Source organism: Lysobacter concretionis Ko07 = DSM 16239 (assembly GCF_000768345.1).
Taxonomy (GTDB): Bacteria; Pseudomonadota; Gammaproteobacteria; order Xanthomonadales; family Xanthomonadaceae; genus Novilysobacter; species Novilysobacter concretionis.
This window is the reverse complement of the sequence record NZ_AVPS01000001.1, coordinates 287465-402807: the sequence shown is the minus strand read 5'-3', so window position 1 is coordinate 402807 and position 115343 is coordinate 287465. Positions and strand designations below refer to the sequence as shown.

Here is a 115343-nt window from a genome sequence, read left to right as displayed (position 1 = left end):
TCGAGGCGCTGCGCGATTCCGGCGTCACCGGCCTGACCGCGATCTCCAACAATGCCGGCGTCGACGGCTTCGGCCTCGGCCTGCTGCTGGGCACGCGCCAGATCCGGAAAATGATCTCGTCCTACGTCGGCGAGAACAAGGAATTCGAGCGCCAGTTCCTGGCCGGCGAGCTGGAACTGGAATTCAATCCGCAGGGCACCCTGGCCGAGCGCCTGCGCGCCGGCGGCGCCGGCATCCCGGCCTTCTTCACCGCGACCGGCTACGGCACCGTGGTCGCCGAAGGCAAGGAAACCCGCGAGTTCAACGGCAAGCACTACGTGATGGAGACCGCGCTGGTCGCCGACGTCGCCCTGGTCAAGGCATGGAAGGCCGACACCTCCGGCAACCTCGTGTTCCGCAAGACCGCGCGCAACTTCAACCCGGCCTGCGCGATGGCCGGCAAGGTCTGCATCGTCGAGGTCGAGGAAGTGGTCGAACTGGGCCAGATCGAGCCCGACCAGGTCCACCTGCCGGGCATCTACGTGGACCGCATCGTCCACAACCCGCACCCCGAGAAGCGGATCGAGCAGCGCACCGTGCGTGCGACAGGAGCACAGTAATGGCCTGGAACCGCGAACAGATGGCGCAGCGCGCCGCGCAGGAACTCACCGACGGCGCCTACGTCAACCTCGGCATCGGCCTGCCGACGCTGGTCGCCAACTACATCCCCGACGGCATGGACGTGTGGCTGCAGTCGGAGAACGGCCTGCTCGGCATCGGCCCGTTCCCGACCGAGGACGAGCTCGACGCCGACCTGATCAACGCCGGCAAGCAGACCGTCACCGCGCGTGCCGGCGCCAGCTATTTCGGCAGCCACGACAGCTTCGCGATGATCCGCGGCGGTCATATCGACCTGGCGATCCTGGGCGCGATGGAAGTCACCGACAAGGGCGACCTCGCCAACTGGATGGTGCCCGGCAAGATGGTCAAGGGCATGGGCGGGGCGATGGACCTGGTCGCCGGCGTGCAGCGCGTGGTGGTGCTGATGGAGCACACCACCCGCCAGGGCACGTCGAAGATCCTGCCCGAATGCACCCTGCCGCTGACCGGCGTCGGCGTGGTCAGCCGGATCATCACCGACCTGGCGGTCATGGACGTGACGCCAACCGGCCTGAAGCTGGTGGAACTGGCACCGGACGTGACCGAGGACGAACTGCGCGGCAAGACCGGGGTGGCGTTCACCCGCGCCTGATGGCATTGACCGGCGTGCGACGGCCGCCGGAAGACCATCGTGAAGCCGCTCGAACGGGCGGCTTCACGATATCCGGAAAGCATGCAAGCTAGGCGCGCATCGGCGCACGCAGTAGCATCGTGGGCCCTTTGATCAGCCACGGATCGATCCGCCATGGATCGTCCCTCGAACCGGACCGGCATGCCCGAGCAGCACTCCCTCTCCCACCTCGATCGCCTCGAAGCGGAGAGCATCCACATCCTGCGCGAGGTTGCCGGCGAGTTCCGCAACCCGGTGATGATGTATTCGGTCGGCAAGGACAGCTCGGTCCTGCTTCACCTATTGCTCAAGGCGTTCTACCCGGCCCGGCCGCCGATCCCGCTGCTGCACGTCGACACCGGCTGGAAGTTCAGCGAGATGATCGCCTTCCGCGACCGCCGCGCCCACGAGACCGGCGTCACGCTGCACACCTGGATGAACCCGGAAGGCGTCGAACAGGGCATCGGCCCCGTGAGCCACGGCGCCACCGTACACACCGACGTGATGAAGACCCAGGCGCTGAAACAGGCGCTGGACCGGTGGGGTTTCGATGCCGCGATCGGCGGCGCCCGCCGCGACGAGGAGAAATCCCGCGCGAAGGAACGCATCTTCTCGTTCCGCAGCGCACAGCACCGCTGGGACCCGAAGAACCAGCGCGCGGAACTGTGGGACCTCTACAACACCCGCATCCACAAGGGCGAATCGGTCCGGGTGTTTCCGATTTCCAACTGGACCGAGCTCGACATCTGGCTGTACATCTACCGCGAGAACATCCCGGTGCCTTCGCTGTATTTCGCCCAGGAGCGCCCGGTCGTCAAACGCGACGGCACGCTGATCCTAGTCGACGATGATCGCCTGCCGTTGCAGGAGGGTGAAGTGCCGATGCGAAAAATGGTCCGCTTCCGCACCCTTGGCTGCTACCCGCTGACCGGCGCAATCGAGTCGGAGGCCACCACGCTGGAAGCGATCATCGCCGAGATGCTGGTCTCCACCACCTCCGAGCGCAGCGGCCGGGTGATCGATCACGACCCCGCCGCGTCGATGGAGAAGAAGAAGCTGGAGGGCTACTTCTGATGCAGCCCCTCAATCCCGACGCATCCGCCACGGTCGCCGCCTACCTGCGCCAGCACGAGACCAAGAGCCTGCTTCGCTTCATCACCTGCGGCAGTGTCGACGACGGCAAGAGCACCTTGATCGGCCGACTGCTGCACGATGCGCGGCTGCTGCTCGACGACCAGGTCGCCGCGCTCGCGGCCGACAGCCGCCGCCACGGCACCCAGGGCGACGACACACACAGTGACGGCCTCGACTTCGCCCTGCTGGTCGACGGCCTGGCCGCCGAGCGCGAACAGGGCATCACCATCGATGTCGCCTACCGCTTCTTCGACACCGACCGGCGCAAGTTCATCGTTGCCGACTGCCCCGGCCACGAGCAGTACACCCGCAACATGGCCACCGGCGCCTCCACCGCCGACCTCGCCATCGTGCTGGTGGACGCCCGCAAGGGCCTGCTGACCCAGACCCGCCGGCACAGCTACATCGTCTCGCTGCTGGGCATCCGCCAGGTGGTGCTGGCGGTCAACAAGATGGATCTGGTGGGGTACGACCGGAGCGTGTTCGACGCCATCGCCACCGATTACCGGGCGCTCGCCAAGCCACTCGGTATCGCCGAGGTCACCTGCATTCCGGTGTCGGCACTCAAAGGCGACAACATCCTCCAGCCAGCCAGCGCCATGCCCTGGTATCGCGGCAAGCCATTGCTGGAACATCTGGAAACCGTCGACATTCCAGCGCCCAATACCAGTCCGGGTTTCCGCCTGCCGGTGCAATGGGTATGCCGGCCGGACCAGGATTTCCGCGGGTTCGCGGGCACCGTCGTTTCCGCCCCCGTCAGGGTTGGTGAGGAAATCACCGTGCTGCCCGCCGGCACCCGCTCGCGGATCGCGCGCATCGTTACCGCCGACGGCGATCTCCCGCAGGCCGACGCCAACCGCGCAGTGGTGCTGACGCTGACCGACGAGATCGATGTGAGTCGCGGCGACATCATCGCCGCGGCATCCGCGCCGCCGGAGGTCGCCGACCAGTTCGCCGCCCACCTGCTGTGGCTGGACGGACAGGCCCTGCTGCCGGGTCGCCCGTACTGGCTGAAGATCGGCGTGCGCACGGTCGGCGCGACGGTCACCGAAATCAAGTACCAGGTCGACGTCAACACCCAGAAACACCTGGCGGCCAAATCGATCGGGCTGAATGAGGTCGCGTTCTGCAATCTCTACCTCAACGAGCCCATCGCATTCGAGCCTTACGCCGACAGCCACAAGCTCGGCGCATTCATCCTGATCGACCGCCAGAGCAACGCCACCGTCGCCGCTGGAACCCTGGATTTCGCACTGCGCCGGGCGAGCAACATCCGCTGGCAGCATGTCGATGTCGACAAGGCCGCGCGGGCGCAGATCAAGCACCAGCAGCCCCGCTGCCTGTGGTTCACCGGCCTGTCCGGCGCGGGCAAGTCGACGATCGCCAACCTGGTCGAGAAGCGGCTGCTGGCCATGGGCCGGCACACCTATCTGCTGGACGGCGACAACGTCCGCCACGGCCTGAACAACGACCTGGGCTTCACCGACGAGGACCGTGTCGAGAACATCCGCCGCGTGGCCGAGGTCGCCCGTCTGATGGTGGACGCCGGGCTGATCGTACTGGTCAGTTTCATCTCGCCGTTCCACGCCGAGCGCGCGATGGCGCGCCGGATGTTCGAGCAAGGCGAGTTCCTGGAGGTGTTCGTCGACACGCCACTGGAAGTGGCCGAACAACGCGACGCGAAAGGCCTGTATGCGAAAGCGCGGGCCGGCCTGCTGCAGAACTTCACCGGCATCGACTCGCCCTATGAAGCTCCGGAGAACGCGGACATCGTGCTCGACACCGGCAAGCACAGTGCCGAAAGCCTGGCCGAGCGGCTGGTGCAGGCCATCGATCCGGACTGACCCGGCAGCCGGGCAAGGGCGCCATTCCGGCTCATCTTTTCCGTACGCTTGAGCCCGCTCAGTCGCGATCCGCGTACCGGTAATCCTCCTGATCGGTGGAGGCTGACTCACCACAGATGCTCGCGGCATCCATCACTTGCAGACCCTGGTCTCGCACGCACAGGGCAAAAACCCGCTCGATCGCGTGCGCCAAGGTCCCGTCCAGTTGGGCGGCTTCCGTCTCGAAAGCCTCATCGTCCAGATGCGCGTCCAGCAAAGGACGCAGCGCTTCCAGACGCACCCAGAACATGCTGCCGGATACGAAGTCATCCGTGTCGGCTTGCGGCGGGGGAATCCCGATCCGGGTCGCCAGATGGTTCACGTTGTCTTCGTTGGCTCCCCAGTAGTAGTGCAGCGGCTGGATATGGCCTTCCGGCGCCACCAGCCCGAGTGTCGGGTCATCGTTGAAGGCCTGGAAAATCCACGGCGCACGTTGCGGCGCCACCAGACGGTCAAGCAATTCGGTACGCCAGCGCGCACCGTCCTGGCGGTGGGGCGAGTGCTTGGTGTGCAGTTTGAGGACGAACGCCTCGCCTTCATCCAGCAGCCGATCGGCGAGATGCAGGAACGGCAGGATGTCGCGGCCCCGGTTTTTCCTGATATCGATCTCGGCGGACAGACCTCGGCTTTCGAGTACGGCGCGGATCGACGCCGCCTTTTCCGGTGCCGTCGTGACCACCAGACGTAGCGGCAACCCGCAATTTCCCAAGGTGTCGAGAATGTCCCCGAACGCCTCCGGGTACCACGCGTGGATGACCACGCACAGACGCGTTGCCGCTTTGACCGTCGGCGCTATGGCTGAACGCTGAAGCGCCGAGCCGGTGGCCTGCAGCCAGGCATGGCCCAGGCGGCTGTCGGGTTCAAGCACGGCCCCCTCGGCCCATTCGTTCCATGCGTTGATGAAGACCAGCCGTTCCGACGCGGGGACGGAACGCAACCGGGAAGTGATGGTGTGCTGGAGCCAGTCGCGGTACCGCCGCGGCGACGCATGCAGGTAGGTACGCCCCTTGCCCGGCTGGCGGGGCTCGTTGTCCCAGCCACAATTCACCGCCGGGAACAGCCGGTATGCCGGCGCGACGCGGTCGCGATATTCGGCCGCCAATTGCCGCCAGTCCAGCACCTGGCCCGAATACTCGTGATTGAGCAGCCATTGCGATGCGGTGATGTCGATCGGAACCGCAAGGTTGGGCGGAAACTCCACCGCCGCATCAAAGCCCAGACGTTGCGGATCCGGTCGTTCGAAACTCTGTACATAGGCGATGAAGATTTCGCCCACGCCATTCTCCATGCACCAGCTCCGCCAACGCGCCGCCGTCGCTTTCGCATCGGGCAACAGGCCGGGCCGATACACCAGCAGCATCGGCTTGCCATCCACGCGCAGGTAGCGGGCGTCGCGCAGATAGGGGGCGATGTGCGAGATGAAGGCCAGGTCATCATCGGCGCCGTGCTGTTGCCCGATCAGGATGTCATCGGCGCGACCATCCCATCGTCTGGACCAGTTCTCGTTCGCCCAGCACAGACAGAAAGACAGCGTGATCGAAGGGTCGGACAGCCATTGCTGCAAGGGCTTTTCGAGCAGCGTCTTGCCGTGGAACCAGTAGAAATAGAAACAGAAAGCACCGATGCCATATGCCTGTGCCAGCGCGGCTTGCGCGCGCATCGTTCCAGGATGGGAAAGATCGTAATAGCCCAGCGCTCCCGGCAACCGGGGTTGGCAATGCCCCTCGAACTGCGGCAACGCGCGCCCCACGTTGCGCCATTCGGTGAAACCTTCCCCCCACCACTCATTGTTCTCGGGAATGGCATGGAACTGGGGCAGATAGAACGCCACCAGCGTCGCGGGCAATGGCGACGGCAGGACTGGCGGGCGGTGGCGACGGTAGCCGATCGCACGGGCGCCGGCAGCGATACGGGCACGACGCACAGGCCCGGCTGTCGGCAGTCGGCCTTGTGCCGCGCTGGGACGAATGGCCGAGAAGCGTTGCAGGAACCATTGTCGCAAGCGATCGCGCGAACCTTCGCGCATCGGCACGAGCCGGAAGGCGAATCGCAAGGCATGGAACAGCGCGTTCCTGATTTTTCTGGGGAAATTTCGGAAGCAAAGCATAGCGCGCAGCTTACCGCTTCCCGGCTTGAGCCCAGCCGATATCACGCCCCCCCGACTCGCAGGACGACAAGCCGACCGGAGGTTCGAGGCGCTGCATCGTCACGGCCTGGGTGACGTTGGATCGCATCAATCCCGCATCGCCAAGAAGCGCGGTTCGAAACCGCGGCCAATCTGGTACGGGCGGCCTTCAATCCGCGCGATCTTTCCGGCTGCCACTGCCCAGCACCCAGCCGACGAGCTCGCCGGTGACTGCCTGCAGGCCACGCTCGAAGGCGGCGACCACGTCGTCGATCCCGGCGCTGGCTGCAGGATTTTCCTGCAGGAAGGTGCGTGATGCGACAACCTGCTGGTCGGCGCTGCGCAGCAGTTTGGCGTTGAGTTCGATCCGCACGGTTGGGGGCATGTCCGCCGCGGTATAGGCGGACTCGAACCGGCGCAGGTCGAGCACCAGCTTGTACTCGGCGCTGATGCCGCTGCCCTGGCGGGCGACGGCGGCGATCCTGCCGGAGTCTTCCAGCGTGCGCAGGATCGCGGCCTCGACCATGTCGGTCGGAGACCGGGACCAGACGGCGCCCTTGTAGACCTGCAACTCGTTCGGCGTCGGCCGCACCGCGATGCGCAGGCTGTCGGTGATCCGCGATGCGGTCGCACTGGGCAGCGACATCTGCCAGTCGACACGGGGCCAGGACGGGTCGGTGGCCACGCGCGGATCCAGGTCGTAGATGGTGGAGCGCTCGCGTGCGTTGCCAGCGCCGAGGATCGAGCAGCCGGCCAGAAGCAGCACCCCGGCAAGGCCAGCCAGCATCGCCAGTCCGCGTTTGCCACCGATGGAGGAGCGGGGACGGTTACGCCTGGATGCAGCCACCGACTTCCCGGCCTGCGCCGCTACCGGACGGGCCGCGGGAGCGCGCAGGATTCCGCTGCGCGACCAGGCGGATCGAAGCCACTGGGACCAACGGGATCCGGTCGTATTCATTCGGGTTCAAACTCCTTCGGGGCATCGCGGCCGAGCAGGTAGCGGGTCGGATTGTTGTCCAGCCGGTCGCTCATCCGGCGCAGGTCGCGCACCAGCGCACGCAGCTCGCCCAGGGTCGGACCAAGCTGCGACAGGCCATCGTTGGCGAAGCTGTTGATCGCGGCGCGGTTCTCGTTGAGGATGCCGTCCGCGCCGGCGGCGGCCGAATCCAGCCGCACCAGGGTGCTGTCGAGCCGCGCGATCAGGCCCGGCAGCTTGTCCACCAGTTCGCGGTCGAAACCTTCCATTGCGTGGTTGGCGGTGGTCAGGGTCGCTTCGAGCTGCTCGCTGGATTTGCGCGCGTTGACGATCAGTGCGCGCAGGTCGTCGTGCTGGCCGGCGACCGCGCCGGTCAGCGTCTCGATGTTCTCCAGCGTCTCCGACACGCGCCGTACGTTCTGCTCGCTGAGCAGTTCGTCCATGCGCGCGACCAGCCGGTTGGCGGTGTCGGCGATGTTCTGCAATGCCGAGGGTTCGGTCTGGATGATCGGCACCTCGCGCTTGTCCACGTCCACCAGCCGCGGGCTGGCCGGCTCGCCGCCGGTGAGCTGGATGATCGGGCTGCCGGTGATGCTGGTCATCGACATCTTGGCACGGGTATCGGTCTTGACCGGTGCGCTGGCCTGCACCTTCAGCAGCGCGATCACCCGCCGCGGGTCGTTCGGGGCCAGGCTCAACCGCTCCACCGAGCCGACCGAAATCCCGTTGTACTGCACGCTGCTGCCTTCGCTCATGCCGGTCACCGGCTCGTTGAACACCACCCGGTAGTGCTGCCAGCTCTTGTCGGAGGAGTACTTCGCCGCCCACAACGCGAACATCAGCAGGAACAGCGTCACCAGGATCGTGAACGCACCGATCAGGACGTAGTTGGCCTTGGTTTCCATCAGTCGCTTGCCTCCTTGAGCCGGCCGGTCGCGGCATGCGCGGTCTGCGCAGCGCGGGCGCGGGGGCCGTGGAAATAGTCGCGCACCCAGGGGTGTTCGAGTCGTTCGATCTCCGCGACCGGGGCACAGGCGACGACCTTGCGGTCGGCCAGCACGGCGATCCGGTCGCAGATGGCGTAGAGCGTGTCGAGGTCGTGCGTGATCAGGAACACGGTCAGCCCCAGCGCCTGCTGCAAGGTGCGGATCAGGCGGTCAAACGCGGCCGCGCCGATCGGGTCCAGGCCGGCGGTGGGCTCGTCGAGGAACAGCAGCGGCGGGTCCAGCGCCAGCGCACGCGCCACTCCGGCGCGCTTGCGCATGCCGCCTGACAACTCCGCCGGCAGCTTGTCGATCGCCTCCGCCGGCAGGCCCGACAGCTTGACCTTCAGCAGCGCCAGTTCGTACAGCAGCGAGTCCGGCAGGTCGCGGTGGTATTCCTTCAACGGCACCTGTACGTTCTCGCCGACCGTCAGCGACGAGAACAGCGCGCCATCCTGGAACAGCACGCCGGTGTTCTGCTCGATGTGGCTACGGACCCGGTCGTCCCCGCTGAGCGCATCGACGCCCAGCACCTCGATGCTGCCTTCGTTGGGCCGGCGCAGGCCGAGGATCGAGCGCATCAGCACCGACTTGCCGGTGCCCGAGCCGCCGACCACGCCGAGGATCTCGCCGGGCATCACGTCCAGATCGAGCCGGTCGTGCACGACCTGCGTGCCGAAGCGGTTGACCAGCCCGCGCACGCGGATGATCGGCTTGATGTCGCCGCCAACGTCGCTCACCAGCCCATCTCCATCAACCAGATCGCGAAGAACGCATCCAGGATGATCACCAGCGAGATCGCCTGCACCACGCTGGACGTCGTGCGCTCGCCCAGCGATTGCGCCGTGCCCTTCACCTGCAGACCTTCCAGGCAACCGATCAGGCTGATCACCAGCGCGAACACCGGCGCCTTGCCCAGGCCGACCCACAGATGACGCAGCTCCATCGTGTCCTGCATCCGCGCCAGGTACTGCTGCGGCGGTATCTCCAGGCTGTAGGCGCCCACCGTCAAGCCGCCCAGCAGGCCGGCCATCATCGCCACGAAGGTCAGCAGCGGCAGCGTCACCAGCAGGGCCAGCACGCGCGGGATCACCAGCAGGTCGACCGGGTCCAGGCCGAGGGCGCGCATCGCATCGACCTCCTCGCGGCTGACCATCGCGCCGATCTGGGCGGTGAACGCGCTGGCGGTGCGGCCGGCGAGGATGATCGCGGTCAGCAGCACGCCGAACTCGCGCAGGAACGCAATGCTGACCAGCTCGACGACGAAGATCGTGGCGCCGAAATCGCGCAGCACGTTCGCGCCCAGGAAGGCCACCACCGCGCCGACCAGGAAACACAGCAAGGCCACCAGCGGCACCGCGTCCAGCCCGACCTGCTCCATGTGGAAGACGGTCGCGGTGGGGCGGAACCTGGCCGGCTGCCGCAACATCCGCAACAGCTTGACCAGCACCTCGCCGAAGAAGCCGAGCAGGCTGCGCAGCTCCCGCCAGTTGTTGGTGACCGCGCGACCCAGGCGCGCCAGCGCCTCGTGGATGCCGTACTGGCGGCGCGTCTGCGGCCGGTCGTCGGCAACATCGTCGATCGCCGCCACCAGCGCCTGATGGTCGGGATGAAAAGTGAAACCGGAGAAGTCGAGCTGGCGCCGGTCGGCGAAGCGCAGCAACTGCAATACGCCGAGCGAGTCGAGCCGCTGCACGCCACTGGCATCGACGGTGGTCGCCTCCGCCGGCGCGCCGCCCAGACAGGCGGTGATTTCGCCGGCTTTCTCCAGCGTCCACTGGCCCGCCAACCGCAGGCGACCGGGCTCGCGGTCGTCGGTATCGATACTCGGCGGCGGAGTGGCAAGCGCAGTCATGGCGTCCCGCGAGGATACATGCGCGCCACGTTGGTGGGCAGGCGACAAAGGTGTCCGCGCAATGCTGGCCGGTCACTTCGCCATGCGATGCTAGTCCGATGACGAGCCCGCTGCCGATGACTCCCCTCTCCGCCACCCCTGCCATCCCGCTCAGCAACGCCAGTTATCCGGACCGCATCGCCTTCATGGTCGAGCTGGCGGAACGCCTGCATATCTACGGCACCACGGCGCAGCGGCTGGAAGGCGCGCTGCTGTCGGTCGCCGAACGACTGCGGCTGGAATGCGAGCCGTGGGTCAGCCCGACCGCGCTGATCCTGTCGTTCAGCGATCCGCAGCGGCTGGCCGGCGCCAGCGATGTCACCCGGGTGATCCGGCTGCCGCCCGGCGATACCGACCTGCACCGCCTGGCGGAAACCGACCGCATCGCCGAGGCCCTGATCGCCGGCGACATGGACCTGGCCGCCGCGTTCGAGGCCATGAACGCCCTCGACCACCCGTCGCGCTGGCAGGACCGCACGATGGAGGTGTTCGCCTTCGGGCTGGTGGCCGCCGCCGTCGGCGGGTTGTTGCGGCTGCCGTGGCTGGACATCGCGGTGGCGGGATTCAACGGCGTGCTGATCGGCCTGCTCGCCCAGCTGGCCGCCTCGCGGCCGCGTTTGCGCGAGGCATCCGATGCGCTGCTGGCGATGGTCGCGACGATCATCGCGGTGCTGGTTTCCAGTTTCATCGCACCGCTGAACCAGAACACCGTGATCATCGCTTCGCTGATCGTGCTGCTGCCGGGTCTGTCATTGACCAATGCAATGAATGAACTGACCAGCCAGCACCTGGTGTCGGGCACCGCGCGACTGGCCGGCGCGCTCACTACGGTCCTGAAGCTCGCACTGGGCACGGTGATCGCGCTGTATATCGCCCAAATGGTCGGACTGGAGCCGGCAGTACGGGCCTGGCGCCCGCAGCCCGACTGGGTGGAGTGGGTCGCGCTGGTCGCCGCATCGCTGGCGTTCGCGGTGCTGTTCCGCTCGCGGATGCGCGATTACCCGCTGGTGATGCTGGCGGCCGCCAGCGGTTATCTGATTTCACGTTTTGGCGGACTCGCCTGGGGCAGCCCGGCCGGGATATTCCTCGCCGCGTTGGTGATGACGGCGGCAGGCAACGCCTACGCGCGCTGGCTCCACCGTCCCGGGGCGATCGTGCGGGTGCCGGGCATCATCCTGCTGTTGCCCGGCAGCGCGAGCCTGCGCGGCCTGATGGACGTGATCCAGCAGCAGGACATGGGCGTGGGGCAGCAAGGGCTGCTGACCGTGATGAATATCCTGCTGGCCGTCGTTGCCGGTCTGCTGTTCGGCAACCTGCTGCTGCCGACCCGGCAAAATCTGTGATTGGTTGAACCGCAAACGACCGCACCAAAACCACATGCCGTAATGCCACAAATGAAAACGCCGGCACGAGGCCGGCATTTTCATGCGACCGGCATTGACCGGTCTGTCGGGTTACTGGCGCATTACCCGGCCGGGGTGGATTCCGGGTTGATCAGGAACTCGTCCCGGTTGCGCCCGGCATCGGTGAATGCCGTCAGCCACAGCGGCTGGCGGCCACGGCCGGTCCAGGTCTCGTTCGGGTTGTCGGGGTTGCGATACTTCGGCGCCACCTTGCCCAGCGACTTGCGCGCCTTCCTGGCCGCGGTACGCGGTGCGCGAACCGCCGTATCCGCACCGGCGCCCGCAGCGGAACCGAACAATTCGGCAATGGTATAACCCTCGGTTTTGGCCAGCTGGTTCAGCCGCTTGCGGACCTGGGTTATCGGCTTGCGCTTGGCGAGGGTGGTCTTGCGCTTCTTCGCCTTGCTGATCAGCGTGGCGAGTTCTTTCGCGGACAGTGAATCGATATCGATCGACATGGGACCTCCAGGAGTAGGGTTGCTCGTTCCAGGCGGTTGCCTGCGGCGCAATGGTAATCCCGCCACTGGGATTAGTAAATACAACCGATAACGATTCAATTGACCGGTTCAGGTCAATGGCGGTTTATGAGCGGACCCATTCAAGCAGGTCATTCAATCCGCGGATCATTTGACGCCGAGCCTGGCAGACAATGTGACCTGATCGAGGTTTTCGGATTCCCCGGCACGACGCTGACGGTATTCAAATGTGCCGGCAGCGAGGCCGCGCTCGGAAACCACGATGCGGTGCGGAATGCCGATCAGTTCGATATCGGCAAACATCGAACCCGGGCGCAGACCGCGGTCGTCGAGCGCGGTTTCGATGCCCGCGGCATTGAGCTGCCGGTACAACGCGTCGGCCGCTTCCGCAACGGCGGGATCCTTCTTCGGGTTGATGACGCACACCACCGCCTGCCATGGCGCCATCGCCTCCGGCCAGGTAATGCCGTTGTCGTCGTGGTTCTGCTCGATCGCCGCGGCGACGATGCGCGACACCCCGATGCCGTAGCACCCCATGGTCGGCGTGGCAGCCTTGCCGTTGGCGTCCTGCACGGTGCACCCCATCGCCTCGGCGTAATTGCGACCCAACTGGAAGATATGCCCGACCTCGATACCTCGGGTAATGTCCAATGTGCCCGCTCCGTCGGGCGATGGGTCCCCCGCCACCACGTTGCGGATATCGGCCACCAGGGCGGGTTCCGGCAAATCGCGCCCCCAATTGACGCCCACCAGGTGGAATCCCTTTTCATTCGCGCCGACCACGAAGTCGGCCATCGCGGCGACGCTGCGGTCGGCAATCACCTGGATGTCGTTGCGCGGACCGACCGGGCCGAGGAAACCCGGCTCGCTGCCGAGGGTTTCCAGGATCTCCGCTTCGGTGGCCATGCGGTAATTGCCCAGACCGGGCAGTTTCGCCAGTTTGATCTCGTTGATCGTGTGATCGCCGCGCACCAGCGCCAGCACGAAACCCTGCTCGCCGATCACGGCGATCGATTTGACGGTGCGATCCAGCGGAATCTGCAGCAACTCGGCGACCGCTTCGCAGGTGCGCTGGTACGGTGTTTCGACCTTGTGCATGGCCTGCGTCGCCGCTGCACGGCCCGCCGGGGCCAGCGCTTCGGCCAATTCGGTATTGGCGGCGTAATCGGAGCTGTCAGAGAACGCTATGGCGTCTTCTCCCGAATCGGCCAGCACGTGGAACTCGTGCGAGGCGCTGCCACCGATCGCGCCGGTGTCGGCGAATACCGCGCGGAACCGCAGTCCCAGCCGGGTGAATATGCGGCCGTAGGCGTCGTACATGACGCGGTACTGGCGGTCGAGATCGGCGTCATCCAGATGGAACGAATACGCATCCTTCATCAGGAATTCGCGCGCGCGCATCACCCCGAAACGCGGCCGGATCTCATCGCGGAACTTGGTCTGGATCTGGTAGAAGGTCACCGGCAGCTGCTTGTAACTGGCCAGTTCGTTGCGGGCGAAGTCGGTGATGACTTCTTCGTGGGTCGGACCGTAGCAATACCAGGCGTCCTTGCGGTCCTGGACCTTCAACAGCTGGCCGCCGAACTTCTCCCAGCGCCCGGTCTCTTCCCACAATTCGCGCGGCTGCACCGACGGCATCAGCATCTCGATCGCGCCGGCCGCGTCCATTTCCTCGCGCACCACGCGCTCGACCTTGCGCAATACGCGCAGGCCCAGTGGCGTCCAGGTGTACAGACCGGAGGCGAGTTTGCGGATCATCCCGGCCTTGAGCATCAGTTTGTGGCTGATGATTTCGGCTTCGGCGGGGACTTCCTTGCTGGTGTGGAGGTGAAACTGCGACAGACGCATGGGCGGACCGGGCATGAATGGAGCGGGCGCCTATTCTGCCTGATGCGGATGCCCCAGCGCCCGGGTCTTCCGGCTCAGGAAGCTCTGATCAATTCGCTTTTGATCGTCGCTCCCGCGTCCGACTGGACTCCTTGCAGTCGTAGGCGGGAGCTCAAGGACGTTGCCAATGAGCGACTTGAAGTCCATGGATCCCCGCCTTCGCGGGGATGACGGCGATTGCTCAGACCTTCCCTCACGAATCCCCGGTCACGAGCGGCCGTACACATCCTCCAGCCGGACGATGTCGTCCTCGCCCAGGTAACCGCCCGACTGCACCTCGATCAACTCGACCGGCTCGGTGCCGCGATTGCGCAGGCGGTGCACGCTGCCCAGCGGGATGAACGTGCTCTCGTTCTCGTGCAGATCGAACACGCGCTCATCGCAGGTCACCTCGGCCACGCCCGACACGACCACCCAGTGCTCGGCACGGTGCTGGTGCTTCTGCAGACTCAGCGCCGCGCCGGGCTTGACCACGATGCGCTTGACCTGGAAGCGCTCGCCGACCCCGATCGCATCGTAGCTGCCCCACGGGCGATACACCTTGCGGTGGAACAGGTGCTCGCTGCGGCCGGCGGCCTTGAGCCGGTCGACCACTTGCTTGACGTCCTGCACGCGGTCCTTGCGCGCGACCAGCACCGCGTCGGGGGTGTCGATGATGACCAGGTCGTCGACGCCGATCGTCGCCACCAGCCGGCGCTCGGAGGCTCGCACCAGACTGCCGGTGGTGTCCACCGAGATCACATCGCCTTCGTGGCGGTTGCCGTCCGCATCGTGCTGGGCGACCGACCACAACGACGACCACGAGCCGATATCGCTCCAGCCGCAACTCACCGGCACCACCGCGGCACGGTCGGTCTTTTCCATCACCGCGTAGTCGATCGAATCGTCAGGACTGGCGGCGAAAGCCGCCTCGTCGATACGGATGAAGTCGAGGTCGGATGCCGCCGTCGCCCAGGCCTGGCGCGCCGCTTCCAGGATCGCCGGCGCGTGGCGGCCGAGCTCGTCCAGATAGCGCTGTGCACGGAACAGGAACATGCCGGAGTTCCACGCGTAGCTGCCTTCGGCGAGATAACGCTCGGCGGTCGCCAGGTCGGGCTTCTCGACGAACCGCTCGATCCGGAAACCGCCCTCACCCAGCGGTTCGCCGCGCAGGATGTAGCCGTATCCGGTCTCCGCATAGTCCGGCGTGATGCCGAACGCCACCAGCCAGTCCTGCCGCGCCAGCTCAAGCGCGTGCGCGACCGCGATGCGGAACGCGGCCTCGTCCTCGATCAGGTGATCGGCCGGCATCACCAGCAGGGTCGCGTCAGGGTCGGAAGCCAGCACATGCAAGGCCGCCAGCGCGATCGCCGGCGCGGTATTGCGCGCCACCGGCTCCAGCACGATGCCACCGCTGGTCACCCCGATCGCCTGCAACTGCTCGCCGACCATGAACCGGTGCAACTGGCTGCACACCGTGACCGGCGGCTGCACGTCCGGCAGGCCGTTCGCCCGCAGGATCGTCTCCTGGTACAGCGACCGGTCGCCGATCAGCGACAGGAACTGCTTGGGCTGGTTCTGCCGCGACAACGGCCACAACCGGGTTCCGCTGCCACCACTGAGTACGACGGGATGGAGCATGGCGATTCCACATGAAACAGGTGCGACGGAGAATAACCCACTCCGCGCGAGTGTCTCTGCGATGCCGGCCCTGCTCGGCTAGAATGGCGGTCTTTCGGCCCGGGTATCGTCTTGTGACGGTCGGCCGCGCCTTCATCAAGGAACCCCCACAACGATGAAAATCCTAGTCGGCTACAAGCGCGTGGTGGACTTCAACGTCCGCATCCAGGTCAAACCCGATGGCTCGGGCGTGGTCACCGACGGCGTCAAGCTGTCGGCCAACCCGTTCGATGAAATCGCGCTGGAAGAAGCATTGCGCCTGCGCGACAAGGGCATCGCGACCGAGGTCATCGTCGCCACGATCGCCCCCGCCGACGCGCAGGCGCACCTGCGCAACGGCCTGGCGATGGGCGCGAACCGCGCGATCCACGTGGTCACCGACGCCGGCCAGTCGATCCAGTCGCTGACCGCCGCGCGTACCTTCCTGAGGCTGATCGAGAAGGAACAGCCCGACCTGGTGATCCTCGGCAAGCAGGCGATCGACGACGACGCCAGCCAGACCGGGCAGATGCTCGCCACCCTGTGGGGCCGCCCGCAGGCGACGTTTGCCTCGAAGCTGGATATTGCGGACGGCAAGGCCACGGTCACGCGCGAGGTCGACGCCGGTCTGGAAACGCTGGAAGTCGACCTGCCGGCCGTGGTCACCACCGACCTGCGCCTCAACGAGCCGCGCTTCATCAAGCTGCCCGACATCATGAAAGCCAAGAGCAAGCCGATGGAAACCATCGCCTTCGCCGATCTGGGCGTCGACGCCGGCGACACCCTCAAGACCAGCCACTTTGCCCCGCCGCCCAAGCGCAGCAAGGGCGTGATGGTCAAGGATGCCGCCGAGCTGGTCGCCGCGCTGAAAGCCAAGGGCCTGCTGTAGTTGGTCGTCATCCCCGCGAAAGCGGGGACCCAGCGCCTTACCTCCATTCACCAAGCCACTGGATTCCCGCTTCCGCGGGAATGACGGAACAAGGAAACGACCATGCCCAAAGTCCTCATCGTCGCCGAACACCTCGACGGCAAGCTCAACGCCTCCACCGCCAAGTGCGTCACCGCCGCGCAGGCACTGTCGCCGCAGGCCATCGACATCCTCGTCCTGGCCGCCGACCCCGCCGCGATTGCCGCCGAGGCCGCGCAGATTGCCGGCGTCGCCCGAGTGCTGACGGTCGCCAACGACGCAAACACGCACGCGATCGCCCAGGTGCTCGCCCCGCAGATCGCCCAACTGGCGGACGGTTACACCCACGTGCTCGGCCCGAGCACCACGTTCGGCAAGGACCTGATGCCCTGCGTCGCCGCCCTGCTCGGCGTGGCCCAGGTGTCCGACGTGATGACCGTGGAGTCCAGCCACGTGTTCAAGCGCCCGATCTACGCCGGCAACGCGATCGTCACCGTCGAAGTCCCAGCCGACCACACCGTCGTCGCGACCGTGCGCATCGCCTCATGGGCGGAAGCCGCAAAGGGCGGCAACGCCACCGTTGAAGCAGCAGCGGTCGTCGCGGAACTGCCGACCCACACCCGCTTCATCGGCCTCGCCGCCGGCGCCTCCGACCGCCCTGACCTGCAGAGCGCCAAGCGTGTCGTCTCCGGCGGCCGCGGCGTCGGCTCGGAGGAAAACTTCAAGATCATCTACGACTTCGCCGACAAGCTCGGCGCCGCGGTTGGCGCCTCACGCGCAGCGGTCGACGCCGGCTACTGCCCGAATGAGATGCAGGTCGGACAGACCGGCAAGATCATCGCCCCGGAGCTGTATGTCGCCATCGGCATTTCCGGCGCGATCCAGCACCTGACCGGCATCAAGGACGCCGGAACGATCGTGGCGATCAACAAGGACGGCGATGCGCCGATTTTCGAGATTGCGGATATCGGACTGGTGGGGGATTTGTTCAAGATTTTGCCGGAGCTGGAAGCGGCCCTAGGCTGATGTGAAAGCGAAGGCATTGTTAGGGATTAATTCGGGTCGAGAAGAGCCTAGTCGACGACAACTCAAAGCTTCTCTGTAGTCGATAGTTAGTAGCGGGGCAAAGGCAAGCCGTACCGAGTTCCAGAACCGAGGTATCTCGAACATATCTCGGCACATATCACAAGAAGCTAGGCAGACTTTGATGAGCAACCAGATTCCGGTCAACTCCCTTTCCCGACATGTCGAACCTCTACACGCCGAACTGTCAGCAATTGCCGAGTCGATCATCCGCAGCGGCTATTACGTGCTTGGCCCGAACGTAAAAGCATTCGAGCAGGAATTCGCCAGCTATTGCGGCGCAGCTCACTGTGTAAGCGTAGCCAATGGCACCGATGCCCTAGAACTGTCGTTGCGTGCACTCGGCATCACTACCGGCGACAACGTCGCCGTGGTTGCCAATGCTGCCATGTACGGCACGGCCGCAGTTCTTGCTTGCGGGGCAACCCCGATTTTTATCGATACCAATACCAACGATGGCCTGATGTCGGTCACCGCCCTGCAGGCAGCCTTGCAGGCCGGCGCAGCCCCCAAAGCCATCATCGTCACTCATCTGTATGGCTTGCTAGCTGACATTGAGGAGATCACCTCGCTTTGCCACTCTCGCGGCATTATGGTGCTCGAAGATTGCGCGCAGGCACATGGCGCCACACGCAATGGCAAGCGTGCTGGCCTCTTTGGCGACATCGCATCCTTCAGTTTCTATCCAACCAAGAATTTGGGCGCGCTCGGCGATGGCGGCGCAATCGTGAGCAACAATGCACAATTGGCCGAGACCGCTACCCGCCTACGCCAGTACGGCTGGTCGGCAAAGTACACAAACAGCTTGCGAGGCGGTCGCAACAGCCGCCTGGACGAGTTGCAAGCAGCAATGCTTCGACACATGCTACCTCTACTCGATGGCTGGAACACGCGCCGCCGCGCCATCGCCAATCGCTATGCGCTGGGCATCCGCAATCCACGCATCACGGTCTCCGCAGAGGTAGGTGAGGATCATGTGGCTCACCTATACGTAGTCCGCAGCGACGAGCGCGACGCATTGCGCGTACACCTACAGGCCGAGGGCGTTCAGACCGAGATTCACTATCCGATCTGCGATCACCACCAACCCTGTCATTTCGGCGCGTTCGACAACGTGCATTTACCTAATACGGAGGCAGACGCACTTAGCGTCCTAACCCTACCGTGTTTCCCAGAGCTGACCGACACCGAAGCCGATCAAGTCATCGCCGCATGCAACCGGTTCTGAGTGCCTTGCCCCCCTCGCTCGCAGTGGTCATCCCGATCTACCGCAACGAAGACTCGCTGGATGACCTGTTGCTGGCACTCGAGCACATCAGGCAATCGGTGGAGGGCGCATTCGAAGCAATCTTTGTTGTCGACGGCAGTCCCGACCGTAGCCACGTGCTGCTGCGTGAAAAGCTACCAAATTGCGCCTTTCCCGCACAGCTGGTAGCTCTGACCCGTAATTTCGGCGCATTTCCGGCGATTCGTACTGGCCTTGAGATGAGTCGCAGTGACATCACCGCGGTAATGGCAGCTGATCTGCAGGAGCCACCCGAACTGGTCATCGGTTTTTACGAGCGTTTCATCGCCATGCACTACGACGTCGCGTTCGGGCTCCGCGAGGCGCGCAAAGACCCTATGAGCTCGAAGCTCGCATCGACTGCGTTCTGGGCGATCTACAGGCGTATGGTCATCAAGGACATTCCCAAGGGCGGCGTTGATATTTTCGCAGTCAGCAAAGAGTTCCGAGAGCGCCTGATGCTCCTAAACGAGGCGCATTCCAGCCTGCTTGCACAGCTGTTCTGGCTTGGTGGCAAGCGCGAGTTCGTCAGTTACCAACGTCGTGAACGCCCGCATGGGAAAAGTGCTTGGACGCTCAGCAAGAAGTTGCGTTACCTGTCCGACAGCGTGTTCGCCTTCACCGACCTCCCGGTGCGTATGCTGACCGCGCTCGGGCTCGTCTCACTCGCGTTTACGGTCTTGCTGGGCTTCCTGGTGCTCGCTGCCAAGCTTTCTGGACTAGTTCACGTGCCTGGTTATGCCGGGACCATCTTAACCATCCTATTTTTCGGTGCATTCAATTCTCTGGGCTTGGGCATCGTCGGAACCTATGCATGGCATGCCTTCGAGAACACCAAGGCTCGCCCTTTGTCGATCAAACAGTCCGTCGAATTCTTCGAGAAGGAAATCAAATGAGTTTTTTCGTCCACCCCAATGCCTTGTGTGAAAGCGACCAAATCGGCGAGGGCACCCGAATCTGGGCATTTGCCCATGTGCTGTCGGGTGCACGTTTGGGAAGTAACTGTAATATTTGCGATGGCGTGTTCATCGAATCCGATGTAATTGTAGGCGACCGCGTCACGATCAAATGCGGCGTGCAGCTGTGGGACGGCGTCCGCCTCGGCGATGACGTGTTCATCGGGCCCAACGCCACCTTCACCAACGATCTTTTCCCGCGTAGCAAGGTGTATCCCGAGAAGTTCCTTGGCACCGTGGTCGAAGCAAACGCCTCGATTGGAGCAAATGCGACAATCCTTGCTGGCGCCACTATTGGCAGTGGTGCAATGGTCGGTGCCGGCGCGGTGGTTACGCGATCCGTACCTCCGAATGCCATTGTGGTCGGCAATCCAGCGCGGATTGTGGGTTATGTGTCGGACAGGGGCAGCGCAACGAAGCCGCAGGAAGCCGCGGAACAAGGCATCAGCGCTACCTCCGTGCCGGGAGTGAACCTATACCGCATGCCGAGCTTCGCCGATATGCGTGGCTCGTTGTCGGTGGGCGACTTTGAGGACTTCCTTCCATTCCATGCCAAGCGCTACTTCCTCGTATATGACGTCCCCACCCAAGAGACTCGTGGTGAGCACGCCCACAAGCGCTGCCATCAGTTTCTGGTCTGCGTATCGGGATCTGTTCATGTCCTGGCCGACGACGGCACTCGCCGCGTCGACGTGGAGCTGAATTCGCCCGACCAAGGCATTCATCTTCCGCCGATGATCTGGGGTACCCAATACAAGTATTCCAAAGATGCGGTGCTGCTGGTATTTGCATCAGAACCTTATGATTCCGACGAGTACATTCGCGACTACGCCTGTTTCAAGGCGCTGGCCAATGCGACCGAATGAACCCGATGCCGCGACGCCTGGAGGGTGTTGCGGCCGCCCGTCGCCGATCCTGCAGCGCCACCAATCGTTGCTCAAGCTGGTGCTCAGATTCCTGATCGGCGGCGGATTCAATACCGCAGCCACTCTGATTCTGTATTGGTTGCTGCTGCGATTCATACATTATCAGGGCGCGTATCTATTGAGTTATTGCGCTGGCATCCTGCTCAGCTACCTGCTCAACACCTGTTACGTGTTCCGCGTCCGCCACAACTGGCTAACGTTCGCCGCGTTCCCGCTGGTCTACGTGGTTGTCTATGCCCTCGGCGCATTGACGCTGAAGATCGCAGTGGACTATCTGCACGTGCCCGACAGCATTGGCCCGCTGGCTTCGATCGCGGTAACCATGCCTATATCCTTCCTGCTGACACGCGCACTGCTACAACCGCCAGAAAAATGAGCAACTGATCAACCCTTAGGGAAGGTCTGAACAACATCACCTGAAGCCAAGTTTCCCAATGGAAGCGCAAAAAGCGCATGCACCCTCGTGATTCCTGCGCCTTTTCAGGCGCTTTCGGGCGGTTTTCCCGCCCTCCAGGCACAGTTAGTCCGTCTGCGCCAGCAAATGCCGGCGCGCCATCCATAGATTCGACAGCGCGAACAGCGTCAGTACCTGGCTGCTGTTCTTCGCCAAAGCACGGTAGCGCACCTTGGTAAAACCGAACTGACGCTTGATCACTCGGAACGGGTGTTCCACCTTCGCCCGCACGCTGGCCTTGAAGTGCTCCCAGCGTTCGGTCGCACGGCGCTCACGCGCATTCTTGATCGCCTTCACCTTCGAGCGCTTTTCCGCAATCCAGAAGGCCGCCTTCGTATCTTCCAACTCCTCACGTTTTTCCGCGCCGGTGTAACCGCTGTTTCCGCAGATGGTGTCTTCCTTGCCGTGCAGCAACTTGTGCATCTGCGTTACATCGCCCACGTTCGCCGCCGTGCACTCCACGTGGTGCACCAGCCCGGACTCATCGTCCACGCCAATGTGCGCCTTCATCCCGAAGTACCACTGGTTGCCCTTCCTGGTCTGGTGCATTTCCGGGTCGCGCTCGCCGTCCCTGGGTAATCCCCCCGCCCATTAGCTGATGCCAGAAGTGGAATTTTCTCGTAGTCTGACCCGAGGAGGTTCCATGAAGAAGTCCCGCTTCACCGACAGCCAGATCATCAGCGTGCTCAAGCAGGCCGAGGCTGGCACACCCGTGCCGGAACTGTGCCGCGAGCACGGCATCAGCTCGGCGACGTTCTACAAATGGCGCAGCAAGTTCGGCGGCATGGAGGTGTCCATGGTTGCCCGCATGAAGGAGCTGGAGGATGAGAACCGGCGGCTCAAGAAGATGTACGCCGACGCCCAGCTCAGCGCCGACCTGCTCAAGGAGGCGATGTCAAAAAAATGGTGAGGCCATCTCAACGCCGGGAGATGGCCCGATGGGCAGTTGAGGGCGGGCGCACGAACATCCGGCACGCCTGCCAAGCCTTCCAAGTCAGCGAGACCTGCTACCGCTACCAGGCCAAGGCGAGCGAGGAGAACGCCAGGATCGCCGACTGGCTGGAGCGGTTGACCACCGCCTACAAGGACTGGGGCTTCGGCCTGTGCTTCTTGCACCTGCGCAACGTCAAGGGCTTTGGTTGGAACCACAAGCGGGTCTACCGCATCTACCGGGAGTTGGAGTTGAACCTGCGGATCAAGCCGAAGAAGCGGATCGTACGTGAGCGTCCGGAGCCGTTGGCGGTGCCGGAGGCGATCAACCAGGTCTGGTCGATGGACTTCATGCACGACCAGCTCAGCGACGGCCGTAGCTTCCGGCTGTTCAACGTGCTGGACGACTTCAACCGTGAGGGGTTGGGCATTGAGGCCGACCTGTCGCTGCCCGCAGCCCGCGTGATCCGGTCGCTGGAGCAGATCATCGAATGACGCGGCAAGCCCCGGGTGATCCGCTGCGACAACGGTCCGGAGTACATCAGCGGAGCACTGCTGTCCTGGGCGGAGCAGCAGGGCATCCGGATCGAGCACATCCAGCCGGGCAAGCCGCAGCAGAACGCCTATGTCGAACGCTACAACCGCACCGTGCGCTACGCCTGGCTTGCCCGCACGCTGTTCGATTCGATCGAGCAGGTGCAAGACACAGCTACCCGCTGGCTATGGACGCACAACCACGAGCGACCGAACATGGCGCTTGGCGGGATCACCCCGATACAGAAACTGGCTCTCGCCGCTTAGCTCCACTTTTGCTGTCCGCTAAAAGCGGGGGGATTACCGTGGCATCCATGATCGTGCCGGCGCGCAAGCTCTGCGTCATTACAAGAACGTCAACCTGCAGACGGCTACTCATCGAGACGTGTCAATGATGGCACAAGCCTCCGTTTCAACACGCTGCGCAGCTAGCATTGTGCTGGAACCGGAATCCATCAGGACAAAGGAAATCTCCGACGCAACCCAGTTCCCTGTTTCCGCGGTGCCGACGGGCTCGGCGTTTGCGAAGAGCATCGGGGCGCCGTCAGCGGGCACGAGCCAGACGGTAACCGACTCCACCTCGGGGATAGTTACTGACCAGCGAACCACAATGTTCTCGGTACCCTTTTCGGCCCGCGACCCGCAGACATCGATCGAGCGCGGGCTTACCTCCAGGGATACGAAGGGAGAAGACTTGGCGCTCTCGGCAGCCTCGACAATCGCTCCAATGAGGTTGTTGGAGGCAACCAGATCCTCTTTGCCCATGTACGTATATGTCGGACTCTCTGCGCCATCCGGAGCGCGGGAGCTGAACTTGAAACCGAACTCGTATCTGTGAACATCCACCGCCGTTGCTGAAAAAGGCACTATGCATTCTGAGTCAATGTTGAAGTTCGCTCGACAGAACATGCGGCCTGATTTTGCATCGTTCCCAAGCACGGTATCCCCGCCGAGCCACCAACTCGTCTGGGGTTGGGGCGCATCCAGCAACAATCCCGCGTTCCCGCCCCACGGGATCTCTAAAAACGCCTGCCCGAAATGCTTTGCCTCGGTGGACGCTTCGATGTTGAAGACGTCCTTGTATGATCCACTGAAGAAATAAACCATGTTGATTGCCAAATAGACGAGCAGCAACCTGATTGCTGCTTTCCTCCTGCCCAAGGCAATGACAAGGAGACTCAACAGGCTGGCAACAGGAAACATCCATCTTGACTCCTGCTTATCGACACCTGGCAGCGCAGCCACCGAAATCAACGCGAGCATCAGCCCGACGATCAGCAACACGCGCGGCCACTTGACATTACGCGGCTTCCAGAGCACGCCTGCCCAAGCTAGTATTGCCGAGACTGCCATCATCGGAATAACGAAAGCTCCCGGTGAACGGTCGAGGCTGAGCGATCCAACAAACCAAGGTAACCCGAAGTTCGTACCCAATAGCACGTTACCCAAGTACCGAGCGACAATCAGCAGCGTATCCGCGCCTACTTCAATGGGTTGGCCAGCAGTCCCTGTGGAAACAGCGAGGGATGAAAACCACTTCCCTGCTAGGAAAAAAACCAAGAAAGGAAGTACCGCAATGGCGACGCCAGCGACAATCCGCAAAGGCAGCTGTCGACGCGTGATCACCGATTCCAGTGCGATCATCACGCCCAGAACAAACATGGCCACAATATATCGCTCGTGGACAAGGACGGCACAGATCGCTAGAAGGAAAATGGCGAACAGATGCGTGGACTTTCCCGAGTTGCCACCGACAAAATCCAGTGAATAGTAGACAGCAGCAAAAAACAGGAAGGCACTCAAGGTTTCGATGTTCCCCGAGAGATAATCGAAACTCAGCATGATCGCGAATCGGGAAGTTATACAGATCGCACCGATTAAAAAAGATACTACCCTGGGAGCATCGAACCTCCGACGAGCTATTAGGTATAGTATCGATGCAGTGCCCCACAGGCCCAACAGATTGATGACCATGGGCACGAAACGGGGCGCATCATATGTCCCGTAAAGAGCCCAAATCGTATTGAACACAAGCCGGGGCTTGTAACTGTTTAGGTCCGAGAACACGCTCAGGAACGTACGATCCTCCGGCCGCCGGAAAAAGGCCGTCAGCTCATCGCCGAAGTAGAACGGGTGATAGAAACTAACGGACACGACCGCCGTCAGCACCAGCAGCCCCGTCAGATCGAGGAACGTGATTCGTCCGTCAGACGATATTTTCATGGGTAGCTTTTTTAACGAACACGAAATTAAATGCATTTAGAAACGGCAAAAGCACCGAATCGTGCGATTTCATACCGGCGAGCGAAGGGCTGCGACCCAAACATTGAATACAGCAGTAAAATAAGTAGCTTTCATAAGGAACCCAACACCTACCAAGCTCATTGATGCAGGCCTCAATTGATCTCCTCGAATCGAAGACCGGGCTGCCCGCAGCGAAATTCGCAGACCCAGGCCTTTGCCGAGACGGATGAAAGATCCTCGCCCACGCAAATTGACGAGGAATTCGATCCCCACGGCCACCCAGACCTCCGTCGAGACGGATCCGTGTCCCAGACTACAACTTGCGCCCTCCCTCGTCCTTGCTGACGACCACCGCACGTGTCATTAGGTATCCCGGTGTTGCAAACCCGAGCGAACCGGCGGGTGAGGCCGCACACCCACAGCCACCGTCGCCCCCAACCGCTCTCCCAGTGCCGACAAGAGCAAGCAGAACTCCGCATATTCTCGACAGAATCCTGCAAGCTTCTCAGCACACTTCATCATTGTGTGATGCATGGCCAGTTACGGTGTACTGGCCCCAACGGAAGATTCCAATGTTACCTACTCTGCCATTGGCGCCGATGGGTGCTACCGGCTCAAGGGTCACCGGTTCGATCCCTCTCAATTGCAAGGATGTCCCATCATCATGTGGGCCGCCAACTGCTCGTCCGTCGTAGCATTTACCAACCGGAAGCGGGTTCCATCCAGCACCCACGGCCCCGTTTCAACCTCGCCCTGTCTTCCGGCGACCGAAAGCACCTTCCAGTTTTCCTGTCCCGGGTCCGCAACCTCGACCCGCACCTGCTCGACCGCGGTGTTCCGGACTTGCCAGCTGATCCTGGCCTGCAGTGCGGAGGTTTCATCGCAACCCGGCACGGTGTCGGGCGACACGGCGAAATCGACATCCGGATTCTTCTGCTCGACCGGAGGAGGCGGAACAGTCTGCTCGACGGGCGCGGCGGCGGACGATTGGGCCGCCGGGTTGCCTGCTCCGGGCCCGTGGTCCGGCCCACAGGCGGCGAGGAGCACGGCAACGGTGACGGTGACGGTGACGGTGACGGTGACGGACAGGCTACACAATTTCAGGAACTTGCTCATGTCGGATTTCCATTGACGTTCAGCGTGGATGACCCGGTGAGGGGCAGATGGGGCTCCAGCACCTGATCAGCGTTTTCCGCGGTGCAGACCCCGCCGCGCCCTGAATTTTCTGACCTTCTCTTTCAATAACTGACTGCTGGCTGCAATGAGATCGGCGTACTGGGTATTTTGGAACCCCCAGATCGTCGAGTGCTGCTCCTCCTTGTGCCCGACAAGGAAGGGCTCGGTCACGATCACCTTCAGGGCGCGCCTCGCTTCCAGATACCGGTCGATGGTGTTGGTCTCGACGTCCCGATTGGTCTCGTCCCAGTTGACAATGGTATCGAACACGCCGGGGCTGTAGATATTCATCACAGTGCTGATCAGTCTGTTAGTGGTCACGAAGCTCCGCCCTTCGTGCTCGTCAACGGCCAGGATCTTTGCATCTCGGTGCAGATCGGCCATGAGGCCGGAGAAGATATCCCAGCGCACGTCAGGGCTGGACAGATAGGCGTCGATGCTTGCGCATGCCTCCTCGAAGTCCGCGGGGAATTCGACGTCATCCTCGCAGATCGTGACGCGATCGAGCCCATGTTCGCGCGCGAGCATGATCATGTACTTGTAGCTCATCGCGCAACCGAGCCAGCCCTTGCTGTGCCGCAGGCCCGGGAACAGGGTAAAACCGTAGTGGTTGTCGCGGGCGAAGTCCCGACTGCGGTCGGTGTATTCGGGGAGATTAAGGCACAGGCGATCCGATTCCAGCCGGTACTTATGGCCTGATTCGCGCCAGAACTCATCGAACGAGATGTTGTCCGTGGCGAGCAGGAACCTGTAGAAAAAATAGTCGAAACGGTTGAAGTAGTCAGCCAGCGCCGCTTCATTGGCGCGGACGCGCTCCTCGCGCTCGGACCCGTGCTCAAGCCAGTAACGCACGCGACGAACCATCGCCGGAATGTCGTCGATCTCCACGAAGTCGACCAGCCCCTCCAGTTCCCCATGGTCTTCCATGTCCGTGGAGCGTTCGGAGACGACCAGTTTGCCGAGAGACAGGCACTCCCACACCCGCGTCGTTTCCATGAGCGCGCCTGCGTAGTAGTGGATGTTCACTACAAGCTTCGCGCCTGCCAAGATGCTGTAAAGCTCCTCGCCGAACACTTCGCTCACCACCCTGATCCGGCAATATTTGCGCAGTTCCTGTAAGTAGGCCCGCCTGCGCTCGTTGCTGGCATCCCCGTAGAATACGACGTCGTATTCGTCCGCGTCCGCGGCGGGGCGCGGGTTGGCCGATAGGTCCGGGAGATGGCCGACGGGCAGATAGTAGACCTGCTTGAGGCTGAGGCCCTTTTCCTTCAGGAAAGAAATGTTGCGCGTCGAGTAATCGAAGATCGCGAAGGAGTTCTCGAGCCTGCCCATATAGTCTTCGGTGAACCACCTCGAGCTGACCGACTGTTCCATCTGGAAGGCCACATAGAACCCCGGCAGTACCGGGAACATATGCGGACAGATGACGAAATGCGGCACATCGACATATCCGCCGGCCGGCTGCTCGAAGATGATCTCGGAAGCGATGCCGACGCGCGCTAGCGCGCCGTGCATCTCGCGAGCGATGTATTCGCAGTGCCGCGTCGTGAGGATGACGACCGGACCGGCGGGCGATCGCAGGTCAAAGCGCACCGGCTGTGGGGCCGCAGGCTCCGGTCCACCCCTGCTGAGGAATCCGCGGGTAAGCGTCAGCACCTCGCCGACCGACTTGCCCTTGGCCAAGCCAAGGTAGCGTCCCGGCCGCGCAAGCAGGTACCCAAATGCGCGGACGCCGGGCCCGGCCGACTGGATTACGCGACGGACCGCTGCCGCAGCGCTGCGCAAGGGCCGCGTCAACTGCATCGATCGTGAGCCGTAGACCAGCTGCAACTCGGCCTCCAGGTCGCTCATCCGTTGCAGGGAAGCCTCGACCCCTCCTTCCACTCGCGAAAATTCCTGCTGCAAAACATCAAACTCTTCCGACTGCACAGCCAGGGCCGCTTCCAGGTCGCGGACCTTGTCTTTTAAGGCCTCTGCGCGGTTGGCTTCAGCACTCAGCGCTTCCTTGCCTGCAGACAGTTCACCCTCGAGCTGTCTGATCCGAGATTGCAGTGCGGTCGCGTGGTCAAGCTTGGCTAACAACTCGTCGTGCATGTCGCCCGCGCGGCTTTCCAAGTCCGATACAAGGGACATGAGGCCGGCAATCTGGCGCGCATGCTCCCCCTCGAGCTGGCTGATCCGGGACTGCAGTGCGGTCGCGTGGTCAAGCTTGGCTAACAACTCGTCGTGCATGTCGCCCGCGCGGCTTTCCAAGTCCGATACAAGGGACATGAGGCCGGCAATCTGGCGCGCATGCTCCCCCTCGAGCTGGCTGATCCGGGACTGCAGTGCGGTCGCGTGGTCAAGCTTGGCTAACAACTCGTCGTGCATGTCGCCCGCGCGGCTTTCCAAGTCCGATACAAGGGACATGAGGCCGGCAATCTGGCGCGCATGCTCCCCCTCGAGCTGGCTGATCCGGGACTGCAGTGCGGTCGCGTGGTCAAGCTTGGCTAACAACTCGTCGTGCATGTCGCCCGCGCGGCTTTCCAAGTCCGATACAAGGGACATGAGGCCGGCAATCTGGCGCGCGTGTTCGCCCTGCAACTCTGTCCTGGCAGTATCGACGGACGCTGCCAGCGCATCCAGAGACGCTGCGAAGGTCGATGAGTTGCGCGCGCCGGCGATCTCCTCTCGCTGCTCGATCGCTTTCATCAGCCGCGTTTCAACTGCATTGATCTGCTCGAGCGCGACACCCAGACTGTCGCGCTCCCTCTCAAGATGCCGCAATTCGACGTTTAGATCCCGAAGGCGTTCCGACTTGTCCGTGATGATTGAACTCAGGATGGCAGAGCTGTGGGCGGCGATCAGAGCAACAACGTGCGACGCCTCCCTGGCCTCCACCGCATGCACGTCGTACACCTCGTTGGTGGGAAGGCTGAGCCGGGCGATCTCGTCCCAGGTGACCGCGTCCAGCGCCACCAGGCTGGCGGTCTGGGCTTCGGCCTGCGGCAGATTCCGGGACCGACTGAGCCCGACGAATATGCAACCGCCGGACACACTTACTCCCCTGACATAGCCGTCGAAGGACATTGAGCGAAGGAGCGAGCCGTCTGCCGCATACTCCTGCAGGGCCATCTCGCCAGAATTCGCGACCATCAGGTTCTGTCCGTGGGGAAACAGGCTGTGGGGCTGTGACAGGCCGGTGATCAGGCGTTCTCCCGACCGCAGATCCTGCACGAAGCCCTGGTCTTTAGTCGCGCCTTTGTATTCGCGGTGCAGGGAGAATTCACCGAAAGCCGAGAACACCAGCCTGCCATTCCATTTCGCCAGACAGTTCACATGCCAGGCATCGTCCTCGCCCGGAAGCGTCCAGCGCTCCTCCTCGATCGCGCCGGCATCGAACCGGACGACCTCATTGCCCTGCGTGCTGACCAGGTAAAAGGAGTCGCCGTCGATCAACACGTCGTGGACATCACCGAAAGCAATGTCGGTCGGGTTAATGTCCATGGGCGTGCCTTGGTACAGCACGACTAGGGACGGCTGGATTCCACGCAACACCCGGCGTCCGGACACAGACAAACCCGTGGAATCCAAAGCGTCCAGCTTCTGGATCGCGCCTCCGTGGACGAAAAAGATGCCTCCCCCGTTGGGCGAAGTCACGAGCAGGTTGTTGAAGACGCTGGTCATTCAAGGGTTACCGTAGAAGTACAGCCGAAATCGACGGCCTCCTGGGCCTGATTGCGGGAGATGGGAAGGACGCGGAACGCGACTGCATCCGAGAGCCGGTGGATCAGGATTTCGCCCTGGTCTAGGCATCCGAACACGCCGGCGTTCATGAAGAACACGCCCGGATTGAGATGGCAGATGAAGCTGAATTCCGCCACGGCGCTAGTGCCCGACGACACGATCAAGCCTTCATGGACGTTCGCTTGGGATAGGCTGCCGCCGAGGTGTGTTCCCGTGACGGTCTTGATGAGCATCCCGAACCTGACACCGGTGAACGTGCGATCGAAATCCACGCGATAGCGGTACCGGTAGGTCCTTCCACGGACTAGGCCGTTGACGGTGCGTCCGTCCATCGTTCTGATTTCAGGGCCGGAAATTGTCGCGCCGTGACTCTCATACTTGATCACATTCGTAGAGACGAATGCGGGATCGTAGTTCTCCGTCTCGAGGGCGTCGGCCGTGTCCTGTGCGGTACCATCGCCGCTGCTGCCACTGGCCCGGCCATCCAGCAGGGCAGCGCAGACCCTGCCCAGCATTTCATCGCGAATCCGAGCCGCCTTGTCGGCAGGTGCGTAGAGCAGCTTCTGGTACATGCCAACGACCTCCTTCGGCGCTCCGTCGGCCAGCATTTCACCGGCGTCGAGCAGGATGGCGCGATCGCACAAGTCGACCACCGTTCCGCCGGCATGCGAGACAAACAAGATGGTGGCGCCGGTCGACCGCAACTGCTCGATCCGCGCGAAGCACTTCCTCTGGAAGAGTTCGTCGCCCACGGCCAGCGCCTCGTCCACGATGAGGATGTCCGGGTCGGCATTGATCGCAACCGCGAAGGCAAGCCTGACTGCCATGCCGCTTGAGTAGGTTTTGACCGGCTGGTCGATGAAATCGCCGATGTCGGCGAAGTCCAGGATTTCATCGAACTTGCGACCGACCTCTTGGCGTGACATACCGATCAGCGCGGCGTTCATGTACACGTTGTCGTGGCCGGTGAACTCAGGATTGAACCCTGATCCGAGCTCGAGAAGCGCCGAGACGCGGCCGAGGGTTTCCACCCGCCCGGCGCTCGGGGACAGCGTCCCGCAGATAATCTGTAGCAACGTCGACTTACCCGATCCATTCCGCCCGACGATGCCCACGACTTCACCGCGCCCCACGTCGAACGAAATGTTGTGCAAGGCTCGGAAATCCCGGTAATACGCCCCCCCCCTCAGCCCCAGGGTCCGGCGAATACGCGGCACGATGAACTGCCTCAAGCGATGAGCGGGGCTGTCATAGATCTGGTACGACTTCGAGACGCTCCTGACGGAGATGGCGACATCCCGGGATGCACGTCCCGGGACGGCAGATGCCGCGACGGACGACTGTTCGTCAGAGGACATCGGCGAACCCCTTGCGCGTTTTCTGAAACCAGAAAAAACCGCCCCAGGCTATTACCAATGCCACAAGCATGTAGAGGCCCAGCCCGGTGAAGTTCGGGAGTCGGCCCCAGATAAGGACATCACGCGTCTGCTCGATGATGAAGGTCAGAGGATTAACCATCACGATCCAGCGGAAGCTCTCGGGTAGTGCGGTAATCGGATAGAAGATCGGCGCGAGAAACAACATGACCGTGGTCATGATCGTGGTGACTTGACTCACGTCGCGAACATAGACGCCTAGGGAGGCCAAGAACCACGCAACCCCTAGCGTCAACACCACAAGCGGCGCCAGGATCAGCGGCAGGAATACCAGCGTCCATTCAACCCGGCTATCGAGTATTAGCAGCGCCACCAACAGGATCAAGACGCTCACGCAGGCGTGAAACAAGGCAGAGCCCATCACCATTGCCGGCAGCACCTCCAATGGAAAAACGACCTTCTTGACGTAGTTCGGGTTAGACAGGATCAGACCCGGGGCCCGGTTGACCACTTCCGAGAACAGCGCATGCACCAGCATGCCTACAAACATGATCAGCGCGAAATGGGCCCGACCATCGGGAAGGTCACCGCCCCAGCGTGCCTGGAACACCACGGAGAAAACGAATGTGTACACACACAGCATCAATAGCGGCGTCAAAAACGACCACGCCACGCCGATTGCTGCGCCCTTGTAGCGGCCGACCACGTCGCGCTTGGCCATTTGGCCCAGCAGTCCACGATTTCGCCACAACGTCTCCACCATGTGCACCAGTGAGCCCGGTTGCGAGGCATGGGGATTCACGTGCAGTGCTCCTGCGTCGAATTCAACTGCCAACGCCAACTGTCCCGACACATTTCCTCAATACCGCGTTTGGTCCTCCACCCGAGGACCTCGCGCGCCAGCCGCGTGTCAGCCCAGGACTCGGCGACATCACCATCGCGCCTGCCGACCAGTTCGTGAGGAACCACACAACCGTTGGCAGATTCGAACGCATGCACCAATTGCAGCACTGATGTCCCTTGACCGGTACCCAGGTTGACCGTAAGAAGACCACGACTTGCCAGGCAGTGGCGCAAGGCCACCACGTGTCCTTCCACCAAATCCATGACATGGATGAAGTCCCGCACGCCGGTACCATCGACCGTAGGATAGTCGCCGCCGAACACCGACAGTTTCTCCCGCACACCCGCCGCTACTTGGCACACGTAAGGCATCAGGTTGTTTGGAAACCCCTTCGGATTCTCGCCTATCAACCCGCTTTCGTGGGCACCGACAGGATTGAAGTAGCGCAACCGGGCGAAACTAGTATCCGGATCGGCAGCGTACACGTCCTCGATCATGTCCTCGAGCACGAGTTTGGTTCGGCCATATGGGTTTGAGGCCCGGCGCGCCGCGCACTCACTCAACGGCATCGGCTCGGTCGGGCTGTACACGGTCGCGGACGAGGAAAAAACCATCGCCCGCACCCTTTTCTCCCGCATCGCTTTTAGCAGTGAGTGGGTACCGACTACGTTGTTGTCGTAGTACTGAAGTGGCTGTTCCACAGACTCGCCCACTGCCTTCAGGCCGGCGAAATGCATGATCGCGTCGACCCGGTACCCACCGAGCACCTGCGCCAGCAGGCTCTCATTACGAATGTCGCCCTCGATGAAGGCCGGCCGCCTGCCGCAGATCCGCGCGATGCGATCGATCACCCCAGCAGTACTGTTGGACAGGTTGTCCAGCACGAGCACTTCAAATCCAGCCTGCGTCAGTGCTACGCAGGCGTGTGAGCCGATGTAACCGGTGCCGCCGGTGACGAGAATCATCGCCTTGTCCGACTTCATCGACGAACTCAGCTCAGTGCCACTTGGAGATCGGGGACCAGGTCGTCCGCATCCTCCACGCCCACGCTCAACCGCACGAGGTTATCGGTCACCCCCAACGCCGCCCGCCTTTCCGCCGGCACCGACGCGTGGGTCATGATCGCTGGCAGGTTCACCAGGCTTTCCACGCCACCCAGGGATTCGGCCAGCGCAAACAGCTTGGTGCGCTCACAGAAACGCTTCGCGGCCTCCGCACCACCCTTGAGATAGATCGACACCATGCCGCCGAAGCCGTGCATCTGGCGCTTCGCCAGCTCGTGCTGCGGATGCGACTTCAGGCCGGGATAGATCACCTTCTCGATCGCCGGATGGGTGGCCAGCCATTCCGCCAGCACTTGTGCGTTCTCGCAATGCGCCTTCATCCGCAGGTGCAGGGTCTTCAGGCCGCGCAAGGCGAGGAAGCTGTCAAACGGGCCTTGCACCGCGCCGATGGAGTTCTGCAGGAACGCCAGTTCCTCGGCGAGGTCGTTGTCGTCGCCGACCACCGCCATGCCGCCGACGATGTCGGAGTGGCCGTTGAGGTACTTGGTCGCCGAGTGCATGACGATGTGCGCGCCGAGTTCGAGCGGGCGCTGCAGGATCGGCGAGCAGAAGGTGTTGTCGACCACCACGATCAGGCCGCGTTTCCGGGCGATCTCGGCGATCTGGGCGATGTCGACCAGCTTCAGCAGCGGGTTGGTCGGGGTTTCGATCCAGACCATGCGGGTCTCGGGACGGATCGCGGCTTCCAAGGCGGCCGCGTCGCTGAGGTCGATCCAGCTGAAATCCAGCCCGGCGCTGCGGCGGCGGACGCGCTCGAACAGGCGGTAGGTGCCGCCGTAGACGTCATCCATCGCGATGACGTGGCTGCCGGTGTCGAGCATCTCCAGGATGGTCGAGGTCGCCGCCAGTCCGGACGCGAACGCAAACCCGCGGGTGCCGCTTTCCAGCGCCGCGACGCAACGCTCGTAGGCGAACCGGGTCGGGTTGTGGCTGCGCGAGTACTCGTAGCCCTGGTGCACGCCCGGGCTGGATTGCACGTAGGTGGAGGTCTGGTAGATCGGCGTCATCACCGCGCCGGTGCTGGGGTCGGGAGACTGGCCGGCATGGATGGCGAGGGTGCCGAGGCCGGGCTTTGAACCGACGTCGCGGGGTGGGATGTTGCTCATGGTTGTGCGTTCCGTTTGTCGCGCGAGGCGACTGGGCAGTTTAACAGCTTGGCGTCGAGGGCTTGCGGCGGCGTGTCAGGCCTATCGCGACTTACGTCGCTCCTACAGGAGCAACTCGGTGCCTTGGACTCTCGTGCCGCCTGCACCGCCACGCGCGCCAGCTCAGGGTCAGTGCAGGCCGGCTACTCCACCCGCCGCCGCAAATGGTTCAGCAGGTCGATCCGGGTGATCAGGCCGAGGAAGTGGTCGCCGTCGGCAATGATCGCGACGTGGCCGCGGTCGAACACCGGCAGCAGTGCCTCGATCGGCGCGCGCACGTCGACCTTGTCGAGCTTGCTGACCATCGCGGTGGAGACGGGGTCGCGGAAGCGCGCCTCGTCGCCGTAGACGTGCAGCAGCGCGTCGGACTCGTCGAGGATGCCGACCAGCTGGTCGTCGGCCATCACCGGCAACTGGCTGACGTCGTACAGCTTCATGCGCTGGTAGGCGGTGACCAGCAGGTCGTCGGGACCGACCACGACGGTGTCGCGCTGGGAGAACGGGCGCAGGATCAGGTCGCGCAGGTCGCCATGCTGCTCGCGCTCCAGGAAGCCGTTGTCGAGCATCCAGTAGTCGTTGTACATCTTCGACAAGTACTTGTTGCCGGTGTCGCAGACCAGCACCAGTACGCGTTTCGGGGTGGTCTGCTCGCGGCAGTACTTCAGCGCGGCGGCGAGCTGGGTGCCGGTGGACGAGCCACCGAGGATGCCCTCCTTCTCCAACAGCATGCGCGCGGTCAGGAAGCTCTCCTTGTCGCTGATCGCATACGCCTTGGTGACCCGGCTGAAGTCGGAAATGGGCGGCAGGAAGTCCTCGCCGATGCCCTCGACCATCCAGCTGGCCGACTTGTCGCTCAGCGTGCCCTCGTTGATGTACTCGGTCAGGATCGAGCCGACCGGGTCGGCCAGCACCAGCTCGGTGTGCGGCGAGAGTCTGGCGAAACAGCGCGACAGGCCGGTCATGGTGCCGGAGCTGCCGCAACCGAACACGATCGCGTCCAGGCCACCGACCTCGGCCATCTGGGCGAGGATCTCCGGCCCGGTGCCATGCTCGTGCGCGGCCGGATTGTCGGGGTTGCCGAACTGGTTGATGAAGTACGCGCCCGGCGTCTCGCGCGCGAGCCGTTCGGCCAGGTCCTGGTAGTAGTCCGGATGACCCTTGGCGACATCCGAGCGCGTCAGCACGACCTGCGCGCCCATCGCCTTGAGGTTGAAGATCTTCTCCCGGCTCATCTTGTCGGGCACCACGAGGATCAGCTTGTAGCCCTTCTGCTGGGCGACCAGGGCCAGGCCGAGCCCGGTGTTGCCGGCGGTGCCTTCGACCAGGGTGTCGCCGGGCTGGATGTCACCGCGGGCTTCGGCCGCGGCGATCATCTGCAGGCCGATGCGGTCCTTGATCGAGCCGCCGGGATTTTGCGATTCGAGCTTGAAATACAGCTCGCAGACGCCGGTATCGAGGTGTTGCGCCTTGACGATCGGCGTGTTGCCGATCAGGTCGAGGACGGAGGTGGCAATGGGCATGTCGGGGGCGAACCCTGGCGCCGGCAGATGCGGCAGATGCGAGGGATTCTAAGGGATGCTGGCAGTGGCAACCGGGGGAAGGGGTCGCCACCACCAGCGGTCAGACCGTTCAGCGGGGCTGTGACCTGCCCCGGCAGCGGCGTCAGTTCATGCGGGAGGCGTACATCCTGGTGAGGCGATCCTTGGCGACCAGCTTTTCACGCTTCATCTGCGCCAGCGTGGTGGTGTCGATCGGCAACACGCCGAGCTCCGCATCCATCACCTTCTTGTCGAGCTTCTTGTGGCGCTGGTACAGCTGCTTGAATTCGGGATTGGCCTTGATCAGCGCCTCGATTTCAGACTGCGATTGGTCGTCGAACATTGAAACCTCCTTCAGCAGATAGACAAACGCCCCGGCGGGAAGGCCGAGGCGTTGGGGGGTGTCATGACACTTCGATCCGGTCGGATCCGGCGGGATCCGCCTCTACACGGCCGTTCCGGCCCCACGGGAACGCATCGACTGCAGCGGCGGGGATTGCCTGATCCGGACCAACGGGTTGCGTCATGTTGCTGGCTCATCGCCAAGCGGGAAACAGGCCGCCTGGATATCCGACCCTACTCCTGGCGCCCGGCACCGGCAAGGGGCGGTCAGGCGCATCCAGGCGCGCATCACGGAACCAGATTGGCGCGCTTGTCCGCAAACCCCGTCACGGCGGGGCCACGGCATGGCAAGCGGTTGATATATAACAATATTTTTACGAAATACCGGTTCACTTTTTCTTCGATTTGTCGGCCTTGGCAGGCTTCTTGCCGAGCAGTTCCGCCTCCTGTCGCGCCAATTCCGCCTCACGCGCCCTGGCCGCCCTGAGCTTGGCAGCCTGCGCGCCGGCGACGCCCTTCAACGCGGTTTCGACATCGGCCATCGCTTCCGCATCGCTCTCGCTCTGCTGCCGCAGGCGCGCGGCCTCTTCGGCCTGGATCTGGGCCTCCACGCGCAGGCGCTCGGCCTCCGCGCGGGCCCGCGCGGCGTCGCGGCGACTGGCCTCGACCAGCAACTCGCTGCGCTCGCGGTCCAGTTGCTGGGTCTGCTGCCGCATCAGTGCGGTGCGGGCGGCAACCTCGGCGATCTGCACCCGCCGCTGGGCGACGTAGTAGGCGCCTTCGACCTGGCTGCTGCGCGCACCGGCCAGGACATCGATCGCCTGGCGTGCCTGCAGGCGCTCGTAGGCGGCCGCGTTGGCGTAATCGGGATTGGCGTCCAGCGCGATCAGCTGCTGGGTCAACTGCGCGACGTCCGCATCCACCGACCGCCGGCTCTGCGGTTGTGCCTGCGCCTGCAAAGGGATCGCCGCGGCGAGCACCGCGGCAAGGATGGCGGTGCACAAGGTCGTATGCGGTTTCATCGGTCACCTCCCGCCTGGAGGCGGCCCTGCAGGTGCCTGACCTCGCTCCTGCGCTGCGCCAGCTCGGCGGCGGCCTGGGCCTCCGCGCTGAGCGCATAGGCCAGATCGGCATCGGCCTGGGAGGCCAGCGCGAGTGCACGGGCGACATCGTTGCGACCGCCCGCCATCGCGGCCTGCGCCCGGCCGAGTCCGTCGCGGGCCAGCGCCAGCTGCTCACCGGCGTACTGGTCGGCGTCGGCGTTGGTGGCGCGCGTCAGCGATTGCTGGGCGGCGCCGAGCTCGCTGGTCGGCGGCGGCAAAGTGGCGCATGCGCCGAGTGCGCAAGCGAGAACTGTGCCCAGTAGCAAGGGGCGGATTTGTGAGAAGCTGCGATGCATAGGGGAGCCGTGGCGGTAGTCTGTCGCGCGGCCATTGTGATCAAGCCGGCGTGTGGGTTGCAACGATACGCCAGCTCAACGGGGAGAGTACGTGCATGGACATCGGCTATTTCCTGAAGCTGATGACGGAAAAGAATGCGTCGGACATGTTCTTGAGCACCGGCGCGCCGGTGTACATCAAGATCGAGGGCCGGCTGCATCCACTGGGCAATACCGGCCTGCCGCCGGGGATGGTCAAGAAGATCGCCTATTCGCTGATGGGCGAGGGCCAGGTGCCGCAGTTCGAGCGCGACCTGGAATTGAACATGGCCTATGCGCTGCCCGACACCGGTCGTTTCCGCGTCAACGTGTTCAAGCAGCGCGGCGAGGTCGGCATGGTGATCCGTGCGATCCGCAGCGTGATCCCGTCGATCGAGGAGCTGCAACTGCCGCAGGTGCTCAAGAACATCATCCTGGAGCCGCGCGGACTGGTGCTGATCGTCGGCTCGACCGGCTCGGGCAAGTCGACCACGCTGGCGTCGATGATCGACCACCGCAACAGCAACGTCTCCGGCCACATCCTCACCATCGAGGACCCGATCGAATACCTGCACCGGCACAAGCGCTCGCTGGTCAACCAGCGCGAGGTCGGCCTGGATACCCACGCCTTCCAGAACGCGCTGAAGAACGCGATGCGCGAGGCGCCCGACGTGATCCTGATCGGCGAGATCCTCGATCAGACCACCATGGAAGCGGCCATCGCGTTCGCCGAGACCGGCCACCTGTGCCTGGCCACGCTGCACTCCAACAATGCCGACCAGACCATCGAGCGCATCCTCAACTTCTTCCCCGAGGGCGCGCACAAGAACGTGCTGATGAACCTGGCGCTGAACCTGCAGGCGGTGATCTCGCAGCGGCTGGTGATCGGCGTTGATGGCCGCCGGCTGCCGGCCGCCGAGGTGCTGATCAACACCCCGCATATCCGCGACCTGATGCGCCGCGGCCAGGTCCATGAGATCAAGCACGCGATGGAGCAGTCGCTGGAAGCGGGGATGGAGACCTTCGACCAGTGCCTGTTCCGGCTGCAGAAGGAAGGCAAGATCGATATCGAGGAGGCGTTGCGTGCCGCCGATTCGCGTGACGGGCTGGCGTTGAAATTCCGCCTGTCCGAAGGCGCCGGCGCCGAGCACGACCCGTATGCCGAGGTGTTCTCGACCCAGTAGCCGGCCGACGTGCTTGTAGGAGCGACGTGAGTCGCGACCCGTGACCCGACAAGATCCGGCGAGGAAACGCAGGCTTCCACCGTCCGGATTGTCGCGGCGTGAACGCGCGTTATCGATTGCCAGTGGGGTCGCGACTGGCATCGTGCCTGCAACAGCGGGTTCGCGCGGCATCACCCGATCTTCCGATTGGATCTCCTCCGAGCGTAGGAGCGGCTTCAGCCGCGACCAGTACATTGCAGCCCCAGACGTTGCCCGATCCGCTGCGACGCGCAGTCGTTGACAGGGCCGCGTTGGTGAGGATCGCCGGGGATATGGGAGCGCAATGTGGCTGCGGATCCTGCGTGTTCGCGGCTGAAGCCGCTCCTACCGGGCACGGATCGATAGGACGCCCGTTAGCCGCAGCCCGCCGCTCAGTTCGCCGGCGGCGCGTCGGGCTGCATCTCCGGCCGCGCCGCGTCGAACGCCGGCAAGGCCAGGCAGGCGCGCTCGATCCGGGCAATGGTCGGGAACTGCCGCATGTCGACCGCGAAGCGGCGGGCGTTGTAGACCTGCGGGATCAGGCAGCAATCGGCCAGGCCGGGGATGTCGCCCTCGCAGAACACGCCGGTGGCGGGGTGGTCGTTCAAGGTCGCCTCGATCGCGGAAAAGCCCTCCACGATCCAGTGCCGCACCCATTCGTCGCGCTCCGGCTGGGGCACGTTCCAGGTGCGGTCGAAATACTGCAGCACGCGCAGGTTGTTGAGCGGGTGGATGTCGCAGGCCACCGCCTGCGCCAGCGCCCGCACCCGCTGGCGATCACGGCCGCTGACCGGCAGCAGCGGCGGCGTCGGCCAGGTCTCGTCGAGGTACTCCAGGATCGCGACCGACTGCCGCAGCACCCGTTCACCGTGCTTGAGCACCGGCACCAGCTCCTGCGGATTGAGCTCGCGGTAGTCGTCGGCGTGCTGCTCGCCACCGTCGCGCAGCAGATGCACCGGCACCGTCTCGTAGACCAGCCCCTTGAGGTTCAGGCCGATGCGCACGCGGAACGCCGCGCTGGATCGCCAGTACGAGTACAGCTGTAGTTGATCGGCCATCTGCTCCCTTCCCTGCCCTGCCTGCACCGCTGCACCCCTCGCCCGAACCCTGCATGCCCAGTGAAATCCTGTCCTGTCGACCGCCCCGCCGGCGGGCGTGCACCGGATATCAGCTGCCGTGGCGGTCGATCCGCTGCTCGATGGCGCCGAACACGCTGTTGCCCTGCGCATCCAGCATCTCGATGCGAACGGTATCACCGAAGCTCATGAACGGCGTGCTCGGCTTGCCGTCGCGCAGGGTTTCCACCGTGCGCAGCTCGGCGAAGCATGAAGCCCCCAGGCTGGTGTCCTCGTTGGCGATCGTGCCCGATCCGACAATCGCCCCGGCCGACAACGGCCGCGTGCGGGCCGCATGGGCGATCAGCTGGGCGAAGTTGAACTGCATGTCGACGCCCGCCTCGGGCGCGCCGAACCACTTGCCGTTGACGTGGGTCAGCATCGGCAGGTGCACCTTGCTGTCGCGCCAGGCATCGCCCAGCTCGTCGGGCGTCACGAACACCGGGCTCAGGGCGGAGCGCGGCTTGGACTGCAGGAAGCCGAACCCCTTGGCCAGCTCGCCCGGGATCAGGTTGCGCAGCGACACGTCGTTGATCAGGCCGATCAGCTGGATGTGCTCGGCCGCCTGCCCGGGCGACACCGCCATCGGCACGTCGTCGGTGATGACCACCAGCTCGGCCTCCAGGTCGATGCCGAACTCCTCGCTGGGCACCTGCACGGGATCGCGCGGACCATAGAAGCCTGCGCTCACGCCCTGGTACATCAACGGATCGGTATAGAAACTCTCCGGCACCTGCGCGCCACGCGCACGGCGCACGCGCTCGACATGCGGCAGGTAGGCGCTGCCGTCGACGAACTCGTAGGCGCGCGGCAAGGGCGCGGCCAGCGCGACCGGATCCAGCGTGAAGGCGCCTTCCACATCACCGGCATTGAGCTTTTCCGACAAGGCGTTGAGGCGCGGGGCGATGTTCGACCAGTCCTCCAGCGCTTGCTGCAGCGTATCGGCGATGCCGGTGGCGCGCACCGCCCGGCTCAGGTCGCGCGCGACCACGATCAACGTGCCGTCGCGGCCGCCTTCCTTGAGGGAACCAAGCTTCATTGAAAACTCCGTATGCAGCGCCTCGGCGCGAATGGTTTCAAGTGTAACCGCTTGTACGCAGGCAACAAAAAACCCGCCATGGAGACGGGTTTTTTGAGGTTTGGCAGCCCCGGATGGATTCGAACCACCGAATGCCTGAGTCAGAGTCAGGTGCCTTACCGCTTGGCGACGGGGCTATAGAAGCGGATTGTAGCGCAGTGGTATCAGCGCTTGGAGAACTGGGTGGCGCGACGGGCCTTGTGCAGACCGACCTTCTTGCGCTCGACTTCGCGCGCATCGCGGGTCATGAAACCGGCCTTGCGCAGCTCGCTCTTGAGCGACTCGTCGTACTCGACCAGTGCGCGCGAGATGCCCAGGCGGATCGCGCCGGCCTGACCGGTGGTGCCGCCGCCGGCAACCGTGACATTGACGTCGAACTTGTCGGTCGACTGGGTCAGCTCGAGCGGCTGGCGCACGATCATGCGCGCGGTCTCGCGGCCGAAGAACTCCTCGATCGAACGCTTGTTGATGGTGATGTTGCCTTCGCCCTTGCGCAGGTACACGCGGGCGGTGGAGGACTTGCGGCGGCCGGTGCCGTAGTTCTGCTGGATTGCCATGTCAGTTGACCTTAAATATCCAGCGGCTGCGGCTGCTGGGCGGTGTGCGGATGCTCGGGGCCTGCGTAGACCTTGAGCTTGCGGTACATGGCGCGGCCGAGCGGATTCTTCGGCAGCATGCCCTTGACCGCGGTCTCGATGACACGCTCCGGATGGCGCTCAAGCGCCTGGCCGAGGGTCTCGGTCTTCAGGTTGCCGATGTAGCCGGTGAAGCGGTGGTACTTCTTGTCGGCCAGCTTGTTGCCGGTCACCACGATCTTCTCGGCGTTGATGACGACCAGGTAGTCGCCGGTATCGACGTGCGGGGTGTACACGGGCTTGTGCTTGCCACGCAGGCGGCGGGCGAGTTCGGCGGAAAGGCGGCCGAGGGTCTTGCCGGCGGCATCGACGACGTACCAGTCACGCTGGACGGTCTCGTTCTTGGCGGTGAAAGTCTTCATGACTGGGCTTCTTATGGGTACCTGGCCGGGCTGATTCCGCTGTCTTCCCAATGAGGGTCGACGCCGGAATTTTGCCGCGCGTTGTGATCTGCGGAACGAAAGAGGCGAAATGATAGCGGGCCCCGCAGAGCTCCGCAAGCCACTGAATCGCGAATGGTAACATCCCTTCCATGCCCGCCGCTACCCGACCGACCGCCGTGGATCCACTGGTTGCCCTGGCCGATCGCTGCGTGCAATGCGGGCTGTGCCTGCCGGTGTGCCCGACCTACGGCCATGACCGGGTGGAAGCGGAATCCCCGCGCGGCCGGATCGCCCTCGCCCGCGCCTGGGCACTGGACACGATCGAGCCGGGTCCGGTGGGCGATGCGCATCTGGATCACTGCCTGGGCTGTCGGAGCTGCGAAGCCGTCTGCCCGGCGGGCGTGGAGTATGGCGCACTGCTGATCAGCGCGCGCGGGCGTCAACGCGCGCGGCGCGGCGCCGGACTGTTGCAACGCGCACTCGAAGCACTCACCGCGCGGCCGCGGCTGCTGACCGGCCTGCTCGGCCTCTACCGGCGCGCGTACCGCCTGCTTCCGGCCAGGCTGCGGGGATTGCCGCGTCCGCCGCGCCCCGGCCCGTCCGTTTCGGCCCCCGCCTCTTTGGCCGGCATCCGGCAGCACGATGGCGGCACGCCAACCGCCGTGTTCGTCGGCTGCGTCGCGGGCGCGTACGAAGCGGATGCCCGCGCCGCGCTGGGCCGGCTCTGCTCGGCGCTGTCCGTCGAACTGGTGATGCCTGCGGGGCAGACGTGTTGTGGTGCGATCCATGCCCACGCCGGCAACCTCGACCAGGCCTCGCGGCTGGCGGCGATCAACCACGCGGCCTTTGCCGGATACCGGCAGGTGCTGACCCTGGCCAGCGGCTGCCACGAATCGGTCGCCGGCGCGCTGGATGGATCGGCCGTGGACGCGCTGGCATTCCTCGACCGGCACCGGGAGCAATTGACGTTTCTCGAACGCCGCGAACGTATCGCCCTGCACCTTCCCTGCACCCAGCGCAACGTGGTTGGAACCGTGCCCGCGCTGCGACGCCTGCTGGCGCGGGTGCCGGGACTGGTGGTGGTCGAGATCGACGCCGGCTATGGCTGCTGCGGGGCGGCCGGCAGCCAGATGCTGACCGATCCCGGGCGCGCCGCGTCGTACCGTGAACCGCTGGTGGCCCAACTGGCCGCCAGCGGTGCCACCCGGCTGCTCAGCGCCAACATCGGTTGCCGGTTGCACCTGGCCGGCGGCACCGCGCTGGACGTGCAGCATCCGCTGGTGTTCCTGGCCGAGGCGCTGGCCGCGCCGGGCAATGTCACAACCCCAGCCCGCCAGCGTGATGCCCCGTGACAAATGCTCACTCGTCAGCCCGTGAAGGCCGGAAGCGCTCCACAACGGCGCAAAGGGCTGATCATCCGGGGAAGTGAAGTGCCCGGATGCAACGTCCATGGATCCCGCCATCGCGAAGACGACGAGCAAAATCCCCACCGCCCGCCCCCACTGGAATCGACCGCATGAACGCACGCCGCCTGACCGCCCTGGACCGCTTTATTGACGAAACCCAACGCGCACTGGAAACCGTGTTCGGCACGCCGCCGGCGATGCGGCCCAATCCCGGCCTCGCCGAACCCGACGTCGTGCTCGAAGGCGCGGAGCGCCGCCACGCCGCCGGCCTGATGCGGGTCAACCACGTCGGCGAGGTCTGCGCACAGGCGCTGTATTGCGGCCAGGCCGCCGTGGCCCGGGACGAGGCCACCCGCGCCCACCTGCTGGAAGCCGCGCAGGAAGAGACCGACCACCTGGCCTGGTGCGCCGACCGCCTGCGCGAGCTCGACGACCGTCCCAGCCTGCTCAACCCGCTGTGGTACGGCGGCAGCTACGCCATCGGCGTGCTGGCGGGATTGCGCGGTGATGGCTGGAACCTGGGATTCGTGGTCGAGACCGAGCGCCAGGTCGAGGCGCATATCGACGAGCACCTGCAGTCCCTGCCGCCGGCCGACGCCCGCAGCCGCGCGATCCTGCAGGTGATGAAGGCCGACGAAGCCCGCCACGCCGACAACGCCGAAGCCGCCGGCGCGCGGATCCTGCCGCCACCGATCCCCACCCTCATGGCCGGCGCATCGAAGCTGATGAAAACGATCGCCTATCGGGTGTAAGTCGCACCCGCAGCCCTCCAGATTGCGACGGAGGAAGCGGGCCCGTGCAGGTATTGCGTAACAGCCGGCCATGAATGGCCGGCGGCCGACTCGGCGCAGGATTGCGCCGACGGAGGCTGGAGCAATGCCTGCGCGGGCCCGCTTCCGTCTCCGCAACCCCACGCCTGTGCCGGATCATTGAGCACCGGGTCGCAGAAAAGCAGAAGCGCCGGGATTGCCGGCGCTTCGTGTGTGTGCCTGGAGCCTGGCGGCCTGCTCAGTCGACCAGGTTGCGCCCGTGGTACAGCTCCTCGATCTCGCGCTTGAGCCGCGCCTCGATCTTCATGCGCTCCTTGAACGACAGGTTGCGCGCCTTCTCCTCGAACAGGTACTGGTCCAGGTCGAAGTCCTTCAGATGCATCTTGGTGTGGAAGATGTTTTCCTGGTAGACGTTGACGTCGAGCATCTCGTAGCGGGCCTTGATGTTCTTGGCCAGGTAGTCCTGGATCGAGTTGATCCGGTGATCGATGTAGTGCTTCTTGCCCTTGATGTCGCGGGTGAAGCCGCGCACCCGGTAGTCCATCACCACGATGTCGGATTCCAGGCTCTCGATCAGGTAGTTCAATGCCTTCAGCGGCGAGATCACGCCGCAGGTCGCCACGTCGATGTCAGCGCGGAAGGTCGCGATGCCGCTGTCGGGATGCGTCTCCGGATACGTGTGCACGGTGATGTGCGACTTGTCCATGTGCGCGACCACCGCCTCGGAGATCACGCCCTTGGCATCTGACTTGTCGATCACCGGCTCCTCGGAGATCAGGATCGTCACCGACGCCCCCTGCGGGTCGTAGTCCTGACGCGCGATGTTGAGGATGTTGGCACCGATGATGTCCGCCACATCCGTCAGGATCTGGGTCAGGCGATCGGCGTTGTACTCCTCGTCGATGTACTCGATGTAGCGTTGCCGCTCCTCTTCCGAGGCGGCAAAACTGACGTCATAGATGTTGAACGAGAGCGCTTTGGTGAGGTTGTTGAAACCCTGCAACCTCAGGCGCGGCAACGGCTTGACCACTATGCTTTTATCCGGACATGGCGAGAGGGCGCGATTATGCGGCAATTGGCGACGGGTTGAAAATGCGGCCCGCCGGGCGCGCGTCGCAAAATCGCCTCCACCGGTGCCACCAGAGGGCAAAGTTTGCCTCTCAACGCCACTTCACCCTAAGCTTCCTGAATAACCTTAACCACTGCCATGTCAGCCACCCAGGTAGATACCTTGACTGTACTGCGCCGAACCAACAGCCCGTTGATGCCCGATGGCGCAACGATTGAACGCTTCCTCGCCCACTGCCACCGTCGGCGTTACCCGTCGCGCACGGACGTGTTCCGGCCGGGCGATCCCGCCAGCACGCTGTACTACGTGGTGTCGGGCTCGGTCAGCATCATCACCGAGGAGGACGATGACCGCGAACTGGTACTGGGCTACTTCGGCCCCGGCGAGTTCGTCGGCGAACTGGGCCTGTTTGTCGAGAGCGACCAGCGCGAGGTGATCCTGCGTACGCGCACGCCATGCGAACTGGCGGAGATCGGCCACGAGCGCCTGTACGACCTGATGCTGTCGCGCCTGGCACCGGACGCTCCCAAACTGCTGTACTCGATCGCCGCGCAGATTTCCCAGCGCCTGCTCGACACCAGCCGCAAGGCCGGCCGCTTGGCATTCCTCGACGTCACCGACCGCATCACCCGCGCCCTGCACGACCTGGCGCGCGAACCCGAGGCGATGAGCCATCCCGATGGCACCCAGTTGCGGGTATCGCGGCAGGAACTGTCGCGCCTGGTCGGCTGCTCGCGCGAGATGGCCGGCCGCGTGCTGAAGAAACTGCAGGCCGACGGCAAGCTGCATGCCCGCGGCAAGACCGTGGTGTTGTACGGCACACGCTGACGTCGGCGACGGCTACCGGCAGCAACAAAGACGGGCGGCCTTCGGGTCGCCCGTTTTGTTTGCGGTCCCCACTCGCGCTGATGCGAGCCTGCCTTGGCTCTGGCAGGAGCGACGTGGGTCGCGATTGGATAGTGATTCGCCTGCGCCGGCTCCACGATCGCGACTTACGTCGCTCCTACGACGGCTCTCGATTCGGCGCCGGATCGCCCGCCTACGCCACCGGCTCGCCGGCCCGGCCCGCGCAGCCCCAGTTGAGGATCGGCGTACCGGCGGGCAGCACCTTGCGGAACATCGCGACCCGGCCCGCTTTCGGGTTCACCACCACCGGTTTGCGCGCGGCCAGCAGCAGCGGCAGGTCGGCGCTGCTGTCGGAATAGGCGATCGCGACGGGGGCGGTGAACCCGGCCTCGCGCAGCATCGTCATCTTCATCTCGTAATGGCAGTGGCGGGTGGCGCCGATGCCGCCCAGCCGCGGGCCGACCTGGGTGCCGACCACCGGCACGTCCTGGTGGGCGACGAAGGCGAGGATCGCTCGCGCGAGTTCCGGCGGCGCGCCGGTGGCGACGACGACCCGGTCGCCGGCCTCGCGATGGCGGTGCAGGACATCCAGCGCGATCGGCAGCAGGCGCGGGCGGATCTGCCCGCCGTGCAACGCGACATAGCGGTCGATCTCGGCATCGAGGTCGCGCGGCCGATGCAGGCCGATGGTGCCGGCCCAGACGAAACCCGAGATCCCCACGCGCCGGGTCGGCAGGAACGCCACCATCGGGCCGAACAGCGGTGCGATCAGCAGGGCCAGCACCATCCGCCACCAGCTGCGCTGGATCAGCCAGCGGAACAGGTGGCTGCCGGAATCGCCGTCGTACAGGGTGTGGTCGAAGTCGAACACCACCAGCGGCGCACCTTCGTCCACCGACGGGTACGGGCGGGGCCGGTCCGCCGGCCCGGTCGCGCTCATGGCGCGAACAACCGCTGCAGCGCGGCGCCCGGATCGGCTTCGCGCATGAAGCTCTCGCCGATCAGGAATGTCTCCACCCCAGCCGCCCGCAGGCGTGCGACATCCGGACGGGTGGCGATGCCGCTTTCGGTGACCGCGATGCGGTCGGCCGGGATCGCCGCCTTCAGCTCGATGGTGGTGTCCAGCGAGACCTCGAAGGTCCGCAGGTTGCGGTTGTTGATGCCGACCAGCTCGCAGTCGGTCTGCAGCGCGCGTTCCAGCTCGTCGATGTCGTGGACTTCCATCAGCACGTCCATGCCCAGCTCGTGGGCGAGGTTGGCCATCTCCACCATCGGCCCGTCTTCCAGCGCGGCGACGATCAGCAGGATGCAGTCCGCGCCGATCATGCGCGCCTCGTAGACCTGGTAGGGATCGACGATGAAGTCCTTGCGCAGCACCGGCAGGCGGCAGGCTTCGCGCGCCTCGCCCAGGTAGCGGTTGCTGCCCTGGAAGAAATCGACGTCGGTGAGCACCGACAGGCAGGCCGCGCCGCCGGCTTGGTAGCTGCGCGCGATCGCGGCCGGATCGAAGTCCTTGCGGATCAGGCCCTTCGACGGGCTGGCCTTCTTGATCTCGGCGATCACCGCCGGCTCGCCCGCCGCGTGCCGGCGCTTGATCGCCTCGACGAAGCCGCGGGTCGGCGGCTGCTTGCCGGCGCGGGCGCGCACGCTTTCCAGCGAGCGGATCTTGCTGCGCTGGTCGATCTCCTCGTGCTTGCGGGCGAGGATCTTCTGCAGGATGTCGGTCATTGCGTGTTGCTGGCTCCGGTGGTGCTGTCGCTGCCGCGAAGGCGGTAATGACGATGGGTATTCATTGTCCCGCGAGTTCGCGCGTGGTGGCGACGAACCCGTCCAGCCTGGCGCGCGCCGCGCCGGAGGCAATCGCCTCGCGTGCGCGCCCGATGCCATCGGCGATGCTGTCGGCGACGCCGGCCACGTACAGCGCGGCACCGGCGTTGAGGGCGACGATGTCCAGCGCCGGTCCCGGGCGGTTGTCGAGCACCTCACGCAGCATCGCGATGGAGGCTTCCGGGCCATCGACCTTGAGATTGCGGCTGGCCGACATCGCGATGCCGAAGTCTTCCGGGTGCAGTTCGTACTCGGTCACCTTGCCGTCGCGCAGCTCGCCGACCAGCGAACCGGCGCCGAGCGACAGCTCGTCCATGCCATCGCGGCCCCAGACCACCAGTGCCCGCTGCGCGCCCATCTCCTGGAGCACCCGCACCTGGATGCCGACCAGATCGGGATGGAACACGCCCATCAGGATGTTCGGCGCGCCGGCCGGATTGGTCAGCGGGCCGAGGATGTTGAACAGCGTGCGCACGCCCATCTCGCGGCGCACCGGAGCGACCACCTTCATCGCCGGGTGGTGCAGCGGCGCGTACATGAAGCCGATGCCGGTGCGCGCGATGCACTGGGCGACCTGTTCGGGTTGCAGCTCGATCGCCGCGCCCAGCGCCTCGAGGGCATCCGCGCTGCCCGACCTGGACGACACGCTGCGGCCGCCGTGCTTGGCGACCCGGCCACCGGCGGCGGCGATCACGAACGTGCTCGCGGTGGAGATGTTGAACGTGTTGGCGCCGTCGCCACCGGTACCGACGATGTCGACCAGATGGCGGCGATCAGCGACCTCGACCGGGCGCGCGAACTCGCGCATCACCTGCGCCGCACCGGCGATCTCGCCGACGGTCTCCTTCTTGACCCGCAGGCCGGTCAGGATCGCCGCGGTCATCATCGGGCTGACCTCGCCGCGCATGATCATGCGCATCAGATCGACCATCTCGTCGTGGAAGATCTCACGGTGTTCGATCGTGCGTTGCAGGGCTTCTTGCGGGGTGATGGGCATTTTTGTTTGTCTCGGGTTTATGTCCCCACGGGGACTTGCTGCGGTCGTCCGACTGGACTTCCTGCGGTCGTAGGAGTGGTGGAGGCATGCCTCCACCGGTGAGTGGCGACCTGTACATCCCGTCATGGCCGCAGCGGATGGTTCAGTGGGTCGCGACTCACGTCGCTCCTACATCGGAGCTGCCGGTGGAATATCGGGGCCCTTTCTCAACGCTCCAGGAAATTCTTCAGCAGCGCGTGGCCGTGTTCGGTCAGGATCGATTCGGGATGGAACTGCACGCCTTCGACCGGGTGTTCGCGGTGGCGCAGGCCCATGATCTCGTCGAAGGCGCTGTCCTCGGTGTCGGTCCAGGCGGTCATCTCCAGACACCCGGGCAGGGTCTCGCGCGCCACCACCAGCGAGTGGTAACGCGTGGCTTCATAGGCATCCGGCAGGCCGGCGAACACGCCCCGGCCCTGGTGGCGGATGCGCGAGGTCTTGCCGTGCATGATCGTTTTCGCCCGCACGACGTCGCCGCCGTAGGCCTGGCCGATGGCCTGGTGGCCCAGGCAGACGCCCAGCAGTGGGATCCGTGCGCCCAGGTGCCGGATCACCTCGAGCGAGACGCCGGCCTCGTTCGGCGTGCACGGCCCGGGCGAGATCACGATCCGCTCCGGCGCCAGCGCCTCGATCTGCGGCAGCGACAGCTCGTCGTTGCGGACCACCTTCACTTCGGCCCCGAGCACCTGCAGGTACTGCACGAGGTTCCAGGTGAAGCTGTCGTAGTTGTCGATCATCAGCAGCATGTCAAAGCCCCCGCGCCGCTTCGGCGACCGCGCGGAACAGCGCGCGTCCCTTGCTCATGGTTTCTTCCCATTCCTTGACCGGGTCGGAGTCGTGCACGATGCCGGCGCCGGCCTGCACGTGCAGGCGGCCGTCCTGGATCACCGCGGTGCGGATCGCGATCGCGGTGTCGGCATCGCCGTGCCAGCCCAGGTAGCCAATCGAGCCGGCATAGACATTGCGCTTGATCGGCTCCAGCTCGCGGATCACTTCCAGTGCGCGGATCTTCGGCGCACCTGACACGGTGCCGGCCGGGAACGTCGCGCGCAGCACGTCGGCGTAGCTCAGGCCCGGTTTCAGGCGGCCGGTGACCTCGCTGACGATGTGCATGACGTGGCTGTAGCGCTCGATCACGAACTGCTCGCCGACTTCGACCGTGCCCGGCTGGCTGATCCTGCCGACATCGTTGCGGCCCAGGTCGATCAGCATCAGGTGCTCGGCGCGTTCCTTCGGGTCGGCCAGCAGCTCGGCTTCCAGCGCGTCGTCCTCGGCCGGCGTCGCACCGCGTGGGCGGGTGCCGGCGATCGGACGCACCGTGACCGTGCCCTGCCCGGCCGCGTCGTACTGCAGGCGTGCCAGGATCTCCGGCGAGGAGCCGACCACCTGCATCTCGCCGACATCCAGGAAGTACATGTACGGCGATGGATTCAGCGCGCGCAGGGCGCGGTAGACATCCACCGGGCGGGCCTTGAACGGCACGCTCAGGCGCTGGCTCAACACGACCTGGAAGATGTCGCCGCCGCGGATGTACTCCTTCGACTTCTCGACCGCGTTGATGAAGCCTTCTCGGGTGAAACCGGAGACGAAATCCGCCTCGTCCAGGCCGGCCGGGTCGAGCGTTTCCGGATACGTCGTACCGCTGCTGCGCAGCCGGTGCACCAGCTGGTCGAGACGCCGGTTCGCGCGCGCCCAGGCCTGCGGCTCGGCCGGGTCGGCGTGGACGATCAGGTACAGCCGGCCCTTGAGATTGTCGAACACCGCCACTTCCTCACTCAGCATCAGCAGGATGTCGGGGGTGCCCAGCTCGTCGGGCTTGGGCTCGCCATCCGGGCCCGGCGCGGCCAGGCGCGGCTCGATGTATTGGATGCACTCGAATCCGAACCAGCCGACCAGGCCGCCCGTGAAGCCGGGCAGGCCGTCGATCTTCGGCACCGAATACTGCGTGCGAAGGCGCTCGACCTCGGCGAACGGATCGGCGACCTCGCGCGCCTCGACCAGCTCGCCGTGCTCGGTGACATACAGGGTGTGGCCGGCGAAGGCGTACACGCGGGTGGCCGGCAGGCCGATGATCGAATAACGGCCGAAACGCTCGCCGCCCTCGACCGATTCGAACAGGTAGGTGTGCGGGCCGTCGGCGAGTTTCAGGTAGACCGACAGCGGGGTGTCGAGGTCGGAGAACACCTCGCGCACCACCGGGATGCGGGTGTGGCCTTCAGCGGCCTGCTGCTGGAATTTGCGGTACTGCGGGTTGTCGGTGTCGGGCGTGGACATGCGGCATTTCCTTGGAGTGCGACGAGGCGGGGACGACGGCGGCAAGCCACCATCGCCAACCGGTGTCGGCACTGCAGGAATGCGGATTCGCCCTGGAAGTCATCGCGACACTTTAGCCGGTTCGCCGCGCCGGTGCGATGGCTTCGTCGGGGCCGGAGACCCTCACGCCGGCACCAGCGACGGCGACGGTTCCGGCTCCCCGTCGCCTTCGGCCACCGGCAGCGGATTGCCCGGCGGACGCAACAACGGACAGCCCGGCGGCAGGTGCATGCGGATCCGGCCGGCCACGCAGACGATGCGGAAGCGGTCCGATTCGACCGGCTCGCCATCCAGGCTGAGGACAAACCCGGCGGGCGCGTCGATATCGACCCAGGCCAGTTGCCGGCGTTCGGCCACGCGGGCCAGCGCACCGTGCCGGCCTTCGGTCAACAACGCAGCCACCGTGCGGCCGACCGTTCCTTCCAGCTCCGGCACGACGGTGAGGTCGAGCAGGCCGTCATCGATCACCGCGTCCGGGCACAGCATTTGACCGCCACCGGCCTGACGGCCATTGCCGATGCCCAGCGCGATGAAGCCGGCCTCCCACTGGAAACGCTCGCCGTTGAGCGCCGCGCCGCGGATGCGCGCAGGCACCGGCTCGACCTGGCCGAGGCTGGCGATCCCGGTGATCAGATAGGCCAGGCCGCCGAGCACCTTCTTCATGCCCTCGTCGGTTTCCACCGTGACCTGGGTACCGAAGCCACCGCTGGCGAGGTTGGCGCACCAATGGATCAGGCCGTCGACCGGGTCGCCGCTGTCGATCCGCAGCAGATCGATGGCCTGGGCCCGGCTGAGGCGCACCAGTTCCAGCGCGGCATCGGGCGCCGCGGGGATGCCCGCGGTGGTGGCGAAATCGTTGGCGGTGCCCAGCGGCACCAGCCCCAGGCTGGGCAAGCTGTCGGCGTCCTCGTCGCGATCGGCCAGCGCACCGGCGACCTCGCTGAGGGTGCCGTCGCCGCCGGCGGCAATCACCGTATCGACGCCGTCGGCGATCGCCTCGGCCACGTAGCGCGCCGCGTCCCCGGCTTCCCAGGTGACCCGCACGCCCAGCTCGACGCCATGGGCGCGCATTGCGCCCACCGCGTCGCGCAAGGAGGCGTCGTCGCCGGACTTGCCGTTGAGGATCAGCCGCCAGCGCGGCTCGTGCGGGGAGGATTCGGGTGCGCTCATGCCGCGAGGCTAGCAGCGCGTTCGTGAAAACCGGCGCGGTTTTCCGCTTCTCCCCGGACAAATGCCAGGCCCGGACAGGCACCTGGCGCTGTCATCCGGCGGTCATCGCTGCACAGGAAGATCAAACGCCATGGCAGGGACGACCGACGGAGGCGGGATTGCCTCCAATCATTGCTGGAGATCGGAGCAAGCAGCACCGGTCTCCGTTGACCGCCTCAGCCGCGCACGCCAGCCACCGCGGCCTTCATCCGGCCGATCACGTCGGCGTAGTCGGGCGCGTTGAAGATCGCCGAACCGGCCACGAAGGTATCGGCACCGGCCGCGGCGATGTCGGCGATGTTGTCGGGCTTGACCCCGCCGTCGACCTCGAGCCGGACCGCGCGGCCGCTGGCATCGATCCGCTCGCGCACCTGGCGCAGCTTCTGCAAGGTGGAGGGAATGAACGACTGGCCGCCGAAACCGGGATTGACCGACATCAGCAGCACCATGTCGAGGTCGTCGAGCACCCAGTCCAGCACGTCCAGCGAGGTTGCCGGATTCAGCACCACGCCGGCCTGGCAGCCGTGCGACTTGATCAGCTGGATTGTCCGATGCACGTGGCGGCTGGCCTCGGGGTGGAAACTGATCAGCGTGGCGCCGGCGCTGGCGAAATCCGGGATCAGCCGATCGACCGGCTCGACCATCAGGTGCACGTCGATCGGCGCGGTCACGCCGTGCTTGCGCAGCGCCTCGCAGACCATCGGGCCGATCGTCAGGTTGGGCACGTAATGGTTGTCCATCACGTCGAAATGCACCCAGTCGGCACCGGCCTTGAGGACGTTGTCGACTTCCTCGCCCAGACGGGCGAAGTCGGCGGACAGGATGGACGGCGAGATGACGGTCGGTTGCATGGCGGTCGGTGCCTCGGTGGCGGGTCAGCTGCGTTTGCGCAGGGTCTTGATGCGGTCGTACGCGCCGTTGATCTCGCGCGCCCGGGCCTCGGCCTGGCGGCGCAACTCGGCGGCGGCACCATCGAGGCGGTCGGGGTGGTACTGGGAGATCAGCCGGCGGTAGGCGCGCTCGATGTCTGCGTCGCTGGCATCCGTGGTGACGCCGAGCACGGCGTAGGGGTCGTCACGGCGCAGACGGAACCAGTCGATGTCGAACGCGTGCCCGATCAGCAGGCCGATCAGCCCGCCGAGCAGGGGGTTGAAGCGCATCAGCGCGGCCCCGGCGAACAGCCCGAGCAGTTTTCCGTACCAGCGTTTCATCGAGCCCCGACAGCCATCTGGAATGGGTCGTCAGTGTACCTGCACGCGACCGCAAGCCGGCGTACACTGGTCGGCCCTGTCGCGCGCCATGCGCGAAGCCAGCGGTGTCCCGCGGCAGGTTCTCCAATGCTGCGTGCACCACCGAGGGGCTCCATTTGTCCACGACACTGCTGCGACGATCGCTTTCCGAATCCGATCTGCCCGACCTGCCGTTGCGCCATCGCGGCAAGGTCCGCGACGTGTTCGACCTGCCGGCCGAGCGCCTGCCGGCCGACACGCCGCCGGGCGATTATCTGCTGATGGTCGCCACCGACCGCCTCAGCGCGTTCGACGTGGTGCTGCCCGACCCGATTCCGGGCAAGGGCGAGATGCTGTGCCAGATCAGCAACTTCTGGTTCGGCAAGACCGAGCACATCGTGCGCAACCACCTGACCGGCATCGATGTGGCGTCGGTATTGCCCGATGGTGTCGATGCGTCGCTGTACACGCGCCGTTCGGTGGTCGCCAAACGCCTGAAGCCGGTGCCGATCGAGTGCATCGCCCGCGGTTACGTGATCGGCAGCGGCTGGAAGGACTACCAGCGCACCGGCCGCATCAGTGGCATCGAATTGCCCGACGGCCTGCGCCAGGCCGAGAAGCTCGCCAAGCCAATTTTCACGCCGTCGACCAAGGCGGCGGTGGGCGCGCACGACGAGAACATCGACTTCGACACCGCGGTGCGCCTGTGCGGCGCCGAACTGGCCGAGGCGGTGCGCGATGCGACCTTGCGGCTGTATGAGTTCGCGGCCGACTACGCGGCCGGGCGCGGCATCCTGCTGGCCGACACCAAGTTCGAATTCGGCACCGACGCGGACGGCCATCTGTACGTGATGGACGAGATGCTGACGCCGGACTCCTCGCGCTACTGGCCCGCCGACGAGTACCGCGTCGGCACCAGCCCGCCGAGCTACGACAAGCAGATCGTGCGCGACTACCTGGAAACGCTGGACTGGGACAAGACCCCACCGGGGCCGAAGCTGCCGACCGGAGTCATCGATCGCACCCGCGCGCGGTACGCGGACGCGCTGCAGAAGCTGGCGGGGATCAGCGTCGACTGACCAGGCGTGGTCGCGGCCAAGCCTGCTTCGTGCAGGAGCGGCAAGAGTCGCGACCAACCGAACGCTGGGTACGATGTACAGGTCGCGACTCACGTCGCTCCTACATGCCCCATGGGGAGAACCGTCATGGCCTTGGCCGAACGCCCGATCGACCGCTGGTTCGCGAGCTATTCCGGCGATCACCGCAACGCGGTCAACCAGTGGATCCATGTGGTCTGCGTGCCCGCGATCGCGTGGAGCGTGGTCGCGCTGCTGTGGTGCATTCCCGCGCCCGGCACCCTGTTCCGGCCCGGGTTCTGGGCCGCGCTGGCGATCTTCGCCGCGACGCTGTTCTATTACCGCCAGTCGCGCCGGCTCGGGCTGGGCATGCTGGCGATGTTCGTGTTGATGGCCCTGCTCTGCCGCTGGATCTTCGACAGCTTCGGTGTGGTGTCGTTGTTGTGGGCGGGGGCCGGCGTGTTCGTGGTGGCCTGGATCGGCCAGTTCATCGGCCACAAGTACGAAGGCCGCAAACCCAGCTTCCTGACCGACCTGACCTACCTGCTGATCGGGCCGGCGTGGGTGCTGGTGAAGCTCTATCGCAGGCTGGGCTGGTCGTATTGAGCGCCCGGGCGGTAACGCGGTCCATCGCACCGGCACCCGTCACACGGGCCGGCCTTTCCCGCCCGGCTTCCTGATGCGCCCCTCGACGGAGGCACCCGCCTCCATCGTCTGTCGATGTCTCCTGCCCGCGGCGGCGGACTGACTTGTTGCCCGCATCTGCGGACCCACCCACCGGATGCTGCCGATGTCTCCGCGCGATATTTTCCTTGTACTGCTGATCTGCACGGCCTGGGCGGGCAACTTCCTGTCATCGGCATTCGCCCTGCGCGAGATCCCGCCGTTCCTGTTCACCGCACTGCGTTTCGTGGCGCTCGGGCTGCCCCTGCTGTTCTGGATGAAGCGGCCGTCGGCAGGGCAATGGCCGCGGCTGGTCGCGGTCTGCCTCTGCGTGGGCGTGCTGCACTTCGGGCTCAGTTTCGCCTCGCTGAAACTGGCCGGCGACCTGTCGTCACCGGCGATCGTGATGCAGAGCTACATCCCGATGACCGCGGTGCTGGCCTGGCTGGTGCTGGGCGAGCGGTTCGCGTGGCGCACCGGGCTGGCCATCGCGATCAGTTTCAGCGGCGTGCTGGTACTGGGACTGGACCCGTCGGTGATGGACAACTGGCAGGCGGTGGTGCTGATGCTGGTGTCGGCACTGTTCATGGCCATCGGCACCGTGCTGATGAAGGGCCTGCACGGCCTGGACCCTTTCAGCATGCAGGGCTGGATGGCGGTGTTTTCGGTGCTGCCGCTGCTGGCAATCAGCATGGCGTTCGAGCCGGGCGGCATTGTCGCGCTGGCATCGGTGAGCTGGGTCGGCTGGGTCGGCGTGGCCTACGCGGCGTTCATCTCCTCGCTGCTCGGCCACGGCCTGTATTACGTGCTGATGCAGCGCTACCCGGTCGCCCAGGTGACGCCGTGGCTGCTGCTGGTGCCCGTGTTCGCGGTGGCGCTGGGCATGCTCTTCTGGGGCGACCGGCCGGGCCCGCGGCTGTTCCTCGGCGGCGCGATGGTGCTGGGCGGCGTGCTCGGTGTGGCCCTGCGTGCGCTGCGCAAGGCCCGCACGATGCCGGTGGCGCGGGAGATCTGAGGCCGTCGATCCGGAGTCGCAGTTGTACCGGATGGATTTCCGCCACTCCGGTTTACTTTTGCGCGCACAACGGGCAATGCTCGGCGCATCCTCTCTCCGGGTCTGCGTATGCGCCTCTTTGATGTCGTGCTTGCCGCCGCGATCCTCGTCAGCCCGTCCGGTCGGGCAGGTGCCTGTCCGGGCGCACCAGAGCCATTGCCTGCACCGGCGGAGGCCACCTGCATGTTCCCGGCCGACATCCAAGGCAATGAGGGCCTGTGCGACCTGATCGCCTATGTCGAGTACGCGGCGGACGCGGATACTCCGCCGGACGCTGACGGGGCGGGAGTTGGCGCGGCCGAAGCACTCCCGCCGGAAGCCCGCCCGACCGACACCGGCCAGGCCGGACCCCAACCGCACGAATCCTCCATACCCACCGCTTTGGTGCTGGCCCGTTCGGTGTACGAGGGCGACGAGATTGCCAGCACGCACCCGGTCGACACCATCGAACTGACCGACAAAGTTCCGCCCGGCCATGTCGTCGCGTTTCACTGCCTCAGAAACGATCAGCCCGACTCCACCCTGGCCGCCGTGGCGCCGCTGGACCACGACCAACCGGTCAACGCGGTGGCGGCATGGGAGGTCGATTTCGAGCAGCGCGTGTTCGTGGAGACCAGCCCGGACGGAGTCGTCTGCGAGATGGGCTCCGGCGATGGGGCTGTGCCTGGGCAAGCGCTTGATGAAGCCTGGCAGGAGTAAGGCGTCCGCGCCGAATCAAGGCGTGCCTGGGCACTTCCAGGAGTCGTAGGGGATCGGATGCTGGTCGATGTAGGCTTTCGCCTTTGCGGGCAGCGTGACGTAGCGCCCCCGTACTGCCCCAAGTCTGGCCCCTTCGCTTCCACCTCGGCCTGCTGGCACAGCACATCTACGGGTTGGCCAACCGGCCCTGTCACCCTGACCCTCACGATGCCTCCCGGCGCTAGGCCGATCACAATAGCCTTGCGGTAATCAGAACTTCCCGGAACAACGCGTGACTCCGTTCTGGTCAGCATCAACTCCCGGGCTTCCTCCGGGATTTCGAGAATTGCCCGATAGGTCTGGGGCTCCACCAACGATTGCCAGCGCACATAGATGCGCTTTGGCAAATCAGCGCCGGTGACATACTTGCCTGCCCCCCAAGTTCGGGGGCCTTGCCATTCCACTGGATCGCCTATGTAACCCATAGAGACCGTTCCGGATCCGGCACGATGGAAAATGCGCCCCGTCACATCCTCTACGTCTGCCGTTTCTACCCAAACTGACATGTAGGGGGGGGGCAGAAAATCCAAGCCGCCAAGTGTCATAAGGCAATCGCGCCTTGGTGGTACCCATGCTCCCGATGGCGCAACCGGCAAGCAACAGGGCGGTCAGCAACAAAAACCATCGTTTCATCGCAAGCCTCTTCATTGATTGGGCAAAATGCCGCGCTGTCCGGTCGGATCCGGGCGGCTTACGTACACCAGATCCAGCGACACCGGACCGGGACCGGGCTTTTGGCCGAGGGCGAAGTTCCAGTGCGCGGACTGGTGCACCCACTTGTGATGCGGCAAAACTTCGTACCCGATCAAGGCCTGCCTGGACACTTCCAGGAGTCGTAGGGGATCGCGCGTGTCTTCAGGTACTGCTGTGTTTTCAATTCAAGCTTCTCGAACGAATAGGCGTAACGACCTCCCGTCAGTCCTTGTGATGGCCCCTTCGGCTCCACCTCGGCCTGTTGGCACAGCACTTCAATGGGAAGCCCACCCGGGCTTCTCACCATGACTTTGATTGCCCCTCCTGGAAGCAAGCCAATGGCGACGACGTTCTGGTAGTCCCATTTTCCCGGGATTGCACGCGATTCCGTCTTCGTACGCATCAACTCACGTGCGGACTCCGGAATTTCCAGAATTACCCGGTAGGTCTGCGGCTCTACCAGCGATTGCCAACGCACATAAATCCGACGCGGAAGGTCGGCTCCCGCGACATATTTTCCTGCACCCATTGAGCGTGGAGCCTGCCATTGGGCGGGATCACCTGCGTACCCGATAGAGACTGTTCCTGATCCGGCGCGGGTAAAAATCCGTCCCGTCATGTCCTCCACGTCAGCAGTTTCCACCCACACTTCCATATAGGGTGGAGCGGAAAAGCCGAGGTACCACGCGTCATAAGGCAGTGGCGCCTTGATGGCGCCCATGCTTCCCGTGGCGCAGCCGGCCAGCAACAGGGCGGTCAACAACAAAAGCCATCGTTTCATCACAAGCCTCATCATTGATTGGGCAGAATGCTGCGTCGGCTGCTCGGGTCCGAGGCGGCTCACGCATACCAGATCCAGCGACACCGGAGCCGGCCCGGGCTTTTGGCCGAGGGCGAGGTGCCTGTGCCTGGATTGGCCGCCGGTGATGCGTCAGAACTTCGTCTGCCGGTCAAGGTGTACCCGGACACTTCCAGGAGTCGTAGGGGATCGGATGGGTCTTCAGGTATTGCTGTGTTTCTGGCTCGAGTTTCTCGGACGAATAGGCATAGCGGCCTTCTGTCTGTCCTTGCGATGGCCCCTTCGGCTCCACCTCGGCCTGTTGGCACAGCACTTCAGCAGGCAAGCCACTGGGACTTCGCACCCAGACTTTCACCCACCCTCCGGGGGCCAGCCCAATGGCAACTGCCTCCTGATAATCAAATTTACCTGGCAGTGAGCGCGACTCGGTCTTGCTCAGCATCAGCTGACGGGCATGTTCGGGAATCTCTACGATCACCCGGTAAGTCTGCGGCTCTACCAGCGATTGCCAACGTACATAGATGCGCTTGGGCAAGTCTGCACCTGTCACTTGACGACCCAATCCGCCAAGCATGTTCTCCCACCCATGCGGTGCTCCTGCATATCCGACAGATGCAGTACCCGCCCCTGCACGAGTAAAAATCCGTCCCTGCACATCCTCCACGTCGACGGTTTCCACCCACACTTCCATATAGGGAGGGGCGGAAAAACCCAGGTACCACGCGTCATAAGGCAGTCGCGCCTTGGTGGCACCCATGCTTCCCGTGGCGCAGCCGGCCAACAGCAGGGCGATCAACAACAAAAACCATCGTTTCATCGCAAGCCTCATTGATTGGGCAGAATGCCGCGCCGGCCGCTCGGGTCCGGCCGACTCACATACACGAGATCCAGCGATACCGGGCCGGGGCCGAGCCTCTGACCCAGGGCGAAGTTCCAGTGTGCGGACTGGTGCAGATACTTGCGGCGCAGTAGGGCTTCTTCGCTTTCGTTCAAGGACTTCCCGGCAATCAGTTTGTCTGCAATGGATCCAAGAGTGGCTGGCAACATGAACACCGGATCGTCCGGGATCGGCTTCAAAGGCACGCCGGCTTCCTTCGCGAGCTTGTGCATCAGCCGCAGTGGAATCAGCTGATAACGCCAGTCCAGCGCCCGCTCCAGCACCACAGCGGCATAGATGCGCAGCACGCGGTCGGGCTGCGTACTGGAGCTCCCGGCCCGGCGGCGGGTTTGCCACAAGTGCCAGGCATCCACCCGTACTTCGGTTTCGCCCAGGCCCAGTTGCTCGCGCCAACGATCCGCTTCAGCCATGGCAAGAACATGGGCGCGACTGCGTTCGATCCGGGCGTTGTCCGGCACCTGGCCCGGCACCAGTCCGGCATGGGGCTCATCGAATCCCACCGGCTTGGACAGCAGCAACGGGCCTTCGTGGTCGCGGTGGTAGCCGCCGCCGATGTCCGAGTGCACGCCGGGCAAGGCGATGTCGCGGTACGGCGGACTCACGCTGGTGAGCAGGAAATTGGCCCGGCGCTCGTCGCGTGCGGTCAGGTGCACTACCTCGCGTGCGCTGCCGGCCGGCAGCGCCGTCCGGACGCCGCCCTGGCGGTGATCGCGCACGTCCAGTCCGTCGGCCAGGCTGCCGATCGCGGCCACCGAGTCGAACAGTCCGACGAAGCCCACTTGAACGCCGGCCACGAACTCGAATCCGGGCGCATAGCGCACGTTGCCCAGCAGCGCCTGGCCCAGCGGACCATGCCCCTTGCGGTTGACCTCGTGCACGAAGTGGCGGGCGGCGGCTGCGCCGCGAGAAAACCCAAACACATCGAACTCGACGGCCCTGACTTGAAGATCGGGGAATTTCGCTAATAGACCGTCTACCTGCTTTGGAAGCAACTGCCGGAATACATCTTCCACTCGTGAAAGCACACCACTTTTGCCACCGCCCAAACCTTGCGACACCACGCTGTCCGGCTCGCCCGCTGTGGTCCCGATGCCATCGACATACACACGCAGCGGATACTCTCTTGCGTCTCCATAAGGGTCTTGGGCCACGCTGTCCTGATACAACTCATACAACCGAGCCACATTGGTCATGCCGTTGTCGTAGCTGCTGCCGTCGCGGGCCATGTAGGGCTTGCAGTGCGCGGCGATTGCCGCCTGCTCCTCGACGTCCTGACCCAGCGCCTCACCGGTGGAGGCCCGGCATTGCTCGCCCAGCGCGGTGTTGGCGGCGTTGTTGTTGGTGCCGTCGAAGAACACGCCGATCCGCAGCGTTACCGCCGCCGGCGTTGGTTCTACCTGATCCGCCGGATCCGCTGGCGTATCGCTGAAGGCGGCTGGGGCCACCGGTGTCTCCGCCTGCTCCATGCCGGGTGGCGTACCGAATAGCGTCCCGGCCGCGCCGCCAACCCCGCCTTCGTCGAGGAACACCCGGAGCTGCCGCGCCGACAGCAGGCTGCAGCCGCAGGCCAGCTTGTCGCCGTGGCGGGCCGCCGGCTGGCTGTCAATGATTACCGTGGGGTCACCCGTGGCGATCGGAAACGTGCCCTGATGTTTTGGACAGGTGGCCTGGTCGCCGATCCGCGCCACGGCGTGGCCGTCGATATCGGTGAAGGGCGTGCCGGTGACCACCGTGCCGCCACTGCTGGTCGGGTCGCCGACCACGATCACGTTTCTTGCCATGGCACTGACTCCCTGTGCGGACGACGGCCTTCCTTGCCGAAGTCACGCAGCCTGCCATGGGACGGCTCCGGAGGCCAGCCGACAATGGCTCACCAGCGAGTGGGGTGATCGCTCATGGCTCGCCAGATTGAAGCGCCAACCGGCCGCCGTATCTGCATGACCAGCCATGCAAACGGAGCGCACCTGCCGTCAGGGATTGCCGGAATCCAGGGTATCGAACATCACTGCAGTCGGCTGGAACCGACGCGGCCGGTAGTTGAAATCGTGTTGCGCCGGGGCGGCATCGAACACCAGGTCCGCCCGCATGCGCGCGACCGCCGCACCCAGTCCGCCGGCGCGGCCACTGATCCGCGCCGCGCCCAGCATCAAGTGGAACAACGGAGCAGGAAGCTCCATCAGCTTCGCCGGTGGCTGCAGGGCGGCCAGCACACGCGCCACCATGTCCCGATAGGCGAGCGTTTCGCCACCGGGCAGCGCGTAGGCGCGACCGTATGTGGAGGGCCGATCCAGGCAGCCGAGCGCTGCAGCGGCCAGATCATCGACGTGCACCGGTTGGCGCAGGCCGCTCGCGCCGCGGGGCAACGGGAACCGGCCCCAGCGCCGGGCCAGCGTCGCGATGCGGGTGAGGCTGGCGTCGCGACCCACGCCATAGACGAGCGTGGGCCGCAGTACGGTCGCCGCCGTGCCGCGCGCGACCGCACGGTCGAATATCCGCTGCTCGGCCTGCGCCAGACGCCCGGCGAGGTCGCGCTCGGCCGGATCGGTCGAGCCTTGCTTGGTGTCCACGCTGGTCGAACCAAACGCCACCACGCGCGCGGCCTGGAGTCCGGTGTCGGCATACCAGCGCGCGAACCCGTCCAGCGGACCGCAACTGAACACCGCATCGACGCGTTCCGGCAGTGGCGGCGGCGCATCCAGCTCGCCCTGCAGCCAGCGGATCCCGCCATCAGCGCGATTGCCATCGCCGTCGACCGGCTTTTGGCGCGAAACCGCGGTGACCCGCCAGCGGTCAGCCGGCAGCCGCGCGAGCACCGCGCGACCGATCTGGCCGGTGCCGCCGAACACCAGGGCATCGCGCAGCGGGGTGTCGCGCATGGAGTCGTTCCGTATTGCCGGTAGCGCAACAGCATAACCAGCGGCGGGGACAGGCCGATGCGGCGGCCGGACTTCGGCCCCGATTTCCAGACCCGGACTTTTCGCCGCGGCGCGATCGGCGGCTCCGTCTTTCGAGGCCCGATGGATCGCAGCCGACGCGACGATGGCGGATTCCGGGCCGGACGCAGCCGGTCGACCCGATCGGACATGACCCGCAGGACGCATGCCCCTGCCCGTCAGTCAGCCGCATCGGTCAAGCGTGCCGGCCGGACGCCTCGGTTAGAATCGGCCGTCCTCCGCCGGCGTCACTTTGCTTCGTCGGCGCCCGCCGCCCCACCGCCAGGACTCCCTTTGCTGCCAATCGTGCTAGCCCTGCCGTTCGTGTTCGCCGCCCTGGTGATGGCCAGCCGCGGCGCGAGCCGCCGTACCACGGCGTGGCTGGCCGGCCTGGCACCGCTGCTGGGCATGCTGATGCTGGTCGCGTTGACCCCGCAGCTGGTCGCCGGCGGGATCGTGCGCTGGAGCGTGCCGTGGATTCCGCAGCTGGGGCTGGCGTTTTCGCTGCGGCTGGACGGCTTGGCGTGGATGTTCGCCGCGATGGTGTTGGGGATCGGCGGGCTGGTGGTGATGTACTCGCACTACTACCTCGGCGCGCACGAGAAGGCGCGGCGGTTTTTCTGTTACCTGCTGCTGTTCATGGGCTCGATGCTGGGCATGGTGCTGGCCGGCAACCTGCTGCTGCTGGCGGTGTTCTGGGAGCTGACCTCGATCAGTTCGTTCCTGCTGATCGGCTTCTGGTCGCAGCGCCAGGACGCGCGCGAAGGGGCGCGGATGGCGCTGACGATCACCGCCGGCGGTGGTCTGGCGCTGCTCGCCGGCATCGTCATGATCGGCCACATCGTCGGCAGCTACGAGCTGGATGTCGTATTGGTCGCGGGCGAGACGATCCGCGCGCATGCGCTGTATCCGTGGTTGCTGGCGCTGGTGCTGGGCGGCGTGTTCACCAAGAGCGCGCAGTTCCCGTTCCAGTTCTGGCTGCCCCACGCGATGGCCGCGCCGACGCCGGTGTCGGCCTATCTGCACTCGGCGACGATGGTCAAAGCCGGGGTGTTCCTGCTGGCGCGACTGCATCCGGTACTGGCCGGCACCGACCTGTTCTTCTACGTGGTCAGCGGGATCGGTGCGCTGACGATGCTGGTCGGCGCCTGGAACGCGATCTTCCAGCACGACCTGAAAGGCCTGCTGGCGTATTCGACGATCTCCCATCTGGGCCTGATCACCCTGTTGTTCGGCTTGTCGACGCCGTTCGCGGTGGTCGCCGCGCTGTTCCACATCCTCAACCACGCCACCTTCAAGGCCTCGTTGTTCATGGCCGCCGGCATCATCGACCACGAGACCGGCACCCGCGACATGCGCCGGCTCGGCAACCTGCGCCGCTATCTGCCCTACACCAGCGCGCTGGCGATCATCGCCTCGCTGGCGATGGCCGGCATTCCGCTGCTCAACGGTTTCCTGTCCAAGGAAATGTTCTTCGCCCAGGCGCTGGAGATCCAGGGCCACGACCTCGCCCGGCTGGGGGTTCCGGTAGCGGCGTTCCTGTTCGCGGTGTTCGGGGTCGCCTACAGCCTGCGCTTCGTGCACGAGAGCTTCTTCGGCAAGGGCCCGCGCGCCGTTGATCAGGAGATCCACGAGCCGCCGCGCTTCATGCAGGTGCCGGTCGCGATCCTGGCCGTGACCTGCGTCGCGGTCGGCATCGCGCCGCAATGGACGATCGCGCCGATGCTCGCGACCGCCGCCCATGGCGTGCTGGGCGACAACGTGCCCGATTACAGCCTGGCGGTGTGGCACGGTTTCAACCTGCCGCTGGCGATGAGCCTGGGCGGGGTGGTCGGCGGCGTGCTGCTGTACTTCGGCCTGCGCCGGCTGATCGACCTGCACGCCAACGTGCGCCGTTCGCTCGGCCGGCGCCTGTTCCGGCTCAACATCGAAGCGCTGTTCCACCTTGCCCGCCGCTTCACCCACCTGCTGGCCAACGACAGCGTGCAGCGCAGCATGCTGGCGCTGGTGCTGGTGGCGATCGCGGTCGGCGCGGCGCCGTTCGTGGCCGGCTGGGGCGAGGCGGCGGCACCGGCCCGGATCGCCCAGCCGATGCCGCTGATGGCCTGGGTGCTGTGGCTGGTGATGGTCGGCTGCACGCTGGCGGCCCTGTCGCTGCATCGCACCCGCCTGCTTGCGCTGATCGCGATGGGCGGCACCGGGCTGGCGGTGAGCCTGACCTTCGTCGCCCTGTCGGCGCCCGATCTGGCGCTGACCCAGTTGCTGGTGGAGACCGTCACCCTGTCGCTGATGCTGCTGGGCCTGCATTACCTGCCGAAGGACTCGCCGCGCGAGCGCTCCGGCCTGCGCCGCAGCCGGGATGCCGTGATCGCGATCGTTGCCGGCGGCGGCGTGGGCGCGCTGGCGTGGGCGATGATGACCCGCCCGGCCGACACCATCGCCGGCGAGCTGCTGGCGCGCTCGCTGCCGGAGGCGTTCGGCGCGAACGTGGTCAACGTGATCCTGGTCGACTTCCGTGGCTTCGACACCTTCGGCGAGATCACCGTGTACGGCATCGCCGGACTGGTGGTGCACGCGATGCTGCGGCGCGCGCGCACCGCGCCGGAAAAGGTCATGCCGGGCCCACCGGTGAAACTGCCGGTACCGGCGGATCTGGCCCAGGTGATGTTCCCGCTGACGCTGGTGGTGTCGATCTTCCTGTTCCTGCGCGGCCACAACGCGCCCGGCGGCGGCTTCATCGCGGGCCTGACGCTGGCGGTCCCGCTGCTGGTGCAGTACGTGATCCAGGGCGCCAACTCGGTGGAATCGCGGTTCGGCTTCGACTACATCCGTCTCATCGGCACCGGACTGGTGATCGCCGCGCTCAGCGGCGCCGCGTCGATGCTGTTCGGCCTGCCGTTCCTGACCAGCGGCCACCACGACCTGGCGCTGCCGTGGCTGGGCACGATCGGGCTGGCCAGCGCGGCCGCGTTCGATGTCGGGGTGTACCTGGTGGTGTTCGGCAGCACGATGCTGATGCTGTCGATGATGGGCACGTTGAAGCCGTCCAAGAAGATGGTCGCCCACCGCGGCACGATCGATCTGGACCAGCGCTCGGCCGCCACCGGGGAGGTCGCATGATGGAAATCGCCATTGCCAGCGCCATCGGCATCCTGGTCGCCGCCGCGGTGTACCTGATGCTGCGCGCGCGCAGTTTCGACGTGATCCTCGGCCTGACCCTGCTGTCGTACGCGACCAACCTGCTGATCTTCTCCGGCGGCCGGCCGGTGGTCGGCAAACCGCCGGTGCTGCGCGATGACGTGGCCGCCACGCTGGCCGGCTACACCGATCCGCTGCCGCAGGCGCTGGTGCTGACCGCGATCGTGATCGCGTTCGCTATGACCGCGGTGACCATCGTGCTGGCGATGCGCAGCCGCGCCGACAACGACACCGACCACGTCGACGGCCGCGAGGCGCCGAAACCGGCCCCGCCCGCCACCACCAGGGATGCGCGATGAACCATCTGGCGATCCTGCCGGTCCTGATCCCGCTGCTGGGCGCGGCCGCTTCGCTGTTCGTCGAGCACCGCCGGATCGGCACCACGGTGCAGCGCTCGGTGGCGTGGGTGTCGATGCTGGCCACGCTGGCGGCGGCAGTCGCGCTGGTGATGCGCGCCGGCGAAGGCCAGATCCTGGTCTACCTGCTCGGCGACTGGCCGGCCCGGCTCGGCATCGCGCTGATGGTGGACCGACTGTCGGCGCTGATGGTGCTGGTCACCGGCCTGCTCGCGGTCGCCTGCCTGCTGCACGCCTGCTCGGGCTGGGACCGGCGCGCACCGCATTTCCATGCGCTGTTCCAGTTCCAGCTGGTCGGCCTCAACGGCGCGTTCCTGACCGGCGACGTCTTCAACCTGTTCGTGTTCTTCGAAGTCCTGCTGATCGCCTCCTACGGGTTGATGCTCAGCGGCGGCCGCGGCGTGCGGATGGCGGCGGGCCTGCACTACGTCGCCTTCAACGTGGCCGCATCGACCTTGTTCCTGATTGCGCTGGGGCTGCTGTACGGCCTGCTGGGCACGCTCAACATGGCCGAGCTGGCGGCACGGATCGCGCAGTTGCCGGCCCACGACCTGATGATGGTGAAGGCCACCATCGGCCTGCTGTTGGTGGTGTTCTGCGCCAAGGCCGCGCTGCTGCCGCTGTATCTGTGGCTGCCGGAAACCTACACCCGCGCGCCGGCGGCGGTGGCCGCGCTGTTCGTGGTGATGACCAAGGTCGGCATCTACGCGATCCTGAGGATCGGCGCGCTGCTGCTCGGCGAGCCGGCCGGCGCGCTGGCCGGCTATGGCTGGAGCTGGCTGCTGCCGGCCGCGGTGGCGACGCTGGCGCTGGCGGCACTGGGCGTGCTCGCCGCCTCGCGGCTGCGGATGCTGGCCGCCTACCTGGTGCTGGTGTCGGCGGCGACGCTGTTGATCGCGTTCGGCCTGCGCCAGCCCGACACCATCGGCGCGGGCCTGTATTACCTCGCCCACAGCACGTTCGTGGCCGCCGCGATCTTCCTGATCGCCGATTTCGTCCGCCGCAGCCGCGGCGATGCCGGCGACTTCACCGAACTGCTTGCGCCGCTGCCCGCACGCGGGCTGGTCGCGGTGATGTACCTCGTCGCCGCGATGTCGGTCGCCGGCATCCCGCCGCTGTCGGGCTTCATCGGCAAGCTCGCCCTGCTGCAGGCCGTCCCGGCGGCCGATGTGGCGTGGGTCTGGAGCGCCATCCTGATCAGCAGCCTGATGGTGATCGTCGGCCTGACCCGCGCCGGCAGCCGGGTGTTCTGGCGCACCCCGGCGATGCTGCAGGCAGCCGGCGAGCCGCCGGTCGCGGTTGCGGCGCCTGGCATCGCGCCCGCCCGGCCCAGGCACGCGACCCGCCCGCTGGAAAGCGCGGCCATCGCCTTGTTGCTCGGTTACGGTATTGCGATGAGCCTGGCCGCGGGGCCGATCATCGGCTACACCCAGGCCGCCGGCGCGCAGCTGATGGCCCCGGGCGACTACATCGAGCAGCTGCGCGCAACGCTGCCGGACCGGAGGGCGCCATGAGTACCAATGGCACGAGCAACAAAACCACGGGCTTGAAGCGCTGGCTGCCGTCGTTGCCGCTGACCCTGACCGTCATCGCGTTCTGGATGGTGATGGTGGCCGACCTGAGTCTCCTGCAATGGCTGTTCGCGGTCTTGCTGGGGCTGGTGATCCCGCTGTTCGCCGCCCGCCTGGACCGCGAGTTCGCCCGCATCGGCCGGCTGCGGCTGGTGCCGAAAATGCTCGGCATCCTGTTGTGGGATGTGGTGATGTGCAACATCGAAGTGGCGCGGCTGGTGCTCGGCCGGGAGACCCGCATCACTCCCGGCTTCATCTGGCTGCCGCTGGAGATCGCCAACATCCACGGCATCGCCACGCTGACCAGCTTCATCACCCTGACCCCGGGCACGGTCACCGCCGCGCTGTCGGAGGATCGCAAGTACCTGCTGGTCCACGTGCTCAACCTGAAGGATGCGGACGCGTTGATCGCCGACATCAAGCGCCGCTATGAAGTACCGCTGATGGAGATTTTCCCGTGAGCCAGATCCAGATCTTCGGCACCAGCCTGCTCGGTGCGGCCGTGGTCGGCGCGATGTGCGTGGTGGGCGTGGCGATGCTGCTCGCGTTGTGGCGTCTGCTGCGCGGGCCGACCGTGCCCGACCGGATCCTCGCCCTGGACACCCTCAGCGTGACCGCGATCGCGCAACTGGTGCTGTTCGGCATGTACCTGCAGACCGCGGTGTATTTCGAGGCGGCCCTGATCATCGCGATGCTCGGCTTCGTCAGCACCGTGGTGCTGTGCAAGTACATCCTGCGCCGGGACATCGTCGAATGAGCGCCGCGGTCCACATCGTGTTCGAGCTGCTGCTGGTCGCGCTGCTGGTGATCGGCAGCTTCTTCACCCTGGTCGGCGCGTTCAGCCTGATCCGGCTGTCGGAGTTCTTCAAACGCCTGCACGGGCCGACCAAGGCCAGCACGCTGGGCGTGGGCTGCATGTTGGCCGCATCGGTCGGCTACCACGCCTTCAACGGCACCGATCCGCAGCCGCGCGAATTGCTGATCACCCTGTTCCTGCTGGTCACCGCCCCGATCAGCGCCAACCTGCTGGCGAAAGCGGCGCTGTCGCTGCACATGGACGAGCGTCCGCAACTGCCCGGAAAACCCGAGGACACCCACGTGCCACCGCGGCCGGACGGGATGCCCAACGACACCCACTGAGGCCCGGCGCCCTCAGCCCAGCGTCAACAACTCGTAACCGACCCAGGCCACGAACGCCACCAGCAGGATGCCGCCTTCGCGCCGGCTTACCGCCAGGTCGCCGCGCAGCATCGGATACAGCATCAACGCCAGCACCAGGCTCGCCGGCAGTTCGAAGCGCACGAACGTGACCGGCAGCGCCAATGTGCTCCAGGCCGCCATGCCACCGACGATCAGCAGCAGGTTGAACAGGCTGGAACCGATCACGTGGCCGACCACCATGTCGCCCTGTCCGCGTCGCGCCGCCATCACCGCCGCGGCCACTTCCGGCAAGGCGCTGCCGATCGCCACCGGCAGCAGGCCCGTCATCAGCGGAAGCAGGCCAAATCGCTCACCGATGGCCGGCGCGCTGCCGACCACCCAGCGCGAACCGAAATACAGCAGCACCACCGCGATACCGAACCGCACCAGGTTCAACCCCAGGTCGCTGCCGGTATGGGTGAACGCCTCGAGGCGCTGCGTCAGCTGGACCGACTCGTCGCGGGTGCGCACGATCGCCAACGCGACCACCGCGAAGAACGCCGCGAGCATCACCCACCCGTCGATCCGGCCCAGCCGCCCGTCCCACCCCAGCACGATGGTCACTGCCGTGCCGCCCATCAGGCACAGCAGCAGCGGCGACAACGCCCGCCATTGCACCAGCAGCGGTGCGGCCAGCGCGGCGGCCCCCAGGGTCAGGCCGAAGTTGACGATGTTGCTGCCGACCGCGTTGCCCAGGGCCAGCTCGGATTGCCCGCGTGCGATCGCCTGCAGGTTGATCGCCAGTTCCGGCAACGAGGTGCCGAACGCCACCAGCAACAGCCCGGCGACCAGAGGCGACAGACCGAAGTGCCGCGCCAGGCCGGACGCTCCCTTGATGATCGAGTCGCCGCCCAAGGCCAGCAGCACCAATCCGAGCACGAACAGACCGACGGTTTCCAACATGGCGGCAATCCCGAAAACGATGAATCCGGATGATGCCCGATCAGCGCAGTTGCCGGATGGTCGACAGGGACCATCGCGGGCGCACCGGCGAGCGCGTCAGCTGCAGCCCTCGACATAGTCGACCTGCGGCGGCACCCCGACCCGCCATTCGGTCACGGTGCCGTCGGCATCGGTCTCGAACACCAGCACCCCGTTGCTGCCGCCGTCATCGGGGATGCGCAGGTAGTGGCCGCCCTCGACATATTTGTGCGGGCTTTGGACAACCCGGCCCGGGTAGAGCTGCTGGATCTGCGCGATATCCATGCCGCGGCGGCCACCGCCCGGAGCGACCAGCGCGTCGCTGGCCACCGAATAGCGCACGAACTTTCCGTTCTCGAACATCAGCGCGAAATCCGCGATGACCGGCTGGCCGGCCGGACTGAGGTGGAAGCACGCCTCGCCTTCGGCCGCGTTGCCGTCGAGTCCGCCCACCCAGACCGACCGCACCTGGTCGGCGTCCATGCCGAACATCGCCTGGCCGTAGCCATCGAAGTGCGCATCGCCGGGCAACGGATCGGGCGGGTCGGCGGACAGATCCGCCGACGCCAGACTGCCCGGCGGCGCGGTGGCCGGCGGCACGTCCTCATCGGGCTGGTCGGAGTATTGACCTTGCTGCGGCTCCGGCATCGCGGCCGTCGACGACGTTGCCGCAGGGCCGGTGTCACCATCACCGCCGCAGGCCGCCAGCAGGACGGCCAACAGCAGGCTCGAAAGCAGGCACACCACGGTCGGCACCGGCGGCGCATTCTTCATCGGCAGGTCTCCGTCAACGATGACGGCAGGCTACCGGGGCGACGTGAATGGGGCGCGAAACACCGCGGGCATCGCGCTGCGAGCCGGGCGGACCACTGACCGACCGGACTGGCTCGCGGTCGCACGCTTGTCGTCGCGGGCTCGCCGTTGCGGGCCCGCCGCCGCTTCAGGACCCGCTGAAGCGCTTCTGCAAACCTGCCCAGCACGCCTGGTAGTCGCGCTGGCGATGCGTCGCCGCCAGTGCCTGCGTGGTCGGTCGGATCACGCCGCGGGTCTCGAACATGAAGGCCATCGTGTCGCGGATCACATCCGGCTTGGCCAGATCGGCGTGGCTGGCCTTGTCGAAGGTCGCCGCGTCCGGGCCGTGGCCGGTCATCGAGTTGTGCAGCGAACTGCCGCCGGGCACGAAGCCTTCCGCCTTGGCGTCGTAGGCGCCGTGGATCAGGCCCATGAACTCGCTGGCGATGTTGCGGTGGAACCACGGCGGCCGGAACGTGTCCTGCGCCACCAGCCAGCGCGGCGGGAAGATCGCGAAGTCGATGTTGCTGGTGCCGGGCGTGTCGCTGGGCGAATGCAGCACCAGGAAAATGCTCGGGTCGGGATGGTCGTAGCTGATCGAACCGATCGTGTTGAACCGGCGCAGGTCGTATTTGTACGGCGCGTAATTGCCGTGCCAGCCGACCACGTCCAGCGGCGAATGGCCGATGTCGGCGCGCCACAGGTGGCCCTGGAACTTGCCGATCAGCTCGAAGCTCTCGCCCGGCGCGGCATCGATGTCCTCGTACGCCGCGTGCGGAATCAGGAAGTCGCGCGGGTTGGCCAGCCCGTTGCTGCCGATCGGCCCCAGATCGGGCAGCCGCAGCATCGCGCCGAAGTTCTCGCACACGTAGCCGCGGGCCTGCTCGTCAAGCAGTTCGACGCGGAAGCGCACGCCGCGCGGGATCACCGCGATCTCCTGCGGCTCGATTTCCAGCACCCCCAGCTCGGTGGCGATGCGCAGCCGGCCCAGCTGCGGCACGATCAGCAGTTCGCCGTCGGCGTCGTAGAAAAACCGCCCCTGCATCGACCGGTTGGCCGCATACAGGTGGATGCCGATACCGGTCTGCGCCTGCGGCGAGCCGTTGCCGGCCATGGTGAACAGGCCGTCGACGAAATCGGTCGGCGTCGTGGCCAACGGCAGCGGATCCCAACGCAACTGGTCCGGCGTCACCGCCCCGGCCTGGAAGTCGTTGTGCAGCCGCGGCTGGTCAAACGGGGCGAACGGGCCGTGCATCGCCGCCGGACGGATCCGGTACAGCCAGCTGCGCCGGTTCGCATGCCGCGGCGCGGTGAACGCGGTGCCGGTCAACTGCTCCGCGTACAGGCCATGGGCAACCTGCTGCGGCGAGTTGCGCCCCACCGGCAAGGTGCCCGGCAGCGCCTCGGTGGCGAACTCGTTGCCGAATCCCGATTGGTAACCGTTTGATTTCATCGCATGTCCGCCAAGCAAGTTTGAACCGCCGTAGGGTGGGTCTCGACCCACCGAGCGTGAAGCCACGTCCGACCGCAACCAACACAGGGTCGTTCTACCCGCCGACCCTGTGTGGACAACTCGGCAAGGTGGGTCGAGACCCACCCTGCGCAGCCTTGCTTACAGCACGCCGCGCTTCATCTGGTCGCGCTCGATGCTCTCGAACAGCGCCTGGAAATTGCCTTCGCCGAAACCTTCATTGCCCTTGCGCTGGATGATCTCGAAGAAGATCGGCCCGATCGCGTTGGTGGTGAAGATCTGCAGCAGCTTGCGCTGCTTGGTCTCCGGATCGGCGTCGATCAGGATCTTGTTGCGCGCCAGGCGCGGCACGTCCTCGCCGTGGTTCGGGATGCGCTGGTCGATCACCTCGAAGTACGCGTCGGGGGTGTCGAGGAACTCGATGCCCGCCTCGCGCATCTTCTCGACCGTCTCGTAGATGTCGTCGGTGAAGCAGGCGATGTGCTGGATGCCCTCGCCGTTGTAGGCGTCGAGGTACTCGTTGATCTGCGACTTCGGATCGCTCGACTCGTTCAGCGGGATGCGCACGATGCCGTCCGGCGCGGTCATCGCCTTCGACACCAGGCCGGTCTTGGCGCCCTTGATGTCGAAGTAGCGGATCTCGCGGAAGTTGAACAGACGCTCGTAGTAGTCCGACCACTTCTGCATGTTGCCGAAGTACAGGTTGTGGGTCAGGTGGTCGATGAAGGTCAGGCCGAACCCGGCCGGGTCCTGGTCGGCGCCTTCCACCGCCACGAAATCCTCGTAGATGCTGCCGTTGCTGCCGTACCTGTCGACCAGATACAGCATGCAGTCGCCGATGCCCTTGACCACCGGCGCGTCCACGGCGCGGGTGTCGACCTTGTCGACCACCGCCTCGCCGCCATTGGCCAGCACCGCGGCATACACCTCGTCGGCGGGCTTCTTGAAGCGGATCGCGAAGCCGGTCGCACTGGGGCCGTGCGCCTTGGCAAAGTCGGCCGCGAAGCTGTCCGGGTCCTCGTTGACCAGGAAGTTGACGCCGCGCTGGCGGTACAGCGTGATCGGACGGCTCTTGTGCCGCTTGACCGCGGTGAACCCCATCTTGCGGAAGTACTCGTGCAGCATCCCGCCCTGGCCGGCCGGCGCGGCGAATTCGACGAACTCGAAACCGTCGATGCCGAGCGGGTTTTCAAACGTGGTGACCTGCATGCCGAGATTGGGCTGTGCGCTCATGGGAACTCCTGGAATCGGGGGCGAAGAAAATATCCGCGGCTGGCCCGGCTTCTGCCCGGCCTGCCGGCCGACGGGCCCGGGCGGGATCGACGGCAACGGACGGAAAACACAAAGGGAAGACCACAAGGTTATAGTTTCACATGAAACCATATGCAAGGCACAGCGCAACATGAGCAACGAGCCAGCCCGGACCGGTCACGTCCAGCTCGACCTCGAACACTTCCTGCCCTACCGCCTGTCGGTGCTGTCGAACCGGCTCAGCAGCGCGATCGCGAAGATCTACGCCGACCGTTTCTCGCTGGCGATGACCGAATGGCGGGTGATGGCGGTGCTGGGCCGCTATCCGGACGTGTCCGCCAACGAGGTCACCCGGCGCACCGCGATGGACAAGGTCGCCGTCAGCCGCGCGGTCGCCCGCATGATCGAGGCCGGATGGCTGGAGCGCAGCCTGCACGAGGACGACCGCCGCCGCTCGGTGCTGCGCCTCAGCGCGGACGGCTACGCGATCTACGACGAGGTTGCGCCGATGGCGCTGGCGTTCGAGCAGCGGCTGTTCGGCGACATCGATCCGGACCAGCGCCGGCAGCTGTTCGGGCTGCTTGACCGGATCGATGCACTGGAGATCGAGACTGCCGCGCAGTAGGAAAACCACCGTACCGCCGCCGGCATCCGCGCGAAGCCGCCGCGACGCCCGGTCATCGGACACCAGGGCCCCAAAACGAAAACGGCGACCCTGATGGTCGCCGTTTTCTTTGCCGGAGCCCGATCACTGCACCGCCGTGATCAGGCCATCGACGGCACTACTTCACGCCGTGCATCAGCTTCTGGATCAACGGAGCGATCAGGAACAGCAGCACGCCGGCACCGATCAGCACCCAGAACCCGAAGGTGTAGCCCGCCTGCGCGGAGGCCACCGTCATGCCGCCCTCGCCGCTGACACTGCTGGCGAAAATGCCGGACAGGTTGTTGCCGATCGCGGTGGACAGGAACCAGCCGCCCATGCCGAAACCGATCAGGCGCACCGGCGCCAGCTTGGTCACCATCGACAGCCCGATCGGCGACAGGCACAGCTCGCCCACCGACTGGATCACGTACACCATGAACAGGGTCCAGAACGGGATCTTGCCGGCATCGCTGACCAGGCTGGACAGCGCGAACATCAGCAGCAGGAAGGCCAACCCGTTGAAGATGATGCCAAGGCCGAACTTGCGCGGAATCGACGGATTGGCCCGGCCCATGCGGATCCAGCCCCAGGCGACCACCGGAGCCAGGGTGATGATCGCCAGCGAGTTGACCGACTGGAACCAGCCCACCGGGAACGTCCAGCCGCCGAAGTCGCGCTCGACGATGTTCTGGGCGAGGAAGTTGAACGAGCTGCCGGCCTGTTCGAAGAACATCCAGAACAGCACGTTGAAGGCGAAGATGATCAGCATCGCGAGGGCCTTGTCGCGCGCGACCGCGCCATCGGCAAAACCTTCGCGCAGGATCAGCACGCACAGCACCACGAACAGCGCGGTCAGCAGCACCTGCAGGCTGCTGGCGTCGATGGTCAGCAGGAAATAGATCGCCGGGACCGCCACCAGTATGCCCAGCGCCACCAGCAGCAGGCGTCCGAGGCCTTCACCGCCGACCGGACGGCCGATGCCTTGCAGCTGCGCGCGACCGAGCCAGAACCACACAAGGCTGATCAGCATGCCGATACCAGAAGCGATGAACACCGCCTTGTATGCCGGCATCTCCGACGAGCCGCCGAACATGTTTTCCGCCAGATAGCCGGTCAGGATCGGTGCGATGAGGGCGCCGGCGTTGATGCCCATGTAGAACAGGGTGAACCCGGAATCCCGGCGCTCATCGCCGGTCGCGTACAACTGGCCGACCATGGTCGAGATGTTGGGCTTGAACAGGCCGTTGCCGGCGATCACCGTGGCCAGGCCGATCTTGAACACCGTTTCGTTGGGCATCACGATCATGAACAGGCCGGCCGCCATCACCACCGCGCCGAGCAGGATCGAACGCTGGTAGCCGATCACGCGATCCGCCACATAGCCGCCGAACAACGCCGCCGCGTACACCAGCGCCAGGTACGCGCCATACAGCCGGCTGGCCGGCGCCTCGCCGGAAGCATCGCCACCGAAGAACTGCGCCACGATGTACAACGCCAGCGCCCAGCGCATGCCGTAGAACGCGAAGCGTTCCCAGAACTCGGTCATGAACAACATCCACAACGGCCGTGGATGGCCCATCACCTGCTTGAATTCCGGAACTGCGCCCGGGGTCGTGTCTGCGGCTCCGCTCATGCGGCGTTCCCCTATCTTGGTGTGCATTGGATTGAAGGACATCGGACCGGCCAGCGACGGGCCCGGAACCGGTCGAGGATGGCCGAGCCATCCCGCTAACGTCAAACGCCAGGATTGCCGCGACGCAACATCAAGCGCCGGGCGCGGCCGGACAGCTGCCGTAATCGGCACCCGGCCCGATCAGCGTGCGCACCTCGAACAGCTCCGGGAAAAACGTCAGTTCCAGCGCCTGCTTGAGGAAGCCCACGCCGCTGGAACCACCGGTGCCGCGCTTGAAGCCGATGATCCGCAGCACCGTGCGCATGTGGCGGAAGCGCCACAGCTGGAACTGGCTCTCCAGGTCGACCAGGTCCTCGCACAGGTGGTAGGCCTGCCAGTGCGATTCGTGGTCCTCGTAGATGCGCTCGAACACCGGCAGCAGGCCGGGATCGGACACGTGGGTGCGGGTCCAGTCGCGTTCCAGCAGGTGCGCCGGCACCGCGTGGCCCTGGCGGCCCAGGTAGCGCAGCGCCTCGTCGTACAGGCTCGGGGTTTCCAGCGCGGCGCGCAGGGTCGCCTCGGCCGCCGGATCATGGGCGAACACCTGCAGCATCGCCGCGTTCTTGTTGCCGAGCAGGAACTCCATCTCGCGGTACTGCAGCGACTGGAAACCCGACGACGGCCCGAGGATGTCGCGGAAGCGCATGTAGTCCGACGGCGTCAGCGTCTCCAGCACCGACCACATCTCGGTCAGCTGGCGCAGCACCTGCTTGCAGCGGGAAAAACTCTTCTGGCAGGCACCCACGTCGTCCGCGCGCAGCCAGTCGATGGCCGCTTTGAGCTCGTGGATCATCAGCTTCATCCACAACTCGGACACCTGGTGCTGGACGATGAACAGCAGCTCGTCGTGCTGGACCGGGTTGGACAAGGGGTTCTGGGCGCTCAGCAAGCGATCCAGCTGCAGGTAGCCCGCGTAGCTCATCCGCCCCGAAAGGTCGGTATGGATGCCGCTTTCCAGTTCGCGCTCGTTCGTGTCCACAGTCATCGCCCGCCCTCGGTAACCGCGAAGCGTAGCGCATCGCGGCCGGGGTTCCGACGCGTTTGCCGCATCGCGCAACGGCTTTTGCGGACCGGCCCGGTATCATTGGCGCCTTTCGTACGCTCCTGGGATGTATGTGATGACGGTCGCTGCGACATTTGAAATCGAGTACCTGCAATACCTCGGCGAGGACGGCAAGCCCGTCGGCGAGCTGCCCGAGGCGTTCCGTGACCCCAAGGCATTGCTGCCGCTGTTCAAGCAGATGCTGTTCGTGCGCACCTTCGACAGCAAGGCGATCAAGCTGCAGCGCACCGGCAAGCTGGGCACCTATGCGGCCTGCCTCGGCCACGAGGCCACCCACGTCGGCATCGGCGCTTCGATGAAGCCCGAGGACGTGTTCGCCCCGAGCTACCGCGAGTACGGCGCGCAGTTCATGCGCGGGGTGAAGCCGCGCGACGTGCTGCTGTACTGGGGCGGCGACGAGCGCGGCAACGACTTCGCCGACGCCCCGCACGACTACCCGTGGTGCGTGCCGATCTCCACCCAGTGCCTGATGGCCTCCGGCGCGGCGCTGTCGTTCAAGCTGCGCAAGCAGCCGCGCATCGCGGTTGCCGTGTGCGGTGACGGCGGTTCGTCGAAGACCGATTTCTACGCCGCGCTGAACTCGGCCGGCGCGTTCACCTCGCCGCTGGTGCTGTGCGTGGTCAACAACGGCTGGGCGATCTCGGTGCCGCGCTCGGCGCAGACCGGCGCGGAAACCCTGGCCCAGAAGGGCCTGGCCGGTGGCCTGTACTGCCTGCAGGTGGACGGCAACGACCTGATCGCGGTGCTGGAAGCGATGCGCCGCGCCACCGAGCGCGCCCGCAGCGGCCAGGGCGGCAGCGTGATCGAGTTCATGACCTACCGCCTGCACGACCACACCACCGCCGACGACGCCAGCCGCTACCGCGACGACGCCGAGGTCCAGGCGGGCTGGACCCGCGAGCCGATGCTGCGCCTGCGCACCTACCTGACCGATCAGGGCCTGTGGTCGGAAGCGCAGGAAACCGCGTGGATCGAGGAATGCGGCCGCCTGGTCGACATCGAGATCAACGCCTACCTGGAAACCCCGGTGCAGCCGGTGGAAGCGATGTTCGACTACCTCTACGCCGATCCGCCGCCGGAACTGCTGGCGCAACGACAACAAGCCATCGACCGGGAGGGCCGCGCATGAGCACCACCACCAACGCACCTGCCGCCATCACCCTGATCGAGGCGATCACCCAGGCGCTGGCCTACGAGATCCGCGCCGACGACAGCGTCGTGGTGCTGGGCGAGGACGTCGGCGTCAACGGCGGCGTGTTCCGCGCCACCGCCGGCCTGCACGCCCAGTTCGGTTCGGACCGGATCATCGACACCCCGCTGGACGAGACCACCATCGCCGGCCTCACCGTCGGCATGGCATCGCAAGGCATGCGGCCGGTCGCCGAAGCCCAGTTCGACGGCTTCATGTACCCGATGGTCGACTTCATCGTCTGCCACGCCGCGCGCATGCGCTACCGCACCCGCGGCCGGCTGACCTGCCCGATGGTGCTGCGCGTGCCGTGGGGCGGCGGCATCCGCGCGCCGGAGCACCACAGCGAGGCCAACGAGGCGATCTTCACCAACGTGCCGGGCCTGCGCGTGGTCATGCCGTCCTCGCCGCAGCGCGCCTACGGCATGCTGCTGGCGGCAATCCGCGAGCCCGACCCGGTGATCTTCTTCGAGCCCAAGCGCATCTACCGCCAGTACAAGGAAGTGGTGCCCGACGACGGCGAGGCACTGCCGCTGGACGTGTGCTACGTGCTGCGCGACGGCACCGACGTGACCCTGGTGACCTGGGGCGCGCAGGTGAAGGAGACGCTGGAAGCCGCCGACAAGCTGGCCGAGGAGGGCATCAGCGCCGAGGTCATCGACGTCGCCACCCTGCGCCCGCTGGACTTCGACACCATCGCCGAGTCGGTCAGCCGCACCGGCCGCTGCGTGATCGTGCACGAGGCGCCCAAGACCGCCGGTTTCGGCGCCGAGATCGCCGCCCGCCTGGCCGAGGAGTCGATGTACGACCTGGTCGCCCCGGTCGAGCGCGTCACCGGTTACGACACCCATATCCCGCTGTTCCGGCTGGAAATGAAGTACCTGCCCAGCGTCGAGCGCGTGGTCGAAGCGGCCCGGCGCGCGATGGCGGCCAGCTGACGCGCGCCCGGCGCACACCACAGCAACACGGCACGGGCGCCACACCACGGAAACACAGCACGGGCGCCACGGCGCCCAAGCAACCAGAAGGACTGCCATGAGCAACAAGAACACGTTCTACCTGCCCGACCTGGGCGAAGGGCTGCCTGACGCAACCATCGTGGAGTGGTCGGTCAAGGTCGGCGACACCATCCGCCTCGACGACGCCCTGGTGTCGATGGAGACCGCCAAGGCCGTGGTCGAGGTGCCCTCGCCCGTCTCCGGCAAGGTGCTGAAACTGGCCGGCGAGCCGGGCGACATCATCATCACCGGCGCGATGCTGGCCGAGTTCGAGGTCGATCCGTCGATGCCGCAGCGCGCGGCGGGCCAGGACACCGGTCACGGCCACGGCGGCCCCGCGCCGGCCAAGGGCGTCGGCAGCGACGATCCTGGTCCCGACAACAAGGTGGTCGCCTCCGATGAAGGCGGCGCGATCGCCGAGGCCGAGGCGCCCCGCGCCGACAGCGGCACCGTGGTCGGTGCGATGCAGTCCTCCGATGCGGTCCGCAGCGAGCAGGCGGTCGCGGTCGGCGGCGTCAAGGCGATGCCGGCGGTCCGCGCACTGGCGCGCAAGCTCAAGGTCGACCTGTCGCGGGTCCGGGCCACCGGCGCCGATGGCGTGGTCACGATGGGCGACGTCAAGCAGGCCGCAGCGGACGGTTCGGCCAGGGCCGGTGCCGCGGTGGCGCAACCCGCCGCCGCGCAGCCGGCTCCCGCCGCGGCTGCCCCGGTCGCCGCGACGCGCAGCACCCTGTCGCAGGCCGGCAAGCCGATGCGCACCCAGCCGCCGGGCGTCAGCGCCAGCGGCCAGCCCGAGCAGCTCAAGGGCGTGCGCCGCAACATGGCGCGGGTGATGGCCGACGCGCACGCGAAGGTCGTCCCGACCACGCTGTGCGACGACGCCGACCTGCACGCCTGGATCGGCAAGCAGGACATCACCGCGCGCCTGATCCGCGCGATCGTCGCCGCCTGCAAGGCCGTCCCCGCGCTCAACGCCTGGTTCGATGGCGACAAGCTGGTGCGCACGCTGCACCCGCACGTCGATATCGGCATCGCGGTGGACACCGACGACGGCCTGTTCGTGCCGGCCCTGCGCAACGCCGACGTGCTGGATGCGAGCGGCGTGCGTACGGCGATCAAGCGCCTGCGCGCGCAGGTCGAGGATCGCTCGATCCCGGCCAGCGAGCTGTCGGGCTACACGATCTCGCTGTCGAATTTCGGCATGTTCGCCGGCCGCTATGCGACCCCGGTGGTGGTGCCGCCGACGGTGGCCATCGTCGGCGCCGGCAAGCTGTCGCACGACGTGGTGGCGGTGATCGGCGGCATCGAGGTGCATCGCCGGATGCCGATCTCGCTGACCTTCGACCACCGCGCCGCGACCGGCGGCGAGGCGGCCCGGTTCCTGAAGGCGCTGCTGGACGATCTGGCGTTGCCGAACTGACACCGATGTAACCGGGTGACGTGACCACATGAAGCCGGGGCAACCCGGCTTCATGCCGTCCGGGCTACGGATCGGCGCACCCGGCTCGACAGGCGGCCGAAGCGTCAGGTTTTGCTCGCCGCCGCCCGCGACTGCGGAAGCCCGGAGCCCATGCGCGCAATAGCCTGGCGTCACAGGACTCCAGTCGCCGCGCGGCGGCGACCGTGGGCCGGAGCCTAAGGTTTCTCCAGCTGCTTCTGCGCCGCCTTGCGGGCCTCTTCGGCCGCCAGCGCCTGCAGCGCCGCGTGCACTTCGTCCGCCAGCACGCCCTCGCCCCGCGTCAACGCGGCATCGCCTGCCTCGTACCCGTTCCGCTTCAGCGCGGCGATGCATTGGCCGGCCTCCTTCGGCGAATCGAAGCCCGCGCTTTGCAGCAGCACGCGCTCGCCATCGACCAGCTTGAAATAGAACCGGCCGTCGGTCTCGCGGTACTGCTTGAACACCGCCAATGCGGCTTTTGCCTCGGCCGTGCCCGCCTCGCTGCCAGCCACTTGCGACAGGTCGCGCAGGCCCACCGCCGCGCGCAGCGCCTGCAGCGCCGGCCGCGCGTGCCGCTCGCGCAGGCGCGCCGCGCCATCGCGCAGGATCGTCTCGATCTCGCCGGGACGGGCCATCAGCGCTTCGTATTTTTCACGCAGCGGACTGATCTCCGCATCGATGCGTTCGAACAGCGCCTGCTTGGCCTCGCCCCAGCCGATGCCGTCGGCGAAGGCCTGGCGCATGGCGGCGGTTTCCTGTGCATCGGCGAACGCCTGGTAGAGCTGGAACACGTTGGACGTGTCGGCGTCCTTGGGCCCGCCCGGCGCGCGCGAGTCGGTGACGATCGAATAGATCAGCTTCTTCAGCTGCTCGCGCGGGCAGAACAGCGGGATCGTGTTGTCGTAGCTCTTGCTCATCTTGCGGCCGTCCAGGCCCGGCAAGGTCGCCACCTGCTCCTCGATCACCACCTCGGGCAAGGTGAAATGTTCGCCATACAGATGGTTGAAGCGCTGGCCGAAATCGCGCGCCATCTCGATGTGCTGGATCTGGTCGCGGCCCACCGGCACCTTGTGCGCGTTGAACAGCAGGATGTCGGCGGCCATCAGCACCGGATACATGAACAGTCCGGCGGAAATCCCCGCGTCGTCGTCCTCGCCCGCCTCGCGGTTCTTGTCGACCGACGCCTTGTAGGCGTGCGCGCGGTTGAGGATGCCCTTGCCGGCAACGCAGGTCAGCAGCCAGTTCAGCTCGGTGGTCTCGGGCACGTCGGACTGGCGGTAGAACCAGACCTTGCCGGGTTCCAGGCCGCAGGCCAGCCAGGTCGCCGCGATCTCCAGCGTCGAGCGCTGCACCCGCGCCGGATCCTGCACCTTGATCAGCGCGTGGTAGTCGGCGAGGAAGTAGAACCCCTCGACATCGACACGATGGCTGCTGGCCACCGCCGGACGGATCGCGCCGACGTAATTGCCCAGGTGCGGGGTGCCGGAGGTGGTGATGCCGGTAAGGACGCGGGTCTGCTGCATTGGCACGGAAGGCTTCGGTGACGGCGGGCCAGTGTACCTGCCGGGCGCAATGGCCGATCTGTCGCGGGCGGCAAAAAAACAGGCCGGTTTGCCGGCCTGCCTTGCGCATCAACCTGCCGCTCCGGGCGGCGGCTCCTGCATCAATCCAGTGTCTTGCCGAAGTGCTTCACCTCCTCGTCGGCACGCTCACGGCTCCAGCCATAGCGCTCCTGCAACTTGCCGGACAGGTACTCGGCATTGCCCTCGGCAACGTCGAACACGTCGTCGCTCAGATCGCCCCACTTGGCTTTTGCCTTGCCCTTCAGCTGCGACCACTTGCCGGAAATGATGTCATTGTTCATGGGTATCGACCTCTTCTTTCGGAAGAAATGCAGTCCGTGGACCACGACCGGACCTTCGCAGCGAACCCGTTCAATCGGCATCAGGATTGCGTTAGCGGGGAGCTACGGCGATGAACCGCTCCGGTACGCAGACGGCAGAAAGCCGGGTCTCCCCGGCTTTCTGCCTTGCCTGGATGCACACCATCAACGGTGGCATGGCGGTATCACCGACATGGCATCAGCAGTGGGCGTCCTTGCAGTCCTCCGCCTTCTTCTCGACTTTTTCGCCCACCTTCTGCACGTCCTTGCCGGCACCGGCCATCGTGTTGCACGCGCTCAAGAGGCTCATCGAAAACATCGACACCATCATCAGGGCAATAAAACGCTTCATGGGGATCTCCTTGGCACTGTCGGATTGGCACTGGTCGGATTGGGGCCGTCAACAGACTTCCGTTACGCGGCCCTGACGCCATCATTGCGTGCCACGCTGTGAAGCCGGCGTGCAACCGGCCATGCTGCCCACAGCCGGGTTCAGTCTCCGGTTATCGCACAACTCCTGGAGGGCGCGTCGCGGACCGTCGGACTGTTGTGCGCGTGGATCAACCGCGCATCAGGGTCGACTTGCCGAACAGGCTTTCGACCAGATCGATCGCCACCAGCGCGGTCATGTTGTCCCGGTCCAGCAGCGGGTTGAGCTCCATGATGTCCAGCGACGCCATGCGGCCGGTGTCGGAAATCATCTCCATCACCAGCTGCGCCTCGCGGTAGTTCGGCCCGCCCGGGACCGTGGTGCCGACCCCGGGAGCAATGCCGGGATCGAGGAAATCGACATCGAAACTGACATGCAGGTGGGTGTTGTCGTCCATCCCCGCCAGCGCCTCCTCCATCACCTGCTTCATGCCGACCTCGTCGATGTAGCGCATGTCGTAGACGTCCAGGCCGTGCTGCCGGACCAGGCGCTTTTCGCCCTCGTCCACCGAGCGGATGCCGATCTGGCGCACCATGCTTGGCAGGATCGCCGGCGCATCGCCGCCCAGATGGGTCAGTTCACGCGGACCCAGCCCGCACAGGCAGGCCACCGGCATGCCGTGGAGGTTGCCCGACGGGGTCACGTCGCTGGTGTTGAAATCGGCGTGTGCATCCAGCCACAGCAGGCGCAGGGTCTTGCCGGTTTCGCGGCAATGGCGCGCGGCCGCGGTGACCGATCCGACGCCGAGGCAATGGTCGCCGCCGAGCAGGATCGGCATCCGGCCGGACGCGAGTTCGGCGTAGACCGCATCCATCGCCAGGCGGTTCCACTCGGTGACTTCCGCCAAATGCCGGTAGCCGTCCACCGGGGGTTGCCAGGGGTTGCGCGGGCCTTCCAGGTTGCCGCGGTCGACCACTTCGATCCCGCGTGCCTGCAGCGCCTCGCCCAGTCCGGCGATACGCAGCGCCTCCGGCCCGAGCCGCCCACCCCGGTCGCCGGCGCCGACATCGGTGGGCGCGCCGATGATCGAGACGGGGGAATAGGTACGGTTCATGCGGGCCTCCGTGGCTGGCTGGTGCCGGCTGTCAGAGTCGAACTGACGACCTACCGCTTACAAGGCGGTTGCTCTACCAACTGAGCTAAGCCGGCGAATCGGACATTCTAGCGCGACCGGGGCGGCAACCCCATCGCTCACCGTCGTGCGCGCTGCTGGCCGTCGAAACGCCTGCAGTCGACCGGCTCGGTGCGGGCGGCGGCCACCAGCGCCTGCGCGCTGGCCGGATCGAAACCGGCATCCGCGGCGACCTCCAGCCAGTGCTCGGCAGGACCCGCCCCGACCGGCTCCACCTGCGCGGGGAAGCCGGCGGCGATGAGCACCTGCGCGCGCGCGCGGGCAGAGTCCTCACTACGGAACAGACCCAGGGCCAGCGCGTTGGCGTCTTCGCCATCGCGGATCACGTAGTAGTCCTTGAATCCCGCGGCAAGGATCCGCCGCGCCACGGCGTCGACCTCCCCGGCGCTCGCGAACGGCGGCAGGAACACGCGCCAACTGCGCGGCGAGCCCGCATGCCGGCGGTGCACGACCGCATGGATCACTTGCGGCGCCAGGCGCGCCCGGGCGGCCTCGGCGCCCGCGGCATCGGCAAACGGACCGAAGCCGACGCACTGCCCGGCCACGGCCGAAGCAGCCGGCGTGGCCTGTGCGATATCAGCGTCTCCCTGCGCCTCCGACACCAGCTGCAGACTGGCCACGCCCGCCACCGGCGTGGTCGACGGCGCGGTCGAAGGCGGCGCATGCAACGCCCACCACAGGGCGACCCCGAGGTTGAGCACCAGCAACAGGACGATCAGGCCACGAATCAGCATGGCCGGGATTGTATCGACCCCGCCCGCATCAATCCCGTCCGTCGGAGCGGGCTCAACGTGCTGTGTCGAGGGCCGCCCATCGGGCCAGCCCCTGCAGCACCAGCTGCGGGCTCCAGCGTGCTGGCGGCAGTTGCGGCAACAGCGCCGGAGCGCCGCCACCGTGCAGGTAGAGGGTGGGCGCGGCGCCCAGCTCGCGTCCGGCCATCGCCAGGCTGCGTTCGATCAATCCCAGCGCGGCACCTTCGCAGCCGGCGGCCAGCGCATCCGGGGTGTCGGCGCCGAACTCCCGGTAGCTGCCGCCGCTGGCGGGCAACTGGACGATCCGTGCCTGCAGCGCTTCGCGCATCAGTGTCGGCGACGGTGCGATGCGGCCACCGCGATGGCCGCCCGCGGCATCCACCAGGTCCACTGTCAGCGCGGTACCGATGGCACAGACCAGCACGGCCCCGCCGGAACAATCGGCTTGCGCGGCAAGCATCGCCAGGAACCGGTCGACGCCCAGGCGCGCGGGGTCGGCATACGCGATCCGGAAATCACCCCAACGCGACTGGGTACGGGCGACCGAGATCCGCCGGCAGCGCGCCGTCAGCGCCTGCAACACCTCCACCCGCAGCGCCGGATCCGCCACGCTGGCGAGGTAGGCGACATCGAACTCCGAAGGCAGGTGGCGGTCCAGTGCGGCCGCCAGCGCTCCGTTGCGATGGTCGATCGCGATCGATTCGCCGGCCCGGCCATCGGCCATCAACGGCGCGCATTTGAGCCGGGAGTTGCCCAGGTCGAACAGCCAGCACATCGGCGATTGCCGGACCGTCATCGACCGCGTCCCGCGACACGACGCACGCTGACTTCGCCGGAGTGGAAGCAGCGCTCGCTGCCATCGTCCAGCCGCACCCGCAGCGCGCCATCCCCGGCCAGGCCCAGCGCGGTGCCGGTTATTGCGCTGTTCTCCCCTTGCACGGTGACCGCCTGGCCGGCGATCGCATCCAGCGCGGCATAGCGCGCCAGCAACGGTGCCAGGCCGGTCCGGTCGAAACCTTCCAGCGCCGGCACCCAGTGCGCCAGGATCGCGGCCGCCAGCGTGTTGCGCGAAGGCGTCGCCGGCGGCAGTTGCGACAGGTCGCACCAGGGCTGGTCAATCACGCTGGCGAAATCCGCGCCGGCGACACCATCGGGCATGCGCACATTGAGCCCCAGCCCGATCACCGCCCGCACGGGGCCGGCGTGCTCGCCTCCGCCCTCGATCAACAGGCCACCCAGCTTTCTCAGGGCACCGTCGGGACCGGCCACGACCAGATCATTCGGCCATTTCAGCCGCACCATCCCGAACCCCAGCCCATGCAGCGCCTCGACGGTCGCCAGGCCGGCGACCAGGCTGAGACCGCCCAGTCGCGACAGGCCGCCGCTGAAGCTGCGCGACAACGACAGGTACAGATGCGCGGCCAGCGGCGAGCTCCACCCGCGTCCACGGCGCCCGCGGCCGCCGGTCTGGCGCTCGGCCAGCAGCACGTCCGCCATGCCATCGGCAGGAGATGCTCTACGCAGCAAGGTCGTGTTGGTGGAGTCGACGACCCAGCCGATCTCCAGCGAGGCGATCCGCGCCCGCACCGTCGCCGGCAGGGCCGCGATGAGGGTGTCGTTGTCGAGCAGGTCGAACGGCTGGGTCAGCTGGTAACCCCGACCCGGCTGGGCCTCGATCGGCACGCCGGCCTCGCGCAACGCCTGGATCCGCTTCCAGACCGCGGCCCGGGTCTGGCCGCTCTCCTGCGCCAGCGCGTCCCCCGACACCGGGCCTCCGATCAACCGTGCCAGCAACGCACGGTCGTCCATCCCGGACGGGCCGCGGGTGACGGCCGTCGGGCTGCCGGGGGTCGGCCCGGAAGGCGTGCAGGAAGGATCAGGACGGTCGGACATGGGGCTGATTATGCGCGAGCGCTGTCGCCGGGCGCCGTTCGGCACCGGCCCCGGCCCATCCCAGGCGGCCTACCGGTGCCGGTTGCCGTCGTCAAGCCATTTCACGCTATAGTCGTGGACTGACCGGGATCGGCCCTGGCATACGAGGTTCCATCATGTTGCGGATCGCCCTTTGCCTGATGTTTGCCCTGATGAGCTCTGCGGCGGTTGCACGCGAGGTGAAGCTCAGCTCGCCCAATGGCGGCGGTTGCCCCGACGAGGAAACCAGCAGCCACCCGGACGAACCGACGACCGCCGAAGCCTCCAGCCGCGAAGCCAGGATCAAGCAGGCCGTCCATAGCGACCTGCCGGTGGGGCGCTCGCAATCCACACGCTGGCACAGCTTCCTGCCGGGCATGCTGCGCTGAGGATCGACCGGGTCCGCAGCTGATCGCCGGGCCCTGAATCGCACTGCCCCTTGACTTGATTCACCCGGCCTTGTTCACCCGCCTGCGCCATTGGTGGCGTCCGCCCGAGCCGATCGCCGCCGACCTGTGGAACAGCACCCGCGCCGCATTGCCGTGGCTGGCCGCACTGGATGAACCCCGCGATGCGCGGCTGCAGCAGCTCGCCAGCCGGTTCCTGCACACCAAGACCATCACCCCGGTCGGCGACCTGCGCCTCGATCCTGGCCAGCGCTGCCTGCTGGCGGCGCTGTGCTGCCTGCCGCTGCTCGAGTTCGGCGAACAGGGCCTGCACGGCTGGTCGCAACTGATCGTGTATCCCGATGCGTTCCGGGTCGAGCGCAGCCACATCGATGCGGCCGGGGTGCTGCACGAGTGGGAGGACGAGTTGATCGGCGAGGCCTGGGACGCCGGCCCGATGATCCTGTCGTGGGCCGACGTGATGGCCGACTGCGCCGATCCGCGCGCCGGTTTCTGCGTCGCCGTCCACGAGATGGCGCACAAGATCGACGTCCTCGACGGCGTGCTCGACGGCACCCCACCGCTGCCACGCCCGTGGCAGCGCGAATGGGCGCGCGACTTCCAGCACGCCTACGACGCGCTGGTGGCGCAGGCGGAGGCCGGCCGGGAAACCACGATCGACCCCTACGCGGCGGAAGCGCCCGAGGAGTTTTTCGCGGTGGCGACCGAATACCACTTCAGTGACCCGGCCACGCTGCGCCGGGCGATGCCGGCGGTCGCCGCACACCTGGCCCGCTTCTACGGACGCCCGCCGTTCGAGCCCGGTTGAACGCGCAACCGGCCGCTGCAGGCATGACTGCCACGGGCGTGTGATGGCTACAGGCGCGGGGGCAGCTGCACCTCGAAACGGGCGCCGCCGAGCTCCTCGGAGGTCCGTACGTCCAGCGACCCCCGGTAGCCGCGGACGATGTCCTGCACGATCGCCAGGCCGATGCCGTGGCCCTGCACGCGCTCGTCGCCGCGCACACCGCGTTGCAGCACCAGGGCCACCTTCTCCGGCGCGATGCCGGGGCCGTCGTCGTCCACCGCGATCAGCAGGCCGGGCCGACGGTTGGGCGCGCTTTCACCGGCCTTGACGGTCAACAGCACCCGCGAGCGGGCCCACTTGAACGCGTTTTCGAGCAGGTTGCCCAGCAGCTCCTGCAGGTCGCCCGGCTCGCCGTGGAACTGCACGCCGTCGGCGATATCGAACTCGCACAAGGTGCCCTTGCCGGCATAGACCTTCTCCAGGCCGCGCACCAGTTGCTCGGCGTGCGGCTCGATGTCCACCGGTGCGGAAAACAGCGTGTGTCCGCCGGACGCCGCCCGGGCGAGCTGGTAGGACACCAGGTCGTTCATCCGCCGCAGCTGGGCGTCGACTTCCTCGCGCAGCTCCGCTTCCGGGGCGTCGTCATCCAGCCGCGCGCGCAGTACCGCCAGCGGTGTCTTCAGGCTGTGGGCGAGGTCGGCCAGGGTATTGCGTTGCTGTTCGAGGTTTTCGCGCTCACTTTCGATGAATGCATTGATGCTTTCGGCCAGCGGCTCCAGCTCGCGCGGATGGCGTTCGCTCATGCGCGAGGTCACGCCGCGCTGGACCTGCTTGAGCTCCTCGATCACCCGTCGCAGCGGATGCAGGCTCCAGCGCAGGATCAGCGCCTGCAGCAGCAGCAGCACCAGCCCGGCGCCCCCGAGATAGCGCCACAGCGCCTCACGGAAGACTTCGACCTGCCGGCTCAGGGCCGTGGTGTCTTCCAGGATGTAGATCGTGTACGGCAGCTCGGCCTGTGGGTCGTCACCGCTGGCGTAGATCAGCCCACGTCCGTAACGGTACGCCTGACCGGGATGGCCGTTGATCTCGGTGATGTCCAGCGGCCCTTCGAAGATCTCGCGGCGCGCTTCCAGCAGCTCGCCATCGGGCAGCACCGGCCCGACCGAGGACGACGAATTCCACTGTTGTCCGTTGGGCAGCACGACCTCCGCGTACAGGCCGCTGCCCGGGCGGTCGAAGCGCGGATCCGGCGGCATGTAGGGGGGAATGAAGGTGCCGTCGCGGGCAAAATCGCTGTCGGCATACGCCAGCGCGTAACTGCGCATGCGCTGGTAGAGGTTGCTCTCGGCGGTGTTCAGGAACGCCCGGTCAAGCGCCACGCCGGCCAGGGCGAGAAACGCCACCAGACCCAGACTCGCGGCCATCAACTGACGCGCCTGCAACGAGCGCGGCTGGGCCCAGCTCATGGGGCGGGACGGACCGGCGCGGGCTTATTCGCCGCTGCGCGGGATCGCAAAGCGGTAACCGCGGCCACGCACGGTTTCGATCGGCTTGAGCGCGCCTTCCGGATCGAGCTTCTTGCGCAGGCGGCCGATGAAGACCTCCAGCACGTTGGAATCGCGATCGAAGTCCTGCTGGTAGATGTGCTCGGTCAGGTCGGCCTTCGAGACCAGTTCGCCGGCATGCATCATCAGGTATTCCAGCACCTTGTATTCGTAGCTGGTCAGGTCGACGTTGGCGCCGTGCACGCTCACCGTCTGCGCCGCCAGGTCCAGGGTGACCGGTCCGCATTCCAGGGTCGGCTTGCTCCAGCCCGCCGCACGGCGCACCAGCGCATTGATCCGCGCCAGCAGCTCCTCGACATGGAACGGCTTGACCAGGTAGTCGTCGGCGCCCTGCTTGAGGCCCTCGACCTTGTCCTGCCAGCTCGAGCGCGCGGTGAGGATCAGCACCGGGAATTTCTTGCCTTCCTCGCGCAATGCCTTGATGAGTTCCATGCCCGACATCTTCGGCAGGCCCAGGTCGATGATGCCCAGGTCGAACGGCACTTCGCGGCCCATGTACAGGCCTTCCTCGCCATCCTGCGCGGCGTCCACCGCATAGCCTTCACGCTTCAGGCGTGCCGCGAGGGTTTCGCGCAACGGCGCTTCGTCTTCCACCAGCAGGATTCGCATGGATACTCCTTGGACTGTCTGTCGGCTCCCCTGAACAGGCGAGCATGGCAACAAAGGTGAGGGTTCAGTTGTCGTCGCGGCGTGTACGGGCCGGAATTTCCTGCGTCGTACGGGGAGGATCGTCGACATACACCCGCACCCGGCCGCTGGAATCGACGATCTTGATGCGGTTGATGTCGCGACCATCGTACGGCACCCGCTCGGCGCTCAGTACCTGGCCGCCGGTGCGTCGCTCGACACGACGCACCGCATCGGACAGCGCGCGGTGGTCGGCATTGCGGTCGTGGCTACGCTGCGGCCGTGCGGGGCTGGCGGGGGTATTGCCGGAAGAGCGGCGCTCGACCAGCTCGCGATCGGGCTGGCGTGCCTTGTCGCGGGTCCGCTGCGCCACGGCATCACCCGCCGTTGCCGTGGTCGCGGCAAACAGCATCAACGAGACGAGCGTGGCGGCAGAGCGGGTGGGCATGACACTCCGGGGCGGACAGCGGGAAGTTGGCTGTTCATTCTCGAGACGAGGCAGTGAATCCGGTCTGAACTTTTCTTTTACATTCGACCTGCCGTTCAGAGTACCCGTCACGCGCCGCTCGGCACGCTCAGAAAATCTCGCCCACGCAGCAGCGCAACGAGCCGCCGCCGGCCTCGATCGCATCCAGCTCCACCGTGCGCAGATCGAACCCGGCCGCAGCGAGCGCCGCACGCGTCGCGCCGTCCAGCGAACGGCCGGCATGCGCACTCATCCACACCGCGTCGTCCGACAGCGCGATCGCATTGCCGGCGAACGCCGCATGCTCGGCCGGCGACAGCAGGATCGCGTGCGGCGCATACAGCGCGCCGATGCCGGCCACCACCGCGGGATCGGCAAATCCCCGCGGGCAGATGATCGCCGCGCGCCCGGCCAGCACGGCCAGCACGACGTTGGTGTGGTACTCGCCGGGCGCCAGGTCGAACATCAACGTGGCGCGCAGGCCCAACGCCTCATGCATCAGCCGCGCGCCCTGCTCGTCGCAACGTTCGGACAGCCCGGCGAAGCCCACGCCCCGCGCGCGGTCGATGGCCAGCGCGCCGGTCAGTTCGCAGGGATGCGGCTGGGTCGACAGGTCGACCGCGGCGTACCCCAGCGTGTCGGCGAAGAAGCGGCGGATATCCGCACGCGTAGCCTCGCGTTGCCGCACCGGATGGCGCATCCGGCCGACCACGTAGCGCGGCACGCCCTCCACCCGCGCAGTGGCGAACACGTTGTTGGGAAACAGCGCGTCCGGGGTTTCCGGATCGCCCGCGAAGCAGATCGTCGGGATCACCTGCGACAGCGCGCGTTGCAGTTCGCGGTGCTGGGCGGAGGCGCGCGCCGCGTCGAATGCGCTCGCCTCGGCCATGTAGCGGTTGTCGGCGGCGGACTGCTCGGCGAGCTGGAAGCCGTCGGGAGCGACCATGAACGCAGCACGCGCCGTGGCGGGGCCGAAGTCCGGCGCGGTGTTGCGGGCGAGCTGGAGGAACTCGTTGACGTCACGGGTGATCATGCGGTGGCAGCCCGCGCGGGAAGGAGGGGATCCGACTGGAAGGATCCGGTGACCGCCAGCGCGCGCTCGACCAACGACCAGTCCGCACCGGGCCTGTGCGCGCCCTCGCTGAGGATCTGGCGGAACGCGCGGCCGCCGCGCTCGTTGGCGAACAGGCCGAGCAGGTGCCGGACGATGTGCTTGAGGAACACACCGCGCGCCAGCTGCGCCTCGACATACGGCTGCAACGCGCGCAACAGGTCCGCCCGCGAGCGCAGTTCACCGCCAAACCACGCCACATCGAGTCGATGCAAAAGATAGGGGTCGTGATACGCGGCCCGGCCGAGCATCGCGCCATCGACATGCGCCAAGTGTGCGGTCGCCTCGTCCGCATCGGCGATGCCGCCGTTGACGATCACCTGCAGGTCCGGTCGCTCGCGCTTGAGCCGGTATGCCCAGTCGTAGCGCAACGGCGGCACCTCGCGGTTTTCCTTCGGCGACAGGCCCTTCAGCCAGGCATTGCGCGCGTGCACCACGAACATCCGGCAGCCGGCCTCGGCCACTTCGTCGATGAAGGCGCGGAAGCGGTCGTAGTCGTGGTCGTCATCGACCCCGAGCCGGCACTTGACCGTGACCGGCACATTCCGGTCCGCGGCCGCGCAGGCTTCCACCATCGCCGCGACCGAGGCGGCCACCAGCGCCGGCTCGCGCATCAGGCAGGCCCCGAACCGGCCGGCCTGCACCCGGTCGGACGGACAGCCGCAATTGAGGTTGATTTCGTCGAAGCCCGCCTCCGCCCCGATCCGCGCCGCCTGCGCCAGCAACGCCGGCTCGCTGCCGCCCAGCTGCAACGCGACCGGATGCTCGACCGGATCCAGCGCCAGCAGACGCGCACGGTCGCCGTGGATCACTGCATTGGCGTGCACCATCTCCGAATACAGGCGCGCATGCGGCGCCAGCAGCCGGTGGAAGACCCGGCAATGGGAGTCGGTCCAGTCCATCATCGGGGCGACGGACAGGCGCAGCTGCGCGGGTGCAATGGCGGGGGTGTCGATCATCGGCCGCCATTGTACGTAGCTGGCCCGGGCACTTCCGATGCGAGGGTTGATGCCCACGAATGGCATCCGGGCCGCTTCAACCATGCGTGCGCGCCAGAGCCCGGTCGCGGCACGTCAGTCCTTGCCCTTGCCCTGACCTTTGCCCTTGTTCTTGCCCTGATTGCCCTGGGACTTGCCCTTGTTGCCGTGGCCGTTGTTGTTGCCCACCGCTTTTCCGCGGTTGCCGGGATTGGGGTGGGCATTGCCGTTGCCCTGGGCCTTGATCGCCTTCGCCCGCGCCGGGTAATGCGGATACAGGTCCTCGTCGATCCGGATCGGCCGTCCCCAGCGATCGTAGGTCGGCACGAACCCGCGCTTCAGGCGGTGGAACTCGTCCGAGCCCGGCTTGATCCCCAGCCGCTTGGCGACGCTGCCCCAGCCCTGGCCATGGTCGCGCTCCCACTCATCCACGACATAGCGGCACGGGCGACCGATGATCTGGGCGATCGCGCAGGCGTAATACACGTCCCCCGGCGCCCAGTGGCGTTCGATCAGCAAGCTGCTCACCAGGTCGCGCGGCGCACCGTAGTAACGCACCATCTCGTCGACGAACGGCTGCCGGTAGCGACTGCCGTAACGGTTGACATCGCCGAGCCAGTTGTCCACCCAGACATCGCCGGTACGCGGGTTCCAGCCAAAGGTGAAGTCCTGCGCCACCGCGTGTCCGGTCCCGGCCAATGCCGACACTGCCGCCGCCAGCGCGAACATCCGCGATTTGAGTTTGATCATCATGAGCTTCCCGATGGATATGTGCCGAACCTTGTCGACCGACTGCTGATGCTCGTGGGCGACGGGTGAATACGCTCTGAAATCATGGGCTTGGACACTTTGGACCCAAGCTCTGGTTCAGTCTGACAGAGCCGTCAACGCGAAATCACGAATTTGCCGAACGCGACCCCGATGTCCCAGCCCTCGCCCTTGCCCGCCAGCGCCAGGGCCACGTCGCCCTTGACCATCGCCTGGGCCTTGGCCGATTTTCCGGCACCGGCATGGGCCTCGGCGGTGACGTAGGTGCCCAGCACGTCCTCGATCCGGCGCACGCCGGAAAACTCGCCGCGGCCGTTATCGATACGGGTCTTGCCGAACGTCAGTCCGCCGCCCTTTGTGCGGATCCTGACCGCCATGCTCTGGCCGTTGTCGCAACGCACCGTGCCGCTGCCCGACCCGGTCTTGTAGAACACCGACCAGCCTGAGAGGTTGAAGGTGAGTTTGCAGTCGACCGATCCGGCGGCGCTGGCCGGCATGGCGACGACCATCAGCGCGGCGGCGGCCACGATGGCAAACAGCGGGGAGGCATGGCGCGACGACAGGTTCATGGCGGATCTCGCTGGTGGATGGAGCACGCAAGGGCGGGCGAGGTGGCGATCTGGAGGCTACCCGATCGCCTGGCATGCGCCATGACGCAGCGCGCAAATGACGACGGCACCGCAGGTGCGATGCCGTCGTTGGTTTCCTGCATCGCATCGCGATGCCGGGGAATCAGCGGTGGAAAGTTCAGCGACGGCCGCCGTAGCGATGGTCGCGGTCACGCCAGTGGTTGCGGTCACGGTCATGGCGCGGATCGTAATAGCTCACCTTCGACTTGCACTTGCCGTGCTTGTTGCACTTCACGTCATGGCCATGCCTATAGGCGTTGCCGCGGTAGATAGGCGGCGCGGGACGATAGACATTGACGTAATGACTGCGCGGCACGTTGCGGTAGTAACGGGGCTGGCCGCGCGGGTCGCGCACCACGATCAGCCGGTCGTTGTAGCCGTAATTGCCGTTGCGGTAATACGGCTGGCCGCTGTGGTAGATCACGTCGGCGACATCGACCAGCACGCGGATCAGGTCATTGCTGCTCTGGGCCTGAGCGGGTGCCGGCGCCAGCGCGATCACGCCGAAACCGGCGGCAAGGATGAGGGGAGCCAGCCAACGGGACACGATCGACATGGGGACTACTCCTTTGGTTCGCCGGCGACGCCAGCTCTGTAAACGACCATGCCCGCAGCCGGCTGAACAAACCTCCAACATTTCTTTCACGGGCCACTCACGCTAAGCGGGCGTTGTGGATGGCCACAGACGCCACCATGGCGCGCCGGTGGCGTCACGCAACGGCTTCGGCGACCGCTACCAGTTCGGCCACGGCGGTCGGCAGGGCCGCGGCGGAATCGACCTGGCGGAAGCGCGACGCATCCGCCGCATCGACCCGCGCGGCGGACTCGTGCGCCCAGGTGGTGTGGTAGGGCACGTGGATGCCCCAGCCACCGAGCTCCAGCACCGGGACGATATCGGAGCGCACGGAGTTGCCGATCATCACGAAGCTCTCCGGTTGCAGGTCGAACTCGGCCAGCAGCCGCGCGTAGGTGGCGGTGTCCTTCTCGCTGACGATCTCGATCCGCCGGAACAGCCCGGCCATGCCGCATTGGCGCACCTTGGCCTCCTGGTGGAACAGGTCGCCCTTGGTGATCATCACGATCGCGTGATCGCGTGCAACCGCTTCCACCGCCTCGCGGATGCCCGGCAGCAGTTCCACCGGATGCCGCAGCAGTTCCTTGCCCAGGCCGACGATGCGGTGCAGGTCGGCCGCGCTGATGCGCGCATCGGTCAGCTCGACCGCGGCCTCCAGCATCGACAGCACCATGCCTTTCACGCCGTAGCCGAAGATGCCGATGTTGCCGGATTCGACCTGGTACAGGCGCTCCTGCAGGGCGGTTTCGTCCAGATCGACCCAGGCCCCGAGAATGCGTTCGAACTCCTTCTGGGCCGCGTCGAAATAGTCCTGGCTGCGCCACAGGGTGTCATCGGCGTCGAAGCCGATCATGCGGATTTTTTTCATCGCCGCAGTATGCCTGCACGGGCTGCACAGACGGTCATGGAACCGCCATCAACCATTTTCGGCTGACGCGCTCACCTGCGGCCTGCCATCGATGATGACGACGCTCACCCGGATGGGACGGCAGCACACCGGGCAGTCCTCGGTGTAGTCCTGCTGCTCGATCGAGTCATCGACCAGCAGGTCGATCGGCTCACCGCAGCACGGACAGTGGATGGGGATGCTGGGCAGCATGGAAGGCTCCGGGGTCCGGGTGCAGGTGGAGGCCGGAAGATCGGCCCGGCGACAGCGTATGCCTCATCACGCATGAGTAACCCCACCGGCGCAAAGCTTGCGGCCGCATCCCACCCACGCTTGCAGGCCACGCAACCGCACTTGTCCTCCAATGCACATCGCCTGCCAAGGGAGTGAGCCATGAAGCTGCGACATGTATTCAGCACACCCGACCTGCCTACCGCCGTGGCGGCGATGAACGCCGCGATCGGCGCCGGCATTCCTGACCGGAACGTATTGCTGGTGGCGCGTTCGGACATCGAGATCGAATCGATCCCCGACGATCGCAAGGAAGCCGACACCGACCTGCTGCCCGCCGCCGGGCGCGGTGCCGGCTACGGCGCGGGCGCCGGCCTGCTGGCCGGGCTGGTGCTGGTCGCCATCCCGCCGCTGGGCATGACGATGATCGGCGTCGCTGCGGCAACGCTCGCCGGCGCGGCGATCGGCAGCCTGAGCTCGGCGCTGGTCGGCTCCACGATGCCCGACCCGGTGCGACGCAAGTTCCACGATGAAATCGAGGCCGGCAACATCCTGGTCGTGATCGACGCGCCGAAGGAACTGCTGACCTCCGCCGAGCCTTACATTGTCAGTGCCGGCGCGAAGGCGTTACCGTTCGAGGCCGCCACCGTCATCTGAGGATTCCCATGCATGCTCGCCTGCTGACCACCATCGCGGTGGCCCTGCTTTCCGCCTGCAGCCCCGGCAACGGCAGCAGCGCGCCTGCCGACTCCCAGGCCGCCGACCTTACCGCCGGCGCCGCCGTGACCGATGGCCGGCCGTTCGTGGTGAGCGAGCTCGCGCGCTTCGACAAGCCCTGGGCGATGGCCTTCCTGCCGGGTGACGGGCGGCTGCTGGTGACCGAGATGAACGGCACGCTCAAGCTGCTCGAACCGGGTGGCAAATCCATCGATGTGAGCGGCGTGCCCGAGGTCGATGCCGGCGGCCAGGGCGGACTGGGCGATGTGGTCGCGCATCCGGATTTCGCACGCAACAAACTGGTTTATCTGAGCTATGCCGAAGCCGGCGATCACGATACCCGCGGCGCGGCGGTCGCGCGCGCGAAACTGGTCGTCGACAACCAGGGCGGCGCCCGGCTCGCTGATCTGAAGGTGCTCTGGCGACAGGTGCCCAAGGTGCAGGGGCGCGGCCATTTCGGCCACCGCATCGCGTTCGGCCCTGACGGCCATCTGTGGATCAGCTCGGGCGAGCGGCAGAAATTCGATCCGGCGCAGGACATGCAGTCCAACCTGGGCAAGATCGTCCGCCTCAACGCGGACGGCAGCGTGCCGGCCGACAACCCGTTCGCCGACCAGGGCGGCGTGGCGGCGCAGGTGTGGTCGCTCGGCCACCGCAATCCGCTGGGCATCGCCTTCAACGCCAAGGGCGAGCTGTGGGAAGTGGAAATGGGCCCGAAGGGCGGCGATGAACTGAACCGGATCGAGCGCGGCGCCAACTACGGCTACCCGATCGTCTCCAACGGCGATCACTACGACGGCCGCCCGATCCCGGACCACGACACCCAGCCGCAGTTCAGCGCACCGGCGATCAGCTGGACGCCGGTGATCTCTCCCAGCGACATGATTTTCTACTCCGGCGACAAGTTCCCCGCCTGGCAGGGCGATGCGCTGATCTCCGGCCTGTCGTCGAATGCGCTGGTGCGGGTCGTGTTCGATGACCAGGGCGCGCACGAGGCCGAACGGTTCGACATGGGCGCGCGCATCCGCGAGGTCGAACAGGGCCCGGATGGCGACATCTATCTGCTGGAGGACGGCCCCAAGGGCCGGTTGCTCCGTCTCGCACCGCCGGCCGCCTGACGCGTTAACCTCCGGGCAGTCTCCATCACGCCGGAACGCCCTTGAGCCAGCCCACCTCGCCGCCTCCCGTCGACGTCGTCGCGCACCCGCCCTCGCCGGCCGGTTCCGGCCAGCTGGTGCGGGCGGTGGGTCGCTGGCAACTGGTCGGCCTGTCGATCAACGACGTGGTCGGCAGCGGCATCTACCTGTTGCCGGCAGCGGCGGCCGTGCTGCTGGGCCCCGCCAGCCTGTGGGCGATCGTGCTGGCGGGCGTGGCGGTCAGCCTGCTGGTGCTGTGCTACGCCCAGGCCGCGAGTTATTTCGACCAGCCCGGCGGCGGCTATCTGTATGCGCGCGAAGCGTTCGGCCCGTTCATCGGCTTCGAGGTCGGCTGGATGCTGTCGCTGACCCGGGTCGCCAGCGCGGCGGCACTGAGCAACGGGCTGGCCGAGGCGGTGACCCACTTCTGGCCCGCGGCGGCCACCGGCTTGACCCGCATCGCGATCGTGGTCGGCTCGCTGGTCGCGCTGACCTGGATCAACGTGGTCGGGGTGCGCGCGGCCGCACGCACCGGCGTCGGCCTGGCGATCGCGAAGCTGGTGCCGCTGGCGATGTTCATCGCGGTCGGCGCGTTCTTCGTCGATCCGGCGCGCGCGATGCCGCCGATCCGCCTGGACGAACTGGGCGCGATCCCGCTGGGCGACCTCGGCCAGGCCGCGTTGCTGCTGCTGTTCGCCTACGCCGGCTTCGAGAACCTGCCCGCCGCGGCGGGCGAATACCGCAACCCGCGTCGCGACATTCCGTTCGCGCTGGTGACGATGATCGTCGTGGTGACGGCGATCTACGCCGCAGTGCAATGGGTCGCGCTGGGCACCTTGCCGGGGCTGGCGCAGTCCACCACGCCGCTGGCCGATGCGGCGGCGCGCTTTGGCGGGCCGACCCTCGCGCTGATCCTGACGGTCGGTGCGACCGTGTCGATCCTGGGCACCAACAGCAACACGATCATGCTCGGCCCGCGCTACCTGCATGCGCTGGCGGTGGACGGATACGGGCCGCGCTCACTGGCCGCCATCCACCCCCGTTTCCACACCCCGGCGGTGGCGATCATCGTGCTCGGAGCAATCTCGCTGGCGCTGGCGCTGACCGGCTCGTTCGTGCAACTGGCCCTGCTGTCGATGGTCGCGCGGCTGTCGACCTACATCGGCACCTCGATGTCGGTGCTGGTGCTGCGCAAGCGCTACGGCGACCGGCCGCAGGCGCTGCGACTGCCCGGCGGGCCGCTCATTCCGGTGGTCGCGACGCTGATGTCGCTGGCCCTGCTGGCGAGCGCGAGCAGGGCAAACCTGGTCGCCGGCGCGATCGCGCTGCTGGTCGGCGCCGGGCTGTACCGGTTCCGCCGCAAGGCCGACTGAACGCGGAGCGCTGCGCTGGGTCCCGATCCGGGGCGGATGCACCTGCTCTGATACAGAGGCGGCTGTCTGCAGCGGCTGTCTGTGTCAGCCGCGGATCAGTACTCGTCCTGTTCTTCCGGCTCCGGGGTGTCCTCGACCGCGTCGCGCGCGTCCATTTCGGTGCGATTGATGTAGCCGTCCCGATCGGTATCCACCATGTCGAAGTTGGCGGAAAAATCAGGATCGACATCGCCCTCCTCACGGCTGATGCGGCCATCGCCATCGGTGTCCAGTGCACTCCACGGGTTGTCCGGGTTGTCGCGATCGATGTCGGTCGGGTTCACCGGCGGCGGCGACACTTCCTGTTCCATGACCTCGAGCTGCCGGCTGGTCCGGTCCTGGGCCGCCGTTGCGGCCGCGGCCGGCGGCGCGGACCAGGCCACGCCGGTGACAGCCATCAACCCTAGGGTTGCCGCAAGCACAGGGAGGACGCGGATCGGCGCGGGGTGGTGGCGCGATAGAGGTTGTGAGTTCATCGACAGGCTCCTGCTGGTGGTGGCGGATCCCCGTGACACGGCACCACTTTCCTCCGCCGCGCTGTACCGGCGATAAGCAGGACCGCGATTGACGCGACCCTCACGACCGCATTACGAAGCCTTCACCGACGCGCCTGTTTATCCGCCGCTTGATCCGCCGTCATGGGCCTGCCGTTGCTGCGTGGCAGCATCGCGTTGCGCGGCCCGCCAAGGCGGTCAGGGCCCCGGCACCGCCGGCATGTCCATCAACTGCAATTGCAGGTCGTGCAGGATCTCGGCATCGCCCGGTTGCCAGGTGCGCGCCTCGTTGCCGCGGAAATGCCGGTGGAACGCCACCAGCGCGGCTTCCGGATCCCGCAGGTCGTAGCCCACCACGCGCAGTGCCAGCCACGGATCGAAGCCGACCGGTGGTGTACCAAGCACCTCGCGCGGCCACAGCCCGAAACCGGCCTGGGCGAGGCGCTGCCACGGGAACCACACGCTGGGATCGTCCTTGAGCGTGGGCGCGACATCGCCATGGCCCACCACCAGATGCGGCTGGATGCCCAGTCGCCCGGTCAGGTCGGCCAGCAGCACCAGCAGCGACTGGATCTGCGGCTCGCTGAACGGCTCGCGGCCGTCGTTGTCCAGCTCGATGCCGATCGAATACGAATTGAGGTCGCCGATACCCGACCAGCGGCTGCTGCCCGCGTGCCAGGCGCGCGCGTCGTCGGCCACCAGCTGGTAGCGGCGGCCGTCATCACCGATCAGGTAATGCGAGCTCACCGGCCCTCCGGCGTTGCGCGTCTGCAGGGTCCGCAGCGCGCCTTCGGCGCTGTCCATCGCGGTGTGGTGCAGCACGATGATCCGTGCGCGCCGCGGCTCGTGATTCGGCGAGCCGTGCCACTGCGCGAGTGGATTGCGGACCGGCGTGCTGGTGCAACCGGCGATGAGGACCAGCATCAATATGGCGACGACACCAGAAAGACGTTTCATGCATGCCCGGCATTCGTTGGGAACCGCATACCGTAAGGCAAACCGGCGATCGATACCGCCGGTCACCCGGCCGCCGATGGATACCGGCGGCTTTTTCGCGTGCGCCGATGGCGGCTGGCCGGGCACCGTGACGCTGCAGTTCCCGAATCGCCGGTTCAACCCTGACGTGGTGAGGCGAGCCCCATCATGCCGGCATCGTCAGGAGGGTGTGTTCCCGTCGGCGGCCTTCATCCCACGCCCTGCGCCCGGTTGTCCCGACGTTCCGTGCCCACCCACACCTCCACCGCATGGGCGATGCGGTCGTCCTGCAGGTCGATGCTCAACCCCGCCTGCGGCTCGCCATCGAGTTGCAGGCGGGAGGGCTGGTCCCCGCTCGCGTGCTGCACGTGGATCGCGTACTCGGTGTCGCGGTAGCGGTAGCGCAGGCGGAACTCCGGCCACTCCGCCGGCAACAGCGGGGTGATGTGCAGGCGGTCGGCCTCGCGCCGCACGCCCAGCAGCGATTCGACCATCAGCCGGTACATCCAGCCCGACGAGCCGGTGTACCAGGTCCAGCCGCCGCGTCCGACATGCGGCGCGACCGCGTACACGTCGGCGGCCATGACGTAGGGCTCGACCTTGTAGACCGCCATGCCCTCGGCGCTGCCGCCGTGGCTGACCGGACTGATCATCCGCATCAGTTCCCACGCGCGGGCGGTGTCGCCCATCTGCGCGAACGCCATCGTCGCCCAGACCGCGGAATGGGTGTACTGGCCGCCGTTCTCGCGCACGCCGGGCACGTAGCCGCGGATGTAGCCGGGGTCCTGCGGGGTCTTGTCGAACGGCGGGTCCAGCAACTGGATCAGGCCGGCATCGCGGCGCACCAGGTAGCGGTCCAGCGATGCCATCGCCTGCCGCGTGCGGGCCGGGTCGCCGGCGCCGGACAGCACCGCCCAGCTCTGCGAGATCGAGTCGATCCGGCATTCGTCGCTGCGGCTGGAACCCAGCGGCGCGCCGTTGTCGAACCACGCGCGCCGGTACCAGTCGCCGTCCCAGGCGTGCTGCTCGAGGTTCTGCCGCAACTGTTCGGCCGCCTCCAGGCAATGCTCGGCGAACGCCTCGTCGCGGTGCCGGCGCGCCACCGCGCTGAAGCGGCTCAGCACCTCGTACAGGAAGAACCCGAGCCAGACGCTTTCGCCCTTGCCGCGCTCGCCGACCCGGTTCATGCCGTCGTTCCAGTCGCCGGTGGCGATCAGCGGCAGCCCGCGTTCGCCGACCAGCTCCAGCCCGCGCTTGAGCGAGCGCACGCAGTGCTGGTACAGGCTCTGGCGCAGCATCGAGCGCATCGGCAGGTCGTAGTAGGACTCCTCGTCCGGGCCGACCGGCCGGCCCTCGATGTAGGCCACCAGCTCATCGAGCACGCCGGCATCGCCGGTGGCTTCGACGTAGCGGCAGGTCGCCAGCGGCAGCCACAGGTAATCGTCCGAGCAGCGCGTGCGCACGCCGCGATCCAGCGGCGGGTGCCACCAGTGCAGCACGTCGCCCTCGGGGAACTGGTGCGCGGCGCTGAGCAGCAGATGGCCGCGTACCAGCGCCGGCTCGGCGTGCACCATCGCCATCGAGTCCTGCAGCTGGTCGCGGAAGCCGTACGCGCCGCCGGACTGGTAATAGCCGCTGCGCGCCATGAAGCGGCAGGCGATCGTCTGGTACATCAGCCAGCCGTTCGCCAGCACGTCGAAGGCGGGCTCCGGGGTTTCCACCTTGATCGTGCCCAAGGTGCGCGACCAGTGCATGCGCACCGCGTCCAGCGCGTCGTGGGCCGCGTCGACGCCGCGGCAGGCGCGCGCCAGCGACACCGCCTCGCCCCAGTCGCGGCCCATGCCGAGCCGGAACACGGTTTCGGTGGTTTGCCCGACATCCAGATCCAGCGTCACCTGGATCGCCGCGCACGGGTCCAGACCCGGGCCGAGCTGCCCCGACAGGTGCTCGCGCAACAACCCGGCGGGGTGTCGCAGGCTGCCGTTGCGGCCGATGAAGTCGACCCGGTCGCAGGTGATGCTGCGCTCGCGGGCATCGGTGTCGAAGAACGCGACCCGGCCCTCGAACTCGGTGTTGTAGGCATTGCGCGCGGTCAGCACGCCGCTGTCGCCATCGACCTCGGTGACCACGTGCATCCGGGTCCGGGCCTGCAGGTCGCCGAGGATCCATTCCACGTAGCCGGTGGCGCTCAGTCGGCGCGGGCGACCGGAGCGGTTGGCCAGCTTGAGCACGCTGTACTTCACCGCGTCCTGCAGGCCCACGTAGATCCACAGCTCGCTGGCGATGCCGTCCTCGACATGCTCGTAGACGCTGTAGCCGAAGCCGTGGCGGGTGCGGTAGCTGCCGGTGCCGCGGCGGGGCAGCGCCATCGGCGACCACAGGTGGCCGGTGTCCTCGTCGCGCAGGTAGAACGCCTCGCCCGCCGTGTCGCTGACCGGGTCGTTGTGCCACGGCGTCAGGCGGAACTCGTGCGCGTTCTCGCCCCAGGTGTAGCCCGGCGAGCTCTCGCTCACCACGCAGCCGAACTCCGCGTTCGCCAGCACGTTCGACCACGGCGCCGGCGTGGTCTGTCCGTCCGCCAGCTCGATCACGTACTCGCGGCCGTCGGGCGAGAAGCCGCCGATGCCGTTGCCGAGGACACGCTCCGGACCGGCCGCATCGAACGGCCAGGAGTCGTGCGGCGGCGCGCTTGCATCGGCTGCCTCAACCTCGCCCTCGCCCTCGCCCTCACGCGGCATCAGCTCGTACTGCACTGGCGCCGGCAGCAGCAGCGGCACCACCGGCGGCGGCGGGGAACGGCGGCCCAGCTGCTCGTACAGGTTGCCGTGCGCATCGCTGAGCACCACCCGCGCGACCGCCTGCATGAGGATGCGGTCTTCCTGCGATATCTGGTGGGTCGGGCGCACGAAGATGCCGCCAGGCCGGTCGATCACGTGGGCCTCCACCCCGGCCGCGATCAGGCCCATGATCTGGTCCTGCAACTGCTGGCGGTAGCCGGCCTGGTCCTCGTTCCAGATCACCAGGTCGACCGCCAGCCCTTTCAGCCGCCAGTACGCGTGCGCCTGCACGAGCTGGCGCACCAGCTCGATGTTGGCGGCGTCGGCGATCTGCAGCAGTACCACCGGATGGTCGCCGGACACCGCCTGCCCCCACAGGCCCGACTGGCCGCGCCGGTTCTGCCGCAACACGGTGGAGTCGGCCCGCAGGGCGGGGTTGGCATACAGCACCAGCCCGGCCAGGCGCTCGTACAGCTGGGCATCGGCCTGGGTCGCATTGATCTGGTTGCGCACGACCTGGCTGTGCGTCCATGCCAGGTCGAACACGCGGTCGGCCAGGCGGCGGTCGCGGTACTTGTCGATCAGCCCCGCGCAGGATTCGTGCGAGACGCCCACGCCGGTGACCATGTCGATGCTGGCCGTCTGCCCCGGTGCCAGGGTGATCCGGCAACGCACCGCGACGATGGGATCGAGCACCGAGCCGTCGCTGTCGGACAGCGCGGCGGTGGCCGTCATCGCCAGCGGCCGTTGCAGGTCGTTGCCGCGGCCGACGAAGCGCGCGCGGTCGGTCTCGTAGGAGATCGCATCCACGTCCGCGTCATGCACCGCCAGCAGGTGGAACATCCACGGCGACACCTCGTCGTGCCCGCGCGGACGGCGGGTGCAGATGATCGCCTGCTTGTCGCGCAGCAGCTCGGTCTGCACGAACAGGTTGCTGAAGGCCGGGTGCAGTTCGTCGGCGATCGCCGGGGCCAGCACCACCTCGGCATAGCTGGTGATCTCGACGCTGCGCGCCACGCCGGAGCGGTTGGTGATGCGCAGGCGGCGCAGCTCGATGTCGTCCTCGGGCGAGACCGCGATCTCGGTGTGCATGTCGAAGTCGCGCTTGCGCCCGCGGTACTCGGCCTTCGCGTCCGAGAAGATCGCCTCGTAGCCGTCCACCGGCACCAGGCAGGGCTGGAACGCGGCCGACCAGAACTCGCCGTCGTCCAGGTCGCGCAGGTAGCAGAAGCTGCCCCAGTGGTCGCGGGTGCCGTCCTCGCGCCAGCGCGTCACCGCCATCTCGTTGGTGCGGCTGTAACCGCCGCCGGCCCCGCTGACCATCACGTGGTAGCGGCCGTTGGAGAGGATCTGCACCGCGGGCCGCAGCAGGCCGGGGTCGCGGAAGATCCGCAGCTCGATCTCGCTGGCCTCGGAGCGTCGACCGGCACTGGCCACTTCCGCCGCGTGCGGGTGCAGCAGCCCGGTGCGAGGAATGCGCTCCTGCAACAGCAACGAGGTGGCCTGGAACTCGGGGTCGGCCATGAACCGCTTCTGCATCGGCTGGTCGCACAGCAGGTAGGCCAGCGCCAGCAGGCCCATGCCCTGGTGATGGACCATGAACGAGCGGATCACCGCGTGCTCCTGCCCGGGCGGCAGCCGCGCGGCGGTGTAATCGATTGCCTCGTACAGGCCGAACCGGCCGCCGAAACCCTTGCGCGTCAGCCGCTGCAGGTTCTCGCAGGCCGCCTCGGGGGCGACCATCAGCGCCATCATGCTGGCGTACGGCGCGATCACCAGATCCTGCGCGAGTCCGCGTTTCAGGCCCAGCCCGGGCACGCCGAACGCGCGGTACTGGTAGTTCATCCGCGCATCGAACAACTGGTAGCCCGACTCCGACATGCCCCACGGGACATTGCGCTGGCGGCCGTACTCGATATGCCGCTGCACGCTGTTGCGCGCGGTCTGGTCGAGCAGCGTGCCGCGGTAAGTGGGCATCACCAGCTGCGGCATCAGGTACTCGAACATCGAGCCGCTCCACGACAGCAGGGTCGGTTCGCCGTCGACCTCGGTCAGCAGCCGGCCCAGCGCGAACCAGGTCTCCTGCGGCAACTGCCCCTGGGCGATGGTGACGAAAGTGCACAGGCGCGCCTCCGATGCGAGCAGGTCGTAGAACCCCTGGTCGCAACGGTGCTCCTCGGCGTTGTAGCCGATCGCCAGCAGGCGCCGCGCCGGGTCGTAGAGGAAGCCGAAGTCGAACTGCGCGCACTGGCCGGCGACGTGCGCCAGACGGGCCAGTTCGACGATGCGTTCCTGCGCGCGCTCGGCCGCGACAGGCTCCGGGCCGGCGGCCAACTGCCGCAGGGTCGGGATGCCCGGCCGCGTGATGTCACCCGGCGTGAGGTCGTGCGGCGGGCTGGACGCATTGAGCGGGGCATCGCCCGCCCCGGTGGCATCCTCCAGCCACGGCGCCAGCCACACCAGTTCCTCGTGCACGGCTGCACACTGTTCGTGCAGCGCCCGCGCCCAGTGCGCCATCTCGCCGGTCTCTTCCGCATCCGCACCGGCGACGTGTTCGTGGATGGTCTGGGCCAGCGCCTGCAAGCGCCTGAACACCGCCAGCGCCCGGCCCGGATCGTGCGGCGGATCCGCCAGCGCCGCATCGAGTTCGGCCTGGAAGGCGGTGACCGCCTCACCCGGCGGCAGCCCGCCGGCGGACTCGCGCAACACGTCCAGAGTGTCCGCCAGCCCCTGCAGTGCCGCGGGCGGCAGCAGCGGCGCGTCCGCCAGCGCCAGCAGGCCCTGCCGCAACGTCAGCAGGTGGCCGGCGAGGTTGCCGCTGTCGACCGTGGACACGTAATGCGGCGGCAGGGGCTGCAGGGTCTGGGTGTCGTACCAGTTGAAGAAATGACCGCGGTAGCGCGACAGCGCCTCCATCGTGCGCAGCGTGTTGCCGCAGCGCGCCATCACCGTGCCGACCGTCGCGTAGCCGAAATCCCAGGCGGCCAGATCCGCCAGCAGGGACAGGCCGATGTTGGTCGGCGAGGTGCGGCGGGCCACGATCAGGGTCGGATGCTCCTGCACGTTGTCCGGCGGCAGCCAGTGGTCGTCGCGGGTGACGTGGGTTTCAAAGTACGCCCACGTCCGCCGCGCCAGGCGCCGCAGGAACCGCATCTGGTCGCGCGACAGGGCCGCCACCTCGTCCACGCGCGGACGCCCCAGCCACCACATCAGCCACGGCGAGACGAACCACAACGCCAGCACCGGCAGCGCGACCGCCAGCGCGGCCGGGCGCACGACCGCCAGCGCGATGCCGACCACCAGCGCGAACACCGGTGCCGACCACATCCCGCGCAGCGATGCCCACACGCCGTCGCCGAGCGTGCGCTCCACCTCGCTGGACGGATTCCATTGCAGCAGGCGCCGTCGCCACAGCATCCGCCACAACGTCCGCGCGATCGCGCCCAAGCTGAACACCGCCTCGTAGGGCAGGCAGGCCAGGGTCAACGGCGCGTGGACGAAATTGCGCAGCGTCATCGCCAGCGCATGGCGCAGGTGCGCGCGCAGCGACAGGTCGGGCGGACGGCGCACGAAATCCACCATCGAGGCCAGCAGCGGCGGGATCAGCAGGATCGACAACACCCACAGCGTCCACGCCAGCGGCTGGGGCGCCAGCCACCAGCCCAGCACCAGCAACGCGGTGGTCGCAGCCGGCACCAGGCTGCGCCGCAGGTTGTCGACCAGCTTGCCGCGCGACAGCATCGACAGCGGATTGCGCTCGAAATGCCCGTCCGCCCGCCGCACCCACGGCAGCAACCACGGCAGCAGCTGCCAGTCGCCGCGGATCCAGCGGTGGCGGCGCTTCACGTCCACCGCGTAACGCGATGGATAGTCCTCGTACAGCTGCACGTCGCTGACCACGCCCGCGCGGGCGTAGCAGCCTTCCAGCAGGTCGTGGCTGAGCACGCGGTTGGGCGGGATGCGCTCGTCGAGCGCGGCATCGAACGCGTCGATGTCATAGATGCCCTTGCCGACGAACGAGCCTTCGCTGAACAGGTCCTGGTACACGTCCGACACCGCACGCGTGTACGGGTCGATGCCCGGCTCGCTGCCATACAGGCGCGCATACCACGAGCTCGCCTGGCCGCTCATGCTGATGCCCACGCGCGGCTGCAGGATGCCGTAGCCCCGCGTCACCACGCCCCGCTTCGGATCGAACCCGGCGCGGTTCAGCGGATGCGCAAGGGTGCCGACCAGCTTGCGCCCGGCGTCGCGCGGCAGCCTGGTGTCGGTGTCCAGGGTGATGACGTAGCGCACGTCCTGCAGCGATGCGGTATCGCCGACGATGCTGAGGAACGGCTCCCGCACGCCGGTGCGGAGGAAGTCGTTCAGTGCCGACAGCTTGCCGCGCTTGCGCTCGCGGCCCATCCACACCCGCTCGCGCGGGTTCCATTCGCGTGGCCGGTGGAACAGGAAGAAGATGTCGCCCTGCCCGTTCGCGTAGCGCCCGTTGAGCGCCTCGATCTCCTGCCGCGCCGCCGCCAGCAACACCCCGTCCTGCGGCAGGACCTCCTGCCGCGCATCGAAGAAATCGCTCAGCAGGACGAAGTGCAGGTGGCGGTCGCGATTGGCCAGGAAGCGCACCTCCAGCGCCTCCATCAACGTCTGTATCGTCTCGACACTGCCGAACATCGTCGGCACCGCCACCACCGTGCGCGCCGTCGCCGGGATGCCATCGGAGTAGTCCATGCGCGGCAACGTCCGCGGCGTCGCCAGCAAGGTCGCACCCCAGTTCACGCAGGCCACGCCGAGCTCGCTGAAGGCGATCACCGCCAGCAGCCCCACCGGCCACAACCAGTCGTCACCCGGCAGGAATTGGTCCGCCTCCACCACCAGTCCCTGGGTGAAGAAGAAGACGATCAGCGCCATCGGCACCGTGTACGCCAGCAGCGGCACCCGGCGCGCGGTCCTGCGCACCGAGGCGTCGACGGTGGGGCGCGCGGACAGCGCGTGCTCCAGCGAAACGCGGCCGGCATCGACCAGGTAGTAGCCGACATGCGCGCGGATGTCGTCCGCGCCGTGCATCACCGCGGCCGCCTGTGCCAGCTCGAGCGCCATCTGCGCCACTGCCAGCTCTTGCAGGCGGCCGCGCCGGGCGATCTGCTCGGTCATGTGGCGGTAGCGGTCGCGGGTGGCGAAATCCATCAACGAATAGGTGCCGTTGGGGTCCTCGCGCAGGCAGGCTTCCACCACGCTGCTGGACTCGACGAACTCCTGCCAATCCATCATCGACAGGAACCGCAGGCTGCCGATGCTGTTGCTTACCGAAACCTGGTCGGCGGCCTGGCGCTGGCCTTCCACCTGCACCATCTGCTCGATGGTGTGGCCGCTCTCGGCCAGCCATTGCTCCACCCAGGTCAGCGGCAGTGCGAGCGCGGAGCTCTGTCCCTGCAGCCGCCGCGCCAGTTCGGCCACGAACGGGGTCGCCACCGGCGGGTTCGAGCGCGCCATGTCGGCGATCACCAGCACCAGGTCCTTCGGGTTCGACTCGGCCACTTCGGTCAGCCGGTCCGCCCACGCGTCGGCCAGATCGCAGTCCTCGCGGCCGGCGACGATGCCGACGCTGACCCGGCGCAGGTTCTCGATCAGCGCCAGCCGCAGCATGATCGGGATCGCCCACAACTCGCCCAGCCGGAGCGGGCGGACGGTCTGGTAGGCCGCCACGAAGCGGCCGAGGCTTTCGGCATCGATGCGGCCGTCGCCGTGCGAAATCGCGTTCAGCGCAATGTCGTAGACCCGCGGCAGACCCGCCGAAACGCCGTTGATCAGCCGCGGCAGCTCCCGGCTGTAACCCCGCGGCAAGTGCCGCCGCGCGATCGCGATCTGCTCCTGGATCAGATAGATGTTGTCGAGCAGCCAATCCGCCGCCGGCGTCAGCCGCCGGTTCGCCTGCGCCGCCTCGGTCAGCGTCGCGCAGGCCAGGTCCAGCACCCGCTGGTTGTCGCTGAGCCGCTCCAGCAGCAAGTCCGCATGCGGCCGCATGCTGACCTCGTGATGGCCCGCCAGGTGCCGCCCATGCCGCTCCATCCGCTCGGTGCCGTACAGCGGTGCGCGCAACGGCATTTCATCGGCCACCGGCTCCGCGCCCTGCACGCGCCCCCGCTTGCGCAGGAAACCCGACCTCCAGGCAGACCGGCGACGCCGATGCTTCATTGCTTCCAACCCCGACACCGCGCGGATCACGCGTCAGGCCATGCTGTCACCGGCGGCACCAAGGCCTCGTGAAGCGGGCGAGCGCCGGGCCCGCAGGTACGGCATTGCCCGGCCTTCCCCTGTCGGCCGAGGCGGGAATTCCGGCACCGTGGCCGTTCCCGGCCTTGCGGGTCGTATCAACCTGCATTCGTCTGATCATTCGCCCGATCGGGAAAAATCCCGACACAGATTGCCGGCCCGCGGGCAACACCGCATGACGATCCCGCCAAACGGAACCGGCTGCGCCGGCCCGCCTGTTCACGCGTCGGCCCGCTTCAGTGGTTGGCTCGTGGAAACGCCTACCTGAAGCGCATGCACAACGGGAAAATCCCATGAGCGCATTTCTGGCTGCACAACCTGGGACTTCCCATGTTCATGCTCGGCCTGGCGTCGGAGCTGACCGGTCACGAGGTGCCTGCCCTGTTGCCTGCAGGAGCCTGCTCTTTCTTGCCGGTTTGCTGTGTCCCAGCCTCAACGTGTGGCGCCACGTCAGGGACTGAGACTCGGCGGGCCGAAACCCGGAAATGCCCGGCCGGCCAGCCGGTTGATATCCTCGACTCATGCGCATCTTGCTGGTGGAAGACTCACAAACGCTGGCCGACGCCTTGCGCAACGCGCTGGTCCGGGAAGGCCACGCCTGCGACCACGCCGCTGATGGCGAGCAGGCGCTGGCGTGGCTGCGCGACCACGATCCCGACCTGATGGTGCTCGACTGGATGTTGCCCGGCCGCGATGGGCTGTCGGTGCTCAAGGAGGCCAGGGCGATGGGCTGGCAAGGTGCCGTGCTGATGCTGACCGCGCGCGACCAGGTCGGGGATCGGGTGGCGGCGCTGGATGCCGGGGCCGACGACTACCTGATCAAGCCATTTGCACTCGACGAGATGCTGGCGCGGCTGCGGGCACTGGCGCGCAGGCCGGTCGACGCCATTCCGTCCATTCTTGCAGCCGGCGAGCTCGAGCTTGACCCGCGCTCGCGCGTGGCCCGCTGGCAAGGTCGCAACCTCGAACTCACCCCCAAGGAGTTCGCCCTGCTGGAACTGTTGCTGCGCCACCGGGGCCGGGTGTTCTCACGCACGCAGATCTTCGACCGGCTCTACGACGGCGGCAGCCACGTATCTGACAAGGTCGTCGAGGTGATTGTCAGCACCCTGCGCACCAAACTGGCCCAGGCCGGCATCGGCGACCTGATCAGGACCCGTCGCGGGTTCGGCTATGTCTTCGAGTAAGCCCGCTCCCGCCTGGTCGATCCGTCGCCGCCTCGGCTGGCAACTGACCCTGGTCATGGGCGTGATGATGGCGGGCCTTTTCGCCATGCTGGACCACAACATCGACCAGGAGATGTATGCGCGCCTGGACCGCTTCCTTGCATCACGTGCGGGTGCCCTGAGCGAGCAGTTGCAGATCCGCACGCCGGAGGAGACCGCACGCCTGCTGCCCGAGTACGACCTGACCGGGCATACCGACTTCTTCACCCTTTACGATGCCCGTCACCGCCCCATCCTGCGCTCGCCCAACAGTGGGGGAGAGGTGCTTCCACTGCCGGGCGGCACGTGGCATCCGCCGGTCTTCTACGACCTCGAGCTGCCCGATCTCCATGTCGGACGCGCCATCGTGCTCAGCGTTCCGCGTGCCGATGCGCAGGACCCGCATTGGCTGGTGGTCGCCACCGAGCGCGAGACCTGGGATCAGATCGAGCAACGCCTGCACCTGCTGCTGCTGGCGGTGTTCCTCAGTGGTATCGCGGTGATGGTGACGCTGTCCATCCTCCTGGTACGGCGGGCGTTTTCTCCCCTGGTCGCCGGTGGTGCGCGACTGGCCGCCCTGCACCCGAGCGAGCCGCCACCGGAACTGGCCGATGGCCTGCCACGCGAACTGACGCCCTATGCCGACGCCCTGCACGCGGCGCTGCAGCGCCTGTATGCGGCAGCCCAACGCGAGCGCCGGATGTCACGCAACCCTGCCCACGAACTGCGTACTCCCGTCGCCGAGATCCGGACCGCCGCCGAGAACGCCCTTGCCGCCGACAACCTGGATGCGTGCCGCACGGGCCTGACCGCCACACTGTCGGCGACCGCCCGGATGGAACGCGGCATCAACACCCTGCTCGCCCTGGCCCGCTACGAATCCGGGCAGGAGACACTGGCGCGGGACCCGGTCGACCTGGTGCAGCTCCTGCGCCAGCAGGTGAATTGCATCCTGCCGCCCCCGGGACCCCAGGGTCCGCCGCGGCTGGCCTCGTTGCCTGCCGAAGCCTGGGTGCACAGCGACGTCGGCATCCTCGAGCGGATCCTCGCCAACCTGCTGCAGAACGCCGTCGAGTACGCCCCTGCCGACAGCCGCGTCGAATGCGGCATCGATGCCGGCAATAGCGGCTACATGCTCTGGATACGCAACCTGGCACCGCTGCTCGCGGACGAGGACCTCGCGTACCTCGGTACCCGCTACTGGCGCAAGGACGATCAGGGTGCAACCGCGAACCACGCCGGACTCGGCCTGGCGCTGGCGCAGGCCGCTGCCCGCGCCCTGGGGACCGAACTCACGTTCGGCCTCGAGGGCGGGTGGTTGACGGTGCGGCTTGGCCCGATGGCGGCGCTCTGATGCAGGTGCCCGCCTAAGCTTGGCCAAAGCTTCGTGCGCCACGATGGAAACAATCCCATCGTTGCGAGCGTTCACACATGCCTTCAAGACCCGCCTGGGCCACTGCACGCACCGGCCTCATCCTAGGCGGCGCGGTGCTGGCTGCGGCCCTCGCCTGGGTGCTGCTGCGTCCTTCCGTGCCGCCACAGCCCCGGGCCGTCGCTGCGCCCGTCGCGGCCGCCGATGCGTCGGTGCAGCTCACCGCCCAGCAAGAGCGGAGTCTGGGCATCGCCGTCGAGCCCTCCACCCAAGCCACATCGGTTCCCCTGACCGGGTTGCCCGCCGAGGCGACTCCGCCGCTGGACGCCAGCACCCATGTCGCGGTGCCGTTCGCCGGAGTCGTCACCCGTGTCCTGGTGGACGAAGGCACACCGGTCAAACGCGGGCAGCCGATGCTACGCCTGCACAGTCGCGAGTTGCTGGCCGCGCGCGCCGAACTCATCCGCTCAAGCAGCGAAGCCGGAACCGCACGCCGCCAGGCCGATCGCGATGCCCAGTTGGTGGCCGATGGAATCATTCCCGCCTCCCGGCATGAAAGGAGTCGCGCACAAGCCACCGCGGCCGACGCCGCACACGACCACGCCCGCCGGCTGTTGTCGCAGGTGTCCATCCCCGCCGACGCCTCCGGCGACTATGAGCTGACCGCTCCGCAGGATGGCCTGGTCCTGCGCCGCAATGTGGTCCCCGGCCAGTCGATGGAAGCCATGTCTCCGGCCTTCGTGATCGCCGATGCCAGCCACCTGGACATCACCTTCACCGCTCCGCTCTCCTCCGGCATGCAGCTTCGTCCCGGGCTGGCGGTGGATCTGCCTGACGGCACGGTTGCCAGGATCGTCGCCATCGGTGCACAGACCGACATCGCCAGTCAGAGCCTGCGGGTGCGCGCCCGCAGCACCGATGCGACCGCATTGGTTGCGGGCCAGCAATTTGCGGTGTCGGTCCGCCTGCCCGCGCCGCAGGAAGCCCTGCGCGTTCCATCCCGGGCCCTGTTGCCGCATGGCGATCGACAGCTGCTGTTCGTCCAGGAGGAAACGGGCTACCGCGGCGTCGTCGTCGACGCACTGGGCAGCGACAACAGCCACACCGTCGTGCTTGCCCCCGGATTGCAGGCCGGAGCGCGCGTGGTGGTGCGTGGCACCAGCGCGCTGCGCACCCTGGCGCCCGTGGCGGAGTAACCGACGATGCTCTCACGGCTGATTTCATTCTCGTTGCGCCAGCGCGCACTGGTCCTGCTGGGCGTTCTGGCCCTGGCGGTCGCCGGGGCGTACTCGTTTGCGCACCTGCCGATCGATGCCTACCCGGACATCTCCCCCACCCAGGTGAAGCTGATCCTGAAAGCACCGGGCATGACCCCCGAGGAGGTGGAAGCCCGCGTCATCACCCCGCTGGAAATGGAGCTTCTCGGCGTGCCGAACGCCGTCATGCTGCGCTCCAGTGCCAAGTTCGCGATCGCCGACATCACCCTGGACTTCGGCGGGGGCACCGAAATCTACTGGGCCCGCCAGCAGGTGGCGGAACGGTTCGCCAACGTCGCGCCATCGCTGCCCCCAGGTGTCGAGGGCGGCCTGGCGCCGATCTCCACGCCCTTGTCGGACGTGTACATGTTCACCATCGAGGGTGGCGGCCTGGACCTGCAGGAACGCCGCAACCTGCTGGAATGGACCTTGCGCCCCGCACTGCGGACCATTCATGGCGTGGCCGATGTCAACGTGCTGGGCGGGCACGCCAAGACCTTCGTCGTCATCCCGGACCGCACCCGCCTCGTTGCCAACGATCTGCACATGGCCGACGTGGTGGCCGCCATCGAACGCAACAACCGCAATGACGGTGCCGGCCGCCTGCAGGCCGGTGAAGAAACCCTGATCGTCCGCGCCGAGGGAGCCATTGCCAACGCTGAAGACCTGGGCAACGTGGTGGTGCGCTCGGGTCTGGTGCCGGTACGCGTCCGCGACATCGCCCAGGTCCGGATCGACTCGCTCACGCGCTATGGCGCGGTCACCCGCGATGGCCAGGGCGAGGCGGTCCAGGGCATCGTGGTGGCATTGCGTGGCGCGGACGCTTCGGTACTGGTCAAGGGCATCCGCGCGCGGCTGGACGAGATCGCCCCGAACCTGCCGCCGGGTGTCGAGGTGGTGCCGTTCTATGACCGCAGCGCGCTGATCGACCGGGCCGTGGGAACGGTGGAAAGCGCACTGCTGGAAGCCACCGTGCTGGTGGTGATCCTGTTGTTGCTGTTCCTCGGCGAACTGCGCGCGGCCACCGTGGTCGCGCTGATCCTGCCGCTGGCGGCGCTGTATACCTTCCTGCTGATGGGCCTGGCCGGATTGAGCGCCAACCTGATGAGCCTGGGCGGACTGGCGATTGCCGTCGGCATCCTGGTCGACGCCGCGGTGGTCGTGGTCGAGAACACTGTCACCCATCTCGACCCCAACGCCGAAAATGCGCATCTGCCCCGCCTTCACCGCGTTTTCCTGGCGACCCGCGAGGTCGCCACGCCGGTCGCGTCGGGCATCCTGATCATCTGCCTGACCTTCCTGCCGCTGCTGACCCTGCAAGGCCTGGAAGGAAAGCTTTTCGCCCCGGTGGCGTTGACCATCGTGTTCGCCCTGGCAGCTTCCCTGCTGCTGGCGCTGACCTTCGTACCGGTAGTCAGTTCACTGCTGCTCAAGGAGCGTGGGCACCACGAGCCATGGCTGATGCGCCAGGTCGACCGTCTCTACCGGCCGCTGCTGCGCACGACCCTGGCGCACCCGCACCGTGCCTTGACCATCGCCATTGCCGCCTTGGTGATCGGGGCGGTGGCCTACCTCGGAATCGGCAAGAGCTTCATGCCGACCATGGACGAGGGTGATGTGCTGGTGCAGTTGCAGAAGGCGCCATCCATCGCCCTGGACCGCTCGGTGGAAATCGACAACGCCATCGAAGCCGCCATCCTGGCCGAAGTGCCCGAGGTCGAGCACATCGTCTCCCGCGTCGGCTCTGACGAGCTGGGCCTGGATCCGATGGGGTTGAACGAGTCCGACATGTTCCTGCAGCTCAAACCGAAAAACGAATGGCGCAAGCCGGACAAAGCCTGGTTGACCGACCAGTTGCGCGTGATCCTGGATCGCTTCCCGGGTGTCGAGTACGGGTTCACCCAGCCCATCGAGATGCGTGTCTCTGAAATGCTCACGGGCAGTCGTGGCGACCTGGCCATCAAGATCTTCGGCCCCGACCTGCACACGCTTGGCGCGCTCGCGCAACAGGTGGCGGCAGCCATCGAACGCGTCCCCGGAGCGCGGGATGTCCTGACCCAGACCACCGAAGGCGCCGGCTACCTGCGCGTGGACATCGATGCCCAGGCCGCTGGCCGTGCCGGGCTGGCCGTTGCCGACGTACAGGATGAGCTGCGCGGCCAGATCGAAGGCCTTCCCGCCGGCGAGGTGATCGAGCCGGCCCGGCGCACCCCGATCCTCGTGCGGGGCGACACGGACATCCGCGATTCGCGCGAGCGGTT

At 66.4% G+C, this 115343-nt stretch carries 100 protein-coding genes, 2 tRNA genes and 3 pseudogenes (2 of these 105 running past the window's edge); 39 read left to right on the top strand and 66 right to left on the bottom strand.

The features are described 5' to 3' along the window. From N792_RS01670 to cysN, 4 genes are all read left to right on the top strand, one after another. Nucleotides 1–599 carry the 3' portion of a CoA transferase subunit A gene (locus tag N792_RS01670; protein ID WP_036191870.1) on the top strand. Its footprint begins 151 nt before the window's first position, so the window shows 599 of its 750 coding nt (coding positions 152–750); the start codon falls outside the window, past its left edge; it ends in the stop codon at nt 597–599. Next, a complete protein-coding gene (locus N792_RS01665) occupies nt 599–1231 on the top strand; it encodes a CoA transferase subunit B (protein ID WP_036191868.1) in 633 nt (210 codons plus the stop codon). The genes N792_RS01670 and N792_RS01665 overlap by 1 nt, the downstream gene beginning before the upstream one ends. 180 nt (nt 1232–1411) lie before the next feature. Then, nucleotides 1412–2323, top strand: coding sequence for a sulfate adenylyltransferase subunit CysD (gene cysD / locus N792_RS01660; protein ID WP_036192364.1), 912 nt, complete (start codon nt 1412–1414; stop codon nt 2321–2323). Continuing rightward, nucleotides 2323–4227, top strand: a complete 1905-nt coding sequence (cysN, locus tag N792_RS01655; protein ID WP_036191865.1) for a sulfate adenylyltransferase subunit CysN — start codon at nt 2323–2325, stop codon at nt 4225–4227. The genes cysD and cysN overlap by 1 nt, the downstream gene beginning before the upstream one ends. Nucleotides 4228–4285: 58 nt before the next feature. Here cysN and N792_RS01650 read toward each other — a convergent pair whose 3' ends face one another. The 5 genes from N792_RS01650 to N792_RS01630 all read right to left on the bottom strand — a co-directional run bounded on the left by N792_RS01650 (nt 4286) and on the right by N792_RS01630 (nt 10205). After that, nucleotides 4286–6373 carry a glycoside hydrolase family 99-like domain-containing protein gene (locus N792_RS01650; RefSeq protein ID WP_036191862.1) on the bottom strand — a complete coding sequence of 696 codons (2088 nt, stop codon included), beginning with the start codon at nt 6371–6373 and terminating at the stop codon, nt 4286–4288. 187 nt (nt 6374–6560) lie between these two features. Further along, nucleotides 6561–7178 carry an ABC-type transport auxiliary lipoprotein family protein gene (locus N792_RS01645; protein WP_036191859.1) on the bottom strand — a complete coding sequence of 206 codons (618 nt, stop codon included), beginning with the start codon at nt 7176–7178 and terminating at the stop codon, nt 6561–6563. Nucleotides 7179–7345: 167 nt separating this feature from the next. After that, nucleotides 7346–8272: an MlaD family protein gene (locus N792_RS01640; RefSeq protein WP_036191856.1), complete on the bottom strand. Its 927-nt coding sequence runs from the start codon at nt 8270–8272 to the stop codon at nt 7346–7348. Further along, nucleotides 8272–9090, bottom strand: a complete 819-nt coding sequence (locus N792_RS01635) for an ABC transporter ATP-binding protein (RefSeq protein ID WP_224743901.1) — start codon at nt 9088–9090, stop codon at nt 8272–8274. Before N792_RS01635 ends, N792_RS01640 begins: the two co-directional genes overlap by 1 nt. After that, a complete protein-coding gene (locus N792_RS01630; protein ID WP_036191853.1) occupies nt 9087–10205 on the bottom strand; it encodes an ABC transporter permease in 1119 nt (372 codons plus the stop codon). Before N792_RS01630 ends, N792_RS01635 begins: the two co-directional genes overlap by 4 nt. Nucleotides 10206–10321: 116 nt before the next feature. Between N792_RS01630 and N792_RS01625 the strand changes: the two genes are divergently transcribed. Continuing rightward, nucleotides 10322–11587 (top strand): threonine/serine exporter family protein, encoded by a 1266-nt coding sequence (locus tag N792_RS01625; protein ID WP_036192359.1) that lies wholly within the window; start codon nt 10322–10324, stop codon nt 11585–11587. A 122-nt stretch (nt 11588–11709) separates the two neighbouring features. Here the strand turns inward: N792_RS01625 and N792_RS01620 are convergent, their stop codons facing one another. From N792_RS01620 to N792_RS01610, 3 genes are all read right to left on the bottom strand, one after another. Next, nucleotides 11710–12105, bottom strand: a complete 396-nt coding sequence (locus tag N792_RS01620) for an H-NS histone family protein (protein ID WP_036191849.1) — start codon at nt 12103–12105, stop codon at nt 11710–11712. A 165-nt stretch (nt 12106–12270) separates the two neighbouring features. Continuing rightward, the gene (locus tag N792_RS01615) at nt 12271–13971 is read right to left on the bottom strand and encodes a proline--tRNA ligase (RefSeq protein WP_036191846.1); all 1701 of its coding nucleotides are present in this window, start codon (nt 13969–13971) and stop codon (nt 12271–12273) included. 246 nt (nt 13972–14217) lie between these two features. Then, entirely contained in the window at nt 14218–15636 is a 1419-nt protein-coding gene (locus tag N792_RS01610; protein ID WP_269572095.1) for a mannose-1-phosphate guanylyltransferase/mannose-6-phosphate isomerase, read from the bottom strand. 148 nt (nt 15637–15784) lie between these two features. Between N792_RS01610 and N792_RS01605 the strand changes: the two genes are divergently transcribed. The 6 genes from N792_RS01605 (at nt 15785) to N792_RS01580 (ending at nt 21181) form a co-directional block, all read left to right on the top strand. Beyond that, nucleotides 15785–16537: an electron transfer flavoprotein subunit beta/FixA family protein gene (locus N792_RS01605; RefSeq protein ID WP_036191841.1), complete on the top strand. Its 753-nt coding sequence runs from the start codon at nt 15785–15787 to the stop codon at nt 16535–16537. A 102-nt stretch (nt 16538–16639) separates the two neighbouring features. Beyond that, nucleotides 16640–17581, top strand: coding sequence for an electron transfer flavoprotein subunit alpha/FixB family protein (locus tag N792_RS01600; protein WP_036191837.1), 942 nt, complete (start codon nt 16640–16642; stop codon nt 17579–17581). A gap of 181 nt (nt 17582–17762) precedes the next feature. Then, nucleotides 17763–18866 carry a DegT/DnrJ/EryC1/StrS family aminotransferase gene (locus N792_RS01595; RefSeq protein ID WP_036191834.1) on the top strand — a complete coding sequence of 368 codons (1104 nt, stop codon included), beginning with the start codon at nt 17763–17765 and terminating at the stop codon, nt 18864–18866. Next, entirely contained in the window at nt 18851–19819 is a 969-nt protein-coding gene (locus N792_RS01590) for a glycosyltransferase (RefSeq protein ID WP_036191831.1), read from the top strand. The genes N792_RS01595 and N792_RS01590 overlap by 16 nt, the downstream gene beginning before the upstream one ends. Further along, nucleotides 19816–20745, top strand: a complete 930-nt coding sequence (locus N792_RS01585; RefSeq protein ID WP_036191828.1) for a WxcM-like domain-containing protein — start codon at nt 19816–19818, stop codon at nt 20743–20745. Before N792_RS01590 ends, N792_RS01585 begins: the two co-directional genes overlap by 4 nt. Continuing rightward, nucleotides 20732–21181: a GtrA family protein gene (locus tag N792_RS01580; RefSeq protein WP_084105273.1), complete on the top strand. Its 450-nt coding sequence runs from the start codon at nt 20732–20734 to the stop codon at nt 21179–21181. The genes N792_RS01585 and N792_RS01580 overlap by 14 nt, the downstream gene beginning before the upstream one ends. Nucleotides 21182–21325: 144 nt before the next feature. Here the strand turns inward: N792_RS01580 and N792_RS01575 are convergent. After that, nucleotides 21326–21832 (bottom strand): annotated as a pseudogene (locus tag N792_RS01575) (IS5 family transposase); the annotation flags it as partial. A gap of 70 nt (nt 21833–21902) precedes the next feature. Here N792_RS01575 and N792_RS01565 point away from each other — a divergent pair. Beyond that, nucleotides 21903–22990, top strand: a pseudogene (locus tag N792_RS01565) (IS3 family transposase). A gap of 108 nt (nt 22991–23098) precedes the next feature. Here N792_RS01565 and N792_RS01560 read toward each other — a convergent pair. From N792_RS01560 to N792_RS01510, 11 genes are all read right to left on the bottom strand, one after another. Then, entirely contained in the window at nt 23099–24946 is a 1848-nt protein-coding gene (locus N792_RS01560) for a hypothetical protein (RefSeq protein WP_036191816.1), read from the bottom strand. A gap of 660 nt (nt 24947–25606) precedes the next feature. Further along, the gene (locus N792_RS01555; protein WP_036191813.1) at nt 25607–26083 is read right to left on the bottom strand and encodes a hypothetical protein; all 477 of its coding nucleotides are present in this window, start codon (nt 26081–26083) and stop codon (nt 25607–25609) included. A 66-nt stretch (nt 26084–26149) separates the two neighbouring features. Then, nucleotides 26150–29809 (bottom strand): DUF4915 domain-containing protein, encoded by a 3660-nt coding sequence (locus N792_RS13320; protein ID WP_052103253.1) that lies wholly within the window; start codon nt 29807–29809, stop codon nt 26150–26152. After that, nucleotides 29806–31227: an ABC transporter ATP-binding protein gene (locus tag N792_RS01545; protein ID WP_052103252.1), complete on the bottom strand. Its 1422-nt coding sequence runs from the start codon at nt 31225–31227 to the stop codon at nt 29806–29808. Before N792_RS01545 ends, N792_RS13320 begins: the two co-directional genes overlap by 4 nt. After that, a complete protein-coding gene (locus N792_RS01540; protein ID WP_036191810.1) occupies nt 31217–32047 on the bottom strand; it encodes an ABC transporter permease in 831 nt (276 codons plus the stop codon). Before N792_RS01540 ends, N792_RS01545 begins: the two co-directional genes overlap by 11 nt. Further along, on the bottom strand, nt 32044–33072 hold the full coding sequence (galE, locus tag N792_RS01535; RefSeq protein WP_224743900.1) for a UDP-glucose 4-epimerase GalE: 1029 nt from the start codon (nt 33070–33072) through the stop codon (nt 32044–32046). Before galE ends, N792_RS01540 begins: the two co-directional genes overlap by 4 nt. 8 nt (nt 33073–33080) lie before the next feature. Beyond that, nucleotides 33081–34259, bottom strand: coding sequence for a cystathionine gamma-synthase (locus N792_RS01530; protein WP_036191807.1), 1179 nt, complete (start codon nt 34257–34259; stop codon nt 33081–33083). Between the two features lie 182 nt (nt 34260–34441). Then, nucleotides 34442–35818, bottom strand: a complete 1377-nt coding sequence (locus N792_RS01525) for a pyridoxal-phosphate dependent enzyme (RefSeq protein WP_036191804.1) — start codon at nt 35816–35818, stop codon at nt 34442–34444. Between the two features lie 142 nt (nt 35819–35960). Then, on the bottom strand, nt 35961–36179 hold the full coding sequence (locus N792_RS01520) for an HP1242/YdcH family protein (protein ID WP_036191802.1): 219 nt from the start codon (nt 36177–36179) through the stop codon (nt 35961–35963). Between the two features lie 388 nt (nt 36180–36567). Continuing rightward, nucleotides 36568–37200: a hypothetical protein gene (locus tag N792_RS01515; RefSeq protein WP_052103251.1), complete on the bottom strand. Its 633-nt coding sequence runs from the start codon at nt 37198–37200 to the stop codon at nt 36568–36570. Then, on the bottom strand, nt 37197–37499 hold the full coding sequence (locus N792_RS01510; protein ID WP_052103250.1) for a DUF4398 domain-containing protein: 303 nt from the start codon (nt 37497–37499) through the stop codon (nt 37197–37199). Before N792_RS01510 ends, N792_RS01515 begins: the two co-directional genes overlap by 4 nt. Before the next feature lie 173 nt (nt 37500–37672). Here N792_RS01510 and N792_RS01505 point away from each other — a divergent pair, with 173 nt between their 5' ends. Next, nucleotides 37673–38779, top strand: coding sequence for a PilT/PilU family type 4a pilus ATPase (locus N792_RS01505; protein ID WP_036191796.1), 1107 nt, complete (start codon nt 37673–37675; stop codon nt 38777–38779). A 410-nt stretch (nt 38780–39189) separates the two neighbouring features. Here N792_RS01505 and maiA read toward each other — a convergent pair whose 3' ends face one another. From maiA to rplM, 5 genes are all read right to left on the bottom strand, one after another. Next, nucleotides 39190–39855 carry a maleylacetoacetate isomerase gene (gene maiA, locus N792_RS01500; RefSeq protein WP_036191793.1) on the bottom strand — a complete coding sequence of 222 codons (666 nt, stop codon included), beginning with the start codon at nt 39853–39855 and terminating at the stop codon, nt 39190–39192. Between the two features lie 109 nt (nt 39856–39964). Then, on the bottom strand, nt 39965–40951 hold the full coding sequence (locus N792_RS01495) for a fumarylacetoacetate hydrolase family protein (RefSeq protein ID WP_036191790.1): 987 nt from the start codon (nt 40949–40951) through the stop codon (nt 39965–39967). Nucleotides 40952–41052: 101 nt separating this feature from the next. After that, nucleotides 41053–41127, bottom strand: a tRNA-Gln gene (locus N792_RS01490). A gap of 27 nt (nt 41128–41154) precedes the next feature. Next, the gene (rpsI, locus tag N792_RS01485; protein ID WP_036191786.1) at nt 41155–41547 is read right to left on the bottom strand and encodes a 30S ribosomal protein S9; all 393 of its coding nucleotides are present in this window, start codon (nt 41545–41547) and stop codon (nt 41155–41157) included. An 11-nt stretch (nt 41548–41558) separates the two neighbouring features. Continuing rightward, entirely contained in the window at nt 41559–41987 is a 429-nt protein-coding gene (rplM, locus tag N792_RS01480; RefSeq protein ID WP_036191783.1) for a 50S ribosomal protein L13, read from the bottom strand. A gap of 170 nt (nt 41988–42157) precedes the next feature. Between rplM and N792_RS01475 the strand changes: the two genes are divergently transcribed. Continuing rightward, nucleotides 42158–43360 (top strand): (Fe-S)-binding protein, encoded by a 1203-nt coding sequence (locus N792_RS01475; RefSeq protein ID WP_052103249.1) that lies wholly within the window; start codon nt 42158–42160, stop codon nt 43358–43360. Between the two features lie 164 nt (nt 43361–43524). Further along, on the top strand, nt 43525–44166 hold the full coding sequence (gene coq7, locus N792_RS01470; RefSeq protein WP_036191780.1) for a 2-polyprenyl-3-methyl-6-methoxy-1,4-benzoquinone monooxygenase: 642 nt from the start codon (nt 43525–43527) through the stop codon (nt 44164–44166). A 256-nt stretch (nt 44167–44422) separates the two neighbouring features. Here the strand turns inward: coq7 and speD are convergent, their stop codons facing one another. Next, entirely contained in the window at nt 44423–45214 is a 792-nt protein-coding gene (gene speD / locus N792_RS01465; protein WP_036191777.1) for an adenosylmethionine decarboxylase, read from the bottom strand. A 177-nt stretch (nt 45215–45391) separates the two neighbouring features. On the opposite strand from speD, the gene crp reads away from it, so the two are divergent. Then, entirely contained in the window at nt 45392–46081 is a 690-nt protein-coding gene (crp, locus tag N792_RS01460) for a cAMP-activated global transcriptional regulator CRP (protein WP_036191773.1), read from the top strand. Between the two features lie 211 nt (nt 46082–46292). Here the strand turns inward: crp and N792_RS01455 are convergent, their stop codons facing one another. The 8 genes from N792_RS01455 to N792_RS01420 form a co-directional block, all read right to left on the bottom strand. Beyond that, nucleotides 46293–47039 carry a haloacid dehalogenase-like hydrolase gene (locus tag N792_RS01455; protein WP_052103248.1) on the bottom strand — a complete coding sequence of 249 codons (747 nt, stop codon included), beginning with the start codon at nt 47037–47039 and terminating at the stop codon, nt 46293–46295. Then, nucleotides 47036–47827: an indole-3-glycerol phosphate synthase TrpC gene (gene trpC, locus N792_RS01450; RefSeq protein WP_036191771.1), complete on the bottom strand. Its 792-nt coding sequence runs from the start codon at nt 47825–47827 to the stop codon at nt 47036–47038. Before trpC ends, N792_RS01455 begins: the two co-directional genes overlap by 4 nt. A gap of 61 nt (nt 47828–47888) precedes the next feature. Continuing rightward, nucleotides 47889–48923, bottom strand: coding sequence for an anthranilate phosphoribosyltransferase (gene trpD / locus N792_RS01445; RefSeq protein ID WP_036191768.1), 1035 nt, complete (start codon nt 48921–48923; stop codon nt 47889–47891). 206 nt (nt 48924–49129) lie between these two features. Beyond that, entirely contained in the window at nt 49130–49708 is a 579-nt protein-coding gene (locus N792_RS01440) for an anthranilate synthase component II (protein ID WP_036191765.1), read from the bottom strand. Nucleotide 49709: 1 nt separating this feature from the next. After that, a complete protein-coding gene (gene trpE, locus N792_RS01435; protein WP_052103247.1) occupies nt 49710–51236 on the bottom strand; it encodes an anthranilate synthase component I in 1527 nt (508 codons plus the stop codon). A 162-nt stretch (nt 51237–51398) separates the two neighbouring features. Continuing rightward, on the bottom strand, nt 51399–52445 hold the full coding sequence (gene yegS / locus N792_RS01430) for a lipid kinase YegS (RefSeq protein WP_084105271.1): 1047 nt from the start codon (nt 52443–52445) through the stop codon (nt 51399–51401). A gap of 215 nt (nt 52446–52660) precedes the next feature. Next, the gene (gene rpe, locus N792_RS01425; protein WP_036191763.1) at nt 52661–53335 is read right to left on the bottom strand and encodes a ribulose-phosphate 3-epimerase; all 675 of its coding nucleotides are present in this window, start codon (nt 53333–53335) and stop codon (nt 52661–52663) included. A gap of 24 nt (nt 53336–53359) precedes the next feature. Then, nucleotides 53360–53695 (bottom strand): J domain-containing protein, encoded by a 336-nt coding sequence (locus N792_RS01420; protein WP_036191759.1) that lies wholly within the window; start codon nt 53693–53695, stop codon nt 53360–53362. 155 nt (nt 53696–53850) lie between these two features. Here N792_RS01420 and N792_RS01415 point away from each other — a divergent pair, with 155 nt between their 5' ends. The 4 genes from N792_RS01415 (at nt 53851) to N792_RS14140 (ending at nt 57205) form a co-directional block, all read left to right on the top strand. Next, nucleotides 53851–54792 (top strand): phosphoribosylaminoimidazolesuccinocarboxamide synthase, encoded by a 942-nt coding sequence (locus N792_RS01415; protein WP_036191757.1) that lies wholly within the window; start codon nt 53851–53853, stop codon nt 54790–54792. A gap of 126 nt (nt 54793–54918) precedes the next feature. After that, nucleotides 54919–55395 carry an Mpo1 family 2-hydroxy fatty acid dioxygenase gene (locus N792_RS01410; RefSeq protein WP_156969251.1) on the top strand — a complete coding sequence of 159 codons (477 nt, stop codon included), beginning with the start codon at nt 54919–54921 and terminating at the stop codon, nt 55393–55395. Between the two features lie 184 nt (nt 55396–55579). Beyond that, nucleotides 55580–56467: a DMT family transporter gene (locus tag N792_RS01405; RefSeq protein ID WP_191150489.1), complete on the top strand. Its 888-nt coding sequence runs from the start codon at nt 55580–55582 to the stop codon at nt 56465–56467. 222 nt (nt 56468–56689) lie between these two features. Beyond that, on the top strand, nt 56690–57205 hold the full coding sequence (locus N792_RS14140; RefSeq protein ID WP_052103246.1) for a hypothetical protein: 516 nt from the start codon (nt 56690–56692) through the stop codon (nt 57203–57205). Between the two features lie 230 nt (nt 57206–57435). Here N792_RS14140 and N792_RS14335 read toward each other — a convergent pair. The 5 genes and pseudogenes from N792_RS14335 to N792_RS01390 form a co-directional block, all read right to left on the bottom strand. Beyond that, nucleotides 57436–57750: pseudogene (locus N792_RS14335) on the bottom strand (DUF2931 family protein); the annotation flags it as partial. Nucleotides 57751–58049: 299 nt separating this feature from the next. Further along, the gene (locus N792_RS13645) at nt 58050–58718 is read right to left on the bottom strand and encodes a DUF2931 family protein (RefSeq protein ID WP_084105299.1); all 669 of its coding nucleotides are present in this window, start codon (nt 58716–58718) and stop codon (nt 58050–58052) included. A 169-nt stretch (nt 58719–58887) separates the two neighbouring features. Next, nucleotides 58888–59553: a DUF2931 family protein gene (locus N792_RS13640; protein WP_084105298.1), complete on the bottom strand. Its 666-nt coding sequence runs from the start codon at nt 59551–59553 to the stop codon at nt 58888–58890. An 8-nt stretch (nt 59554–59561) separates the two neighbouring features. Then, nucleotides 59562–61415: a PAAR domain-containing protein gene (locus N792_RS01395; protein WP_084105269.1), complete on the bottom strand. Its 1854-nt coding sequence runs from the start codon at nt 61413–61415 to the stop codon at nt 59562–59564. 189 nt (nt 61416–61604) lie between these two features. After that, entirely contained in the window at nt 61605–62510 is a 906-nt protein-coding gene (locus tag N792_RS01390) for an SDR family oxidoreductase (RefSeq protein ID WP_052103244.1), read from the bottom strand. Nucleotides 62511–62864: 354 nt separating this feature from the next. Between N792_RS01390 and N792_RS01385 the strand changes: the two genes are divergently transcribed. Genes N792_RS01385 through N792_RS01360 form a run of 6 tightly spaced genes read left to right on the top strand, consistent with a single transcriptional unit; the run spans nt 62865 to nt 68832 of the window. Continuing rightward, nucleotides 62865–65687 (top strand): monovalent cation/H+ antiporter subunit A, encoded by a 2823-nt coding sequence (locus N792_RS01385; RefSeq protein ID WP_036192332.1) that lies wholly within the window; start codon nt 62865–62867, stop codon nt 65685–65687. Further along, complete coding sequence (locus tag N792_RS01380; protein ID WP_036192330.1) at nt 65687–66064, top strand: Na+/H+ antiporter subunit C; 378 nt, start codon at nt 65687–65689, stop codon at nt 66062–66064. The genes N792_RS01385 and N792_RS01380 overlap by 1 nt, the downstream gene beginning before the upstream one ends. Then, nucleotides 66061–67635, top strand: a complete 1575-nt coding sequence (locus N792_RS01375; protein WP_036191747.1) for a monovalent cation/H+ antiporter subunit D — start codon at nt 66061–66063, stop codon at nt 67633–67635. The genes N792_RS01380 and N792_RS01375 overlap by 4 nt, the downstream gene beginning before the upstream one ends. Further along, nucleotides 67632–68153, top strand: a complete 522-nt coding sequence (locus N792_RS01370) for a Na+/H+ antiporter subunit E (protein WP_052103243.1) — start codon at nt 67632–67634, stop codon at nt 68151–68153. Before N792_RS01375 ends, N792_RS01370 begins: the two co-directional genes overlap by 4 nt. Nucleotides 68154–68206: 53 nt before the next feature. Then, nucleotides 68207–68449 carry a K+/H+ antiporter subunit F gene (locus N792_RS01365; protein ID WP_052103309.1) on the top strand — a complete coding sequence of 81 codons (243 nt, stop codon included), beginning with the start codon at nt 68207–68209 and terminating at the stop codon, nt 68447–68449. After that, nucleotides 68446–68832 carry a Na+/H+ antiporter subunit G gene (locus N792_RS01360; RefSeq protein ID WP_052103242.1) on the top strand — a complete coding sequence of 129 codons (387 nt, stop codon included), beginning with the start codon at nt 68446–68448 and terminating at the stop codon, nt 68830–68832. Before N792_RS01365 ends, N792_RS01360 begins: the two co-directional genes overlap by 4 nt. A 12-nt stretch (nt 68833–68844) precedes the next feature. Here the strand turns inward: N792_RS01360 and N792_RS01355 are convergent, their stop codons facing one another. From N792_RS01355 to hppD, 4 genes are all read right to left on the bottom strand, one after another. After that, the gene (locus N792_RS01355) at nt 68845–69795 is read right to left on the bottom strand and encodes a sodium:calcium antiporter (protein WP_036191745.1); all 951 of its coding nucleotides are present in this window, start codon (nt 69793–69795) and stop codon (nt 68845–68847) included. A gap of 96 nt (nt 69796–69891) precedes the next feature. Beyond that, nucleotides 69892–70587, bottom strand: a complete 696-nt coding sequence (locus N792_RS01350; protein WP_052103241.1) for a hypothetical protein — start codon at nt 70585–70587, stop codon at nt 69892–69894. A gap of 166 nt (nt 70588–70753) precedes the next feature. Continuing rightward, the gene (gene hmgA, locus N792_RS01345) at nt 70754–72058 is read right to left on the bottom strand and encodes a homogentisate 1,2-dioxygenase (protein WP_036191743.1); all 1305 of its coding nucleotides are present in this window, start codon (nt 72056–72058) and stop codon (nt 70754–70756) included. Nucleotides 72059–72217: 159 nt separating this feature from the next. Then, entirely contained in the window at nt 72218–73309 is a 1092-nt protein-coding gene (hppD, locus tag N792_RS01340) for a 4-hydroxyphenylpyruvate dioxygenase (protein WP_036191741.1), read from the bottom strand. 169 nt (nt 73310–73478) lie between these two features. Here hppD and N792_RS01335 point away from each other — a divergent pair, with 169 nt between their 5' ends. Further along, nucleotides 73479–73952: a MarR family winged helix-turn-helix transcriptional regulator gene (locus tag N792_RS01335; RefSeq protein ID WP_036191739.1), complete on the top strand. Its 474-nt coding sequence runs from the start codon at nt 73479–73481 to the stop codon at nt 73950–73952. Nucleotides 73953–74109: 157 nt separating this feature from the next. Here the strand turns inward: N792_RS01335 and N792_RS01330 are convergent, their stop codons facing one another. Both N792_RS01330 and N792_RS01325 read right to left on the bottom strand, forming a co-directional pair. Beyond that, nucleotides 74110–75606 (bottom strand): peptide MFS transporter, encoded by a 1497-nt coding sequence (locus N792_RS01330; RefSeq protein WP_036191737.1) that lies wholly within the window; start codon nt 75604–75606, stop codon nt 74110–74112. Nucleotides 75607–75736: 130 nt separating this feature from the next. Next, a complete protein-coding gene (locus N792_RS01325) occupies nt 75737–76630 on the bottom strand; it encodes a tryptophan 2,3-dioxygenase (protein ID WP_036191736.1) in 894 nt (297 codons plus the stop codon). Nucleotides 76631–76763: 133 nt separating this feature from the next. Here N792_RS01325 and pdhA point away from each other — a divergent pair, with 133 nt between their 5' ends. The 3 genes from pdhA (at nt 76764) to N792_RS01310 (ending at nt 80315) form a co-directional block, all read left to right on the top strand. Next, on the top strand, nt 76764–77837 hold the full coding sequence (gene pdhA / locus N792_RS01320) for a pyruvate dehydrogenase (acetyl-transferring) E1 component subunit alpha (RefSeq protein ID WP_036192320.1): 1074 nt from the start codon (nt 76764–76766) through the stop codon (nt 77835–77837). Then, on the top strand, nt 77834–78835 hold the full coding sequence (locus tag N792_RS01315; protein ID WP_036191735.1) for an alpha-ketoacid dehydrogenase subunit beta: 1002 nt from the start codon (nt 77834–77836) through the stop codon (nt 78833–78835). The genes pdhA and N792_RS01315 overlap by 4 nt, the downstream gene beginning before the upstream one ends. A 97-nt stretch (nt 78836–78932) precedes the next feature. Continuing rightward, the gene (locus tag N792_RS01310) at nt 78933–80315 is read left to right on the top strand and encodes a dihydrolipoamide acetyltransferase family protein (protein ID WP_036191734.1); all 1383 of its coding nucleotides are present in this window, start codon (nt 78933–78935) and stop codon (nt 80313–80315) included. Between the two features lie 215 nt (nt 80316–80530). On the opposite strand, the gene N792_RS01305 is transcribed toward N792_RS01310, so the two are convergent. The 8 genes from N792_RS01305 to birA all read right to left on the bottom strand — a co-directional run bounded on the left by N792_RS01305 (nt 80531) and on the right by birA (nt 86338). Further along, nucleotides 80531–81856, bottom strand: coding sequence for a tryptophan--tRNA ligase (locus N792_RS01305; RefSeq protein WP_036191733.1), 1326 nt, complete (start codon nt 81854–81856; stop codon nt 80531–80533). Nucleotides 81857–81996: 140 nt separating this feature from the next. Next, nucleotides 81997–82197 carry a CsbD family protein gene (locus tag N792_RS01300; RefSeq protein WP_036191732.1) on the bottom strand — a complete coding sequence of 67 codons (201 nt, stop codon included), beginning with the start codon at nt 82195–82197 and terminating at the stop codon, nt 81997–81999. 217 nt (nt 82198–82414) lie between these two features. After that, complete coding sequence (locus N792_RS01295; RefSeq protein ID WP_036191730.1) at nt 82415–82567, bottom strand: entericidin A/B family lipoprotein; 153 nt, start codon at nt 82565–82567, stop codon at nt 82415–82417. Between the two features lie 208 nt (nt 82568–82775). Continuing rightward, the gene (gene rocF / locus N792_RS01290) at nt 82776–83699 is read right to left on the bottom strand and encodes an arginase (RefSeq protein ID WP_036191728.1); all 924 of its coding nucleotides are present in this window, start codon (nt 83697–83699) and stop codon (nt 82776–82778) included. A gap of 19 nt (nt 83700–83718) precedes the next feature. Then, nucleotides 83719–83794, bottom strand: a tRNA-Thr gene (locus N792_RS01285). Nucleotides 83795–83836: 42 nt separating this feature from the next. After that, nucleotides 83837–84511, bottom strand: coding sequence for an SPOR domain-containing protein (locus N792_RS01280; RefSeq protein WP_036191726.1), 675 nt, complete (start codon nt 84509–84511; stop codon nt 83837–83839). A gap of 52 nt (nt 84512–84563) precedes the next feature. Then, nucleotides 84564–85325: a type III pantothenate kinase gene (locus N792_RS01275; RefSeq protein ID WP_224743899.1), complete on the bottom strand. Its 762-nt coding sequence runs from the start codon at nt 85323–85325 to the stop codon at nt 84564–84566. Then, nucleotides 85322–86338, bottom strand: a complete 1017-nt coding sequence (gene birA, locus N792_RS01270) for a bifunctional biotin--[acetyl-CoA-carboxylase] ligase/biotin operon repressor BirA (protein ID WP_036191719.1) — start codon at nt 86336–86338, stop codon at nt 85322–85324. Before birA ends, N792_RS01275 begins: the two co-directional genes overlap by 4 nt. Before the next feature lie 239 nt (nt 86339–86577). Between birA and N792_RS01265 the strand changes: the two genes are divergently transcribed. Together N792_RS01265 and N792_RS01260 are read left to right on the top strand one after the other, a co-directional pair. Beyond that, nucleotides 86578–86829 carry a hypothetical protein gene (locus tag N792_RS01265; protein ID WP_036191716.1) on the top strand — a complete coding sequence of 84 codons (252 nt, stop codon included), beginning with the start codon at nt 86578–86580 and terminating at the stop codon, nt 86827–86829. A 70-nt stretch (nt 86830–86899) separates the two neighbouring features. After that, the gene (locus N792_RS01260; protein WP_425478828.1) at nt 86900–87655 is read left to right on the top strand and encodes a M90 family metallopeptidase; all 756 of its coding nucleotides are present in this window, start codon (nt 86900–86902) and stop codon (nt 87653–87655) included. A gap of 47 nt (nt 87656–87702) precedes the next feature. Here the strand turns inward: N792_RS01260 and N792_RS01255 are convergent, their stop codons facing one another. The 10 genes from N792_RS01255 to N792_RS01210 all read right to left on the bottom strand — a co-directional run bounded on the left by N792_RS01255 (nt 87703) and on the right by N792_RS01210 (nt 95450). Continuing rightward, complete coding sequence (locus N792_RS01255; RefSeq protein ID WP_036191714.1) at nt 87703–89100, bottom strand: ATP-binding protein; 1398 nt, start codon at nt 89098–89100, stop codon at nt 87703–87705. Between the two features lie 24 nt (nt 89101–89124). Beyond that, on the bottom strand, nt 89125–89808 hold the full coding sequence (locus N792_RS01250; protein WP_036191712.1) for a response regulator transcription factor: 684 nt from the start codon (nt 89806–89808) through the stop codon (nt 89125–89127). Nucleotides 89809–89872: 64 nt separating this feature from the next. Next, nucleotides 89873–90274, bottom strand: a complete 402-nt coding sequence (locus N792_RS14135) for a PepSY domain-containing protein (protein ID WP_224743898.1) — start codon at nt 90272–90274, stop codon at nt 89873–89875. Nucleotides 90275–90401: 127 nt separating this feature from the next. Next, nucleotides 90402–91325: an arginine deiminase-related protein gene (locus tag N792_RS01240; RefSeq protein WP_036191710.1), complete on the bottom strand. Its 924-nt coding sequence runs from the start codon at nt 91323–91325 to the stop codon at nt 90402–90404. Continuing rightward, nucleotides 91322–92428, bottom strand: a complete 1107-nt coding sequence (dusA, locus tag N792_RS01235) for a tRNA dihydrouridine(20/20a) synthase DusA (protein WP_425478834.1) — start codon at nt 92426–92428, stop codon at nt 91322–91324. The genes N792_RS01240 and dusA overlap by 4 nt, the downstream gene beginning before the upstream one ends. Before the next feature lie 48 nt (nt 92429–92476). Next, a complete protein-coding gene (locus N792_RS13310) occupies nt 92477–93130 on the bottom strand; it encodes a hypothetical protein (protein ID WP_156969250.1) in 654 nt (217 codons plus the stop codon). A 134-nt stretch (nt 93131–93264) separates the two neighbouring features. Continuing rightward, nucleotides 93265–93717 carry a hypothetical protein gene (locus tag N792_RS01225; protein ID WP_036191708.1) on the bottom strand — a complete coding sequence of 151 codons (453 nt, stop codon included), beginning with the start codon at nt 93715–93717 and terminating at the stop codon, nt 93265–93267. A gap of 178 nt (nt 93718–93895) precedes the next feature. Next, nucleotides 93896–94333: a hypothetical protein gene (locus tag N792_RS01220; protein ID WP_036191705.1), complete on the bottom strand. Its 438-nt coding sequence runs from the start codon at nt 94331–94333 to the stop codon at nt 93896–93898. Between the two features lie 154 nt (nt 94334–94487). Next, entirely contained in the window at nt 94488–95219 is a 732-nt protein-coding gene (locus tag N792_RS01215) for an HAD family hydrolase (RefSeq protein ID WP_036191702.1), read from the bottom strand. A 48-nt stretch (nt 95220–95267) separates the two neighbouring features. Continuing rightward, nucleotides 95268–95450: a CPXCG motif-containing cysteine-rich protein gene (locus N792_RS01210; RefSeq protein WP_036191700.1), complete on the bottom strand. Its 183-nt coding sequence runs from the start codon at nt 95448–95450 to the stop codon at nt 95268–95270. Between the two features lie 180 nt (nt 95451–95630). Here N792_RS01210 and N792_RS01205 point away from each other — a divergent pair, with 180 nt between their 5' ends. The 3 genes from N792_RS01205 (at nt 95631) to N792_RS01195 (ending at nt 98694) form a co-directional block, all read left to right on the top strand. Beyond that, the gene (locus N792_RS01205) at nt 95631–96125 is read left to right on the top strand and encodes a hypothetical protein (RefSeq protein WP_036191698.1); all 495 of its coding nucleotides are present in this window, start codon (nt 95631–95633) and stop codon (nt 96123–96125) included. 8 nt (nt 96126–96133) lie between these two features. Further along, complete coding sequence (locus tag N792_RS01200; RefSeq protein ID WP_036191695.1) at nt 96134–97303, top strand: PQQ-dependent sugar dehydrogenase; 1170 nt, start codon at nt 96134–96136, stop codon at nt 97301–97303. 113 nt (nt 97304–97416) lie between these two features. Beyond that, the gene (locus N792_RS01195) at nt 97417–98694 is read left to right on the top strand and encodes an APC family permease (RefSeq protein WP_036192307.1); all 1278 of its coding nucleotides are present in this window, start codon (nt 97417–97419) and stop codon (nt 98692–98694) included. 95 nt (nt 98695–98789) lie between these two features. Here N792_RS01195 and N792_RS01190 read toward each other — a convergent pair whose 3' ends face one another. The 3 genes from N792_RS01190 to N792_RS01180 all read right to left on the bottom strand — a co-directional run bounded on the left by N792_RS01190 (nt 98790) and on the right by N792_RS01180 (nt 109171). Then, nucleotides 98790–99131, bottom strand: a complete 342-nt coding sequence (locus tag N792_RS01190; protein ID WP_036191693.1) for an EF-hand domain-containing protein — start codon at nt 99129–99131, stop codon at nt 98790–98792. Between the two features lie 294 nt (nt 99132–99425). After that, on the bottom strand, nt 99426–100184 hold the full coding sequence (locus N792_RS01185) for an N-acetylmuramoyl-L-alanine amidase (protein ID WP_036191691.1): 759 nt from the start codon (nt 100182–100184) through the stop codon (nt 99426–99428). Nucleotides 100185–100411: 227 nt separating this feature from the next. Continuing rightward, entirely contained in the window at nt 100412–109171 is an 8760-nt protein-coding gene (locus N792_RS01180) for a glycoside hydrolase family 94 protein (protein WP_036191688.1), read from the bottom strand. Nucleotides 109172–109770: 599 nt separating this feature from the next. Here N792_RS01180 and N792_RS01175 point away from each other — a divergent pair. The 4 genes from N792_RS01175 to N792_RS01160 all read left to right on the top strand — a co-directional run. After that, nucleotides 109771–110436 carry a response regulator transcription factor gene (locus N792_RS01175; RefSeq protein ID WP_036191686.1) on the top strand — a complete coding sequence of 222 codons (666 nt, stop codon included), beginning with the start codon at nt 109771–109773 and terminating at the stop codon, nt 110434–110436. After that, nucleotides 110423–111808, top strand: coding sequence for a sensor histidine kinase (locus N792_RS01170; protein ID WP_036191684.1), 1386 nt, complete (start codon nt 110423–110425; stop codon nt 111806–111808). The genes N792_RS01175 and N792_RS01170 overlap by 14 nt, the downstream gene beginning before the upstream one ends. A gap of 77 nt (nt 111809–111885) precedes the next feature. Next, nucleotides 111886–113022, top strand: a complete 1137-nt coding sequence (locus tag N792_RS01165) for an efflux RND transporter periplasmic adaptor subunit (RefSeq protein ID WP_036191681.1) — start codon at nt 111886–111888, stop codon at nt 113020–113022. A 6-nt stretch (nt 113023–113028) separates the two neighbouring features. Further along, nucleotides 113029–115343, top strand: the 5' portion of a protein-coding gene (locus tag N792_RS01160; protein WP_036191679.1) for an efflux RND transporter permease subunit. 775 nt of this gene lie beyond the right edge of the window; 2315 of the gene's 3090 nt are visible here — the first part of the coding sequence; its start codon is at nt 113029–113031; its stop codon lies beyond the right edge, outside the window.

Excerpts from the sequence above, each read along its gene's own strand:
- N792_RS01665 (WP_036191868.1), top strand. The coding sequence starts at position 599 with ATGGCCTGGAACCGCGAACAGATGGCGCAGCGCGCCGCGCAGGAACTC.
- trpD (WP_036191768.1), bottom strand. The coding sequence starts at position 48,923 with ATGCCCATCACCCCGCAAGAAGCCCTGCAACGCACGATCGAACACCGT.
- N792_RS01455 (WP_052103248.1), bottom strand. The coding sequence starts at position 47,039 with ATGAGCGCGACCGGGCCGGCGGACCGGCCCCGCCCGTACCCGTCGGTG.
- N792_RS01405 (WP_191150489.1), top strand. The coding sequence starts at position 55,580 with ATGTCTCCGCGCGATATTTTCCTTGTACTGCTGATCTGCACGGCCTGG.
- pdhA (WP_036192320.1), top strand. The coding sequence starts at position 76,764 with ATGACGGTCGCTGCGACATTTGAAATCGAGTACCTGCAATACCTCGGC.
- N792_RS01395 (WP_084105269.1), bottom strand. The coding sequence starts at position 61,415 with ATGGCAAGAAACGTGATCGTGGTCGGCGACCCGACCAGCAGTGGCGGC.
- maiA (WP_036191793.1), bottom strand. The coding sequence starts at position 39,855 with ATGGCCGATCAACTACAGCTGTACTCGTACTGGCGATCCAGCGCGGCG.
- N792_RS01630 (WP_036191853.1), bottom strand. The coding sequence starts at position 10,205 with ATGACTGCGCTTGCCACTCCGCCGCCGAGTATCGATACCGACGACCGC.
- N792_RS01250 (WP_036191712.1), bottom strand. The coding sequence starts at position 89,808 with ATGCGAATCCTGCTGGTGGAAGACGAAGCGCCGTTGCGCGAAACCCTC.
- N792_RS01355 (WP_036191745.1), bottom strand. The coding sequence starts at position 69,795 with ATGTTGGAAACCGTCGGTCTGTTCGTGCTCGGATTGGTGCTGCTGGCC.
- N792_RS01380 (WP_036192330.1), top strand. The coding sequence starts at position 65,687 with ATGGAAATCGCCATTGCCAGCGCCATCGGCATCCTGGTCGCCGCCGCG.
- N792_RS01410 (WP_156969251.1), top strand. The coding sequence starts at position 54,919 with ATGGCCTTGGCCGAACGCCCGATCGACCGCTGGTTCGCGAGCTATTCC.
- cysN (WP_036191865.1), top strand. The coding sequence starts at position 2,323 with ATGCAGCCCCTCAATCCCGACGCATCCGCCACGGTCGCCGCCTACCTG.
- N792_RS01185 (WP_036191691.1), bottom strand. The coding sequence starts at position 100,184 with ATGAAACGTCTTTCTGGTGTCGTCGCCATATTGATGCTGGTCCTCATC.
- N792_RS01315 (WP_036191735.1), top strand. The coding sequence starts at position 77,834 with ATGAGCACCACCACCAACGCACCTGCCGCCATCACCCTGATCGAGGCG.
- N792_RS01175 (WP_036191686.1), top strand. The coding sequence starts at position 109,771 with ATGCGCATCTTGCTGGTGGAAGACTCACAAACGCTGGCCGACGCCTTG.
- N792_RS01205 (WP_036191698.1), top strand. The coding sequence starts at position 95,631 with ATGAAGCTGCGACATGTATTCAGCACACCCGACCTGCCTACCGCCGTG.
- N792_RS01440 (WP_036191765.1), bottom strand. The coding sequence starts at position 49,708 with ATGCTGCTGATGATCGACAACTACGACAGCTTCACCTGGAACCTCGTG.
- rocF (WP_036191728.1), bottom strand. The coding sequence starts at position 83,699 with ATGAACCGTACCTATTCCCCCGTCTCGATCATCGGCGCGCCCACCGAT.
- N792_RS01475 (WP_052103249.1), top strand. The coding sequence starts at position 42,158 with ATGCCCGCCGCTACCCGACCGACCGCCGTGGATCCACTGGTTGCCCTG.
- N792_RS01200 (WP_036191695.1), top strand. The coding sequence starts at position 96,134 with ATGCATGCTCGCCTGCTGACCACCATCGCGGTGGCCCTGCTTTCCGCC.
- N792_RS01520 (WP_036191802.1), bottom strand. The coding sequence starts at position 36,179 with ATGTTCGACGACCAATCGCAGTCTGAAATCGAGGCGCTGATCAAGGCC.
- N792_RS01515 (WP_052103251.1), bottom strand. The coding sequence starts at position 37,200 with ATGAAACCGCATACGACCTTGTGCACCGCCATCCTTGCCGCGGTGCTC.
- galE (WP_224743900.1), bottom strand. The coding sequence starts at position 33,072 with ATGAAGTCGGACAAGGCGATGATTCTCGTCACCGGCGGCACCGGTTAC.
- N792_RS01220 (WP_036191705.1), bottom strand. The coding sequence starts at position 94,333 with ATGTCGATCGTGTCCCGTTGGCTGGCTCCCCTCATCCTTGCCGCCGGT.
- N792_RS01225 (WP_036191708.1), bottom strand. The coding sequence starts at position 93,717 with ATGAACCTGTCGTCGCGCCATGCCTCCCCGCTGTTTGCCATCGTGGCC.
- N792_RS01330 (WP_036191737.1), bottom strand. The coding sequence starts at position 75,606 with ATGAGCGGAGCCGCAGACACGACCCCGGGCGCAGTTCCGGAATTCAAG.
- N792_RS01505 (WP_036191796.1), top strand. The coding sequence starts at position 37,673 with ATGGACATCGGCTATTTCCTGAAGCTGATGACGGAAAAGAATGCGTCG.
- N792_RS01605 (WP_036191841.1), top strand. The coding sequence starts at position 15,785 with ATGAAAATCCTAGTCGGCTACAAGCGCGTGGTGGACTTCAACGTCCGC.
- birA (WP_036191719.1), bottom strand. The coding sequence starts at position 86,338 with ATGGACGACCGTGCGTTGCTGGCACGGTTGATCGGAGGCCCGGTGTCG.
- N792_RS01530 (WP_036191807.1), bottom strand. The coding sequence starts at position 34,259 with ATGAGCAACATCCCACCCCGCGACGTCGGTTCAAAGCCCGGCCTCGGC.
- dusA (WP_425478834.1), bottom strand. The coding sequence starts at position 92,428 with ATGCCATTCGTGGGCATCAACCCTCGCATCGGAAGTGCCCGGGCCAGC.
- N792_RS01350 (WP_052103241.1), bottom strand. The coding sequence starts at position 70,587 with ATGAAGAATGCGCCGCCGGTGCCGACCGTGGTGTGCCTGCTTTCGAGC.
- N792_RS01265 (WP_036191716.1), top strand. The coding sequence starts at position 86,578 with ATGTTGCGGATCGCCCTTTGCCTGATGTTTGCCCTGATGAGCTCTGCG.
- N792_RS01545 (WP_052103252.1), bottom strand. The coding sequence starts at position 31,227 with ATGTCCTCTGACGAACAGTCGTCCGTCGCGGCATCTGCCGTCCCGGGA.
- rpsI (WP_036191786.1), bottom strand. The coding sequence starts at position 41,547 with ATGGCAATCCAGCAGAACTACGGCACCGGCCGCCGCAAGTCCTCCACC.
- N792_RS01280 (WP_036191726.1), bottom strand. The coding sequence starts at position 84,511 with ATGCTGATTCGTGGCCTGATCGTCCTGTTGCTGGTGCTCAACCTCGGG.
- N792_RS01650 (WP_036191862.1), bottom strand. The coding sequence starts at position 6,373 with ATGCTTTGCTTCCGAAATTTCCCCAGAAAAATCAGGAACGCGCTGTTC.
- N792_RS01580 (WP_084105273.1), top strand. The coding sequence starts at position 20,732 with ATGCGACCGAATGAACCCGATGCCGCGACGCCTGGAGGGTGTTGCGGC.
- N792_RS01645 (WP_036191859.1), bottom strand. The coding sequence starts at position 7,178 with ATGCTGGCTGGCCTTGCCGGGGTGCTGCTTCTGGCCGGCTGCTCGATC.
- N792_RS01365 (WP_052103309.1), top strand. The coding sequence starts at position 68,207 with ATGTGCGTGGTGGGCGTGGCGATGCTGCTCGCGTTGTGGCGTCTGCTG.
- N792_RS01325 (WP_036191736.1), bottom strand. The coding sequence starts at position 76,630 with ATGACTGTGGACACGAACGAGCGCGAACTGGAAAGCGGCATCCATACC.
- N792_RS01310 (WP_036191734.1), top strand. The coding sequence starts at position 78,933 with ATGAGCAACAAGAACACGTTCTACCTGCCCGACCTGGGCGAAGGGCTG.
- trpE (WP_052103247.1), bottom strand. The coding sequence starts at position 51,236 with ATGTCCACGCCCGACACCGACAACCCGCAGTACCGCAAATTCCAGCAG.
- N792_RS14140 (WP_052103246.1), top strand. The coding sequence starts at position 56,690 with ATGTTCCCGGCCGACATCCAAGGCAATGAGGGCCTGTGCGACCTGATC.
- hmgA (WP_036191743.1), bottom strand. The coding sequence starts at position 72,058 with ATGAAATCAAACGGTTACCAATCGGGATTCGGCAACGAGTTCGCCACC.
- N792_RS01600 (WP_036191837.1), top strand. The coding sequence starts at position 16,640 with ATGCCCAAAGTCCTCATCGTCGCCGAACACCTCGACGGCAAGCTCAAC.
- N792_RS01555 (WP_036191813.1), bottom strand. The coding sequence starts at position 26,083 with ATGAGCAAGTTCCTGAAATTGTGTAGCCTGTCCGTCACCGTCACCGTC.
- N792_RS01595 (WP_036191834.1), top strand. The coding sequence starts at position 17,763 with ATGAGCAACCAGATTCCGGTCAACTCCCTTTCCCGACATGTCGAACCT.
- N792_RS01210 (WP_036191700.1), bottom strand. The coding sequence starts at position 95,450 with ATGCTGCCCAGCATCCCCATCCACTGTCCGTGCTGCGGTGAGCCGATC.
- N792_RS01300 (WP_036191732.1), bottom strand. The coding sequence starts at position 82,197 with ATGAACAATGACATCATTTCCGGCAAGTGGTCGCAGCTGAAGGGCAAG.
- N792_RS01275 (WP_224743899.1), bottom strand. The coding sequence starts at position 85,325 with ATGACGGTCCGGCAATCGCCGATGTGCTGGCTGTTCGACCTGGGCAAC.
- N792_RS13645 (WP_084105299.1), bottom strand. The coding sequence starts at position 58,718 with ATGAAACGATGGCTTTTGTTGTTGACCGCCCTGTTGCTGGCCGGCTGC.
- N792_RS01370 (WP_052103243.1), top strand. The coding sequence starts at position 67,632 with ATGAGTACCAATGGCACGAGCAACAAAACCACGGGCTTGAAGCGCTGG.
- N792_RS01360 (WP_052103242.1), top strand. The coding sequence starts at position 68,446 with ATGAGCGCCGCGGTCCACATCGTGTTCGAGCTGCTGCTGGTCGCGCTG.
- N792_RS01170 (WP_036191684.1), top strand. The coding sequence starts at position 110,423 with ATGTCTTCGAGTAAGCCCGCTCCCGCCTGGTCGATCCGTCGCCGCCTC.
- N792_RS01165 (WP_036191681.1), top strand. The coding sequence starts at position 111,886 with ATGCCTTCAAGACCCGCCTGGGCCACTGCACGCACCGGCCTCATCCTA.
- N792_RS01255 (WP_036191714.1), bottom strand. The coding sequence starts at position 89,100 with ATGAGCTGGGCCCAGCCGCGCTCGTTGCAGGCGCGTCAGTTGATGGCC.
- rpe (WP_036191763.1), bottom strand. The coding sequence starts at position 53,335 with ATGCAACCGACCGTCATCTCGCCGTCCATCCTGTCCGCCGACTTCGCC.
- N792_RS01375 (WP_036191747.1), top strand. The coding sequence starts at position 66,061 with ATGAACCATCTGGCGATCCTGCCGGTCCTGATCCCGCTGCTGGGCGCG.
- N792_RS01390 (WP_052103244.1), bottom strand. The coding sequence starts at position 62,510 with ATGCGCGACACCCCGCTGCGCGATGCCCTGGTGTTCGGCGGCACCGGC.
- N792_RS13640 (WP_084105298.1), bottom strand. The coding sequence starts at position 59,553 with ATGAAACGATGGTTTTTGTTGTTGATCGCCCTGCTGTTGGCCGGCTGC.
- N792_RS01215 (WP_036191702.1), bottom strand. The coding sequence starts at position 95,219 with ATGAAAAAAATCCGCATGATCGGCTTCGACGCCGATGACACCCTGTGG.
- N792_RS01640 (WP_036191856.1), bottom strand. The coding sequence starts at position 8,272 with ATGGAAACCAAGGCCAACTACGTCCTGATCGGTGCGTTCACGATCCTG.
- N792_RS14135 (WP_224743898.1), bottom strand. The coding sequence starts at position 90,274 with ATGCCCACCCGCTCTGCCGCCACGCTCGTCTCGTTGATGCTGTTTGCC.
- yegS (WP_084105271.1), bottom strand. The coding sequence starts at position 52,445 with ATGAGCGCACCCGAATCCTCCCCGCACGAGCCGCGCTGGCGGCTGATC.
- N792_RS01620 (WP_036191849.1), bottom strand. The coding sequence starts at position 12,105 with ATGTCGATCGATATCGATTCACTGTCCGCGAAAGAACTCGCCACGCTG.
- cysD (WP_036192364.1), top strand. The coding sequence starts at position 1,412 with ATGCCCGAGCAGCACTCCCTCTCCCACCTCGATCGCCTCGAAGCGGAG.
- N792_RS01305 (WP_036191733.1), bottom strand. The coding sequence starts at position 81,856 with ATGCAGCAGACCCGCGTCCTTACCGGCATCACCACCTCCGGCACCCCG.
- N792_RS01420 (WP_036191759.1), bottom strand. The coding sequence starts at position 53,695 with ATGAAACGCTGGTACGGAAAACTGCTCGGGCTGTTCGCCGGGGCCGCG.
- N792_RS01335 (WP_036191739.1), top strand. The coding sequence starts at position 73,479 with ATGAGCAACGAGCCAGCCCGGACCGGTCACGTCCAGCTCGACCTCGAA.
- N792_RS01190 (WP_036191693.1), bottom strand. The coding sequence starts at position 99,131 with ATGGCTGTCACCGGCGTGGCCTGGTCCGCGCCGCCGGCCGCGGCCGCA.
- N792_RS01295 (WP_036191730.1), bottom strand. The coding sequence starts at position 82,567 with ATGAAGCGTTTTATTGCCCTGATGATGGTGTCGATGTTTTCGATGAGC.
- N792_RS01240 (WP_036191710.1), bottom strand. The coding sequence starts at position 91,325 with ATGATCACCCGTGACGTCAACGAGTTCCTCCAGCTCGCCCGCAACACC.
- hppD (WP_036191741.1), bottom strand. The coding sequence starts at position 73,309 with ATGAGCGCACAGCCCAATCTCGGCATGCAGGTCACCACGTTTGAAAAC.
- N792_RS01615 (WP_036191846.1), bottom strand. The coding sequence starts at position 13,971 with ATGCGTCTGTCGCAGTTTCACCTCCACACCAGCAAGGAAGTCCCCGCC.
- N792_RS01525 (WP_036191804.1), bottom strand. The coding sequence starts at position 35,818 with ATGCCCATTGCCACCTCCGTCCTCGACCTGATCGGCAACACGCCGATC.
- crp (WP_036191773.1), top strand. The coding sequence starts at position 45,392 with ATGTCAGCCACCCAGGTAGATACCTTGACTGTACTGCGCCGAACCAAC.
- N792_RS13310 (WP_156969250.1), bottom strand. The coding sequence starts at position 93,130 with ATGATCAAACTCAAATCGCGGATGTTCGCGCTGGCGGCGGCAGTGTCG.
- trpC (WP_036191771.1), bottom strand. The coding sequence starts at position 47,827 with ATGACCGACATCCTGCAGAAGATCCTCGCCCGCAAGCACGAGGAGATC.
- N792_RS01625 (WP_036192359.1), top strand. The coding sequence starts at position 10,322 with ATGACTCCCCTCTCCGCCACCCCTGCCATCCCGCTCAGCAACGCCAGT.
- N792_RS01180 (WP_036191688.1), bottom strand. The coding sequence starts at position 109,171 with ATGAAGCATCGGCGTCGCCGGTCTGCCTGGAGGTCGGGTTTCCTGCGC.
- N792_RS01495 (WP_036191790.1), bottom strand. The coding sequence starts at position 40,951 with ATGAAGCTTGGTTCCCTCAAGGAAGGCGGCCGCGACGGCACGTTGATC.
- N792_RS01560 (WP_036191816.1), bottom strand. The coding sequence starts at position 24,946 with ATGAAAATATCGTCTGACGGACGAATCACGTTCCTCGATCTGACGGGG.
- N792_RS01590 (WP_036191831.1), top strand. The coding sequence starts at position 18,851 with ATGCAACCGGTTCTGAGTGCCTTGCCCCCCTCGCTCGCAGTGGTCATC.
- coq7 (WP_036191780.1), top strand. The coding sequence starts at position 43,525 with ATGAACGCACGCCGCCTGACCGCCCTGGACCGCTTTATTGACGAAACC.
- N792_RS01585 (WP_036191828.1), top strand. The coding sequence starts at position 19,816 with ATGAGTTTTTTCGTCCACCCCAATGCCTTGTGTGAAAGCGACCAAATC.
- N792_RS13320 (WP_052103253.1), bottom strand. The coding sequence starts at position 29,809 with ATGACCAGCGTCTTCAACAACCTGCTCGTGACTTCGCCCAACGGGGGA.
- rplM (WP_036191783.1), bottom strand. The coding sequence starts at position 41,987 with ATGAAGACTTTCACCGCCAAGAACGAGACCGTCCAGCGTGACTGGTAC.